The 92,089-nt window shown below is 69.8% G+C and carries 87 protein-coding genes, 3 pseudogenes and 1 riboswitch; of the genes and pseudogenes, 38 read left to right on the top strand and 52 right to left on the bottom strand.

The features are described from left to right. From ABE488_RS02425 to ABE488_RS02400, 6 genes and pseudogenes are all read left to right on the top strand, one after another. A pseudogene (locus ABE488_RS02425) lies at nt 1–335 on the top strand (efflux RND transporter periplasmic adaptor subunit); the annotation flags it as partial. Continuing rightward, nucleotides 332–1,099 carry an ABC transporter ATP-binding protein gene (locus ABE488_RS02420; protein WP_346446969.1) on the top strand — a complete coding sequence of 256 codons (768 nt, stop codon included), beginning with the start codon at nt 332–334 and terminating at the stop codon, nt 1,097–1,099. The pseudogene ABE488_RS02425 and the gene ABE488_RS02420, both read left to right, overlap by 4 nt. Beyond that, on the top strand, nt 1,096–2,334 hold the full coding sequence (locus ABE488_RS02415; protein ID WP_346446967.1) for an ABC transporter permease: 1,239 nt from the start codon (nt 1,096–1,098) through the stop codon (nt 2,332–2,334). Before ABE488_RS02420 ends, ABE488_RS02415 begins: the two co-directional genes overlap by 4 nt. A 47-nt stretch (nt 2,335–2,381) precedes the next feature. Further along, a complete protein-coding gene (locus ABE488_RS02410) occupies nt 2,382–3,053 on the top strand; it encodes a hypothetical protein (protein ID WP_346446966.1) in 672 nt (223 codons plus the stop codon). A gap of 19 nt (nt 3,054–3,072) precedes the next feature. Next, on the top strand, nt 3,073–3,450 hold the full coding sequence (locus tag ABE488_RS02405; protein WP_346446964.1) for a VOC family protein: 378 nt from the start codon (nt 3,073–3,075) through the stop codon (nt 3,448–3,450). A gap of 265 nt (nt 3,451–3,715) precedes the next feature. Further along, complete coding sequence (locus ABE488_RS02400) at nt 3,716–4,399, top strand: LysM domain-containing protein (RefSeq protein ID WP_346446962.1); 684 nt, start codon at nt 3,716–3,718, stop codon at nt 4,397–4,399. A gap of 120 nt (nt 4,400–4,519) precedes the next feature. Here ABE488_RS02400 and ABE488_RS02395 read toward each other — a convergent pair whose 3' ends face one another. Together ABE488_RS02395 and ABE488_RS02390 are read right to left on the bottom strand one after the other, a co-directional pair. Next, on the bottom strand, nt 4,520–5,038 hold the full coding sequence (locus tag ABE488_RS02395) for a hypothetical protein (RefSeq protein WP_346446960.1): 519 nt from the start codon (nt 5,036–5,038) through the stop codon (nt 4,520–4,522). A gap of 70 nt (nt 5,039–5,108) precedes the next feature. Then, nucleotides 5,109–5,816 (bottom strand): SGNH/GDSL hydrolase family protein, encoded by a 708-nt coding sequence (locus ABE488_RS02390; protein ID WP_346446959.1) that lies wholly within the window; start codon nt 5,814–5,816, stop codon nt 5,109–5,111. A 222-nt stretch (nt 5,817–6,038) separates the two neighbouring features. Here ABE488_RS02390 and ABE488_RS02385 point away from each other — a divergent pair, with 222 nt between their 5' ends. From ABE488_RS02385 to ABE488_RS02365, 5 genes are read left to right on the top strand one after another with little or no spacing between them, the layout of a single operon-like run. Continuing rightward, on the top strand, nt 6,039–6,419 hold the full coding sequence (locus ABE488_RS02385; protein WP_346446958.1) for a diacylglycerol kinase: 381 nt from the start codon (nt 6,039–6,041) through the stop codon (nt 6,417–6,419). 52 nt (nt 6,420–6,471) lie between these two features. Beyond that, nucleotides 6,472–7,251 (top strand): TerC family protein, encoded by a 780-nt coding sequence (locus ABE488_RS02380; RefSeq protein WP_346442990.1) that lies wholly within the window; start codon nt 6,472–6,474, stop codon nt 7,249–7,251. A gap of 4 nt (nt 7,252–7,255) precedes the next feature. Next, nucleotides 7,256–8,146, top strand: a complete 891-nt coding sequence (gene lgt, locus ABE488_RS02375; RefSeq protein ID WP_346442988.1) for a prolipoprotein diacylglyceryl transferase — start codon at nt 7,256–7,258, stop codon at nt 8,144–8,146. 2 nt (nt 8,147–8,148) lie between these two features. After that, entirely contained in the window at nt 8,149–8,943 is a 795-nt protein-coding gene (locus tag ABE488_RS02370; RefSeq protein ID WP_346446957.1) for a thymidylate synthase, read from the top strand. Beyond that, complete coding sequence (locus ABE488_RS02365; protein ID WP_346442985.1) at nt 8,940–9,485, top strand: dihydrofolate reductase; 546 nt, start codon at nt 8,940–8,942, stop codon at nt 9,483–9,485. The genes ABE488_RS02370 and ABE488_RS02365 overlap by 4 nt, the downstream gene beginning before the upstream one ends. On the opposite strand, the gene ABE488_RS02360 is transcribed toward ABE488_RS02365, so the two are convergent. The 11 genes and pseudogenes from ABE488_RS02360 to ABE488_RS02310 form a co-directional block, all read right to left on the bottom strand. Then, nucleotides 9,470–10,087 (bottom strand): DUF1287 domain-containing protein, encoded by a 618-nt coding sequence (locus ABE488_RS02360; protein WP_346442983.1) that lies wholly within the window; start codon nt 10,085–10,087, stop codon nt 9,470–9,472. The genes ABE488_RS02365 and ABE488_RS02360 overlap by 16 nt on opposite strands. A gap of 2 nt (nt 10,088–10,089) precedes the next feature. Next, a pseudogene (locus ABE488_RS02355) lies at nt 10,090–10,920 on the bottom strand (symmetrical bis(5'-nucleosyl)-tetraphosphatase); the annotation flags it as partial. After that, nucleotides 10,920–11,303, bottom strand: a complete 384-nt coding sequence (apaG, locus tag ABE488_RS02350; RefSeq protein ID WP_047137325.1) for a Co2+/Mg2+ efflux protein ApaG — start codon at nt 11,301–11,303, stop codon at nt 10,920–10,922. The gene apaG and the pseudogene ABE488_RS02355, both read right to left, overlap by 1 nt. Nucleotides 11,304–11,341: 38 nt before the next feature. Beyond that, nucleotides 11,342–12,151 (bottom strand): 16S rRNA (adenine(1518)-N(6)/adenine(1519)-N(6))-dimethyltransferase RsmA, encoded by an 810-nt coding sequence (gene rsmA / locus ABE488_RS02345; RefSeq protein ID WP_346442980.1) that lies wholly within the window; start codon nt 12,149–12,151, stop codon nt 11,342–11,344. Between the two features lie 28 nt (nt 12,152–12,179). Further along, on the bottom strand, nt 12,180–12,527 hold the full coding sequence (locus tag ABE488_RS02340; protein WP_346442979.1) for a tRNA-binding protein: 348 nt from the start codon (nt 12,525–12,527) through the stop codon (nt 12,180–12,182). Further along, nucleotides 12,524–13,504: a 4-hydroxythreonine-4-phosphate dehydrogenase PdxA gene (gene pdxA, locus ABE488_RS02335; protein ID WP_346446955.1), complete on the bottom strand. Its 981-nt coding sequence runs from the start codon at nt 13,502–13,504 to the stop codon at nt 12,524–12,526. Before pdxA ends, ABE488_RS02340 begins: the two co-directional genes overlap by 4 nt. A 3-nt stretch (nt 13,505–13,507) precedes the next feature. After that, complete coding sequence (locus ABE488_RS02330; protein WP_346442975.1) at nt 13,508–14,827, bottom strand: peptidylprolyl isomerase; 1,320 nt, start codon at nt 14,825–14,827, stop codon at nt 13,508–13,510. After that, nucleotides 14,824–17,301 carry an LPS-assembly protein LptD gene (gene lptD, locus ABE488_RS02325; protein WP_346446954.1) on the bottom strand — a complete coding sequence of 826 codons (2,478 nt, stop codon included), beginning with the start codon at nt 17,299–17,301 and terminating at the stop codon, nt 14,824–14,826. Before lptD ends, ABE488_RS02330 begins: the two co-directional genes overlap by 4 nt. Nucleotides 17,302–17,404: 103 nt before the next feature. Beyond that, nucleotides 17,405–18,316, bottom strand: coding sequence for a histone deacetylase family protein (locus ABE488_RS02320; RefSeq protein WP_346443091.1), 912 nt, complete (start codon nt 18,314–18,316; stop codon nt 17,405–17,407). Nucleotides 18,317–18,356: 40 nt separating this feature from the next. After that, entirely contained in the window at nt 18,357–18,908 is a 552-nt protein-coding gene (locus tag ABE488_RS02315) for a cob(I)yrinic acid a,c-diamide adenosyltransferase (protein ID WP_346442973.1), read from the bottom strand. Between the two features lie 5 nt (nt 18,909–18,913). Next, nucleotides 18,914–19,501, bottom strand: coding sequence for a hypothetical protein (locus ABE488_RS02310; protein ID WP_346442971.1), 588 nt, complete (start codon nt 19,499–19,501; stop codon nt 18,914–18,916). Nucleotides 19,502–19,601: 100 nt separating this feature from the next. Here ABE488_RS02310 and ubiH point away from each other — a divergent pair, with 100 nt between their 5' ends. The 3 genes from ubiH to ABE488_RS02295 all read left to right on the top strand — a co-directional run bounded on the left by ubiH (nt 19,602) and on the right by ABE488_RS02295 (nt 22,296). Beyond that, nucleotides 19,602–20,810 carry a 2-octaprenyl-6-methoxyphenyl hydroxylase gene (gene ubiH / locus ABE488_RS02305; protein ID WP_346442969.1) on the top strand — a complete coding sequence of 403 codons (1,209 nt, stop codon included), beginning with the start codon at nt 19,602–19,604 and terminating at the stop codon, nt 20,808–20,810. After that, nucleotides 20,807–21,985, top strand: a complete 1,179-nt coding sequence (locus ABE488_RS02300; RefSeq protein WP_346442967.1) for an FAD-dependent oxidoreductase — start codon at nt 20,807–20,809, stop codon at nt 21,983–21,985. Before ubiH ends, ABE488_RS02300 begins: the two co-directional genes overlap by 4 nt. A gap of 89 nt (nt 21,986–22,074) precedes the next feature. Beyond that, nucleotides 22,075–22,296 (top strand): hypothetical protein, encoded by a 222-nt coding sequence (locus tag ABE488_RS02295; RefSeq protein WP_346442965.1) that lies wholly within the window; start codon nt 22,075–22,077, stop codon nt 22,294–22,296. 22 nt (nt 22,297–22,318) lie between these two features. Here ABE488_RS02295 and ABE488_RS02290 read toward each other — a convergent pair whose 3' ends face one another. From ABE488_RS02290 to ABE488_RS02260, 7 genes are all read right to left on the bottom strand, one after another. Further along, entirely contained in the window at nt 22,319–23,260 is a 942-nt protein-coding gene (locus ABE488_RS02290) for a DUF808 domain-containing protein (protein WP_346446952.1), read from the bottom strand. Between the two features lie 78 nt (nt 23,261–23,338). Then, nucleotides 23,339–23,677 (bottom strand): hypothetical protein, encoded by a 339-nt coding sequence (locus ABE488_RS02285; protein WP_346442962.1) that lies wholly within the window; start codon nt 23,675–23,677, stop codon nt 23,339–23,341. Between the two features lie 21 nt (nt 23,678–23,698). Then, nucleotides 23,699–24,796, bottom strand: coding sequence for a 23S rRNA (cytidine(2498)-2'-O)-methyltransferase RlmM (gene rlmM, locus ABE488_RS02280; RefSeq protein WP_346446950.1), 1,098 nt, complete (start codon nt 24,794–24,796; stop codon nt 23,699–23,701). 1 nt (nt 24,797) lies between these two features. After that, complete coding sequence (locus tag ABE488_RS02275) at nt 24,798–25,358, bottom strand: nucleoside deaminase (protein WP_346442958.1); 561 nt, start codon at nt 25,356–25,358, stop codon at nt 24,798–24,800. A 40-nt stretch (nt 25,359–25,398) separates the two neighbouring features. Beyond that, nucleotides 25,399–25,776 (bottom strand): hypothetical protein, encoded by a 378-nt coding sequence (locus ABE488_RS02270; RefSeq protein ID WP_346442956.1) that lies wholly within the window; start codon nt 25,774–25,776, stop codon nt 25,399–25,401. A 100-nt stretch (nt 25,777–25,876) separates the two neighbouring features. Next, the gene (locus tag ABE488_RS02265; protein ID WP_346446992.1) at nt 25,877–26,428 is read right to left on the bottom strand and encodes a CPBP family intramembrane glutamic endopeptidase; all 552 of its coding nucleotides are present in this window, start codon (nt 26,426–26,428) and stop codon (nt 25,877–25,879) included. Nucleotides 26,429–26,562: 134 nt separating this feature from the next. Beyond that, nucleotides 26,563–28,332 carry a glutamine--tRNA ligase/YqeY domain fusion protein gene (locus tag ABE488_RS02260; protein ID WP_346442954.1) on the bottom strand — a complete coding sequence of 590 codons (1,770 nt, stop codon included), beginning with the start codon at nt 28,330–28,332 and terminating at the stop codon, nt 26,563–26,565. A 244-nt stretch (nt 28,333–28,576) separates the two neighbouring features. On the opposite strand from ABE488_RS02260, the gene ABE488_RS02255 reads away from it, so the two are divergent. The 3 genes from ABE488_RS02255 (at nt 28,577) to msrA (ending at nt 32,440) form a co-directional block, all read left to right on the top strand. Then, a complete protein-coding gene (locus ABE488_RS02255) occupies nt 28,577–30,727 on the top strand; it encodes a diguanylate cyclase (RefSeq protein ID WP_346442952.1) in 2,151 nt (716 codons plus the stop codon). Nucleotides 30,728–30,787: 60 nt separating this feature from the next. Further along, nucleotides 30,788–31,720 (top strand): DMT family transporter, encoded by a 933-nt coding sequence (locus ABE488_RS02250; RefSeq protein WP_346446948.1) that lies wholly within the window; start codon nt 30,788–30,790, stop codon nt 31,718–31,720. 66 nt (nt 31,721–31,786) lie between these two features. Continuing rightward, nucleotides 31,787–32,440: a peptide-methionine (S)-S-oxide reductase MsrA gene (msrA, locus tag ABE488_RS02245; RefSeq protein WP_346442949.1), complete on the top strand. Its 654-nt coding sequence runs from the start codon at nt 31,787–31,789 to the stop codon at nt 32,438–32,440. 21 nt (nt 32,441–32,461) lie between these two features. Here the strand turns inward: msrA and ABE488_RS02240 are convergent, their stop codons facing one another. From ABE488_RS02240 to ABE488_RS02225, 4 genes are all read right to left on the bottom strand, one after another. Next, the gene (locus ABE488_RS02240) at nt 32,462–33,382 is read right to left on the bottom strand and encodes a LysR substrate-binding domain-containing protein (protein WP_346442948.1); all 921 of its coding nucleotides are present in this window, start codon (nt 33,380–33,382) and stop codon (nt 32,462–32,464) included. 94 nt (nt 33,383–33,476) lie between these two features. Beyond that, the gene (gene ahpF / locus ABE488_RS02235) at nt 33,477–35,057 is read right to left on the bottom strand and encodes an alkyl hydroperoxide reductase subunit F (protein ID WP_346442946.1); all 1,581 of its coding nucleotides are present in this window, start codon (nt 35,055–35,057) and stop codon (nt 33,477–33,479) included. A gap of 170 nt (nt 35,058–35,227) precedes the next feature. Continuing rightward, a complete protein-coding gene (gene ahpC, locus ABE488_RS02230; protein ID WP_346446945.1) occupies nt 35,228–35,791 on the bottom strand; it encodes an alkyl hydroperoxide reductase subunit C in 564 nt (187 codons plus the stop codon). 699 nt (nt 35,792–36,490) lie between these two features. Continuing rightward, the gene (locus ABE488_RS02225; RefSeq protein WP_346446944.1) at nt 36,491–37,387 is read right to left on the bottom strand and encodes an alpha/beta hydrolase; all 897 of its coding nucleotides are present in this window, start codon (nt 37,385–37,387) and stop codon (nt 36,491–36,493) included. A gap of 64 nt (nt 37,388–37,451) precedes the next feature. Here ABE488_RS02225 and prmC point away from each other — a divergent pair, with 64 nt between their 5' ends. From prmC to ABE488_RS02210, 3 genes and pseudogenes are all read left to right on the top strand, one after another. Continuing rightward, nucleotides 37,452–38,291 carry a peptide chain release factor N(5)-glutamine methyltransferase gene (prmC, locus tag ABE488_RS02220; protein ID WP_346446943.1) on the top strand — a complete coding sequence of 280 codons (840 nt, stop codon included), beginning with the start codon at nt 37,452–37,454 and terminating at the stop codon, nt 38,289–38,291. Between the two features lie 46 nt (nt 38,292–38,337). Further along, entirely contained in the window at nt 38,338–39,279 is a 942-nt protein-coding gene (pip, locus tag ABE488_RS02215; protein ID WP_346446941.1) for a prolyl aminopeptidase, read from the top strand. A 122-nt stretch (nt 39,280–39,401) separates the two neighbouring features. After that, nucleotides 39,402–39,620 (top strand): annotated as a pseudogene (locus ABE488_RS02210) (alkylphosphonate utilization protein); the annotation flags it as partial. 38 nt (nt 39,621–39,658) lie between these two features. On the opposite strand, the gene ABE488_RS02205 reads toward ABE488_RS02210, so the two are convergent. Genes ABE488_RS02205 through ABE488_RS02195 form a run of 3 tightly spaced genes read right to left on the bottom strand, consistent with a single transcriptional unit; the run spans nt 39,659 to nt 41,826 of the window. Beyond that, complete coding sequence (locus ABE488_RS02205) at nt 39,659–40,225, bottom strand: NUDIX hydrolase (RefSeq protein ID WP_346446940.1); 567 nt, start codon at nt 40,223–40,225, stop codon at nt 39,659–39,661. A gap of 54 nt (nt 40,226–40,279) precedes the next feature. Beyond that, the gene (locus ABE488_RS02200; RefSeq protein ID WP_346446938.1) at nt 40,280–41,236 is read right to left on the bottom strand and encodes a 5'-3' exonuclease H3TH domain-containing protein; all 957 of its coding nucleotides are present in this window, start codon (nt 41,234–41,236) and stop codon (nt 40,280–40,282) included. Then, on the bottom strand, nt 41,233–41,826 hold the full coding sequence (locus ABE488_RS02195; RefSeq protein WP_346446936.1) for a nitroreductase: 594 nt from the start codon (nt 41,824–41,826) through the stop codon (nt 41,233–41,235). Before ABE488_RS02195 ends, ABE488_RS02200 begins: the two co-directional genes overlap by 4 nt. Before the next feature lie 72 nt (nt 41,827–41,898). Between ABE488_RS02195 and ABE488_RS02190 the strand changes: the two genes are divergently transcribed. Next, nucleotides 41,899–44,211 (top strand): DUF1631 family protein, encoded by a 2,313-nt coding sequence (locus ABE488_RS02190; protein ID WP_346446935.1) that lies wholly within the window; start codon nt 41,899–41,901, stop codon nt 44,209–44,211. 42 nt (nt 44,212–44,253) lie between these two features. Here the strand turns inward: ABE488_RS02190 and ABE488_RS02185 are convergent, their stop codons facing one another. The 7 genes from ABE488_RS02185 to ABE488_RS02155 all read right to left on the bottom strand — a co-directional run bounded on the left by ABE488_RS02185 (nt 44,254) and on the right by ABE488_RS02155 (nt 49,726). Beyond that, a complete protein-coding gene (locus ABE488_RS02185) occupies nt 44,254–44,709 on the bottom strand; it encodes a DUF3106 domain-containing protein (protein WP_346446934.1) in 456 nt (151 codons plus the stop codon). 3 nt (nt 44,710–44,712) lie between these two features. Further along, nucleotides 44,713–45,108 (bottom strand): hypothetical protein, encoded by a 396-nt coding sequence (locus ABE488_RS02180; RefSeq protein ID WP_346446933.1) that lies wholly within the window; start codon nt 45,106–45,108, stop codon nt 44,713–44,715. Continuing rightward, a complete protein-coding gene (locus ABE488_RS02175; RefSeq protein ID WP_346446932.1) occupies nt 45,105–45,719 on the bottom strand; it encodes an RNA polymerase sigma factor in 615 nt (204 codons plus the stop codon). Before ABE488_RS02175 ends, ABE488_RS02180 begins: the two co-directional genes overlap by 4 nt. Nucleotides 45,720–45,926: 207 nt before the next feature. After that, the gene (locus ABE488_RS02170) at nt 45,927–47,324 is read right to left on the bottom strand and encodes an NAD(P)(+) transhydrogenase (Re/Si-specific) subunit beta (RefSeq protein WP_346446930.1); all 1,398 of its coding nucleotides are present in this window, start codon (nt 47,322–47,324) and stop codon (nt 45,927–45,929) included. A gap of 112 nt (nt 47,325–47,436) precedes the next feature. Next, complete coding sequence (locus tag ABE488_RS02165; RefSeq protein WP_346445747.1) at nt 47,437–47,736, bottom strand: NAD(P) transhydrogenase subunit alpha; 300 nt, start codon at nt 47,734–47,736, stop codon at nt 47,437–47,439. Continuing rightward, the gene (locus ABE488_RS02160) at nt 47,733–48,848 is read right to left on the bottom strand and encodes an NAD(P) transhydrogenase subunit alpha (protein WP_346446929.1); all 1,116 of its coding nucleotides are present in this window, start codon (nt 48,846–48,848) and stop codon (nt 47,733–47,735) included. Before ABE488_RS02160 ends, ABE488_RS02165 begins: the two co-directional genes overlap by 4 nt. Nucleotides 48,849–48,976: 128 nt before the next feature. Next, nucleotides 48,977–49,726, bottom strand: a complete 750-nt coding sequence (locus ABE488_RS02155; RefSeq protein WP_346446927.1) for a sulfite exporter TauE/SafE family protein — start codon at nt 49,724–49,726, stop codon at nt 48,977–48,979. 93 nt (nt 49,727–49,819) lie between these two features. Between ABE488_RS02155 and ABE488_RS02150 the strand changes: the two genes are divergently transcribed. Then, on the top strand, nt 49,820–50,725 hold the full coding sequence (locus ABE488_RS02150; RefSeq protein ID WP_346446925.1) for a LysR family transcriptional regulator: 906 nt from the start codon (nt 49,820–49,822) through the stop codon (nt 50,723–50,725). A 20-nt stretch (nt 50,726–50,745) separates the two neighbouring features. On the opposite strand, the gene ABE488_RS02145 is transcribed toward ABE488_RS02150, so the two are convergent. The 3 genes from ABE488_RS02145 to ABE488_RS02135 all read right to left on the bottom strand — a co-directional run bounded on the left by ABE488_RS02145 (nt 50,746) and on the right by ABE488_RS02135 (nt 53,140). Continuing rightward, on the bottom strand, nt 50,746–51,213 hold the full coding sequence (locus tag ABE488_RS02145; RefSeq protein WP_346445743.1) for a DUF2269 domain-containing protein: 468 nt from the start codon (nt 51,211–51,213) through the stop codon (nt 50,746–50,748). Further along, on the bottom strand, nt 51,194–52,513 hold the full coding sequence (locus tag ABE488_RS02140) for an SDR family oxidoreductase (protein ID WP_346446923.1): 1,320 nt from the start codon (nt 52,511–52,513) through the stop codon (nt 51,194–51,196). Before ABE488_RS02140 ends, ABE488_RS02145 begins: the two co-directional genes overlap by 20 nt. A 213-nt stretch (nt 52,514–52,726) precedes the next feature. Next, nucleotides 52,727–53,140: a hypothetical protein gene (locus ABE488_RS02135; protein WP_346445050.1), complete on the bottom strand. Its 414-nt coding sequence runs from the start codon at nt 53,138–53,140 to the stop codon at nt 52,727–52,729. Between the two features lie 98 nt (nt 53,141–53,238). On the opposite strand from ABE488_RS02135, the gene sufT reads away from it, so the two are divergent. The 4 genes from sufT to ABE488_RS02115 all read left to right on the top strand — a co-directional run bounded on the left by sufT (nt 53,239) and on the right by ABE488_RS02115 (nt 59,025). After that, complete coding sequence (gene sufT, locus ABE488_RS02130) at nt 53,239–53,790, top strand: putative Fe-S cluster assembly protein SufT (RefSeq protein WP_346445113.1); 552 nt, start codon at nt 53,239–53,241, stop codon at nt 53,788–53,790. 437 nt (nt 53,791–54,227) lie between these two features. Continuing rightward, nucleotides 54,228–55,961 (top strand): S8 family peptidase, encoded by a 1,734-nt coding sequence (locus tag ABE488_RS02125; protein WP_346446921.1) that lies wholly within the window; start codon nt 54,228–54,230, stop codon nt 55,959–55,961. Between the two features lie 133 nt (nt 55,962–56,094). After that, nucleotides 56,095–58,416, top strand: a complete 2,322-nt coding sequence (locus ABE488_RS02120; protein WP_346446919.1) for a pre-peptidase C-terminal domain-containing protein — start codon at nt 56,095–56,097, stop codon at nt 58,414–58,416. A gap of 204 nt (nt 58,417–58,620) precedes the next feature. After that, on the top strand, nt 58,621–59,025 hold the full coding sequence (locus ABE488_RS02115; protein WP_346446917.1) for a hypothetical protein: 405 nt from the start codon (nt 58,621–58,623) through the stop codon (nt 59,023–59,025). 15 nt (nt 59,026–59,040) lie between these two features. Here the strand turns inward: ABE488_RS02115 and ABE488_RS02110 are convergent, their stop codons facing one another. The 3 genes from ABE488_RS02110 to wrbA all read right to left on the bottom strand — a co-directional run bounded on the left by ABE488_RS02110 (nt 59,041) and on the right by wrbA (nt 60,576). Beyond that, complete coding sequence (locus ABE488_RS02110) at nt 59,041–59,529, bottom strand: asparaginase domain-containing protein (protein WP_346445058.1); 489 nt, start codon at nt 59,527–59,529, stop codon at nt 59,041–59,043. 109 nt (nt 59,530–59,638) lie between these two features. Further along, nucleotides 59,639–59,986, bottom strand: coding sequence for a DUF2069 domain-containing protein (locus tag ABE488_RS02105; protein WP_346446916.1), 348 nt, complete (start codon nt 59,984–59,986; stop codon nt 59,639–59,641). Further along, nucleotides 59,983–60,576: an NAD(P)H:quinone oxidoreductase gene (gene wrbA, locus ABE488_RS02100; protein WP_346445062.1), complete on the bottom strand. Its 594-nt coding sequence runs from the start codon at nt 60,574–60,576 to the stop codon at nt 59,983–59,985. The genes ABE488_RS02105 and wrbA overlap by 4 nt, the downstream gene beginning before the upstream one ends. Nucleotides 60,577–60,685: 109 nt before the next feature. On the opposite strand from wrbA, the gene ABE488_RS02095 reads away from it, so the two are divergent. Together ABE488_RS02095 and ABE488_RS02090 are read left to right on the top strand one after the other, a co-directional pair. Next, the gene (locus ABE488_RS02095; RefSeq protein ID WP_346446914.1) at nt 60,686–61,960 is read left to right on the top strand and encodes a YihY family inner membrane protein; all 1,275 of its coding nucleotides are present in this window, start codon (nt 60,686–60,688) and stop codon (nt 61,958–61,960) included. After that, nucleotides 61,957–62,511, top strand: coding sequence for a TlpA disulfide reductase family protein (locus tag ABE488_RS02090; RefSeq protein ID WP_346446913.1), 555 nt, complete (start codon nt 61,957–61,959; stop codon nt 62,509–62,511). The genes ABE488_RS02095 and ABE488_RS02090 overlap by 4 nt, the downstream gene beginning before the upstream one ends. Before the next feature lie 39 nt (nt 62,512–62,550). Here the strand turns inward: ABE488_RS02090 and ABE488_RS02085 are convergent, their stop codons facing one another. Then, nucleotides 62,551–63,966 carry a serine hydrolase domain-containing protein gene (locus ABE488_RS02085; RefSeq protein ID WP_346446911.1) on the bottom strand — a complete coding sequence of 472 codons (1,416 nt, stop codon included), beginning with the start codon at nt 63,964–63,966 and terminating at the stop codon, nt 62,551–62,553. Between the two features lie 84 nt (nt 63,967–64,050). On the opposite strand from ABE488_RS02085, the gene ABE488_RS02080 reads away from it, so the two are divergent. Then, nucleotides 64,051–64,653, top strand: coding sequence for a LemA family protein (locus tag ABE488_RS02080; RefSeq protein WP_346446909.1), 603 nt, complete (start codon nt 64,051–64,053; stop codon nt 64,651–64,653). Nucleotides 64,654–64,745: 92 nt separating this feature from the next. Beyond that, a complete protein-coding gene (locus ABE488_RS02075) occupies nt 64,746–66,656 on the top strand; it encodes a M48 family metallopeptidase (protein ID WP_346446907.1) in 1,911 nt (636 codons plus the stop codon). On the opposite strand, the gene ABE488_RS02070 is transcribed toward ABE488_RS02075, so the two are convergent. Beyond that, entirely contained in the window at nt 66,657–68,249 is a 1,593-nt protein-coding gene (locus ABE488_RS02070; RefSeq protein WP_346446905.1) for a GMC family oxidoreductase N-terminal domain-containing protein, read from the bottom strand. 116 nt (nt 68,250–68,365) lie between these two features. On the opposite strand from ABE488_RS02070, the gene ABE488_RS02065 reads away from it, so the two are divergent. Then, nucleotides 68,366–69,712 (top strand): MFS transporter, encoded by a 1,347-nt coding sequence (locus ABE488_RS02065; protein WP_346446904.1) that lies wholly within the window; start codon nt 68,366–68,368, stop codon nt 69,710–69,712. Between the two features lie 31 nt (nt 69,713–69,743). Here the strand turns inward: ABE488_RS02065 and ABE488_RS02060 are convergent, their stop codons facing one another. Next, nucleotides 69,744–70,157: a hypothetical protein gene (locus ABE488_RS02060; RefSeq protein ID WP_346446902.1), complete on the bottom strand. Its 414-nt coding sequence runs from the start codon at nt 70,155–70,157 to the stop codon at nt 69,744–69,746. 73 nt (nt 70,158–70,230) lie between these two features. Next, complete coding sequence (locus ABE488_RS02055) at nt 70,231–72,714, bottom strand: acyl-CoA dehydrogenase (protein ID WP_346446900.1); 2,484 nt, start codon at nt 72,712–72,714, stop codon at nt 70,231–70,233. Between the two features lie 180 nt (nt 72,715–72,894). On the opposite strand from ABE488_RS02055, the gene ABE488_RS02050 reads away from it, so the two are divergent. Beyond that, nucleotides 72,895–73,515: a TetR/AcrR family transcriptional regulator gene (locus ABE488_RS02050; RefSeq protein ID WP_346445081.1), complete on the top strand. Its 621-nt coding sequence runs from the start codon at nt 72,895–72,897 to the stop codon at nt 73,513–73,515. 269 nt (nt 73,516–73,784) lie between these two features. Here the strand turns inward: ABE488_RS02050 and ABE488_RS02045 are convergent, their stop codons facing one another. The 3 genes from ABE488_RS02045 to ABE488_RS02035 form a co-directional block, all read right to left on the bottom strand. Next, complete coding sequence (locus ABE488_RS02045) at nt 73,785–76,637, bottom strand: TonB-dependent receptor (protein WP_346446898.1); 2,853 nt, start codon at nt 76,635–76,637, stop codon at nt 73,785–73,787. Nucleotides 76,638–76,849: 212 nt separating this feature from the next. Further along, nucleotides 76,850–77,701, bottom strand: coding sequence for a hypothetical protein (locus tag ABE488_RS02040; protein WP_346446897.1), 852 nt, complete (start codon nt 77,699–77,701; stop codon nt 76,850–76,852). Between the two features lie 105 nt (nt 77,702–77,806). Then, nucleotides 77,807–78,712, bottom strand: a complete 906-nt coding sequence (locus tag ABE488_RS02035) for an Hsp33 family molecular chaperone HslO (RefSeq protein WP_346446895.1) — start codon at nt 78,710–78,712, stop codon at nt 77,807–77,809. 129 nt (nt 78,713–78,841) lie between these two features. Here ABE488_RS02035 and mtgA point away from each other — a divergent pair, with 129 nt between their 5' ends. Together mtgA and ABE488_RS02025 are read left to right on the top strand one after the other, a co-directional pair. After that, entirely contained in the window at nt 78,842–79,549 is a 708-nt protein-coding gene (gene mtgA, locus ABE488_RS02030) for a monofunctional biosynthetic peptidoglycan transglycosylase (protein WP_346445088.1), read from the top strand. Between the two features lie 8 nt (nt 79,550–79,557). Further along, the gene (locus ABE488_RS02025; RefSeq protein ID WP_346446990.1) at nt 79,558–80,550 is read left to right on the top strand and encodes a glycosyltransferase family 2 protein; all 993 of its coding nucleotides are present in this window, start codon (nt 79,558–79,560) and stop codon (nt 80,548–80,550) included. Between the two features lie 3 nt (nt 80,551–80,553). Here ABE488_RS02025 and ABE488_RS02020 read toward each other — a convergent pair whose 3' ends face one another. The 4 genes from ABE488_RS02020 to ABE488_RS02005 form a co-directional block, all read right to left on the bottom strand. Further along, the gene (locus ABE488_RS02020; protein ID WP_346446893.1) at nt 80,554–82,533 is read right to left on the bottom strand and encodes an AsmA family protein; all 1,980 of its coding nucleotides are present in this window, start codon (nt 82,531–82,533) and stop codon (nt 80,554–80,556) included. A gap of 94 nt (nt 82,534–82,627) precedes the next feature. Then, on the bottom strand, nt 82,628–83,281 hold the full coding sequence (locus ABE488_RS02015) for a hemolysin III family protein (protein ID WP_346445092.1): 654 nt from the start codon (nt 83,279–83,281) through the stop codon (nt 82,628–82,630). Between the two features lie 84 nt (nt 83,282–83,365). After that, complete coding sequence (locus ABE488_RS02010) at nt 83,366–84,967, bottom strand: peptide chain release factor 3 (protein WP_346446891.1); 1,602 nt, start codon at nt 84,965–84,967, stop codon at nt 83,366–83,368. Between the two features lie 71 nt (nt 84,968–85,038). Next, nucleotides 85,039–85,779 (bottom strand): M23 family metallopeptidase, encoded by a 741-nt coding sequence (locus tag ABE488_RS02005; RefSeq protein WP_346446889.1) that lies wholly within the window; start codon nt 85,777–85,779, stop codon nt 85,039–85,041. Nucleotides 85,780–86,143: 364 nt separating this feature from the next. Beyond that, nucleotides 86,144–86,272, top strand: a riboswitch (SAM riboswitch). Nucleotides 86,273–86,368: 96 nt separating this feature from the next. Here ABE488_RS02005 and ABE488_RS02000 point away from each other — a divergent pair. The 4 genes from ABE488_RS02000 (at nt 86,369) to ABE488_RS01985 (ending at nt 90,618) form a co-directional block, all read left to right on the top strand. Next, on the top strand, nt 86,369–87,427 hold the full coding sequence (locus ABE488_RS02000; RefSeq protein WP_346446887.1) for a homoserine O-succinyltransferase: 1,059 nt from the start codon (nt 86,369–86,371) through the stop codon (nt 87,425–87,427). Beyond that, on the top strand, nt 87,424–88,659 hold the full coding sequence (locus ABE488_RS01995) for an O-succinylhomoserine (thiol)-lyase (RefSeq protein WP_346446885.1): 1,236 nt from the start codon (nt 87,424–87,426) through the stop codon (nt 88,657–88,659). The genes ABE488_RS02000 and ABE488_RS01995 overlap by 4 nt, the downstream gene beginning before the upstream one ends. After that, nucleotides 88,656–89,744: a homoserine dehydrogenase gene (locus tag ABE488_RS01990; RefSeq protein WP_346445097.1), complete on the top strand. Its 1,089-nt coding sequence runs from the start codon at nt 88,656–88,658 to the stop codon at nt 89,742–89,744. The genes ABE488_RS01995 and ABE488_RS01990 overlap by 4 nt, the downstream gene beginning before the upstream one ends. A 139-nt stretch (nt 89,745–89,883) precedes the next feature. Continuing rightward, nucleotides 89,884–90,618 (top strand): DUF1521 domain-containing protein, encoded by a 735-nt coding sequence (locus ABE488_RS01985; RefSeq protein WP_346445098.1) that lies wholly within the window; start codon nt 89,884–89,886, stop codon nt 90,616–90,618. Between the two features lie 81 nt (nt 90,619–90,699). Here ABE488_RS01985 and ABE488_RS01980 read toward each other — a convergent pair whose 3' ends face one another. Continuing rightward, nucleotides 90,700–92,082: an L-serine ammonia-lyase gene (locus tag ABE488_RS01980; protein WP_346445099.1), complete on the bottom strand. Its 1,383-nt coding sequence runs from the start codon at nt 92,080–92,082 to the stop codon at nt 90,700–90,702. Nucleotides 92,083–92,089 lie beyond the last annotated feature (7 nt).

The raw sequence follows: 92,089 nt of genomic DNA, 5'->3' as shown, positions 1-92,089 counted from the left end.
GCCCGGCAGCGGGTGGCCACCGTGGCGGACCGGGCGGCGGCGCGCGCGCGCTCGATCCCCGTCTCCAGGCACAGATCCGGCAGCGCGTGACCGAGCGCGTCCAGCAGGATTTCGCCGAGTTTACAGCGCAGCTCGACGACACCCAGCGCGCGCAATGGCAGCGCACGCTGGCCTCGCTCGTGGGCGCGACGCGGACGACGCTCTATCGCCTGGTCGACGGGCAGCGCGAGGCGGTGCCGGTACGCATCGGCGCCAGCGACGGCAGCAGCGTCGAGATCTCCGGTCCGCTCGCCGAGGGCGATGCGATCGTCATCGGCGAACGCGCGCCGCGATGAGCACGTCCACGCCGGCGCCCGTCATCGAGACCCGCGCACTCAAGAAGATCTACGCCGAAGGCAGCGAGGCGGAGGTCGTGGCCTTGCGCGGCGTCGACCTGCGCATCCGGCGCGGCGAGTTCGTCGCGATCATGGGCCCGTCGGGGTCGGGCAAGTCGACACTGATGAATCTCATCGGCTGCCTCGACACGCCCAGCGATGGCGTCTACTTGTGCGATGGCATCGACGTCGCGACGCTCGATCGCGAGGCGCTGGCGGCCCTGCGCCGCGACACGATCGGGTTCGTCTTCCAGGGCTTCAACCTGCTGCCGAGAATGAGTGCGCTCGACAACGTGGCGATGCCACTGGGATACGCGCGCGTGCCGCCGGCCGAACGGCGGGCGCGGGCGCAGGCCGCGCTCGAAGCGGTCGGGTTGGGGGCGCGAACCGCGCACCGGCCCAGCGAGCTGTCCGGCGGCCAGCAGCAACGCGTCGCGATCGCGCGCGCGTTGATCAACCGGCCGCCGGTGCTGCTCGCCGACGAACCCACCGGCGCACTCGACACCCGCACCGGCGAGGAGATCCTCGCGCTGTTCAAGCAACTGCGCGACAATGGCCATACGGTGGTGCTGATCACCCACGACCCGGAGGTCGCCGCGCATGCCGACCGCACCTATGTGATGCGCGATGGCGAACTGCACGAAGAGCCGGGTTCCGGCGATCGCGGACCGGATGCCGGTTCCGATGCCGGGCTCTCGAGTCAGCGCCCGGGAGCGGGACCATGAACTTCCTCGACGTCCTGCGCACGGCGATCTTCGCGCTGCGCGGCAACTGGATGCGCAGCGCGCTGACCTCGCTGGGCGTGATCATCGGTATCGCAGCGGTCATCGTCATGGTGTCGGTGGGGCAGGGCACCCAGGCCGAGATCGATCGCCAGCTGTCGGGCCTGGGCGCGCAGAAGCTCGATATCGGCCCCAGCGCCGGCCGTTCGCCGGGCGGCGCACGCATGAGCGCGTCGAGCTTCTTCACCCTCAACGAGGGCGATATCGACGCGATCCGCCAGGAGATCCCGGAGGTGCAGTACATCTCCGGCTCGCTGCGCGGCAGCAGCCAGGTGGTCTACGCCGAGCGCAACTGGAACAGCAGCTGGCGCGGGGTCCAACCCGATTTCCTGGAGATCAACGGCTGGACGATCGCCAATGGCAGCGGGTTCGAGCCCCAGCACTTCACCGGCGCCGAACGCGTGGTGCTGCTGGGCGAGACCGTCCGCCGGGAGCTGTTCGGCGAGGCCAGCGGCGTCGGCGAACAGGTGCGCATCGGCCGGACGATCTTCACCGTACTCGGCACGCTCGACAGCAAGGGGCTGAGCGGTTTCGGCAGCGATCAGGATGAGATCCTGATCGTGCCGCTGGACACCGCGCGACGGCGCCTGATGGGGGCGATGGGCCTGCCGGCCGGCGCGGTCATGGATGTGTCGCTGACCGTCGCCGATGCCGGCGACCTGGGCTATGTGCAGAGCGAGGTGGAGTCGCTGCTGCGTCAGCGCCATCGGATCGGACCGGGCGAGCCGGACGACTTCCAGGTGCGCAATGTCTCCCAGCTGGTCGCCACCCGCAACCAGACCACGCGCCAGATGTCATGGCTGCTCGGCGCGGTCGCGACGATCTCGCTGATCGTCGGCGGCATCGGCATCATGAACATCATGTTGGTCTCGGTGACCGAGCGGATCCGCGAGATCGGCCTGCGCATGGCGGTCGGCGCCGGGCCGTCGGACATCCGCCGCCAGTTCCTCGCCGAGGCGATGCTGCTGTCGCTGGGCGGCGGTGTGCTGGGCATCGCGCTGGGCGTGATCGGTGCATTGCTGGTCGGGCACTACAACAGCGAGTTGCCGATCCAGCTCAATGGCAACGTGGTCGCGCTGGCGGCCGGGTTCTCGGTCGCGACCGGCCTGTTCTTCGGCTACTACCCGGCGCGCAAGGCGTCCGAACTCGATCCGATCGAGGCGCTGCGTCAGCAGTAGTGCGGCTGGGCGTCCTGCGCGCACGCGGTGAGGCTATGCTCCGGGCCATGCCTGCCTCGCGTCCCGATGCCACCAATGTCGAGCTGTCCGGAGCACCGGCGATCGACGCCGCCCTGCTGCGTCGCTTGCGCGCGCAGGCGGCGCGCCTGAGTCGACGTGCGGTGGATGTCGACGATCTCGTGCAGGAGGTCCTGCTCGCCGCGATCCTGGCAGGCCGCACCGATGCGGCATGGCTGGCGGGCACCCTGCGCCGACAAGCGGCCCTGGCTGCGCGCGGTGCGGTGCGACGGCGGCGCCGCGAAGATGCGGTCGGCGAATGCCTGCATGCGCGCCAGGCCTGCGATGTGCCGGCCTTGCCGGCACTGCCGCCGATGCCACCCGCGGCCCAGCGCGTGGCCCGGCTCGTCCTGCACGGGCTCGATGCCGCCGAGATCCGTTGGCTGCTCGGCATCTCGCCGCAGGCGTTCCGGCAGCGGTTGGTCTCGGTCCGCAAGTCCGTCGCTGCGGCGCCCGCAGAGGTCCGGGCGGCGCTGCGGGCGTTCGCCGCGGCGCCGGTGCCGCACCGCGCGCCGATGCCACGACCGATGGGGCCGGCCCGCCGCGTGCTGCAGAGTGCGGGGTTGGGCGGTGCGCTCGGGACGCATGATCCTAGTGGGCATCTGCTGTTGATCCGGCGCGGTGCTCACATTCCGGCCTCCAGCGGCAACGTATCGGCGTAACCCACCTTCAGGAACCGCCATGCTCGCAAATGCTCGACTCGAAACGCTTGTGTTCTTCGTCACCGACCTGCCGCGCAGTGCGGCCTTCTACCGCGACGTGCTCGGCCTGGCGCTCACGGTCGAGGACAGCCACGAGGGCCCGATGGCCACCGCCCAGGCCGGCAGCGTGACCCTCGTGTTGCTCGAACGTACTGTCTGGGTGGGCGAAACCCCGATCCCGGTGTTCTCGCTCGATGGTGGCATCGACGACTGCGCCGATGCGCTTGTCGCCCACGGCGTGGAGATCGTGACGCCCGTCAGCGAGGCACCCGACGGTGGCCTCACCCTCGACTTCCTCGATCCCGACGGTACCGTGTTGAGCCTGCATCAGCCCATGGGGGCTGCCCGCCGACGCTGATCGGTCGAGCCCAGGAGCGGCGACGGCGCGCTGGCGCTGCAGGACGGCCTGCGGCGCTGCACGCAGGCCGATCGCCCGTCGCGGTGCCGCGGACATCGTGTCGCCGTGGCGATGCCGCCCACGGCCTGGCCGGGGCGTGCGATGAATAGGGCGAGCCCTTTCGCTAGGGTCGATCCCAGATTGAGCGCACAGGCCGGGGCGGCGACAGTGCATACGTCCGCCCCAGTGCCCTGGGGCCTGCCAGACGTCCTTCCGGAGGCTAGCGATGACCGCGATCGGCAGCACCTCGTCCCATCACATCGCCTGGGGCGATACCCTCAGTGCACTGGCCGTCCGCTATGGCACCTCGGTCGATGCCCTGATGTCGGCCAACAGCCAGATCCGCGACCCCAACAAGATCTACGCCGGCGACACGCTCAACATCCCCGGTGCCGCAGGCGGCGCGGGCGGTAGCCAGGGGAACGGGGGCGTCGGCGGCACGGGCGCGGTCGGCGATACAGGGGCGGTCGGCGACACGGGGGCGGTCGATGCGCGCAACCCGGCCGCGATCGCCGAGCAGTTCATCGGCCGTAACGCAGGCGAACTCAAGTACAGCGACGAGCTCCCGATGCAGTCGTGGGTGCCCAACAACGTCAACTGTGCAAACTTCGTCTCGGCGGTGCTGCAGAAGGCCGGTGTCATCGACGCCGGGCAGGCCAGCGCCTCGGTCGATCAGTTGGCCAGCAACCTCAAGGGCGACGGTTGGCAGACGGTGTCGCTCGCCGATGCCCGGCCTGGCGACGTCGTATTGATGCAGAAGAACGGCCAGTCGCATGTGGTGCTGTTTGCTGGCTTCGAAGGCGGCAAGCCGCAGTTCATCGGCTCCAACAACGTCAACGCCGACGGCTCGCAGCGCATCAGCTGGGGCGGTGCCTCGGGCAACTACGAGATCATCACCCCGCCGCGCTGAGGCGTCATTGCGATGACCCGCACAAGGCCGGCAATTGCCGGCCTCCGTGTCTGTGTGGCATTCGTCCGTGTGCTCAGGGGCGCGCAGCGGCCCCCGGCGGTGCGCGCCCGCTCGCCGACGCTAGAACCCGAACAGCTGACGCGGGGCCGCATGCGTTTCCGGCCACGTCAGCCAGGCCACATCGGACGGCCCGATCGCGTGGTCGAGCACCGTCCATCGGGGCGTAGGGGGATCCAGCTCCGTCGATGCGCCGTCGTCGGTCGGCGGCTCACGCGCGTCCTCATCGGCGCTGCTCTGTGCAGGCTGCGCGCGCAGCAAGGCCACATAGACATCGGACATGCCACCGGCCGCGGCACGCTCGGCGTAAGGCGTGCCGGCATAGTCCGGACGACCGCCCCCGGGCGCGCGCAGCGTGCCTTGCAGGAACGCCCAGTCGCCCAGCCGGTCCAGGCGCTCGACCTCGACGACCACGCGATCACCGAGCGCGCTGCGCAGTGGCGCGGTGGCGGCGTCGAGCAGCACGTCGTAGCCCGGCGCACCCGGGTGTTGCGGCGCAACGGTCGATTGTGCGAATGCGTGCGACATGGGAACTCCCAGGGTCAGCGCGGCCAGCAGGCCGGCGGCGAGGCGGTGGCGCATGGCCGTGCTCCGGGTCGATACCGGTCGCAGTCTGGTCCGACCCGCATTCGGGCCGGGTGAACGCCCGGTATCAACGGACCAGATAGGGGCCGATGATGTCGCGCCACAGGGCGTAGCCGGCAGCGTTCATATGCAGGCGATCTTCGATGAACAGGTCTTCGCGCGGCACCCCGTTCGCATCCAGCATCGGGGTGAAGACATCGATGTAGGCGACGTTGCGCTGGGTCGCGGCCCAGGCGCGCAGTGCGTCATTGGCCTGACGCTGGATGCCCAGCAGGTTCGCGCGCGACGGGCTGGGCTTGATGCCGAGCAGCGCGATCTGAGTGCCCGGCAGTTCGGCGTGGATGCGCCGGACGAAGGCCTGCGTGTCGGCCAGTACCTGTTGCGCCGAACGTCCGTCGGCGGTGTCGTTATCGCCGGCGTAGAGCACGATCTGCCGCGGCCGGTAGCGCAGCGTGATCTCATCGGCGTACCACACCGAGTCACGCACCTGCGAGCCGCCGAAGCCGCGGTTGAGCACCGGCACGTCGGGAAAGTCCATCGCCAGCGTGTCCCAGAAGCGCACCGATGAGCTGCCGGTGAACACCACCGGCCGTTCCGGCGGCGGCGTTGCGGCATCCTGGGCGGCGAACCGAGCCATGTCGGCCGCCCATTCGGGTGACGACACCGGATCCAGGCCTGCGGTGAAACTGCGCGAGCTGGCGCAGCCGGCCAGCAGCACCGCGACGAGCGACAGGACGGCGGCGGCGTGGAGACGGGCGAAAAACAGTGCGTACATCGGGACAGGACCGGGTTCGAACGAGCCGCCAGTCAAACAGCCCCTGTCGCGCGATGCAAACCACGGCCGGCCCGGGGCCTGGGATGTGGCAGAATCGCCCGGTCGCGACTGTCCCTCCCGATCCGGTCTGTCATGCTTTCGACCCCTCCGCGGCCCGTGCTCCGCGTCCTGCCGGTGCGCATCCGGCGTTCGGCGACGGCTCGCCGGGCGCGGGCGTGAGCGATGGCCGACGACACCGGACATTGGCCGCGCGGGCCGGCACGCATGCTCAAGGCCACGGTGTGGTCCTGCCAGGGCCTGCGTGCGGCCTGGTTGCACGAGTCGTCATTCCGGCTCGAGGTCTGTGTGCTGGCGGTCCTCGCGCCGCTGGCCCTGTGGCTGGGCGACACCGGCGTGGAACGGGCGCTGCTGCTCGGCAGCTGCCTGCTGGTGCTGGCGATGGAGTTGTTGAATTCGGCGATCGAGGCGGTGATCGAGCGCTACGGCGCAGAGCACCACGAGCTCGCCGGGCGGGCCAAGGACATGGGATCGGCCGCGGTGTTCGTGACGATGATCAATGTGGTGGCGGTATGGACGCTGATCCTGCTGCCGCGCTGGCTGTAGACGCCGCCGCGAGCCCCGCGGTGGCTGGACCCCAAACGAGGATGCCCTCCCCATGATGGAACTGCTGACCGACCCCCAGGTCTGGATCCTGCTGATCACGCTCAGTGCGATCGAGATCGTGCTGGGCATCGACAACCTGGTCTTCATCTCGATCGCCGTCGGCAAGCTGCCCGTCGAGAAGCGCGAGTTCGCGCGCAAGTTCGGTATCGCCGTGGCCTGCATCACGCGCATCGGCCTGCTGTTGACGCTGGCCTGGCTAGCGCGGCTGACCGATCCGCTGTTCGAGTTATTCGGTCGCGGCATCTCGGTGCGCGATCTGATCCTGATCCTCGGCGGCTTGTTCCTGATCGTGAAGGGCGCGATGGAGATCCGCGAGCAGCTCAAGGGCGAGGATCCCGAAGCCCACGGCAGCATCGGCAAGGCGACTGCGTCCTTCGGTGCGGTGATCGCGCAGATCGCGGTCATCGACATCGTGTTCTCGCTCGACTCGGTGATCGCCGCGGTCGGCATGGCCGGCGAGTACGTGCCGGTGATGGTCTGCGCGATCCTGCTGGCGGTGACGGTGATGCTGCTCGCGGCGCAGCCGCTGGGCAAGTTCATCGACGCCAACCCGACGGTGAAGATGCTGGCGCTGGCGTTCATCGTGCTGATCGGTGTCTACCTGCTGCTCGACGGGTTCGGCCTGCACATTCCCAAGGGGTACATCTACGGCTCGATGGGGTTCTCGGCGTTCGTCGAAATGCTCAACCTGTGGGCCAAGCGCAATGCGATGCGCAATCGCGGCGAGGTGACGCCGCCGGTCGACGCGCCCACGCATCCGCTGCCGCGCTGATCCGATGATCATCCTTCACCAGATCGATCCGATCGCGCTGCAACTGCCGCAGATCGGTCCGTTCCATCCGTCGGTCCACTGGTACGGCGTCATGTACCTGCTGGGCTTCGGTATGGCCTGGTGGCTGGGGCGGCTGCGCATCCGCGCCGGCCGCCTGCCCGGCGTCGATGTCGAGCGCTTCGGCGACCTGCTGTTCAACGGCATCCTCGGCGTGATCCTGGGTGGCCGCATCGGCTACGTGCTGTTCTACACGCCGGGCGAGCTGATGGCCGACCCGTTGATGCTGTTCAAGGTCTGGGACGGCGGCATGAGTTTCCACGGCGGCCTGCTCGGCGTGCTGGTGGCGGCCTGGTGGTGGGCGCGGCGCCAGCGCCTGCACTTCTTCGACGTGATGGACTTCGTGGCGCCGCTGGTGCCGCCGGGCCTGGGCTTCGGCCGGCTGGGCAACTACATCGGCGCCGAGCTGTGGGGCAAGTACACCCAGGCCGGCTGGGGCGTGGTGTTTCCGACCGATCCGGCCTTCGCGGGTTGGTCGGCCGAGCGCCTGCAGGCCGAGTTTGCGACCGGTGCGCTGGATCAGTTCGCACGCCACCCCTCGCAGCTCTACCAGGCGTGCCTGGAGGGGCTGGCGATGTTCGTCATCCTGTGGGTGTTCTCGCGCAAGCCGCGTGCGCGCTACGCGGTTTCGGGGATGTTCGCGTTGCTCTACGGCGTGTTCCGGATCCTGGTCGAGTTCGTGCGCGTGCCCGATGCGAACATCGGCTATCTGGCGTTCGGCTGGGTCACCCAGGGTCAATTGCTGTCGCTGCCGCTGGTCGCGCTGGGCCTGTTCCTGCTGTGGCGCTCGCGCAGCGCGCCGGTGCTGCAGCCGGCCGTGCCTGTGCAGGCGGGCTGAGCATGCGCCAGTACCTGGATCTGCTGCGCCACGTGCTCGAGCACGGCAGCGACAAGGCCGACCGCACCGGCACCGGTACGCGCAGCGTATTCGGCTGGCAGATGCGCTTCGATCTGGCCGATGGCTTTCCGCTGGTCACGACCAAGAAGCTGCACCTGCGCTCGATCGTCCATGAGCTGCTGTGGTTCCTGAAAGGCGAGACCAACATCGGCTACCTGAAGGCCCACAAGGTCGGCATCTGGGACGAGTGGGCCGACGCCGACGGCGAACTGGGACCGGTCTACGGCAAGCAGTGGCGCCGCTGGACCGGCAGCGACGGCCGCGAGATCGACCAGATCCGCTGGGTCGTCGATGAGATCGTACGCAATCCCGACTCGCGCCGGCTGATCGTCAGTGCCTGGAACGTCGCCGACCTGCCGCAGATGGCGCTGATGCCCTGCCACACGATGTTCCAGTTCTACGTGGTCGACGGCCGCCTGAGCTGCCAGCTCTACCAGCGCAGCGGCGATATCTTCCTCGGCGTGCCGTTCAACATCGCCAGCTATGCGCTGCTCACGCACATGGTCGCGCAGGCGACCGGGCTGGGCGTGGGCGATTTCGTGCACACGCTCGGCGACGCGCACCTGTACGCCAACCACTTCGAGCAGGCGCGCGAGCAGCTCACGCGCACGCCGCGCCCGCTGCCGCGGCTGCGCTTGAACCCGGCGGTGAGCGATCTGTTCGCGTTCGGCTACGACGACATCGCTTTCGACGGTTACGACCCGTTACCGGCGATCAAGGCGCCGGTCGCGGTATGACCGAGCGGCAGTCGGCCGTGTCCGGCATGGCGGCCGAACGCGACACGCCGCGAATCGTGTTGATCGCCGCGCTCGATCGCAATCGCGCGATCGGCGGCGGCAATGCGCTGCTGTGGCATCTGCCCGACGACCTGAAGCGCTTCAAGGCGTTGACGCTGGGCCAGCCGGTGCTGATGGGGCGACGCACCGCCGAGTCGATCGGCCGCGCGCTGCCCGGTCGCCGCAATCTGGTGCTCACGCGTTCGGGCCGTGCGCCGTTCGACGGCATGGAGGCGGTCGCGTCGCTCGATGCGGCGCTCGCGCTGGCCGCAGGCGACGGCGCCCAGGCGCTGTGCGTGATCGGCGGCGGCGAGGTCTACGCGCTGGCGTTGGCGCGCGCCACGCACCTGTCGCTGACCTGCGTCGATGCCGAGGTCGACGGCGCCGATGCCTGGTTTCCGGCGTTCGATGCCGCCGACTGGATCCAGACCGCGCGGCAGGAGCACGCCGCCGACACGCGCCACGCGCACGCCTTCGCATTCGTCGACTACCGCCGCGCCTGAGCGTCCGGCACCGGCGCGACCGCCGGTCGGTAGTGACCGATGATGCGCCAGCGCAGCAACACGTTTTCCTCGCGCGTGCCGCGGGCGATGTTGTGCAGCACCAGGGGCGTGCCGTCGCCGGCCTTGCGGTCGGACACGATGCCGATGTGCAGCAGGCCGCTGTCCAGGCGCCAGGCGACGATGTCGCCCGCTCGGTAATCGCCGCGGGCTTGCACGACGGGCCGCGACCAGCCCTGGCGCGCGAACCAGGTCGTCTGGTTGGGGACGCGTCGATGGTCGATGTGCGGGTCGGCGGCCAGGTGCCGCCACTGGCGCGGGTAGGCCTGCGGATGGGCGCGCTTGTCCTGATGGATGCGCTGCTGCAGATCGATGCCCTGCGTGCGCAGCGCGCGCACCACGACATCGGTGCAGACGCCGCGGTCGGCCGGCACGTCGCCGCCGGGATAGTCCAGGCGCACGTAGGCCGGGTCGTAGCGGACGGTGACGCCGACCTGACGCCGGGCCGCGTCCGTCAGCGGATGCGCGAAGGCCGCCGCCGACAGCAACAGTCCGGCCAGTGCGAGCGCCGCCAGTGCGGCGTGTGGGCCCGGACGCCGCCTCATCTCACCGGTGGCGGCACGTCGCGTCCGGGCACCTGCACGATGCGCAGCGTCTCGGCATCGAGCTGCAGTGCGGTCAGCTTGCCGCCCCACACCGCGCCGGTGTCGAGCGCGTGGATGCCGTGGCCGATGAACAGGCCCAGCGTCGACCAGTGACCGCAGACGATCTTCAGGTCGCGCTCGGCACGCCCCGGGACCTCGTACCAGGGATAGAGTCCCGGTTGCTGGGTGCCGGGCGCGCCCTTCTCTTCGAACGCGATGCGGCCCTTGGGCGCGCAATAGCGCATTCGGGTGAAGATGTTGATGATCGCGCGATCGCGATCAGGCCCGGTCAGGTTCGGCGACCACGCCGGGCGATCGCCGTACATGTTGCGCAGCAGCTTGCGATAGCCGGGGCTGCGCAGCTTGCGTTCGATCTCGGCGGCGTGCTTCTCGGCCAGTTGGGTGGTCCAGCGCGGCGCAAGACCGGCGTGCAGCATCATCCAGCCCAGCGCGCGGTCCACGTGCAGCAGCGGACAGGCGCGCAGCCAGTCGAGCAGCACGTCGCGGTCGTGCGCGAACAGCACACCGCGCAGATCGGGATTGACCTTGCGCTGGTCCTCTTCGCGACGCTCGGCGATCGCCAGCAGCGACAGGTCGTGGTTGCCCAGCACGCTGACGACGTTCTCGCGCAGCGAGTGCACCAGCCGCAGCGTCTCGACCGATTCGCCGCCGCGATTGACCAGGTCGCCGCAGAACCACAGCCGGTCGACGGCCGGATCGAAGCGGATCGCCTCGAGCAATCGCGCGGTCGCACCGTAGCAACCCTGCAGGTCGCCGATCGCCCAGATCGCCATCAGTGCAGGGTACGCGGGACCGACAGCGTGAACGGCGGGATCGGGGCGTCGAAGTGCGCGCCGTCGTCGCCGACCATGTCGTAGCTGCCCTCCATCGTCCCGACCGCCGTCGACAGCACTGCGCCGGAGGTGTAGGTGAAGGCCTCGCCCGGCTCGAGCCGCGGCTGTTCGCCGACGACACCGTCGCCATGCACTTCCTCGACGCGGCCATTGGCGTCGGTGATGATCCAGTGGCGCGAGACGAGCTGGGCCGGCAACCGGCCGACATTGCGGATACGGATGGTGTAGGCGAAAACGTAGCGATCGTCGTCGGGGGTCGATTCCTCGTCGAGGAAGCGCGTCGCGATCTGGATTTCGAGGGTGTAGTCGGCAGTCTCGTCCATGGCGCGCTCAGTGTAGCGGGCGGCAATGAATGCTTCGACTATGTCGTGGCCGTATGGTTGGCCAGGCGCACGAAATCGGCGACCGACAACTGCTCGGCGCGCTGCTGGGGGTCGATGCCGGCCGCGATGATCGCCTCGGCCTCCATCGTGCCGCCCAGCGCATTGCGCAGCGTCTTGCGGCGCTGGCCGAAGGCCGCGCGGACGATGTTGGCAAAACGCATGGGATCGTCGATGCCGATGCGTTCGGGCGCGCGCGGGACCAGTCGCACGACCGCCGAATCGACTTTCGGCGGCGGCCGGAACGCGCCCGGGCCGACCACGAACAATGCAGTGACATCGCAGTAGGCCTGCAGCATCACGCTCAGTCGCCCATAGACCTTGCTGCCCGGCCCGGCGGCCATGCGCTCGACCACTTCCTTCTGCAGCATGAAGTGCATGTCGACGATCGCGGCGGCATGCGCCAGGGCGTGGAACAGGATCGGCGAGGACAGGTTGTAGGGCAGGTTGCCGACCAGCCGGATCGGCGTGCCGTCCGCGAGCGCGGTCAGGTCGACGTCGAGCACGTTGGCATGGACCAGGGTCAACGCGCCATGCGCAGCCGCCTGCGCAGTCAGCGGCGCCAACAGGTCACGGTCGAACTCGATCGCCGTCAGGCTGCCATGGCGGTCGAGCAGCGGGAACGTCATCGCGCCCTGGCCGGGCCCGATCTCGACCAGGCGCTCGCCGGGCTTGGGGTCGATCGCCAGCACGATCTTGTCGACGACCCCGCGCTCGTGCAGGAAGTTCTGGCCGAGCGATTTCTTGGGCGGTTCGGTGAAGCTGCCGGAGGCGGCGGAGGATCGGATCATGGGACGGGTCGCAGAAAAAGAAGGGAGCTCACAGCAGCCGGGTGCCGGGCGCGATGTCGCCATCGGGAACGCACAGCCGGACCTTGCCTTCGGCGTCATGGAAACCGGTGATCAGGCACTCCGACATCAGCGGCCCGATCTGCTTGGGCGGGAAGTTCACCACGCCCACGACCAGCCGGCCGACCAATGTTTGCGGCGCATAGTGGTCGGTGATCTGCGCGCTGGACTTGCGCACGCCGATCTCCGGGCCGAAGTCGACCTGCAGCACATAGGCCGGGCGCCGCGCCTTGGGGAACACCTCGGCAGACACCACGCGGCCCACACGCAGGTCCACGCGCAGGAAATCGTCCCAGCCGATCGGCGTGCCCGCGGTCATGCCGCGGCCCTGCGGTGGCGGGCGAGCGCCGCGCACTGGTCGATCGCGCAGAACAGGCTCGACGGGTCGGCGCGGCCGCTGCCGGCGAGTTCGAGTGCCGTCCCGTGGTCCACCGCGACCCGGGGATAGGGCAGGCCCAGGGTCAGATTGACCGCCGATTCGAAGCCGTTGTGCTTGAGCACTGGCAGGCCCTGATCGTGGTACATCGCCAGCACCGCGTCGACATCGGCCAGACGCATGGGCAGGAAGGCGGTATCGGCCGGCAGTGGGCCGTCGAGGGCGAGGCCTTCGGCACGCAGGCGCGCCAGCAGGGGGGCGATGATGTCGCGCTCCTCGAAGCCCAGATGGCCGTCCTCGCCGGCATGGGGATTGAGGCCGAGGACTGCGATCCGCGGTGCCTGCAGCCCGAAGTCGCGACGCAACGCAGCATCGAGGATGCGCAACACGCGCTCGAGCGTGGGCGCGGTGATGGCATCGGGGACGGCGCGCAGTGGCAGGTGGGTGGTCGCCAGCGCCACGCGCAGTTGCGGATTGGCGAGCATCATCACCACATCGCAGCCGGCGTCGTCGGCCAGCAGTTCGGTCGTGCCGGTGTAGGGCACGCCGCCGGCATTGATCGCCGCCTTGTGCACCGGGCCGGTCACCAGGCCGTCGAAGCGGCCTTCGCGGCAGCCGGCCGCAGCATGCAGCAGGGCATCGACGATGCTGCGTGCATTGCGCGGATCGGGCGTGCCGAAGGCGGGGACGTGCGCATGCGGGAATTCGATCAGGCGCAACGTGCCCGGGGGGACCTGTGGGGCCTGGGCATCGGCGAAAGCGATCGGCAGCGCGATCGCATCGGCGGCTCGGCGCAAGGCCTCACGATCGCCGATCGCGACCAGGTCGGCCCCGCAAGCGCGCCAGGCGGCGCGCACGCACAGCTCCGGGCCGACGCCGGCCGGCTCGCCCGGCACCAGCGCCAGCCTGGGCCGGGTCATCGCTCAGCCGCCGCCGCCGATCTCAGGATCGGGATTGGGGCCGATGCGGACGCTGACGTAGGCCTCACCGCGCATCTCGCGCACGTAGCGGTCCCACTCGTCCTCGAGCTTGCGTTGGCCGATGGCCTCGCGCGCCTGTGCGCGCCGGTTGTTGTCGTTGCCGGCCGACTGGCGGCTGGCCATGCGCTGGACGATATGCCAGCCAGCCTGCGTGCGGAAGGGCTGGGAGACATCGCCGTCGCCGAGCGCGGCGACCTGGCCGCCGAAGTCCGGGCCGAACTCGTCCTGGGTGAACCAGCCCAGGTCGCCGCCGTTGGCCTTGGTGGCATTGTCCTCGGAGCTGTCGCGGGCGATCTGCGCGAAATCGGCGCCGCCCACGATGCGCGCGCGCAGCGAGTCGGCGCGCGCCTTGGCGGCGCTGTCGTCCTCGCCCTGGGCGCGGATCAGGATGTGGCGGGCCTGGTACTCGGTGACCGTGCCGGCGCCGCCACTCTGGCTCGCGTCGCGCACGTCCACCAGCTGCAGCAGCTGGAAGCCGCTGGGGCCACGGATCGGACCGATGACCTGGCCGGGCTGCAGCGAGGTGACCGAGGTCGCGAACGCCGCCGGGATCTCGTCGGTCCGGCGCCAGCCCAGGTCGCCGCCTTCCAGCGCGTTCGGGCTGTCGGAGTAGCGCACCGCTGCGGCCGAGAACTCCATCTCGCCGCGGTCGATGAGGCCCTTGATGCCGTCGATCTTCTGCTGGCCGGTCTGGATCTGCTCGGGCGTGGCGCCCTCGGGCAGGGCGACGAGGATGTGCGCCAGGCGGTACTGGGCGCCGGTGGCCTGCGCCGACAGGGCGGCATCGACCTCGGCGTCGCTGACCGAGATGCGGGTCTGCGCGAAGCGCTGGCGCATGCGCTGGATCAGCAGCTCGTCGCGCAGCGAGGCGCGGAAGTCGTCGAACGACATGCCGTCGCCGGCCAGCTGGCGACGCAGCTGGTCCATCGAGAAGTTGTTCTGCTGCGCGATCGCGGCGATGGCCTGGTCGACTTCTTCGTCGCTGACGCGCACGCCCGTCTGCTGGGCGCGTGCGGTCTGCAGGCGCAGCGTGATCAAGCGCTCGAGCACCTGCCGCTCGAGGATCTCCTGCGGCGGCAACTGGTCCTGGCGGGTCGCGTACTGCGCGCGGATGTTGTTCACCGCGCGGTCGAGTTCGCTGGCGAGGATCACGTCCTCGTCGACGACCGCGGCGATGCGATCGAGCGGTTGCAGGGTCTGGGCATGCGCGGCGGCGGCGCACAGCACGATGGCGGCCGCGAGGGAACGGATCAGTGTCTTCATTGGCTCAGGCCGGGAGTGATGGAGTCATCGTCGTCGCTGTTGCGCAGTTCCGACGGCGGCACGAGATAGAGGTCGTCACGGTAATAGCCGAGAATAGCACGGCGCAGACGGCCTTCCGTGTCCGGTCCGGCCGACCCCAGGCCCTTGAGTTCGACTTCGAACATGATGGCGTTGTTCATCTCGCCCTGGCGGTTGCGCAGGTAGCGCCGGCCGACCACGCGGGTCGCCAGGCAGCAGCTGTCCCACTGCACGCCGGCCACCGCTTCGAGCAGCTGGTTGTCGGCGAGCGAGTAGTAATAGCGCCCGACCAGGCTCCAGGTCGGGTTGATCGGATACAGGAACGACAGGTCGGCCTGCTCGATGAGGTTGCTGCGCCGGCGGTAGGCAAAGTTGACGATGCCGTCGTCGCCGATCAGATACCGGGTGCGGACACTGGCCAGGTCCTCGCGGCGGAGCTTGGGGTCCCACTGGTAGCCGGCGCTGATCGTCCAGCGGTCGTTGATCGCGTAGGTCGAGTCGGCGACCCAGGCCGAGCGCCCGCGCTCGATCTGGGTCTCGTTGCCGACCGTCACCCGCGAGTCGTCCAGGTACACGATCTGGCCCAGGCTCGCGCTGAGTTTCTCGCGGCCATCGGACTCGCGGATCAAGCGCGTGCTCACCGCCAGCGTCACCTGGTTGGCGTCGGCCTGGCGGTCGGCGCCCGAGTAGCGATTGTCGCGGAACAACTGGCCCCAGCCGAAGGTCAGCGGGCTGGTGTCGAACAACGGCAGTGCCGACTGGTCGCGATACGGCGAGTGCAGGTAGTAGAGCCGCGGCTCGAGGGTATGCAGGTAGTCCTCGCCACGGAACCGGGTGTTGCGGTCGAAGAACAGCCCCGCATCGAGCGATGCGATCGGCTGGCTGCGGCTGGGCGCGGTGTCGCGCAACTGGCCGAAGGCCGCCTGGTACTGGCCCTGCAGTGCGTCGGGGATCGGGACCCCGCCACCGATGCCCAGCGCGCCGCGCGCGCGCTGGTCGGCGATCGAGTCAGCCAGCTCCCGGTCCAGCCCGTAGGCGGTATGCCGCCAGGCGAGGGTGGGGCGCAGGAACCAGCTCGGGCCTTCGAGCGGCATCGAGATGTAGGGCTTGAGGTCGACCCGGCTGCCGCCGGGCTTGGTGACGTCGTCGACGTGCGAGAACCGGGTCGCGGTGGCGTTGACGCCGGCGGTGAACCAGCGCCCATACGGCCGTTCCCAGTTGAAGTAGGCGTGCGGCAGGCGGTTGTAGGGCAGGATCGACTCGGGCAGCGTGTAGTCGGTCAGCATCTGGTAGTCGGCCAGCACGCCGGCGTTCCAGTAGCCTTGCGGGCCCGACCGGCCCTGGCCGAACACGCCGAGCTGGCTGACGCCGCTGATCGACGAGATGCCGTCGACGTTGTTGCTGGCGTCTTCCAGATACCGCGGGTCGCTCATCCAGGTCAGGTTCGCACGAGCCTGCCAGGTCGGATTGAGGTCGGCAGAGCCGCTGAAGCTCAAGAACCCGCGGTCGTCCTTGCGGCGGTTCTTGGCAATCGGCACCTGGGTCTGCTCGAGCTCGCGCTCGCGGCTGGCGAGCTTGTCGGACGGCAGATAGGCCACGTCGAGCACGCCGCGGGTGGCGTCGGTCATGAACCGGAACTCGGTGCCCAACTGCAGACCGCGTTTGCTCATCCAGCGCGGCTCGAGCGTCATGTCGTAGTTCGGCGCCAGGTTCAGGTAGATCGGCTGCGAATAGTCGAAGCCGTTGCGGCTGGACTGCGAGATCCGTGGATAGAGCAGGCCGGAGATGCGGCGCTCGTCGATCGGGAAGCGGAACCACGGTACGTACAGCACCGGGACCTTGCCCACGCGCAGGGTCGCGTTGCGCGCGGTGCCCATGCCCAGGTCGGTGTTGACGTCGATCTGCTGGGCCTTGAGCTCCCACCAGCGGTCGCTGGGCGGGCAGGTCGAGTAGGTCGAGCCCAGCAGCGCCCCCTGCGCGCCCTCCATGCGGATGTGGTCGGCACCGCCGTTGCCCCGCCGGGCCGTGAGCTGGTAGCGCACGTTGTCCATGCGGTAGGCCTCGGACAAGGTGTCGCCCTGCAACGTGTCGGCGACCACGCGCATGCCTGCATCCTGGTAGCGGACGTTGCCGCTGGCAACGAACGTGCCGTCCTCCTCGGAGTAGTCGAGATCGTCGGTGCCCAGGAACTGGTCGCCGCGCCGCAGCGTCACATTGCCCGAGAAGCTGCTGCTCTCGCCGGTGACCCCTTCGAAAGCGTCGCCGTCGATGTCGGTCGGCTGACTTTCGCGGTCCTCGACCGAGCCCACCGGTGCCTGGGCGTCGGCGAAGGCCGGGACGGCATCCTCGACCGGGCACAGCGCCCAGTAGTTGGGGCGTGGCAGGTCGTCGGCCTGGGCCGTGAGCGACAGCGCGATGCAGAACGGAAGGGGCAGCAGGCGGAGGGCGGGGCGCACGGTCGATCCGTTCGGCCAAAACGGGCGCCAGCATGCCGCATCCCATGTGTAGCGGCAATGCAGCCCCTCGACCTTCCGTTCACGTCCGCAGGCGCGGCCCCGCTCAGCCTGCCAGTGCCTGAAGGTGGGCGACGGCGCACTCGCGCAGCGCTTGCAGGTCGTAGCCGCCTTCGAGCATCGACACCAGGCGCCCCTCGGCGTGGCGGTCGGCCAGTGCGACCAGTTCGCGGGTCAGCCAGGCGAAGTCCTCGGCCTCGAGCTCGAGTTGGGCCAGCGGATCGAGGCGATGGGCATCGAAGCCGGCCGACACCAGCACCAGTTGCGGGGCGAAGGCATCGATCTCGGGCAGGATCCGCTCCCGCCAGGCCTCGCAGAAACGGGCGCTGCCGGTGCCCGGCGCCAGTGGGATGTTGACGATGTTGCCGACCCCGCGCTCGCGGCGCAGGCCGGTATCGGGGAACAGCGGCAACTGGTGCGAGCTCAGATACTGCACCCGCGGCTCCTGCTCGAAGATCGCCTGGGTGCCGTTGCCGTGGTGCACGTCGAAATCGACGATCGACACCCGCATCAGCCCGTAGCGGTCCAGTGCGTGGGCCGCGGCGACGGCGATGTTGTTGAACAGGCAGAACCCCATCGCGATGTCGGCGGTGGCGTGGTGGCCGGGGGGGCGCACAGCGCAGAACGCCCGGCGCAGTTCGCCGTTGCAGACCAGATCGACCGCGGCGACACCGGCGCCCGCGGCATACAGCGCGGCCTGGGCCGAGCCGGGCGAGAGCACGGTGTCGGCGTCGAGTGGGATGCGGCCGGTCGGCTGCGATTCGAGCACCGTCTGCAGCAGGGTCTCGTCGTGCACCCGCAGCAGTTGCCCCCGGGTCGCGGCCGGGGCCTGGCGCAGATCGAGGTCGGGGAACGCGGCCCGCAGCGCCTCGATCACCGCGACCAGCCGCTGCGGTCGCTCGGCATGGTCGGGGCCGGTGTCGTGGTCCAGGCACGCGGCATGCGAGAACACCGGCACCTGCCGGTCGTCGCCGCCGAAGCCGATCGGGTGGTGCATGTCAGGCGTGCCGCCGGGGTTGCCACAGCACCTCGCCGTGGCCGTCGCCCCGGGCGAGCACCCGGGCCAGCACGAACAGCAGGTCAGACAGGCGGTTGAGATAGCGCAGTGCCTGCGGCCGGACCGTCTCCACGCGCGACAGCGCGACAGCCTCGCGCTCGGCGCGGCGCACGATGGTGCGCACGAGGTGGCAGCGCGCCGCGGCCTCGCCGCCGCCGGGCAGGATGAAGTCCCGCAATGGAGGCAGCGTGTCGTTGTAGCGGTCGAGCTGCGCTTCGAGTTCCGCGATGTCCGCGTCTTCGATCGCGGCGTGGCCGGGGATGCACAGTTCGCCGCCCAGGTCGAACAGCCGGTGCTGGAGCGCGGTCAGCAGCGTGCGCACGTCCTCGGGCAGCGGCGTGGCGAGCAGCAGGCCGAGGGCCGAATTCGCCTCGTCGACAGTGCCGTAGGCCGCCACCCGCAGCGCGTCCTTGCCGGTCCGGCTGCCGTCTCCCAGGCCGGTCGAGCCGTCGTCGCCGGTGCGGGTGTAGATCCTGGAGAGGCGATGGCCCATTGCGCTCAGTCGGCGCCGAGGGTGTGGGCCGCGGCCGGTCGCGGCAGAACGCGGGCCAGCAGCATGTGGGCCATGACGGCGGCGGCGACGTAAAGCGCGGTCGTCCACAGGTAGGCCGGCAGCCAGTCAGTGTAGTTCTTCCACCAGCCGGCCAGGGTCGGCGACGTGACGCTGTCGCTGATCCAGTAGAAGCTGCCCTGGGCCAACAGGTGGCAAAGCGCGACCGATACGATCAGCGCGGCTGCAAGCCTGGCCAGCGCGACGGATGCGCGTCTCCCGCGGTACCCGCCCAACCAGGCGCCGCCCATCCACAGCGCGAAATGGGCCGGGATCAGGCACCAGTAGGCCGGCGATACGCAGTAGTGCTGCCAGAACGACAGCCCCTGGGCGTGGATGACGAGGGCATCGATCGCCACGGCCAGGATCATCAGTGCCGGAAATGCCAGGCGCGTCCATGGCCGCAAATAGAGACCGCCGAGGAAGAACACCGCCCAGGAGGCATCGGGAACCGCCGCGAAGTGATGCACGCGGGTTGCGGCCATGAGCAAGGCCAGCGAGGCGAGGATCATGGCGCGGCGGGCGGTGGCGGACATGCTGCTGTTCCCGGCGGAGACGGACGTGACCGGCATTCTATCGGAGCGCCGGCAAGCCGGCGTGGCGCGGAGCACCGGGCCGAACGCTTATCATCGCGCCATGAACCATGCACATCAGGTCCTGATCGTCGGTGGCGGGCTGGTCGGTGCCAGTCTGGCGATCGCACTCGATCGCGCCGGCGTCGACACCGGGCTGGTCGAGGCGACGCCGCCCGAAGCGATGCCGGCGGTGTTCGACGAGCGCAATCTCAGCTTCGCCGAGGCCACGGTCAACGCGCTGACCGCGCTGGGCGTGCTGCAGAAACTGCAGATGCCGCCGGGCCCGATCCGCCGCATCCACGTCAGCCGCCAGGGCGACTTCGGCCGCCTGCGGCTGGACGCCGCCGACTACGGCCGCGACCAGTTCGGGCAGGTCGTCGTCGCCCGCGACTTCGGTCAGGCGCTGGAGGCGCGGCTGGGCGAACTGTCGCATCTGACCCGCTACCGGCCCGCGCGCTTCATCGGGCTGGAGCCGGAGGCCGATGGCCGTCGCATCGCGCGCATCGCGGGCAGCGACGGCGAGCAACGGATTGGTGCGGCGCTGGTTGTCGCCGCCGACGGCACGGCGTCCGCCGTCCGTGCGGCATTGGGCATCGACACCCAGGAACACGACTATCGCCAGGACCTGTTCGTCGCGCGGCTGCGCACGGCGCGGGCGCCGGACGGCAGCGCGTTCGAACGCCTGACCGACAGCGGCCCGACCGCGCTGCTGCCGCGTGGAGATCGCCACTACGGTCTGGTGCACGGCGTCGATCGCGACGCCGCCGACGCGGTCGCCGCACTCGACGAGGCCGCGTTCCTGGCCCGCGTGCAAACGGCGTTCGGCTGGCGTGCGGGTCGGTTCGAGACCGTCGGCCCGCGGAGCCGCTACCCGCTGCGCCGCGTCGTCGCCGAATGCACGGCCGCTGCACGCGCGGTGCTCGTCGGCAATGCGGCGCAGACCCTGCACCCGATCGGCGCGCAGGGGTTCAATCTCGGGCTGCGCGATGCACTGACGCTGGCCGAACTGGTCGCCGACGGCGACGATTCCGGTGCGCCTGCGCTGGTGGCGGCCTGGGCGGCGCGCCGCCATGAGGACCGCACGCGCACGCTGGCGTTCTCCGACGGCCTGGCGCGGCTGACCGCGAATCCGTCGCCGCTGCTGCGCCCACTGCGCAGCGCCGGATTGCTGACGCTCGATGCCGACCGCAGCCTGCAGGCGATGCTCGCCGGCGGCGCGATGGGCTACCGCGGCGACGTGCCGGCGCTGTGTCGCGGAGCCACGGCATGAGCCGGCGCGGCGTGCGCGATGTCGTGGTCGTCGGCGGTGGCGTGGTCGGTGCGGCCTGTGCGTTGGCGCTCGCTGGCCAGGACCTGGACGTGGTGCTGGTCGAGGCCCGGCCGCCGGCCGGCTGGACGCCGGCCGAGCCGGACCTGCGCGTGTATGCGTTCGCGCACGACAACGCGCGCTTGCTGGCGCAGGTCGGCGTCTGGGACGCGGTGCGCGCCGCACGCGCCCACCCCTATCGGCGCATGCGGGTCTGGGACGCCGGCGGCGGCAGCGAACTGGACTTCGACGCCGATGCGCTGGGCATGCGTGAGCTGGGCTGGATCGTCGAGCACGGCCTGCTGGTGGATCGGCTCTGGGCGCAGTTGGCCGCGGCCGGGGTCGAGGTGCGCAGCCCGGCGACGGTCGAGGCGCTGGAAACGGCCGCAGGTTCGGTCGCGCTGCGGCTGGCCGACGGCCGCCGGATCGAGGCGCGGCTGGCGATTGCGGCCGACGGCGCTGGCTCGGCGCTCCGCCGGCTGGCTGGAATCGGTGCGCAGGCCCACGACTACGGCCAGAGCGGCGTGGTGGGATATGTGCGCGGTGAGCGGCCGCACGAGGACACAGCCTGGCAGCGCTTTCTGCCGACCGGCCCGCTGGCGTTGCTGCCTTGCGGCGACGGCACCTGTTCGATCGTCTGGACGCTGCCGGCCGACGAGGCCGCGCGCGTGCGCAGCCTGGGCGACGTCGCGTTCGCCGACGCGCTGACGCGCGCCGCGGAAGGGCGCTTCGGGCACCTGACGCCGGTCTCGGCGCGGGCGGCCTTTCCGCTGCGCCGCCAACTGGTCGACAGCCAGCGCGCCGGGCGCGTGCTGGTGATCGGCGATGCCGCGCATGTGGTGCATCCGCTGGCCGGCCAGGGCGTGAACCTGGGGCTGCGCGATGTCGCAGGCCTGGCGGAGGCGGTGGCACAGGCCCGCCGCCGCGGTGCGGCCTGGGATGCGCCGCATCGACTGGCGCGCTGGGCGCGCACCCGGCGCAGCGACAACACCGTCGCGGCCTACGCATTCGAGGCCATCAACCGCGTCTATTCGACCGACGCGCTGGCACCGACGCTGCTGCGCAGCCACGCGCTGGGCATCGCGCAGGCGCTGCCGCCGCTGCGCAATCTGCTGTGGGCGCGCGCGGCCGGTCGCTGAGCCGACGCGGCGTCGCCGGCCTGTGGGCGGCGGCCTGCGCGGCAGCGTGGCTGGGCGCGGCGCCTGCATTCGCGCTGCGACAGTGTCCGATGGTCAGCGACGATGCGGGGCTGTTCGCGTTTCTCGGCGTCGCCTGCCTCGTGTTGGCGGTCGTCGTCGGCAGCGCAGTGCCCTGGATGACGTTCCGCAGGCTCCGTGGGCGGCGGGCCGCAGTTGTCGCCGTGGGCATGCTGCTGGCGGTCGTTGCGATGCTGGCGATCTGGGGCGCGGGCATCTGGGTCTGGGGCGCCTGGGCGGTCATGCGCTGCTGACCAGGCGGCGCCCGTTGTCGTGTCAGCCCGCCGGTGGGTGCGCCTTGTCCGGACGCAGGCGGCGGACGCCCGACACCACTGCGACTGCCAGGCCGCCGGCAACCACGCCCACGACCGCATTGATCAGCGTCGGGACCAGCGCGTCGAGCACGGTGCCGATCGTCGGCAAGGCACCCAGGCCGGTTGCGGCCTCGTCGATCCAGGTCGCCAGATCGTGGATGGCGTGGGTGATGATGCCGCCGCCGACCAGGAACATCGCGGCGGTCCCGACGATCGCCAATCCTTTCATCAGCCAGGGGGCGGCACGCAGGATCGCGCGGCCCGCCGCCTGCGCCGTTGCCGAGGCGCGACGGGTCAGCGCCAGGCCGGCGTCGTCGAGTTTCACGATACCCGCGACCAGGCCGTAGACCCCGGCGGTCACCAGCGCCGAGATGCCGACGAGCACGCCCAACTGGGTCGCGAAGGGTTGACCGGCGACGGTGCCCAGGGCGATCGCGATGATTTCGGCCGACAGGATCAGGTCGGTACGCACCGCGCCGCGGATCTTGTCGCGCTCGAACGCCACCGGATCGACATCGGCCGCAGCCAGCGCTGCGGTGCGTGCGGGCTTGTCGGCATCATCGCGCGCGCGGTGCACGAGCTTGTGCAGAACCTTCTCGAAGCCCTCGTAGCACAGGAACAGGCCGCCGGTCATCAGCAGCGGGGTGACCAGCCACGGTAGCCAGGCGCTGATCGCCAGGGCGCCGGGCACCAGAATCAACTTGTTGCGCGCCGACCCTTTGGCGACCGCCCAGACGACCGGCAGTTCGCGGTCGGCCTGCACGCCGGTGACCTGCTGCGCGTTGAGGGCCAGATCGTCGCCGAGCACGCCCGCGGTCTTGCGCGCGGCGACCTTGGTCATCAACGCGACATCGTCGAGCACGGTCGCGATATCGTCGAGCAGGGTCAGCAGGCTGAAAGCCATCGCAAGGGCGCCAAAAAAGAGAGGTCGGCGCGCAGTATCCGTCAGCGCGGTGAGCGCGCGATCACGCGCCCCGGGACGTCACCGGGCCAGCGCGTAGGCGGCGAGCGCGAAGGCCAGCGCCGCGGCGGTCGCAGCGGCCACGGCCAGCCGGTTGGACAGCACCAGCCGCCGCTCCAGGCGCTCGGCGCCCAGTTGCAGGACCTCGATGGTCTTCTGCATGTCGGCGGCGAGTTTGGCGATGGAGTCGGCGTTTTGGCTCGCCGCGTCCTGCAACTCGCCGATCTGCGCGTCGATCACGTCCATCCGCCGCTGCTGGCCAAGATCGGCCTGGGGCGGGGTGCGGGTGAAGATCGGCCGTGCCAGGCGCACGATCTCGGGCAGGTACGGGGCGACGGCGGTGATCCAGCCTGCGGCCATGGGAAGTCCTCCAGTGCGCGCCTACTCGACGCTGGCGTAGACCGTGATCTCTTCGCGGTCATGGTAGAGCTGGCGGGCACGGACCGTCAGCGTCGCATGCTCACCTGCGTTGTTGGCGAACAGGTCCAGCGCCAGCAGTGTTTCCTGCCAGCGCTTCTTCATCGGCAGCTTGAGATTGAAGATCGCGTGCCGGCACCAGCCCTCGCGGAACCAGGTGGCCATGCGTTCGGCCACGCGGCGCGGCTGCTCGACCATGTCGCAGACCAGCCAGTCGACCGGACCGACGGGTTGATAGCGGAAGCCGTCGACGCGGTGGTGATCGACCAGGCCGGTGTCGAGCAGGTCGGCCTGCATCGGCCCGTTGTCGACTGCGACCACGCGCATGTGCTCGCGCGTCAGCACCCAGGTCCATCCGCCGGGGGCCGCGCCCAGATCGACCGCGCGCATGCCCGGCTTGATGCGCGCATTGCGCTCGCGCTCGGTCAGCAGGGTCATGAAAGCCTCTTCGAGCTTCAGCGCCGAGCGCGACGGCGCCTCAGTGTGGGTGCGCAGGCGCGGGATGCCCATCTCCCAGGGCGCGCTGTCGCCGACGACCGATTGCGCGATGAACGCGTGGGTCCCGCTGACGAAGAAGACATGCAGGCGCGGGAAGCGCGCTTCGTCCTTCTGGCTCAGGAAGCCGCGCTTGCGCAGCGCAGGGCGCAGCGCGTTGCCGAAACTGCGCGCCAGGCCGGCGAGCTGCTTGCCGTCGTCGGAATCGGGATGCTCGACGATCAGCTCGCCATGACGTCCGCGGCCGGCCAGGGCTTCGAAGATCGGCGTGATCCGATCGCTCGGGTTCAGGTCGCGCAGTTCGGCCAGCAGCATCAGCTTCTGGCGCGCGAAGATCAGTTCGCGGAACGGCAGTTCGTGAGTCAGGGCCGGGCCGTTGTCGGAATGGAACAGCACATAGCCGTCGCCGCGCCGGGTCTGCGCATAGCCGGCAACGCGCACGCCAGCGGCGCGATCGGTCAGCTCCGCGGCCAGGTCGGACTCGAAACCGGGGCGGCAATAGCACAGCAGGCCGCTGACCGGCGGGACGGTGCCGGGGTCCGGCTGGGCCGGGTCGATGTCGCGCATGTCAGTACTTCGCTCCTTCGGACTCGCCGTAGGCACGCAGCACCGTGCAGGCCTCGTCGCGCAGCAGGTCGCGCACGACCGCGATGCCGCGCTCGGTCAGTGCGCCGACCCAGTCCTCGGGCAGCGGGCCTTCGTCGAACGACGTCAGCGCCTCGACATCCTCGGCGCGGGCGCCGATCAGCAACCGGTCGATGCCGGCCCACACGGTGGCGCCGTAGCACATGCAGCACGGCTGCGACGAGGTCGCCAGGGTGACCGGGCCGATGCGCTCGTTGAGCCGCGGCGTCTGCAGCCGTTGCTGGGCCAGCATGTAGGCCATGGTCTCGGCGTGGGCGACCGAGCAGGTGTGGGGCATCACCCGGTTCACGCCGACCGCCACGATGCGGTCCTGACCGTCGAAAACCGCGGCGCCGAACGGGCCGCCGCTGGCGGCCTCGACATTGCGCTGCGACAGCGCGATCGCGAGTGCGACCTTGGCCTCGTCGCCGGGATAGGCGCGCGCGGTGTCGACGTGCTCGTGGACCCAGGCGGGCAGGGTGAGGTGGACTTGTGCGTACAGCATTGCGGATCCCTTGGAAGAAGACAGGCGGCGAAAGCCGCGGTCAGCGCGTGTGCACGCGCATCGGCGCCGCTTCGCAGCGGTTGGAGACGCAGCGACAGGCCTCGATCTGCCGGAAGCCGCAGACCGATGCCAGGCCGCGCGCGGCGCAGTCGGCGGCGACGGCCTGCGGATCGACCGCAGCGTCGCGATGGACGCAGGCCGGATAGACGCCGCAGCAGTTGCCGACATTCTTGACTGCGCAGTCGGCATCGACGTTGCAGCCGGTGTCGGGGGCCAGCGGATTGCCGGCCCCGGCCGACAGAGCGGGAGGCGCGCCGGCCGGCGGCGATGTTGGCGTGTGCGGCGCCGCGCAGGCTGCAAGCGCGAGCAACGAGACCAGGGCGCAGAGGCCGAACAGCAGGGAGCGCAAACGATTCATCGGCGCGATGGTACCGCTCCGGCCCCGTCAGCGTGTCGAGCGCGCGCTGTGCTCGCGTGTCGGGCGCGGGCGCGGGCGCGGCGAGCGAACCGGCGTCGCCTCAGACCCAGCCCAGGTACAGCGTGGTCACGCCCCAGGTGTCGATCAGACCATGCGCCAGCACCAGCGCCCAGAGGTTGCGGCCCGAGCGCAGGTAGGCCGCGCAGAACAGCCCGCCCACCAGGCCGGTCAGCACGATTCCCGCCAGCCCCTGATCTGCATGCATCAGACCGAACACGACGCCGCCGGCCAGGATCGCGAGGGCGTCGCCGGCGCGCGTGGTACGCAACAGCGCCGTGAGCTGATGCATCAAAAAGGCACGGAAGACGAGCTCTTCGCCCAACGCCGCGCTGAGCCAGGCGCCCAGAACCAGGTCGCGCGCCATCGGGAGGTTGCCGCGCAGCGCGCCGTAACCGCTGTAATCCACCGGCGTCCCGGTCAGTCGGTCGACCAGCGGTTCGAGCACCGGGCCGACGATGCCTGCGACCAGGACGACCAGCGCAGCCGTCCAGCCGAGCGTCGCCCACAGGCGCTGTCGCCCGACGCCGGCGGCCGGCCAGCGGCGCGTCTCGACCAGCACCCAGGTCACGGCGAGCGCGCCGACGATCGGCATCCGCCAGGGAAAGGGCAGCCACGGGACGTCGGCCAGCGACAGCACCGTTGCGATCGCCCCGAGGCGAACGAGCGGGTGCGTCATCCACGGCGGACTGGCGTGCACGTCCGGCACCGACGTGGGCGTGTCGGCGATCAGCCGCCGGGCTTGGCCGATGTCCAGACGTCGCGCAAGGTGACGCTGCGGTTGAACACCGGCCGGTCGGTGGCGTGGTCGTAGCGGTCGGCGACGAAGTAGCCCAGACGCTCGAACTGGAACGCCTGCTCCGGCGCGGCCTGCGCGGCGGCCGGCTCCACGTAGCCGGTGGTGCTGCGCTTGGAGTCGGGATTGAGATGGTCGCGGTAGGTCTTGCCGGCGGATTCGTCGTCCGGCTTCTCGACGACGAACAGGCGGTCGTAAAGCCGCACTTCGGCTTCGACTGCATGCGCCGCACTGACCCAGTGGATCGTGCCTTTGACCTTGCGGTTGGCGCCTTCCATGCCGGGCCGCGACTCGGGATCGAGCGTGCCGCGCAGTTCGACAATCGCACCGTCGGCGTCCTTGATCACTTCGTCGACGCGCACGATGCCGGCGCCACGCAGGCGGACCTCGCCACCGGGCACCAGTCGCTTCCAGCCCTTGGGCGGCACTTCGGCGAAATCCTCGCGCTCGATCCACAGCTGGCGCGAGAACGGCACCTCGCGCGTGCCCTGCGCCTCGTCCTTGGGATGGTTGGGGAAGGTCAGCGTTTCGGCATGGCCCTCGGGCAGGTTGCTCAGCACCAGCTTGAGCGGGTCGATCACCGCCATGCGCCGCGGCGCGCGCGCATCGAGGTCGTCGCGCAGCGCACCTTCGAGCACCGAGAAGTCGATCACCGAATTCTGCTTGCTGATGCCGACCCGGTCCACCAGCAACCGCAGGCTCGAGGGTGTGTAGCCGCGGCGACGCAGCCCCTGCAGCGTGTACATGCGCGGGTCGTCCCAGCCGTCGACCAGGCCGTCGGCGACCAGTTGGGTGAGCTTGCGCTTGCTCATCACGGTGTAGTTGATGTTCAGGCGCGAGAACTCGATCTGGCGCGGCTTGCCCGCCACCACCGGCAGGCCGCGTGCGCTCAAGGAGGCGAGCAGTTCGGGATGTCCGGCCAGGTCGACCCGGTCGACGACCCAGTCGTAGAGCGGCCGATGGTCTTCGAATTCCAGCGTGCACAGCGAATGGGTGATGCCTTCGACCGCATCGCCCAGCGCGTGCGCATAGTCGTACATCGGGTAGATCGGCCAGGCATCGCCGGTGTTCTGGTGGGCGAGGTGCTTGATCCGGTACAGCGCCGGGTCGCGCAGGTTCATGTTGCCGCTGGCCATGTCGATCTTCGCGCGCAGCGTGCGCGTGCCGTCGGCGAACTCGCCGGCGCGCATGCGCCGGAACAGGTCCAGGTTCTCGTCCACGCTGCGGTCACGGAACGGCGAGTTCCGACCCGGCTCGGTCAGGGTGCCGCGGTACTGGCGGACCTGTTCGGCGGTCAGGTCGCAGACGAATGCATCGCCCTGCGCGATGAGCTTCTCGGCGGCCAGGTAATAGACCTCGAAGTAATCCGAGGCGTGGCGCAGTTCGGCCCAGTCGAATCCCAGCCAGCGCACGTCGTCCTCGATCGCGCGCACGAACGCCAGGTCTTCCTTCTCCGGGTTGGTGTCGTCGAAGCGCAGGTTGCAGCGCCCGCCGAACTCGTCGGCGATGCCGAAGTCCAGGCAAATCGCCTTGGCGTGACCAATGTGCAGATACCCGTTGGGCTCAGGCGGAAAACGGGTCCGGACCGTGGTGTGCCGGCCGCTGGCGAGGTCGTCGCGGACGATCTGCCGGATGAAGTCCTGGCGGACCGGAGCGGCGGCATCGGTGGGCGGGGCGGCGGATTCGATCGGACCTGCGGACATGGGGCGGACGGCTCGGGAGAGGCGGAATGAACTGCGCAGTGTAGCGGACCGGTCGGCGGAGACTGCGGTGGCGGGAGCTGCCCGCAGTGCCGCGCTTCTGTGACCGCCAATGACATAATAGTGTGACGGAGTACGGATTTCCGACGGGAAGGAGCAGGATGCAGCGCGACAGCGACAACGCGCGCGGGCAACGCGTGGGCGACGATGCGTCGGCCGCGCGCTGGCGTGTGCGAGAGGGCCGCCGATGACGAGCAGCGAACGTGCGCGTGCGATTCCCGGCCATGGTTGGGTACTGGCCGGCTGCCTGCTGTTATTGCTGGGCCTGTTCGTCGCGTTGGTCGCCTCCACCCAGTTGCGGCCGGGTGAGCGCCGCGCGGTCGAGATCCTGGCGCCCGCGCCCGATGCGGCCCCCGAGGTCGAGGCGCGCTTGCGCTTCACGCTGCCCAGCGGCGATGCCGCCGGCGGACGCTGGGCGCTGTGGTTTCCCCGCGAGATGGTCGAGGGGCTGCAGTTGTACGCAGCCGATGGCTGGCACAGCGAGCCGCGCGGCTTCTTTCGGGTCGGCGATGACGAGGGCATGTTGCCGACCGGCTACGGCTTCGTGTTGCCGGACTGGCAAGGCCCGGTGGAACTGACGCTGCATGCCGACCGGCCGCTCCCGGCGACGATGCGGCCGGTGTTGGCCCGCGCTGTCGATGTGCGACGGATCGAGCGCTCGGGCGTCGCGCTGGCCGGTGCGGTCTACGGCGGGCTGATGGCCCTGGCGGCGATGGCGCTGGCACTGGCGCACGCCTCGCGCGACCGCCTGTTCGTCGGGTTCTTCGGCTATGTGGTCGTGTTGGTGCTGCTGCTGCAGGCCCGCAACGGGCATCTGTACGGGTTGCCCGGCGCGTCGCTGCTGGGGGCGTGGCGCGAGCAGGGCGTCTCGGCCCTGGCCCTGCTGTATGCCGCGGTCTGGCTGTCGCTGGTGCGTGCCTACGCGATGCCCGGGCGCGGCGATCGTCTGGTGGGCATCGTCCGCGTGTTGGGGGGCGTGTTGACGGCGCTGGCCGTAGTCTGTGCCCTGCGCCTGCCGGCGCTCGATGGCGTCATGGAACGCATCACCGCGTACGGCTGGCTGCTGGCAGGCGTTGCTGGGCTGGCAATGCTGGTCGACGGCGCCCGCCGCGGTGTCGTGCTGTCCGGCTGGCTGCTGGTGACCGCGCTGGTGCCCGTCGTCGCCGGCGCCTGGGCGGCGCTGGTCCGGCACGGGCTCGTCCCCGACGTACCGCTCGTCCATCTGGGGTATCAGGGCGGCGCGGTGGCCTTCGTGCTGGTGTTGGGCCTGGCGCTGGTGCAGCGCATCGGCGACTACCGCGACCAGCGCGACCGCGACCGGATCGCGCGGCTGGAGACCGAGCGCCGCATGCGGCGGGAGGCCGCCCGCGCGAACCTGTCGGCCGCCCTGCAGGCCCAGCTTGACGGACTGGACGCGGTGGACCTGCCGGCCTGCGGCTTTCGCTTGCTGGTCGAACACCTGATGCCCTTGGTGCCTGCCGAGTCGTGCGCGGTGATGCTGCGTGGCTATCTTGGCGTGGACCGGGTGTTCGTCGAGCCGGTCGGTGTGGCCGCGCGCGTCGAACGCAGCCTGGGCTCGCGCGAACAGGCCCTGCGCCGGCTGGCCGTGGCAGGTGTGGCGACCCAGCAACCCGCGCCAGAGGAGGGGCGCGGGCCGGCGATCGAGGCGTGGGTGCCGTTGCAGATGCGTACGCCGGTCTGGGGCGTGCTGGTGATGCGTCGTGCCGGCGACGCTGGATTCCTGCCCGAGGACATGGCGCTGATCGCCGAGCTGCTGCGGCTGGTGCAGCAGCACGTCGACCAGGCGGCGGCCGCGCTCAAGCTGCGCCGTTCGGCGGAGATGGACGCGCTGACCGGGACGATGAACCGCCGCATGCTCGATCAGTGGGTGGCGCGGATCTTCGCCGATGCGGTCCGCGACGAACGGCCGGTGTCGGTGCTGTTCGTCGATCTGGACCACTTCAAGTCGGTCAACGACCGGTATGGCCATGCCTGCGGCGACGACTGCCTGCGCCGGGTTGCTGCCGCGCTGCAGGGCGCGTTGAGCGACGGCGCGGTGTTCGGCCGCTACGGCGGCGAGGAGTTCATCGTCGTGCTGCCGGGCCTGGAGGGCGCAAGGGCGCGGATCATCGGCGAGCGCATGCGCATGGCGGTCGAGGAGGTCGATGTCCGCCACGAAGGCGCACGCGTCGGGCTGTCGGTCAGCATCGGCATCGCGACCCGACGCCGCGGCGAGCGCACCGCCGCCGAGACACTGGCGCGCGCAGACAAGGCGCTCTACGCCGCCAAGCACGAGGGCAGGAACCGCGTCCGGATGGCGCCGGCGGTGTTCGCCTGAGGTGCTGGCCGGGGGCAGGGCGCTGCTACGCTGCCGTTCCCCCATCGTCGGATTGGTGCCATGCAGGAGGTTCCCGCCGGCCGCGCCGCGCTCGCGAGCATGCTGGCCGGCGCCGTATTGATCGGCAGCAATGGCCTGATGGTGCGCCTGGCCGGCACGCCGCCGACGATTTCGGCGTTCTACCGCATGCTGTTCGCTGGCGCGCTGCTGATCCTGTGGGTCGCGCTGCGCCGCGATTGGCGGCCCATTCCTGCGCGACTGTGGTGGCTGGCATTGCTGCCTGCCGCCGCGTTTGCGGCCGATCTGTGGTTATGGCATCGCAGCATCCTGCTGATCGGCCCCGGCCTGGCGACGCTGCTGGCGAACGCGCAGGTGTTCTTCATGGCGCTGGCCGGCATGCTGCTGTTTGGCGAACGACTGGGGCCGCGCTTTTTGAGCGGCATCGTGCTCGCGTTCGCGGGGCTGTGGCTGCTGCTGGGCGCCGACTGGGCCACGCTGCCGGCCGACTACCGCTGGGGCGTGTGGCTGGGGCTGGGAACCGGGCTGTGCTACGCGGTCTACAACATCGGTCTGCGCCAGGTGCAGCGCGCCGGGCTGCGGTTGGCGCCGCTGCGCGCCGCGCCGATCGCGCAGGTGCTGGCGCTGGTGTCGTTGCTGTGTGCGGTGCTGCTGGGCCTGGCGGGTCTGGCCGAGGGCGTGTCGTTTGCGATTCCCGGCTGGCGTGCCCTGGTCTGGTTGCTGTTGCTGGCCGGGCTCGGGCACTGCCTGAGCTGGATGCTGATCTCGCGGGCGATGCAGCAGTTGCCGGTCGCGCTGGTGGGCCTGTTGTTGCTCGCCCAGCCGGTCTGCGCGTTCGTGCTCGATCTGGTGGTGCTGCAGCGACCGACGGTGCCGCGCGAATGGCTGGGGCTGGCGTGTACCCTGGCCGGCATCTTCCTCGCCGGGCTGAAGGGCCGCGATCGCGCACGGGCCTCGCAGCCGCAGCGCCCTTGAACCCCGGGTCGGGATGCCGCATCCATGAGGAGCGGCGACCGGCCGCATCCGCAGGAGGGTTGGACGATGCTGGGAATCGGAGCGTGGAAGCAGCGCCTGCCACGGGCGCAGGACGCACTGCCCGGCCGCGACACGCCGCTGCCGCTGCACAACGCGCATGCCGTGCATGGCCGTCCGCTGCGCGATGCCTTCGACGGCCTGGAACAGGTGCAGTTCGGCATGGGCTGCTTCTGGGGCGCGGAGCGCAAGTTCTGGTCGCTGCCCGGCGTGGTGACGACGGCGGTCGGCTACGCCGGCGGGCTGACCCCCAACCCGACCTACCGCGAGGTGTGCTCGGGCCAGACCGGGCATGCCGAGGTCGTGCTGGTGGTCTACGACCCGGCGCAGGTCGCCTTCGAGCATCTGCTGCAGCTGTTCTGGGAAGGCCACGATCCCACCCAGGGCATGCGTCAGGGCAACGACGTCGGTACCCAGTACCGCTCGGCGATCTACTGCACCACCGCCGACCAGCATGCGCTGGCGGTGCGCAGCCGCGATGCCTACCAGGCGGGGTTGCAGGCCGCGGGCTTTCCGGCGATCACCACCGAGCTCGCGGGGCCGCCCGCGCCGACGTTCTACTACGCCGAGGACGAGCACCAGCAGTATCTGCACAAGCATCCGGGCGGCTACTGCGGGCTGGGCGGCACCGGCGTCGCCTGCCCGGTGGGCGTGGCGCTGTAGCGTCGCCGACGCGCGGAAAGCTCAGGCGGCGCGCGGCGCCGCCGGGTCGAGCAAGCCGGCCGGCAGCGCGCGCAGCGCCTCGGCCAGTCGCAGCAGGAATTCGTGCATCGCCGAGCTGCGGCGCCACACCATCGCGATCCGGCGCGTCGGGCGGGTATCGCTGAAATCGAGCAAGTGCAGGTGCGGCGACGGCGCCACCGGTGGTTTGGTCGCGAGCACCGGCAGCAGGGTCACGCCGACGTTTGCGGCGACCATCTGGCGCAGCGTCTCCAGGCTCGTGGCGCGGAACTCCGCGTGCTCGGCGGCGCCCGACAACCGGCACACATCCAGCGCCTGCTCGCGCATGCAGTGCCCGTCCTCGAGCAGCAGCAGCTTCTGCTGCGACAGCGCCGGCAGGTCCAGGCGGTCCTGCGCGGCCAGCGGATGACGGTCGGATACCGCGAGCACGAAGGGCTCTTCGAACAGGAACTGCGTGTGCAACTGCTCATCGTCGAGCGGCAGGGCGAGAATCGCCGCGTCGAGCCGGCCGTCGTGCAGCCGAGACAGCAGCACGTCGCTCTTTTCCTCGATCAGCAGCAGCTCGAGTTCGGGGAAGCGTGCGCGCACCAGCGGCACGGCGTGCGGCAGCAGATAGGGACCGAGCGTGGGAAACACGCCGAGCCGGATCGAGCCGGCCTCGGGGTCGGCGCTGCGCCGCGCGACGTCCTTCATCTGTTCGATGTCGGCGACGATCCGACGCGCGCGCTCGGCGATCTGCTGGCCGGTCGGCGTCAGCATGACCTTGCGCGGCGCCCGCTCCACCAGCGCCACGCCCAGTTCCTCTTCCAGCTTGCGGATCTGCGTCGACAGCGTCGGCTGGCTGACGAAGCAACTGGCGGCGGCGCGGCCGAAATGCCGATGTTCGGCCAATGCGACGAAGTAGCGCAGATCCCGCAGGTTCATCGCTGTGCGCTCCAATTGCCCTGCGCCGACGCGCTGCCCGGTCGCCGCGATGCGACGATCGGGCAGGCCGCATGGTGCGCGGGCGCGCCCATGCTCAGGCGGCCGCCGCCTGAGCGGCCGGCGCCGAGTGCCGGATCAGATGGTCGAACGCGCTCAGTGCCGCCTTCGACCCTTCGCCCATCGCGATGACGATCTGCTTGTAGGGCACGGTGGTCGCATCGCCGGCGGCGAACACGCCCGGCACGCTGGTCTGGCCGCGGGCATCGACGACGATCTCGCCGCGCGGACTCAACTCGACCACGCCCTTCAACCATTCGGTGTTGGGCAGCAGGCCGATCTGCACGAACACGCCTTCGAGCTCGACACGGTGGTCGCTGCCGCCAACGCGGTCGCGGTACACCAGGCCATTGACGCGGCTGCCGTCGCCGAGCACCTCGGTCGTCTGCGCGCTGGTGACGATGCGCACGTTCGCCAGGCTGCGCAGCTTGCGCTGCAGCACCTCGTCGGCGCGCAGCTGCGCGTCGAACTCGATCAGCGTGACGTGGGCAACGATGCCGGCCAGGTCGATCGCGGCCTCGACGCCGGAGTTGCCGCCGCCGATCACCGCCACGCGCTTGCCCTTGAACAGCGGCCCGTCGCAATGCGGACAGTAGGCCACGCCCTTGTTGCGGTATTGATCCTCGCCCGGCACGTTCATCTGCCGCCAGCGCGCGCCGGTGGCCAGTACCACGCTGCGCGAGCGCAGCGAGGCGCCGTTCTCCAACTGCACCTCGATCAGCCCGTCGTCGCCGGCCGGCACCAGACGCGTCCCGCGCTGCAGGGTCATGATGTCGACCTCGTACTCGCGCACGTGCTGCTCGAGCGCAGCGGCGAGCTTCGGGCCCTCGGTCTCCTTGACCGAGATGAAATTCTCGATCGCCATCGTGTCGAGCACCTGGCCGCCGAAACGCTCGGCGGCGATGCCGGTGCGGATGCCCTTGCGCGCGGCGTAGATCGCCGCAGCCGCGCCGGCCGGGCCACCGCCCACGACCAGCACCTCGAACGGTGCCTTGTCGGCGATCTTCGCGGCCTCGCGCTTCGCAGCGCCAGTGTCGAGCTTGGCGACGATCTGCTCGAGCGTCATCCGGCCCTGATCGAACTTCTCGCCGTTGAGGAACACGGTCGGCACCGACATGATCTCGCGCGCCTCGACCTCGTCCTGGAACAGGGCGCCGTCGATGGCCACGTGGCGGATGCGCGGATTGAGCACGGCCGCCAGATTCAGCGCCTGCACCACGTCCGGGCAGTTCTGGCACGACAACGAGTAATAGGTTTCGAACAGGTAGTCGCCCTCGAGCGCGGCGACCTGCTCGAGTGTCTCCTGCGCGGCCTTCGAAGGATGGCCGCCGACCTGCAGCAGCGCCAGCACCAGCGAGGTGAACTCATGCCCCATCGGCAGGCCGGCGAAGCGCAGCGAGATGTCGTGACCGGGTGAGGTCAGCGCAAACGACGGGCGCCGCGCATCGTCACCGCCCACATCGATCGTGATGCGATCGCTGGCTTGGGCGAGATCGTCGAGCAGACTGCGCAGCTCGTCAGACTTGGGGCTGTCGTCGAGCGAGGCCACGATGTGGATCGGGCGCACGGCGCGGGCCAGGTAGCCCTTGAGCTGGGCTTTGAGGTCGGCTTCCAACATGGACGGCTCCTGGAGGCAGGGTGGGCGGCGCGCGACGCGCCGTGATCGCGCATCGGGCGGCGGGAGGGAGGCGAACCGGAAACCGCGCGTTGTGCACGGGCTCCGGTTCGCCTCCATCCCCGAGGCGGGGATGGAGGCGGCCGCGGCACGCGCCGCGGCCGGCACGCGGATCAGATCTTGCCGACCAGATCCAGCGACGGTGCCAAGGTCTTCTCGCCTTCCTTCCACTTGGCCGGGCAGACCTCGTTCGGATTGGCGGCGACGTACTGCGCGGCCTTGAGCTTGCGCAAGGTCTCGGTGACATCGCGGGCGATGGCGTTGTCGTGGATCTCCAGCGTCTTGATCACGCCTTCGGGGTTGATGACGAAGGTACCGCGCAGCGCGAGGCCTTCTTCCTCGATGTGCACGCCGAACGCGCGGGTCAGCTGATGGGTCGGGTCGCCGACCAGCGGGAACTGCGCCTTGCCGACGGCCGGCGAGGTCTCGTGCCACACCTTGTGCGAGAAGTGCGTGTCGGTGGTGACGATGTAGACCTCGGCGCCGGCCTTCTGGAACTCGGCGTAATGCTCGGCGGCGTCCTCGACCTCGGTCGGGCAATTGAAGGTGAAGGCGGCCGGCATGAAGATCAGCACCGACCACTTGCCCTTCAGGCTCTCGTTGCTGACTTCGACGAACTCGCCGTTCTGGAACGCAGTGGCCTTGAACGGCTTGATCTCGGTGTTGATGAGGGACATGGAAACTCCTTGGGTGAAGAGGGTGCGGCCGTGAACGGCCGGCGGCCGGAGAGACCGGCTGGGCATAGGTTAGGCGCGCTCTATCGATATGTAAAATCGATAAGTTGAATCCTATCGATAGGTTCAGGCTATCGTTTGCGGATGGGCGGATTTGCCCATGAAAACGCTTGCAATGGCTGTTGCACTGCAGCAATATCAGGCGCAAGGGGCCGGTCGACGCAATATCGGTGACTCGCCCAGGCGGTCCAGGCCGCACACTCCGTTCCGTGTCCGTACCTCCCTCCCACACGTGTCACGGAATCTTTGAAGGCGGCTTCGGCCGCCTTCATTTTGTCTGTCTGCAAGCGCGAGGACGGGCTTTGCTCCGGACGGGCAGCCGCCTGCTGGCCGGAAACCGCTCTCCCCTCGGCAAGGCCGCTGCACGGTCCGGCCACGCGACAATACGACCCGGCTCGATCCGTCAGGATAAAACCGGGGTCTGAGTGAAATTTCGCGGGGCTAAAATTGCACTCTGACCCCGGTTTTGGACCCCCGGTTTTGTGAGGTGCGCGCGGCCGAGTCAAGCATGCGAACGCCACGCGTGCGTCGCGTTGCCGGACCGCGAAGCGGCCCCGAAAGAGGGGAAAGCGGCTTCTGTCGGCGGGCAGTGGCCGGTCTGAACTGGAGAATTAGTCTTCCCTCCCCCCCAAAAGAAGACCCTCAGTTGGTCAGCGCGCCCGCCGCGTTGCGGGCAGCATCTGGTCCGGACGCTGATGTCGGCCTCGTCGTGGATACGAAGTCCAGCACCGCGGGCAGCACCGTTGGCGCTCGCGCCGGGTTGTAGAACGCCGCTGCGGGCGCGAAATGATGCGCGCCGGGCAAGACCCGCAGCGTCGAGGCCTCGCCGTGACCGCGTAGCGCGGCGTCCAGGCGCCGGCTGTTGTCCACGTCGACCGTGCGGTCGGCATCGCCGTGCACCAACAGGAATGGCGGCTCGTCGCCATCGACGAACCGCAGCGCCATCGCGTCGGGCCATTGCGCGCGCGGTCCGAACACCGGCGCCAGGCGCGGGCCGATCGCAAAGTCATAGGGGCCGGCCAGGCCGATCACCCCGGCCAGATCGCGCGGTGCCATGCCGACCGCCGCAAGATGGCGCGCATCGGTGCCCAGCAGCGCCGCGATCTGCGCGCCGGCCGAGTGCCCGGCAACGAACAGCCGTCGCGGATCGCCGCCGTACGCCTGTACGTGATCGCGGGTCCAGCGCACCGCCCGCGCCGCGTCGCCGACGAAATCGGGAAAGCAGGCCGCCGGATACGTGCGGTAGTCGGCAATGATCGCGACGATGCCGTGCTGCGCCAACCGGCTGCCGACGAAGCGGTACTGCGCCCGGCGGCCATGCCGCCACGCACCGCCATAGAAGAACACCACGACGGGTGCGCCGCTGACCGGTGCGGCCGGCCGGTAGATGTCGAGCGACAGCGCGCGGTCGACGTCGTAGACCGCGCTGGCCGCGGGGCGTTCGCTGTGTCGGTTGACCACTGCGAAGAACGCGCTCTGGCAGGCGCAGAGCGTGAGCGCGAACAGCGCCGCAAGGCAGATGCGCAGCGATGAAGGCATCGGCGGTCGCTCAAGCGAGAAGGCGGCCACCATGCCGGCGTCCGCACCGCTACGATGTGAAGTCATGGCTACGTCTTCTCCCCGACTCGATGCGCTGCTGCGCGCCGCCGCGTCGCGTATCGACGCCACCGACGCCCGCTGGCTGCTCGCGCATGCCGTCGAGCGCTCGCACAGCTGGCTGTTCGCGCACGGCGACGCCCCCATCGAGCCGGCGCAGGCCGCGCGCTTCGAGGCTTTGGTGGCGCGCCGCGCTGCGGGCGAGCCGGTCGCCTACCTGATCGGCCGTCGTGGGTTCTGGCGGTTCGACCTGGCGGTGTCCCCGGCGACGCTGATTCCTCGACCCGAGACCGAGCGGCTGGTCGAACTGGCGCTGGCACGGCTGCCGGCCGGGCCCGGCGCCGCGGTCGCCGACCTGGGCACCGGCAGCGGTGCGGTTGCGCTCGCGCTTGCGGTCGAGCGTCCGGACGTCGAGGTGGTCGCGACCGATTCAAGTGAAGACGCACTCGCCGTCGCGCGCGCCAATGCCGCCGAACTGGAGCTGGCGCGCGTGACGTTCCTGGCCGGCGACTGGTACGCGCCGCTCGCAGGCCGCCGCTTCGATGTGTTGGTCAGCAACCCGCCGTACATCGAGGCGGACGATCCCCACCTGGCCCGCGGCGATCTGCGCTTCGAGCCGCCAACCGCGCTGGCCTCCGGCGACGACGGCCTCGATGCGATCCGCGTGCTGGCCGGTGGCGCCTGTGCGCATCTGCGCCCCGGCGGCTGGTTGCTGGTCGAACATGGGCTGGCGCAGGGTGCGGCAGTGCGCGCGCTGTTCGAAGCGGCCGGGCTTGGCGAGGTGGCGACCGTGCGCGATCTCGAGCAGCGCGACCGCGTGACCTTCGGACGCGCCGAAGGCACCTGACCGCGGCTGTTAGAATGGCGGCCGGTTCCTTTTCGGATGCCCGTGCATGCGACAGCTCTATCCTGCCATCGAACCCTACGACACCGGTTCGCTGGCCGTCGACGATCGACACGTCCTCTACTACGAACAGTGCGGCAACCCGAAGGGCAAGCCGGTCGTGCTGCTGCACGGCGGTCCGGGCGGCGGTTGCAGCCCGAAGATGCGCTGCTTCCACGATCCGGCGAAGTACCGCATCGTGCTGTTCGACCAGCGTGGCGCGGGACGCTCGACGCCGCATGCCGATCTGGTCGCCAACACCACCTGGGATCTGGTCGCCGACATCGAGCGCCTGCGCGAGCACCTGGGCATCGAGCAGTGGCAGGTCTTCGGTGGCTCGTGGGGGTCGACGCTGGCGCTGGCCTACGCCCAGCGTCACGCGCGCCGGGTCACCGAACTGGTCCTGCGCGGCATCTTCATGCTGCGTCGCGACGAACTGGAATGGTTCTACCAGGAAGGCGCATCGCGGCTGTTCCCGGAGGCCTGGCAGCAGTACATCGCCGCGATTCCGCAGAACGAGCGCGGCGACCTGATCGCTGCATTCCACAAGCGCCTGACCAGCGACGACGAGGGCGTGCGCCTGGACGCTGCGCGCGCGTGGAGCGTCTGGGAAGGCGCCACGAGCTTCTTGCACATCGACGAGGACTTCGCCGACAGCCACGCCGATGCGCAGTTCGCGCTCGCATTTGCGCGTATCGAGAACCACTACTTCGTCAACGGCGGCTTCTTCGAGGTCGACGACCAGCTGCTGCGCGACGCCTACCGCATCGTCGACATCCCCGGCGTCATCGTGCACGGCCGCTATGACGTCGTCTGCCCGGTGCAGAACGCCTGGGACCTGCACCAGGTCTGGCCGAAGGCCGAGCTGGTGATCACGCCGGCGTCGGGTCACTCGGCGTTCGAGGCCGAGAACATCGACGCGCTGGTCCGCGCGACCGACCGCTTCGCCTGATCCACTGTGCGCCCGCAGCCGCGGGCGCACGTGCTCTTGCTCACGCACCCGCGTGTGGCACGCCTTCATCGATGCGCCGGACGCCGGCGCGCACCACGGGACATCGCACCATGTCGGAAGAAGACACCCTCGTCGTCAAGGACAGCAACGGCACCACGCTCGCCGATGGCGACTCGGTCACGCTGATCAAGGACCTCAAGGTCAAGGGCACCAGCGTCACGCTCAAGCGCGGCACGCTGGTCAAGAACATCCGTCTCACTGACGACGCCGACCTGATCGAGTGCAACGCCGAGAAGGTCAAGGGCCTGGTGCTGCGCACCGAGTTCCTCAAGAAGGCCTGAGCGCAGACGGTGCCGGGCGCAGGCCCGGCCGGTGGCCGTCAGTCGACCCGGGTGCCGTCAGGCTCGTGGTCGATCATCCAAAGCCCTGCCCAGAGTTTGAGGTCGAGCTCATAGCCTTCGGCATGCTTGCGCATCAGCCAGGCCGGCGCACTGGCGCGCGGTACGGCGTGGACGATGATGTCCTCGTCGTCGATGCCGCCGCCGGCGCCGACCCGGGTCAGCTCGCGGGCACGGACGAACGCCACGCGCTCGCTGCTCATCCCCGCCGTCGTCGGGCCGGTCAGCAGCACATCGATGCGGCCGGCCGACCAGCCGGTCTCTTCGATCAGTTCGCGCCTGGCCGCGTCTTCGAGTGCGTCGGAGCTACCGCGGTCGCCGACCAGACCGGCCGGCATCTCGATCGTGCGCGCTCCCAGCGGCACCCGGAACTGCTCGACGAACAGCACCTCGTCGTCCGGCGTGACCGCAATGATCAGCACCGCCATGCCGTTGCCGCCGTGGGTGCGCTCGCACGATTCCCACTTGCCTCGGCGCACCAGCCGCAGCCAGTCGCCCTGGTAGAGCACCTCCGCCGCTTCGGCGGGTCCCGCGTCCGGATTCGTCATGCGCCGATGGTAGTCGCCTCGCCATGGCGCCGGTAGCAGGGCGATGATCGACGCTCAGGCATCGGCGAGCGGCGCCCACTCCAGACCGGCGGCCGCATGCAGCCGCCGCCGGGTCAGGGGGCCGAAGCGCAACGCGGCGCACAGCGCCGACAGCGCCTGCGCATCGCCGTCGCGCCGCGCGAAACCGTTCGCGCCCTCGCCCAGCGGCGCATCGCAGGCGATCGTCGTCAGCTGGCGGAACAGCCGCGCGGCGTCGGCGTGCTGGCGCAGCTTCGCACCCGCCTGGGCGGCGCCGCGGAAGCGCAGGAACGCGATTTCGTCGCTGCGCGCCAGCAACGCATCGAGCGTGCCGAAGTGGTGCAGCAGGCTGGCGGCGGTCTTGCAGCCGATGCCCGGTACGCCGGGGATGTTGTCGATCGCGTCGCCGCACAGTGCCAGGTAATCGGCGATCTGATGCGCCTCCACGCCGTGGCGCGCACGCACGCCGGCCGCCGTCCAGCGCTGGCCGCGGGCGTAGTCCCACTGTTCGTCGGCGCCTTCGAGCAACTGCGACAGGTCCTTGTCGGCCGAGACGATGATGCCGTGGTGCGCGCGGCGGCGGCCGGCATGCAACGCGCTGCCGATCAGGTCGTCCGCCTCGTACTCGGTGTCGGCGAGCACGACCAGGCCGAGCGCGCGGCACAGCGCCTTGCAGTGGGCAAACTGCCGGCGCAACGCGTCGGGCGCGGGCGGGCGGTTGGCCTTGTAGGCCGGATACAGGCGGTTGCGGAAACAGCTGTCGAGCGCTTCGTCGAAGGCGATCGCGATGTGCCGTGGACGTTCGCGCTCGATCAGTTCGGCCAGGAATCGGGCGAAGCCCTGCACGGCATTGGTCGGCCAGCCCTCGGCGTCGTGGAACTCGTCGGGCATCGAGTGCCAGGCGCGGAACACGTAGAGGCTGGCGTCGACCAGATACAGCGGCGCGGTGGGCGACGGAGCGGGCGACTGCACTGCGGGGGGTGTCAGGCTCACGGCGCGACCCAGTCCTGCAGCAGCGCGGCCGGGTCCGGTCGCTCGCGCTCGGGTGGGTCGAGCCGCGGGCTGCCGATGTGGATGAATCCGGCGATGCGCTCGTGCGCGCCCAGGCCGAGGGCGGCGAGGATGTCGGGGTCGTAGGCCGGCCAGCCGGTCAGCCAGGACGCGCCGAAGCCGCAGGCCTGCGCGGCCTGCAGCAGCGCGAAGCACACGCTGCCGGCGGTCAACAAGCGTTCGACCTCGGGAATGGCGGTGTCCTGCGGGTCCAGGATCGCGACGACCGCGATCACCAGCGGCGCGTGCGAGAACCGGTGCCGGTCCTTGTCGAGCGCGCCGGCGCCGATCTCCGGGTCGCGCGCACGGGCGCGGGCGACCAACTGTTCGCCGAGCGCGTGGCGCGCATCGCCGGCGATGCGCAGGAAGCGGAACGGGACCCGCTTGCCGTGGTCGGGGACGCGGACCGACGAGCGCAGCATGCGCAGCACGGTCGCGTCGTCGGGTCCGGGCGCGTCGAGCTGGCGCGCCGGCACCGAGCGCCGCGCATCGAGCGCGTCGAGAAGGCGTTCAGCATTTGGGAGTATCGTCACGGACTTGTGCCTCTGGTTTCGGAAAGCTAACTGCGGGGGCACTGTGCCCCCATCCCCCGATTCTCCCCCAAGATGACGCATCCCCACGACATCGGTCCGGTGCCGCATTCGCATCGACCTGCGCCGGGCGAGCCCGAGAGGGTGTTCGACGCGCTGCGACGCGAGGCGGTGACGGCGCTGGGCGACGTGCTGTCGGCGCTGTGGGACGAGGTCGAGGCCGAGGTCGAGCGCGACGCGCTCGGCGCCGCCGCCGATTACATGGCCGCTCAGGACGCACGATTGGCCGCACGCGCGTTGCGCATGCGTGCCCCGGTGCTGGCAGCGAGTTTCCGCGCCGCGATCGAGTCGGCATTCGAGCGGTGGCGCCGCGCCGCGCCGCCGCGGCCGGCCCACGATGCGATGGCGCTGATGTCCGAGGGCCAGCTGGAGTTGCATCTGGCGGTCCAGCAGCAGGTCGAGCTGCTCGAGCACCAGTGGCTCGGCCCGCTGCGCATGCTCGACGGCCGGATGGCAGTGCTGGCCTCGCGCCTGGGCGTCGCCGACGGCGCCGCGCACCCGCTGCGTCCGGCCGTGCCGGTCCAGGCGTTCGCCGGTCTACTCGATCCCGATGCGCTGCCGCGCGATCTGCGCGCCCGGCTGTTCAAGCAACTCGCTGCAAGGCTGCCGGCGGTGCTTGCCGGGCTCTACGCCCGCGCCGATGCGCTGCTCGACACCGCGTTCGGGCCGGTTTCGGTGACACCGGCCGCGCCCGGTGGCGGTCGCGCGCCTGCGTGGCAACCCGAGGGCGGGCTGGCCGAGGCGCGGGCGGATGTGACCAACGCCCCGCATGACGCCGCCCGGCTCGCGCAGGGGCCGTTGTCGGCGGATCTGGCGCGGCTGCTGGCCGCCGGCGGTCCGGACACGACCGATAGCGATCCGCAGGGCGCTGAGCTCGCGCTGGTCCGGGCGCAGTTGCATCGGTGGCGGGCGCAGCTCGCGCGTACGCCGCCGTCCCACCCGCAGGATGCGCCCGCGCGCGATGCGCCGCCTCGTGCAACACCGGCCGTCGAGGCGGCGAAGCTGCTCAGCGTCGCGCGGCTGCTGCAGGGCGACGACCCCTCGCCGTATGCCCGGGTGCTGGCCGGGGACGACCGGCGGCGGCTGAGCGAGGTGATCCGGCTCGAACTCGCGCGCGGCCTGCGTGGCGTCGGCATCGATCCCGACCGAGCGCCGCTGAGCGGCGACGACGAAGACGCGATCGACCTGGTCGGCCTGCTGTTCCAGGCGCTGTTCGAGGCCAATGACTTGATGCAGCAGGCGCGCGATCTCTACGGCCGGCTGGTCATGCCCTGCCTCAAGGTCGCCTTGACCGACGAATCGCTGTTCAGCCAGCGCGGCCATCCCGCGCGCCGGCTGCTCGATGCGGTCACCGAGGCCTGCGACGGCAATACCGGCGACACTGCGGTCGACCGCGACCTGCTCGAACATGCCGGGCGGCTCGTCGACCGGGTCGTCGAGGAATACGAAACCGACCAGGCGGTGTTCGCGCTCGCGGCCGAGGAACTGCGCGAGCGGCTGGACCAGCAGCGCCGTCGAACGGAGGTCGCCGAGCGCCGCGCCGCCGAAGCGATCCATGGCCGCGAACGCCTGCAACAGGCACGCCGCGGCGTGGCCGCCCTCGTGACCGAGCGCATGAGTGCGCAACCGCTGACCGAGGCGGTCGCCCGGTTTCTCGATCAGCACTGGCGCCACCATCTCACTCAGACCTGGCTGCGCGACGGCCCCGATTCGCCGCGCCACCGGGCCGCGGTCGCGATCGGCGATGCGATGATCGGCATCGACCTCGACGCCGCAGCGGCCGATGGCGCCGCGGTCGCCGGCTCCTTGCGCGCGTTGCAGGGGCCGCTGGCCGATTGCTATGCCAGCGGTGGCCTCGATGCGGCGGCCGCGCGCGAGGAGATTACGCGCATCGTGGCCGCGCTCGCGCGTTGCGATGCGCCCAGGCGCATGCAGATCCCGCTGCCGGAGGACGAAGCGCTGGACGACGAGCCGTCCGATCCTGTGCTGCGCCTGGTCGATGGCACCGCGACGCCGGCATTCGATCCGACCATCGCCGCGCGCATGCGCCAACTGCGGCCGGGCCAGGGCCTGCGGCTGATCGACGAGCATGGTCGTCAATCGGTGGCCCGGGTGGCGTGGATCAGTCCGCTGACTTCGCGGCTGCTGATCGTCAACCGTCGCGGCGTGCGTCGGATGGTCGTCTCGCCCGAAGAACTGGCCGCGCTGGTCGGGGCAGGGCGTGCCCTCGTGCGCTCGATCGATGCCCCGTTCGACGAGGCCATGAAGCATCTTTGGCAGCACCTGAGTGCGGCCAACGACGACGGCGACAGCATGGCTGTGGGCTGATCGCCGCGGCGAGCTTGCCTACTTCGTGTGTCGGGGCCGGTGTCAGTGCGGCGGCCCTGCGGCCTCATGGTGCGGTTCGGGGGCGGGATTGGCCTGTGCCCAGTGGCGGCGCTGTTCGGGCGTCATCTGCTGCCAGCGCTCGCGCAGCGCGGTGCGCTCGGCGTCGGGCAGCGTGCGCAGCTTGGCGTACAACGCGCGGGCTTCTTCACGCTGCTCGGGCGGCAGCCGCTTCCAGCTGTGCATGCCGTGGCGGGCGTGCTCGCGTTCGGCCGGCGTCATCGACTGCCAGCGCTGGGCGTGGCCGAGCATCCGTCGACGTTTGTCGGCATCGGCGTCGTTCCAGCGGTCGCGGATCGGCGCGACGAGCTTGTCGCGCTGCTCGGGCGTGAGCCGGTCCCAGTCGGGCAGGGCCAGGCCGGGCTGGGCGGCTGCCAGGCTGGTCACCGACAGGCTGCCCAGCAGCAGGACCATGCGCAGGAAGCGGGAAGGCAGGTGCATGGGTCACTCCATCGCAAGCAAGGTGGACTCGTTGGCGGCGAGCCACAGGTAGAAGTCCGGCGATTCCTCGTACGTCGCCAAGGCGTCGGCCATGCCGTCGTCGAGCGCGGCAGCGCCGTCGGCCTCGGCCAGGACCGGCGTGGACGCGGACGCGGCACTCGACGGAGCCGGTGGAGCGAGCGATTGCACACCGATCGCCAGCGCCAACACCGCGGCCAAGCCAGCCGCGGCCGGCCAGGCCCAACTGCGCCGTGCCGGCGCAGCAGTCGTGGCCACATGACGCGCGCGATGCAGACGCGCGGTGGTGCCGGCCGAGATCTGCGTCTGGGCACGGCCGTAGAGCGCACGCAGTGCGGCGTCGTCGTCCGCGGCGGTGCGCGGGTCGTTCGGCGGGATCATCGAAACTCCTCCAGTTGCCTCTGCAGCGCCTCGCGGGCGCGGAACAGATGGGTTTTTACCGAGCCTTCGCCGCACCCCATGATGCGGGCGGTGGTCCCGACGTCGAATTCCTCCAGCACCCGCAGCGTGAACGCCTCGCGCTGGCGTCGCGGCAGCTGGCGCAGCGCCTGGGCCAGACGCTGCCAGGCCTCGCGACCGTCGTGCGAGCGAGACGGATCGGGGCCGGCATCGGCCCAGTCGATCTCCTCGCCCTCTTGCGTGCGGGCGTCGGTGAGCCAGCTCAGCCGGAACGTGCGCCGGCGCTGGGTGTCGACGATCCGGCTGCGCAGCACCGTCCAGAACAGCGGCGTCCATTCCGACGCAGGGCGGTCGCGATAGCCGAGCATCCGGGTCATCGCGTCCTGCACCGCATCGAGCGCATCGTCGCGATGGCGCAGGCCGAGTTCGGCGAAACGGAAGGCCCGGCGCTCGACGCTCGCCAGGAACGCCTCGAGCGTGGCCGTCGGCGCGGCGTGGTGGGCGGCCGTCGCCGCGGGCAGGGAAGCGCTCACCGGCGCCAGCCTACCGCGCACGGCAGGCGTCTGCGGGTCGAACGGGCGGCTGCCATCCATCGTCGGGTCGTTGCGCCAGGGGCGGGGGGTGTCATGGACAACGTCTCGCGGCGTCGGCGGTTGACGCGGGCGCTGCGGATCGTTCGATGCGCCACCCCTGTTCATCGGCGATTGCGGCGCCCGGCCTGGCGTGTGTCCGCACGGCGCCCGGACCTTCGCGCCGGCCGATGCAGGAGCGCGCGGCGTTCGCTGGGTCGGCGGCGGGGCCTAATGGCCGACGTCGAGCGCCTTGAGCTCGGCGACCAGGGCGCCGGCCGCCTCGGCGCCATCGCCGTAGAGCATGCGGGTGTTGTCGGCGTAGAACAGCGCGTTCTCGATGCCGGCAAAGCCCGTGCCCTTGCCGCGCTTGATGACCACAACGTTCTTCGAATCGATCACGTCCAGGATCGGCATGCCGTAGATCGGGCTCGCCGGATCGGTCTTGGCGACCGGGTTGACGACATCGTTGGCGCCGATGACCAGGGTGACGTCGGTGCTGGCGAACTCGGGGTTGATGTCGTCCATGTCGACGATCAGATCGTAGGGCACACCGGCCTCGGCCAGCAGCACGTTCATGTGCCCGGGCATGCGACCGGCGACCGGGTGGATGGCGAACTTGACCTTGACGCCGCGCTCGATCAGGCGTTGGCTCAGTTCGCGGATCTTGTGCTGGGCCTGGGCCACGGCCATGCCGTAGCCGGGCACGATCACCACCCGCTCGGCGTAGGCCATCATCGCCGCCACATCGCCGGCCTCGATCGGTTTCTGCGTGCCCTCGATCGCCTGCCCCTGTCCACCGCCGCCGAAGCTGGAGAACAGCACGCTGCGGATCGAGCGGTTCATCGCCTTGGCCATCAGACGGGTCAGCAGCATGCCGGCCGCGCCGACCATCGTGCCGGCGATCATCAGCGCCTCGTTGCCCAGCACGTAGCCTTCGAAGGCCACCGCCAGGCCGGTCAGCGCGTTGTACAGCGAGATCACCACCGGCATGTCGGCGCCGCCGATCGGTAGCGTCATCAGCATGCCCAGCGCGAGCGCCAAGGCGAAGAACGCGACGATCGCCGGCAGTTGGAGCGCATGCACCACCAGGCCGCCGACCAGGAGCGCGGCGACGAACACTGCGAGGTTGAACAGTTGCTGGCCGGGGAAGGCGTAGCGCTTGTCCATGCGCCCGTCGAGCTTGGCCCAGGCGATCACCGAACCCGACAATGCGATCGCGCCGATCAGTGCGCCCAGCGTCGCCAGCACCAGCGGCACCGAGGCGGGCGCGATGCCGTGCTGCGACCAGCGCAGCAGTTCGACCGCGCCGATCGCCGCCGCCGAGCCACCGCCCAGACCGTTGTAGAGCGCGACCATCTGCGGCATATCGGTGATCGCGACCTTCTTGCCCGACACCCAGGCCAACACCGTGCCCAGCGCGATCGCCGTCGCCATCAGGCCGAGGTTGTGCAGGCCGGGCACGAAGAACGTCGCCGCGGTCGCCAGCAGCATGCCCACGCCCGCCCATTGGATGCCCGAGCGTGCGGTCTTGGGCGAGGCCATGCGTTGCAGGCCGAGCAGGAACAGCGTTGCGGCGACGAAGTAGCTCGCCGCGATCAGCCCCGTGCGCAGGTCGAGGCCACTCATCGCGTCGTCGCCATCGTGGTGCCCCGGTCATGGGAGCGAAGATCGTGCCGCCATTGGGCCATCGTGCGGGCCGGGGGCAGGCGCCGCGACGGCGGCGAGGTGGATAGGTCGGTCACGGCGCGTCGCTCCGCTTGGCGGCGGGCTTGAACATCTCCAGCATCCGCTCGGTGACGACGTAGCCGCCGGCGGCGTTGCCCGCGCCCATCAGCACCGCAAGGAACCCGATCGCCTTCTCGAGCGTCGTGTCGGCATGACCCAGCACGACCATCGCGCCGATCAATACGATGCCGTGGATGAAGTTCGACCCCGACATCAGCGGCGTGTGCAGGATCACCGGCACGCGCGAGATGATCACGTGGCCGGCGATCGCGGCCAGCATCACGATGTACAGCGCTACGACTCCATCGATCATGCGGGACCTCCGGGTGTGGGGGCGATGGCCGGCACCTGCGGCCATACCGTCCGGGCCAGCAGTTCGTCGTTCCAGTCGAAGGCGAGGGCGCCATCGGCCACCAGCAGCGACACGAAATGCTGAACATTGCGTGCGTACATCTCGCTGGCATGGGTCGCGCCCAGGCTCGCCAGATCCAGCGGGCCGGCGACCGTCACGCCCGCGATCTCGACGGTCTGGCCGGGCACGGTCGCCGCGCAGTTGCCGCCGGTTTCGGCGGCCAGATCCACGATCACGCTGCCCGGCCGCATGCCGGCGACCATGTAGGCGTCGATGATCGTCGGCGCCCGCCGGCCAGGCACGGCGGCAGTGCACACCACGACATCGATGCCGGCCAGGTGCGCAGCCAGGCGGCGCTGTTGCTCCGCGCGCTCCTCGTCGGTCAGGGCGCGGGCATAGCCGCCTTCGCCGGCGGCGCTCACGCCCAGGTCGAGAAAGCGGGCGCCCAGCGATTCGATCTGCTCGCGCGTCTCCGGCCGCACGTCGAAGCCCTCGACCTGCGCGCCCAGGCGGCGCGCGGTTGCGATCGCCTGCAGTCCGGCGACACCGGCGCCGACCACGAGCACCTTCGAAGGCCGGATCGTGCCGGCGGCCGTCGTCAGCATCGGGAAGAACCGCGGCGCCAGCTGCGCGCCGATCAGGACCGCCTTGTAGCCGGCCATGCCGGCCTGCGAGCTGAGCACGTCCATCGCCTGCGCGCGCGTGGTGCGCGGGAGCCGTTCGAGCGGAAAGGCGAGAATGCCGCGCGTGCGCAGCGCCTCGGCGCGCGCCGGTTCGGCCTCGGGTTGCAAGGTGCCGATCAGGGCGGCGCCCGGCTTGAGCCGGGCGATCGTGTCGATGGGGGGCGCCTGCACGCACAGCACCAGGTCGGCCTGCGGCAGCGCCTCGTCGCCAACCAGCTGGGCGCCGGCCGCGACATAGGCGGCATCGGCAAAATGCGCGCCTTCGCCCAGGCCGCGCTGCGCGAGCACGGTGGCCCCGGCGGCGGTGAGTTTCCGCGCCGTTTCCGGCGTCAGCGCCACCCGGCGTTCGCCAGGTGCGGTTTCCTTCATCGCAAGCACGACGACCGCCATCACCACTCCCCGTGGGTCAAGGACACCGAACGAAGTCATCCGGGCCGGGCACGCTGTTGCTGTCGCCGATCCTAACCTGAATGCTGCTCCAGGTCAGGGGGTGCGTGCGGGCGTGGCAATGCAGTCGGTCAGCGCCAGGGGCGCGAGGCGAGTTCCAGGCCGAGCAGCAGCAGGCAGACGAGGAACCAGACGCGAAAGCGCGCCGGTGGGATGCGCTGGCGCAGCCGCCCGCCGAGCCACATCCCGGCCAGCGCGGGCACCACCGCCAGCGCCGACAGACCGGCCTGTTCGAACCGGAACGCGCCGTGCGCGCCCAGCCCGATCGCCAGTGCCAGCGTCGAGATCGTGAACGACAGGCCCAGGGCCTGCACCAGCGTGTCGCGCTGCAGCCCCAGCGCCTGCAGGTACGGCACGGCCGGAATCACGAACACGCCCGTGGTACCGGTGACCGCGCCGGTCGCGACGCCGACGGTCGGCGACCACCAGCGCTCCTGGCGCCCAGGCACTGTCAGCGGCGGGGCGAGCAGGGCATGGCCGGCATAGCCGATGAGCGCCAGCCCGAGTGCGAACCCCGACCAGGACGGATCGGTCGTGGCCAGTGCGCCGGCACCGGCGATCGTGCCGACCACGAGGCCCAGCAGCATCGGCCAGAGCCGGCGCATCAGGGGGCCGAGCGCCGGGCCGGCGGCCAGTTGCCAGACATTGGTCACCATCGAGGGCACCACCAGCATGGCCGCCGCCGCCGCGGGCGGCATGCCCAGCCCGAGCAGTCCCATCGCGATCGTGGGCAGGCCCATGCCGGTCAGGCCCTTCACCGCGCCTGCGAGCAGGAAGATGCCGACCAGTGCTGCGAGGGGGATAGTGATTGCCGTGTCCATGGCGCCATTGGGCGCCGGGCCGGCGGCGGGCACAATGCGGTTTTGGCCGCGCTACCCTTCGGCCGACCCGAAGGGCGTGTCCTGAGAGATCCCGTGCGAATCGACCTGTCCGACCTGCGCCTGTTCCTGCACATCGTCGATGCCGGCAGCATCAGCCAGGGCGCGGCGTGTGCGCACCTGGCACTGGCTTCGGCCAGCGAACGGTTGCGACGGATCGAGTCCGATGCCGGCATCGCATTGCTCGAGCGACACGCCCGCGGTGTCCGTGCGACCGAGGCCGGCGAGGCGCTCGCGCATCATGCGCGGCGCATGCTGCGACGACACGGCATGTTGCGCGACGAACTGCACGCGTTCGCCGCCGGCGCGCGCGGGACCTTGCGGCTGTACGCCAATACCGCGGCGATGACCGGTTTCCTGCCCAGGGTGCTTGCGCCGTGGTTGGCGGCGCGTCCGGCGGTCCGCATCGAGTTGAAGGAACGCACCAGCCTGGAGATCGTGCGTGCGGTCGCCGCGGGCCGCATCAAGGCTGGTGTGGTCGCCGACAGTGTCGACCCCGGCGGTCTGCAACTGGCGCCGGTGGCCGAAGACCGCCTGGTGCTGATCGTGCCGGTTGGGCATCCGCTTGCCCCGGTGCGCGAGGCGACGTTCGGCGATGCGCTCGCCTTGCCGTTTATCGGCCTGGCATCGGGCAGCGCGTTACAGGATCATCTCGACGCGCACGCCGCTGCCGCCGGTCGCGCGTTCGCGTTCCGGATCCGCGTCCGGACCTTCGAGGACCTGTGCATGTTGGTCGCGCAAGGGGTCGGCGTAGGCATCGTGCCGGTCGGCGCTTCGCAGCGTTACCGCCGCTCCCATCCCCATCGTGCGATCGCGCTCCGCGAGCCCTGGACGCGTCGCCGGCTCTGCGTGTGCGTGCGCGATGGGCGAGCGCTGGCACCGCCGATGCGCGACCTGCTCGCGCATCTGGGCGCCGGCCCGTCGCCCGAGGCCGACGGCTGATCTGCCGCGGACTGCGTCGCTCAGAGTGCTGGCTTGGCGGTCATCAGGTAGAAGATCACCAGGAACGAGAACAGCGCCGGCACGCCCATCGCCGCCCAGGTCCCGAGGTGCCGGTCGTAGGCAGGGGGTAGCGGCTGGCCGCTGGCGGCGGCCCGCTGCGCGATGTCGCGCAGCCGGATCTGGATGCCGACCACCGGCAGCCAGCACAGGCCGGCGATCACGAACAGCACGATCGACCAGTACAGCCACGCCGTCGACAGCGGAATGTGCAGCCGGTACGCCAGATAGACGCCGGTCAGCGGCTGCACGACGATCGTCGTGGCCGTGAACAGCCAGTCGGCGGCGACCACCAGCCGGGCGACCGCGGCGACCACCACCGGGTCGCGCTGGCGGCTCGCGAACAGCAGGTAGAACGCGGTGCCGACGCCAGTGCCGAACAGGAACGTCGACGACAGGATGTGCAGGAACTTAACGAGGGCGATGTCCATCAGGTGCGTCCAGTTTCGACAGGGCGTAGATCAACGCGAACACCGGCAGGTTCTTCAGCACCGGTCCATAGGGATGCGCCCAGTACTCGGGTAGCCAGAGACTGATGACCAGCGTGTAGAACGCGATCAGCGCCAATTGCGCGCGGTAGGCGGCGCGTCGCCAGCGGGGCCGCCAGACCGCCAGCCCGAGCAGCACGTCCAGCGCCGCGGCCCCATAGAGCGAGGGCAGGGCGAGCGCCTCGGGCACTTGCGCGCGCTGCAGCAGCTCCAGACTGGCCTGCACCGGGTAGACGACTGCCGACACCCAGGCGGTGGCCAGCCACATCAGCGAATTGGCCGTCCGCAGGACCGGAACCAGCGCGCGCAGGTGGGCCGCACGGCGCACGTCGGCGCGCGCGCCTGCCGCGAGGAAGCGAGTTATTGGGCGCAGTGGCCGGGCGAGCAAGGCCTGCCAGGCTGTCGCGTCGCCATGATTGCCAGCTTCGAGCATGCGCAGCGCATCGGCGTCCAGAATCTGGGCAAGCCCGGGAATGGGCCACCGCAACGCCATCCGCACCGCCCAGGCCGGCGCGGTCAGCACGTGCAGCCGTTGGCCCATCTGCGTCGCCAGGGCCCGCAGGTAGTCGGCGAACGCCAGCGGCGCAGGCCCGACCGCCTCGATCATCTGCGGTGGGTCAGGATGCTCGATCAGGGCGGTCACGCCGTCGAGCAGATCGTCGAGGTGGATCGGCTGGACGACCTGCCGACCGCCGCCCGGCAGGGCGATGATCGGTTGTGCCGCCAGCGTCAGAAACAAGCGCGTGCTGGCGCCGCACTCGGCGAAGACCAGCGACGGACGGATCACGATACTGCGGCCGGGAAATGCCGTCGCACAGGCGTCGCCTGCTGCCTTGCTGCGCCAGTAGGCCGTCGCAGCCTGTGCGTGGGCGCCCAGCGCCGAGATCTGCACGATCCGTGTCACGCCGGCCGCTGCCGCGAGCGCGAACAGCCTGCGCGGCCCGCTCACGTGGACCTGCTCGAAACTGACGTCGTCTGTTTCCCGGAAGATGCCCGCGGCATTCACCACGACATCGACCGTCCGCAGCACGTCCATCCACTGATCCGGGCACGGCCGTGCGAGATCGAGTGCGACGCGTCGTCCGGGGCCGGCATCGTCTGTCACATGCCGCATGGCGCGGATCACCGCATGGCCTGCACGCTCGAGCCGTTCCGCGAGCGCGCTGCCGATCAGCCCGTTGGCGCCCACCACCAGTACGGTCAGCGGCGGCGCGGTCGGATTGCCTTCATGCCTGCGCTGCACGCCGGCGCGGCAGCCAGGCTGTTCTTCACCGTGAGGGTGTCCTGGCGCAGTCATCGGCGCATCCGCGCGCCGGCGGCGGGAACCAATGCCACCAGCCAGTGGGTTTGGGGGCAGGCGTCGCACTGCCCTGGTTGCTGAAACGAAGGTCCAGACGCGGATCCTCTCGCGCAGCACAAGCCGGTCGGCTTGCGTGTCCGCCACCGTGTCACGGGCCTAGCGGGCGAGGACCGCCGCGATCACCAGCCCTGCACCGAGCCACGCCAGATCGGTCGGCGTATTGGCCAGGCCGGCCAGCGTCCAGGCGTGGTGCGGCCCGAGCTTGAGTGCCGACTCCCAGGGCATGAGCCCCATCGGGCGGGCGAGCTGGGTGGCGACGATGCCCCAGTTGGCGATGACGATCGCCAGCAGCGTCGCGGCCGTGCCGGCGAGTGCACGTACCAGCCCGGGGCGGAGCCGGGCCAGGCGCACCAGCAGCGCGGCATCGAGCGCGGCCACCACGGCCATCCAGGCGCCTTGCGCGCCCAGCGCGTCGGCCAGCAGGATCCAGGCGGCGGCGATGCCGGCGCTGCCGAGCAGCAGCAGACCGATCGCCAGCGGCCAGCGCCGGGCGCGGGCGGGTTCGGACATGGAAGACAGCATCGCGGGAATGGTGGGTCAGCATACCGGCGCGCGGCGATACAATGACAGCCTTGTCGCGGCCACTTCCGGCCCTCATGTCCTGGGCCATGTACTCCCGCAGCAGCGAACCCGTCCGTTTCGAACGCGATTGCGAAGCCGTCCTCGTTCCCCAAGGCGAGGAGGTGACGCTGCCTGCCGGCAGTGCCGGCTACATCACCCAGGCGTTGGGCGGCAGCTACACCGTGTTCGTCGAGGGCAACCTGTTCCGAATCGCGGGCCGCGATGCCGATGCGATCGGCAAAGAGCCGCCGGTGCCGCTGGAACTGCCCGACGACGCCGACGACGCTGCGGTCGAACGCATGGTCTGGCACCAACTGCGCACCTGCTTCGACCCCGAGATCCCGATCAACGTCGTCGACCTGGGCCTGGTCTACGAGGCCGTGGTGATTCCTGTCGACAATGGGCACCGCAAGGTCGAGGTGCGGATGACGCTGACCGCGCCGGGCTGCGGCATGGGCGAGATCCTGGTCGACGACGTGCGCAGCAAGATCGAGCTCATCCCGACAGTCGACGAGGCCGACGTCGAGCTGGTGTTCGATCCGCCGTGGAACCGGTCGATGATGTCCGAGGCCGCGCAGCTCGAGACCGGCATGCTCTGACGGCGCCACCGCGCCGCGCATCCTCAGATCCACAGGGCCAGGCGTGCCGAGCGTGCGGCTGCGTGCCGGTGGGCACGGTGATCCGATGCCGACGGCACGGGCCTGCCGGCATGCCGTGCACCCGCCCCAATGCGTTCTGACGTATCGCGCGCGGTGCGCGACACCTGCCCGGGCCACCTCCAAGCCGTCAGGGGTCAGAGGTGCTGCTCACATGGCTGAACGCAAGGCATCATGCAGAAGTGTGATTCCGGTCGCATTTATTATCGAAAAATTAATGGAAACCGCCATTGCACGCGAACATGGCTGTCGCGTAGCGTCAGTTTGCGGTCAGTTTCGTCATGTCCGCGTTCGTTGCGGGTCGGCCATCGCCATCGCGATGCACCCGGCTCCGGCCCCGCGCCGCGGCTCCGGCGCACCCACCGTCTCGGGGGTTTTCCATGTCGAACATGTTCATTCCCTCCCACCGCCTTCGGCGCCGCGTGCTTGCGGCGGCCACGCTGGTGGCCCTTGCCGCGCCGCTGGCCGCGACCCAGGCCGTCGAGCGGCTCGATCTTGCGGGGTTGCAGTCGGCCGAACAGCACGATCGCTTCATCGTCAAATACCGTGAGGGCAGCGCCGCGCAGGCGCAGCCGGCCTCGATCAATGCGGCGCTGGGGACCGTGGCCGGTCGCCTGGCCGTCGGCGGCGGCAAGCAGCTGCGGCTCGAGCACCTGCGACGCACCGCGGTCGGCGCCGATGTCGTGCGCACCAGCCGCAAGCTGGACCGGGCCGATGCCGAGTCGGTGATGCGCCAACTCGCGGCCGATCCCGATGTCGAGTACGTCGAGGTCGACAAGCGCAACCGCGTGTTCTGGACCCCCAACGATCCGCGCTTCAACCAGCAGTACGGCTTCGGTACCGGCCCCGGGGGCATTCGTGCGACCACCGCCTGGGACGTGACGCGCGGTGCGGGTGCCGTCGTCGCGGTGCTCGATACCGGCATCACCTCGCACAGCGATCTCAATGCCAACATCCTGCCCGGCTACGACTTCATCACCGATCCGGCGATCGCAGGCGATGGCAACGGTCGCGATGCCGACCCCAGCGACCCGGGCGATTTCGACGGCATTTATCCCTCGAGCTGGCACGGCACGCACGTCGCGGGCACGGTCGCGGCGGTGACCAACAACGGCATCGGCGTTGCCGGCACGGCGCCGCTGGCCAAGGTGGTGCCCGTCCGTGTCCTCGGCCGTGGCGGCGGCTACGACTCCGACATCGCCGACGCGGTGATCTGGGCCTCGGGCGGCACGGTCGCCGGGGTGCCCGCGAACCAGAATCCGGCCGAGGTCATCAACCTGAGCCTGGGCGGACGCGGCACCTGCGGCAACACGATGCAGAGTGCGATCAACGGCGCGGTCGGTCGCGGCACCACGCTGGTGATCGCCGCCGGCAACAGCAACGCGAACGTCTCGGGCTTCTCGCCGGCCAACTGCGCCAACGTCATCGCGGTGGCCTCCAACACCAGCACCGGCGCACGTTCGAGCTTCTCCAACTACGGCACCGGGATCACGCTCTCGGCGCCCGGCTCAGGGATCGTGTCCACGCTCAACAGCGGCCAGACCACGCCGGGCAGCGAGAGCTACGCCTCTTACGACGGCACCTCGATGGCGGCGCCGCATGTCGCCGGTGTGGTCGCGCTGGTGCAGTCGGTGTCCAATCCGGCCAAGACGCCGGCCCAGATCAAGGCCCTGCTGACCAGCACGGCACGCCCGTTCCCCTCGACGCCGTCCCAGCCGATCGGCGCGGGCATCGTCGATGCGAAGGCCGCGGTGGATGCCGCGTCGGGGGGCGGCGGCACCGGCCCGGGGCCCGATCCGGGCGATGGCAGCCTGGTCGTCGGCACGCCGATCACCGGCCTGTCGGGCGGCACCGGCAGCAGCCAGTTCTGGACGGTGAATGTGCCGTCGGGGGCGACCAACCTCGTCATCGCGCTGTCTGGGGGCAGCGGCGATGCCGACCTGTACGTCCGGTACGGTGCGCAGCCGACGACCTCGACCTGGGACTGCCGTCCCTATCGGTCGGGCAACAACGAAAGCTGCGCGTTCGCCGCGCCGCAGGCCGGGACGTACCACGTCCTGGTGCGCGGTTATTCATCGTTCTCGGGGGTCACGTTGCGCGCCGATCACGACTAGCGCGGCGGGGATGCAGGGCTCGGGGATAGAGGGCAGGCGGCACGCCATGATCGTCGCGCGTGTCGCCGGCGGAGCACACCGGTCTTCGGCGTGCTCCGTTTTTTCGGTGCAATCCAACGAGGGGTAGAAAGGGATGAAGACTCTGATCGCAAGCCTCACCGCCGGCGCGTTGTCGCTCGGCATCGCGACGGCGGCACCGCGGGACGCGCGACCCGCGGCGTTCGCCAACCGGTTGCCGGCCGAACACACCGTCGAGCTCAAGCGCATGCCGGGCGTGGATGTCGCCCGGCTGCGCGCCGAGGACGCCCGGCAATCGCGCACCCAGGGGCTGCGCCCGGTGCGGTTTGCCGCTCCGCTGGCCGTCGACCTGACCCCGGCCGATGCCGGTGACTGGGACGAGATCGCCGGCGGCAACCTGGTCTGGCGGCTGCGTGTGGAATCGAAGGATGCGCTGTCGTTGAACTTCGGCTTCTCCGAATACCACATGCCCGAGGGCGGGCGTCTGCTGGTCTATCCGGCGGGCCTGGACCGCAACGCCGACCCCGAGGCGATCCGTGCTTTCGACGCCGCCGACAACAAGCCGCACGGCGCGCTGTGGACGCCGATCGTGCCGGGCGACAGCGCGGTGCTGGAGGTCGTGGTGCCGAAGGCCAAGCTGCCCCAACTCAAGCTGCGGCTGACCAGTGTCAACCACGACTATGTCGGCTTCGGCCGGCTCGCGCGCGAGGGCGCGCTGGCGCAGACCAAGGGCGTGTCGGGTAGCTGCAACGTCGATGTGGTGTGCCCCGACGGCGACGACTTCCGTGAGGAGATCCCCTCGGTCGGTGCGTACTCGCGCTTCGGTATGTTCTATTGCAGCGGATCGTTGCTCAACAACACCGCCGGCGACCGCAAGATGTACTTCCTGACCGCGCACCACTGCAACATGGGCACGGCGGACGCGGCGGCCAGCATCGTCGTGTACTGGAACTACGAGAACTCGACCTGCCGCACGCCGGACAGTTCCGCCAGTGGGGCCAACGGCGATGGCAGCCTGGCGCAGAACCAGACCGGTGCGGTCGTGCGCGCGACCCACGCAGGCTCGGACTTCACCCTGCTCGAGCTCGACACGCCGGCCGATCCGGCGTTCGCACTGAGCTGGTCGGGCTGGGACCGCCGCGACCTCGCCCCGAGCGGCGCCACCGGCATCCACCACCCGCGGGTGGCCGAGAAGCGCATTACCCATTCCGACAATCCGTTGCGCGTGGAAGGCTATCTGGGCGCCAGCGGTAACAGCCATCTGTGGGTGCAGTGGAACCCGCGCGGCACCACCGAAGGCGGATCCTCGGGCTCGCCGCTCTACAGCCCCGAGGGCCGTGTGATCGGTCAGCTCCACGGCGGCTACGCCTCGTGCTCGACGACCGGCGCCGACCACGTCGACTGGTACGGCCGGCTGTTCACCTCCTGGACCGGCGGCGGCACCGCGGCGACTTCGCTGGCGAGCTGGCTCGATGCGAGCGGCACCGGGGCGCAGTTCGTCGACACCCTGACCGCCGACGGCGGCCTCGAGCCGGGTGCGCCGACCGCCGACTTCACCTACGCGATCGATGCCGACACGCTGACCGTGACCTTCACTGACACCTCGAGCGCAGGCGAGGACGCAATCGACAGCCGCGCCTGGACGTTCGGCGACGGGGCCAGCTCGACCCAGGCCAGCCCGGTGCACACCTATGCCGAGGCCGGGACCTACACGGTCACGCTGACGGTCACCGACACCGAGGGCCGCAGCCACAGCCGCAGCGAGACGCTCGAGGTCGGCGACACCGGGCCGGACGCGATCGCGATCGAGAATGGCGTCGCGGTCCCGGGCCTGGGCGGCGCGGCGGGCAGCGAGCAGCTCTACAGCCTCGTCGTGCCCGAAGGCGTCAGTGGCCCGCTGCTGATCACGACCTCGGGCGGCACCGGCAACGTTTCGCTGTACGTCAGCCGCGACGCCGAACCTACGGTGGAGGCGTTCGACTTCCGTTCGCAGCGTCCGGGCAACAACGAGTCGGTCCGCATCGTCGACCCCGAGGCCGGCACCTACTACATCAAGCTGGTCGGCGCCGCTGCCTTCGCCAACGTCACGCTCCAGGCGCGCCATGCCGAGCCCAGCGACGGGGGCGGCCAGGGGTCGTTGCGCAATGGGGTGCCGGTGACCGGCATCTCGGGCGAGGCTGGCAGCGCGCAGTACTGGACGGTGCAGGTGCCGGCTGGCGCCACGAACCTGACCGTCACGATGACAGGCGGCACCGGCGATGGCGACCTGTACGTGCGCCGTGGCGAACAGCCCACCACCAGCGAGTACGACTGCCGGCCCTTTCGCTTCGGCAACGAGGAGACCTGCACGTTCGTCAATCCGCAGGCCGGCACGTGGCACGTGATGGTGCATGCGTACTCGGCGATCTCGGGCGTCACGCTGACGGCGACGTACTGAGTGAGGTCGGCGCCCGGTCGCGGTGGTCGCTGGCAGCCAGGCCTGCGCGCGATCGTCGATCGACCGGGCGATGCGGCCATTCGCGGCGGTCCAGCGGGGTCGTCCGGCATGTCGCACAACCGTCTTGCGGCCTTCATCCCGGCATCGCCGGGATGAAGGCATGCTTGATCCCGCCGCAGTCCGCGGTTTCGACAGGGCAGGGCCATGCGTCCGATTTCAATGGGCTACGCGATCCTCGCCGTGGCGGTGCTGTGCGCACCGGTCGCGGCGCTGATGGCCTCGCGTGGCCCCGACGCGCCCACGCCGCACAATGAGCCCGCCATGCAGCAGCGTTTCATCGTCAAGTACCGGGCCGGCACCGAGCCGGCGCGCGACCCGCATGCGGTGCAGGCGCACCTGGACCAGGTCGCCGAGGCGCTGCCGCGGAGCGGCAAGGCGGGTTCGACGCTCAAGCTGTCGTGGCTGCGGCGCCTGGCGGTCGGGGCGGATGTGTTCTCGGTCGATCCCGCGCTCGATGCGGACGGCACCCGGCGCCTGCTCGACGCGCTGCAGGCCGACCGCGAGGTCGACTACGCCGAACCCGACGGCATCATGACCATCCAGCGCTGAGGCGCGGTCGCTCGCTCAGGCCACCGGCTCGAAGCGATTGGCCTCGACATTCTTGCGGACCTTGAGCGGATCCCAGATCCGGCCGTTCATCGCCACATAGACCCCCGGCGGCTTGGACTGTACGGCGCCCACGGCGGTGCCGATATTGAACTCCGCATCCGAGCCGCGGAAGCGCGCCGGGCTCAGCGCCCCGGTCAGCACAATGGTCTTGTCGGTGATCGAGGCTAGTACCTTCGCGGTCTCGACCATCGAGTCGGTGCCGTGGGTCAGCAGCACATGGCGTGCGGGCTGCGCGGCGATCGTTGCGCGGATCAACTCGCGGTCCTCGTCGGTGATGTGCAGCGAGTCCTTGCGGATGATCGGGATGACCCGGAACCGAAACGCGACGCCCAACTCCTCGAGCATGCGTCCGATCTGCGGTTCGCCGACCTGGTAGTCCGACTTGTCGTCGAAGTAGATCTTGTCGATCGTGCCACCGGTGGTGACGATCAGCAGCTCGTCCATTGCCATGAAGTCTGTGTGGAGTAGTGGGAATGATAGCGGGGGCGATTGGTGCTGCGCGATCGGCGATGGAAAACCCAATGCGGCCGGCTCGGCTTCGCCCCGTCTGCGATCATGGATTGCCGCGCTTGCGCGAGAAGCGCGCGCGCATGCCCGGCAGGCTGGCCGAGAACACGACGATCAGCGACAGCGCGATGCCGGCCCAGGCCAAGCGCCCCTGCTCGGGCTGCGACCAGGCGTACATCACCCCGTGCGAGAACCAGAACAGCGCCGCAATGCCCGACCACAGCGGCGCGCTGGGCGCGCCGCGCAGCACGCCGGCCAGCAGCAACAGCGGCGGCAGCACGAACACCAGCAAGGCCGCACCGAAATGGGCATCGCCCCAGTGCCAGGCCAGGTACAGCAACGCGATGGCGGCCAGGGCGCCGGCGAGCACGGGACGCGAGCCTCCGGCCCTCATGCCGCGAGCTTGCCGGCCAGCATCGCGATGCGCCGGCCCAGCGCCCGGGCGAGGACGGCCTCGTCCTCGCTTGGTTGCGGGTCGTCCTGCTGGCCGGCGACGTGGCTGGCGCCGTAGGGCGTGCCGCCGCTGCGCGTGCTGGTGAGCGCGGGCTCGGTGTAGGGAATGCCGGCGATCACGCAGCCGTGGTGCAGCAATGGCACGAGCATCGTCAATAGCGTTGCCTCCTGGCCGCCATGCTGGGTGGCGGTCGAGGTGAACACCCCGGCCGGCTTGCCGACCAGCGTGCCGCTCGCCCATTCGGCGCCCAGACCGTCGAGGAAGTGCTTGAGCGGGGCGGCCATGTTGCCGAACCGGGTCGGGCTGCCGAGCAGCAGGCCGGCGCACTCGGCCAGGTCGGCGCGTTCGACATACGGCGCGCCGTCCTCGGGCACCGGGGGCGCGGCAGTCTGGGTAACGGCGGCGACCGGCGGCACGGTGCGCAGCCTTGCCTGCATGCCGTCGACTTCGCCGATGCCGCGCGCAATCTGGCGGGCAAGGCGGGCGACCGAGCCGTTGCGGCTGTAATAGAGGACGAGGATCTCGGGCATCGATGCAATCTGCGGTCCAGGACGTTCAGTGTGACAGGCCGGGGCGGCGGTGTCCGGGCGCGGCCGGGCTTCGGCGCTGCCCGCGTCACCGCTTTGCTACGCTGCGTCGATGGAACCGCTCGACACCCTGAGCCGCTGGAGCGAGCGCATCACCGACCGCGCGCGGGCGCTGTCGTTCGCGCGTTTTCTGTGGCGGCGCTTTCTCGACGACCGGCTGTTCGAGGCCGCCGGCGCGCTGGCCTTCACGACCGTGTTCGCGCTGGTGCCGCTGTCGATGGTGGTGTTCGGCGTGCTGACCGCGTTCCCCGCATTCGGCCAGTGGCGCGACCAGCTCAGCGACTACATCTTCTCCAACTTCGTGCCCAGCAGCGCACGCGCGGTGGAAGCGGTGCTGCTGCAACTGTCGGCCAACACCGGGCAGCTGACGACCATCGGTGTCGTGGCGCTGGTGATCTCGGTGCTGGTGACGCTGCTCAGCGTCGAGGGCACCTTCAACCGGATCTGGCGGGTGAAGTCGGCGCGGCCGACGGTCGGCCGTTTCCTGGTGTACTGGACCGTGCTCACGCTCGGCGCGCTGATCGCGACGGCGAGCCTGGCGGTGTCGGCACGGTTCTTCGCGCTGGAGATCTTCAGCACCGATTCGGGGCGCTGGTTGCGCGGTGCGATGCTGTGGGCGGCGCCGATGCTGATCGAACTGGTCGCGTTCGCGACGATCTTCCGGGTCGTGCCGCATCGCACCGTGCAGTGGCGGCACGCGTTCGCCGGCGCCGCGCTGTCGGTGCTGCTGTCGGAACTGGTGAAGTGGGGCATCGGTCTGTATCTGGGCAGCTTCAGCGCCTACGAAAAGATCTACGGCCAGATCGCGTTCCTGCCGATCTTCCTGCTGTGGGTGTATCTGGGCTGGGTCGCGATCCTGCTCGGGGCCTCGTTCGCCTCGTCGATCTCGGCCTTCCGTTACCAGCCGGCGCACCTGCGGCTGCCGCGCGGCTATGAGTTCTACGGCCTGCTGCGCATGCTCGGCCGTTTCGCCGAGGCCCGTCCTGCCGGCCGCGGGCTGCACAGCGACGAGATCCAGACGCTCGAACCGATGCTGACCGACGCCCTGGTCCAGCAGATGCTCGCGCAACTGGAGGACATCCAGTTGTTGCGCCGCGCCGAGACCGGGGAGTGGCTGCTGGCCCGCGACCTCGATGGCCTGAGCCTGGCCGAGCTCTACGAAGCCTGTCATCTGCGCATCCCGATCGAGGAAGCGCATCTGCCGTGTCGGGACGACCGCCTGGGCGTGGCCGCATCGGCCGCTCTCGACGACCTGCGCATCCCCTTGCGCGACCTGCTCAAGCGCCGGGTTGCCGGCGTCTACGCCCCACCGGAGACTTCTGCATGATTCGCCGCCTCGTTCCTTGCCTCGCCCTCGCCGCCGCCCTTGCCGCCTGCCAGCGCGGCGAAGAGGCCGTCGCTCCGGTCGACGACCGCGCCGCGGCGACGCCTGCCGGCGACTCCGCGCCGGCGTCGTCGCACGAACGACCGGCACTCCGCGTCGAGACGATCGATGGCGGCACGTTCGATCTGGCCGAGCACCGCGGGCAGTGGGTCGTCGTCAATTTCTGGGCCACCTGGTGCGCGCCATGCCTGAAGGAGATGCCCGAACTGTCGGCGCTCGATGCGATGCGCGAGCACGTGCAGGTCGTAGGACTGGCCTACGAGGACACCACCGCCGAAGACTTGCGCACGTTCCTCGAGGCGCGTCCGGTGGTCTATCCGATCGCGATCGTCGACACCTTCGAGCCGCCGGCCGATTTCGAGACGCCCAAGGGCCTGCCGATGACCTATCTCATCGGGCCCGAGGGGCGGGTGGTCGAGAAGATCCTCGGGCCGGTCACCGCGGCGAGGCTCGAGGCACTGATCGCGCAGGCGGGCGGGCCCGCAGTCGGCTGAGCCGCGCGACGCGGCCCGGCGCGTGCCGGGCCGTCAGGATCATTCCGGCGTGGCCGCCGCGCGGTATGTGGTGCTGCCGCCGCTTGCCGTGTGCGTCGGTGCGGGGCCGCGCTGGGCGTGCAGCAACTCGATGTTGGGATCGACATCGAGCCAGCGCTGCGGCGGCAGGCCGATGGCGCGGTCGAGGATCGTCGGCATCAGCCCGGACGGCAGGCCGCTTTCGCTGTTCCACAGCACGACGATGCCCAGATCGCGCTCGGGCATCATCGCCATCAGGCCGCGGTAGCCCTGGACGGCGCCGCCGTGGAACACCACACGCTCGCCCGAGTAGTCGAACACGCGCCAGCCCAGCCCGTAGCCGGCGGCCTCGAGCCGGTCGCGGCGCCAGGATGAGTTGCGCATCTCCGGCGGGGTGCCGACGATCGGTGCCTGCAGCGTCGCCAGCAGGGGGGCCGGCAGCACGTCGGGGCGGTGCCCGGTCTGGCCGAGCATCCACTGCGCCATGTCGGCGATGCTGGCGTTGACGCCCGCGGCCGGCGCGAGTCGGTAATAGGTGGGCTTGGGCATCAACGAGGTCCAGCCTCCGCCCGCGCGCACGTGCGGCTTGGCCCAGCGCGGGCTGGCCTGGATGCCCTCCAAGCCGTAGCTGGCGTCGTTCATGCCCAGCGGCTTGAAGATCCGCCGCGACACCGCCTCGCTGAAGAACTGCCCGGAGGTCGCGAACACGACGTCGCCGATCAGGCTGAAGGCGACGTTCTGATAGGCATAGCAGTTGCCGGGCTGGCAGGTCATCGGTGCCGCCGAGAGTCGCTGTACCAGGTCGTGATAGTCGGCATTGCGCTCGATGTCACGGTCGTAGGTGTTGCGGCCCAGGCCGACGCGATGGCTCAGCACGTCGGCGACGGTGAGCTGCTGGGCGGCCGAAGGATCGGAAAAACGCAGCGACGGCATGTAATCGACCACATGACTGTCCCAGCGCAGCGCGCCTTCGGACACCAGCAGGCCGGTGATCGTGCCGGCGAAGGATTTCGACAGCGAAGCGAGCCGGAACACGGTGTGTGCATCGACCGGCTCGGCGGACTTGACGTCGGTGATGCCGTAGCCGCGCGCGCTCAGCACCTGGCCGTTGTGGACGATCGCCATCGCCAGGCCGGGCACGCGTTGATTGGCGACCAGGTCCTGCGCCATCGCCTCGAACAACGCGACATCGAAGCCGCTGGCCAGCGGCTTGGGCTGGCGTACCGGCATCAGCGGCTCGGGCTTGACCGCGTCCTCGCGACTGCGGGCCATCGGGCGCTCGTTCAACGGCACCACCGAGGCGAGTTCGGCGATGTCGTCGGCCGCTTCGCTTTCCGCAGGCGGACTTTGCGCCGCCGAGCCGAGCGCGGCGGGCAACAGCAGGCCGATCAGACCGATCCGGGCCAGTGGGCGGCGAGCTGGATGTCGGCTTTTCATCGGGCCTTCCCCCTGCGTATGCTCCGGCGATGCGGGGATGATATAGCGCGTCAAATCCAATTTGCATGAACAAGGGGAAGTTTGATGGGTAGCCTGCTGATCCTGCTCGTTTTTGTCGGTGCGGCCGTTGCACTCGTGCTTGGGGGCATCGGGATCTACAACGCACTCATCACCGCCCGCAACGCCTACCGCAACGCGTTCTCGCAGATCGATGTACAGCTGCAGCGTCGGTTCGACCTGATTCCCAACCTCGTGGAGACCGCCAAGGGCTATCTGCAGCACGAGCGGCAGACGCTCGAGGCGGTCGTCGCCGCACGCGGCGCGGCGCAGGCCGGGCTCGCGGCCGCCAAGGCCGCGCCGGGCGACCCGGCCGCGATGGGCCGACTGGCGCAGTCCCAGGGGGCGCTCGATGGCGCGCTGGGCCGGTTGTTGGCGGTGTCGGAGGCCTATCCCGAGCTCAAGGCCAGCCAGACCATGCTGCAGCTGACCGAGGAACTGACCAGCACGGAGAACAAGGTGGCGTTCGCGCGGCAGGCCTACAACGATGCGGTCATGGCCTACAACAACCGGCGTGAGGTGTTCCCCTCGAGCTTGGTCGCCAACAACTTCCGCTTCCGGCCGGCGGCGCTGCTCGACATTCCCGCCGATCGCGCGGAAATTCGCGACGCGCCCAAGGTGCGCTTCTGAGCCACGGGGAACGGGACTCTTGCATCGGGGACGGGCGCGCGGCGCGCCGCCTGCTTGAGTTTCCGGTTCCGGTGTCCTGATCCCGGTCTGCCATGAACTTCTTCGAACGCCAGGCACGGGCCAGACGGCAATCGACACGGCTGGTGGTGCTGCTGTCGCTGGCCGTGATCGCGATCGTCGCAATCGTCGACGCCGCGGTGTGGTGGCTGCTCGGACCGCACGTCGTCGCGCTGGCCTGGGCGACGGCGCTGACCGCCGGCACGATCGCGCTCGGCTCGCTGTACCGCATCGCGACGCTGCGCGGCGGCGGCGACCGGGTCGCACGCCAGCTCGGCGGCATACCGGTCGCCGAGGACACCCGCGACCTGCATCTGCAGCGGCTTCGCAATGTCGTCGAAGAAATGGCCATCGCGTCCGGCGTCCCGGTGCCGCGCATCTATGTGCTCGAGCACGAACCGGGCATCAATGCGTTTGCCGCCGGTTACACCGCGTCCGACGCCGTGGTCGCGGTGACGCGCGGGACCCTCGACCGGCTCAATCGCGACGAACTGCAGGGCGTGGTCGCCCACGAGTTCAGCCATATCCTCAACGGCGACATGCGCTTGAACGTGCGACTGATGGGCGTGCTGTTCGGCATCCTGATGCTCGGGGTCGCCGGCCGCAAGGTGCTGGTACACGGCCGCCACGCACGCATCAGCCTGTTCGCCGCGCTGTTGGGCCTGGCCGCCGTGGCGATCATCGTAGGCAGCGTCGGCACGTTGTTCGCGCGCATGATCAAGGCTGGCGTGAGCCGCAGCCGCGAGGAACTGGCCGATGCCTCGGCCGTGCAGTTCACGCGCCAGACCGCCGGTCTTGCCGGTGCGCTGAAGAAGATCGCGGGCATGACGGACGGATCGCGCCTCCAGCACCGCGGCGCGGCAGAGGAGGTCAGCCACATGCTGTTCGGCGACGGGCTGGGGCTGCGCGGGCTGTTTGCCACCCACCCGCCGTTGCTACAGCGCATCCAGGCGTTGGAACCGGGATTCGATGCCGCGCAGCTCACGCGGCTGCAGGTGCAGTGGTGGCAGTCGCCGCCCGACGGATTGGGCGAGGACGCTGCGCTGGGCCTGCTGCCCGCGGTGCAGGCCTTGCCGCAGGCCGGCGGGTCGATGGCGCTGGACCCGCGCACGGTGTCGGCCCAGGTCGCGCAACCGCACCAGGACGATTACGCGCGGGCGCATGCCCTGGTGTCGGCGATCGACGGCGGCCTGCGTGCGGTGGCCCTGCATCGGGACTCGGCGATGCCGCTGCTGCTGGGGCTGCTGCTCGACGACGATGCGGGCGTGCGCGGCCTGCAGCACGAGGCGATCGCGAGCCGGCTCGGTCAGGCCTCGGCGATCGAGGCCGACCACCTGCGCCAGTCCCACCTGCGCACGCTCCATCCGATGTTGCGCCTGCCACTGGCCGCACTGGCCTTTCCGGTGCTGCGCCGGCAGACGCGGTCGACGCTCGCGGCGTTCCTGGACACCGTCCATGCGGTGGTGCACGTCGACGACCATGTCTCTCTGTTCGAGTACTGCCTGGGACGACTGCTGAACGCCCGGGTCCGCGACGCGCTCGCGCCAGCGCGCCATGTCCGCTTCGGGCGTCGCAGGCCGGGCAACGTCAAGCACGAGTTCGCGACCTTGCTCGCGGTGGTCGCGCAGGCCGGCCATCCCGACGATCCGGCCGCGGCCCGGCGCGCCTATCTGGCCGGCATGCAGCGGGTATTGCCGCGCGATCATCTTCCCTACGCGCCGCCGATCGCGGGCGTGCAGGCACTCGATGCGGTCTGGGCACCGCTCGACGCCCTCGATCCACTGGCCAAGCAGGTGATGGTCGAGGCCATCACCGCAGCCGCGAGCCATGATGGCCGCATCCGCGTCGCCGAGTCCGAACTGCTGCGCACGATCTGCGGCGTGCTGCACTGTCCGTTGCCCGCCGCGCTCGAGCCGGCCCCGGAGCGCCTGCTCGGCGCGGCGTGATCAGGCCTTCAGGATCAGTGCGGCGGCGCGCTCGGCGAGCATGACGACCGGTGCATTGAGATCGCCACCAGGCAGCGTGGGCATGACTGAGGTATCGACCACGCGCAGGGCGGCGACACCGCGGACCCGCAGCTGCGGATCGACGACGGCCTGCGCGTCGTCGCCCATGCGGCAGGTGCCGACCGCGCGATGGACCGATTCGGCCTGGTCGCGCACGAATGTGGCCAGGGCGGCCTCCGAGGTGCCGTCGCCCGGCGGCAGCGGTGCGCTGCGGATGCCGTCGAAGGCGGGCTGCGCCAGGATCGTACGCGCAATGCGTGCGCATTCGACCAGCATTCGCAGGTCGAAGCCCGCCGGATCGGTGAGGTAGCCGGGGTCGATCCGCGGTCGGTCGGTGATCCGGTTGCCGGTCAGCTGGACATGGCCGCGGCTGCGCGGTCGCAGGACGCAGGCGCGCAGGCTGCAGCCCGCACCGAGCGTCGCGTCATGTGCCTCGAGCTGCGCCGGCGCGAAGTGGAGCTGGATGTCGGCGCGGTCGTCGCTGGCGAGTGATGAACGGAAGAAGCCGCCTGCCTCGAACCCATTGCTGGTCCCCGCGCCGCGCCGGCCGCGCACGAAGTAGTCCCAGGCCATCGCCACCTCGCGCAGGCGGCGATGGCGCGCGGCACTGTCGCTCCGGAGCGCGATGCGGATGCCGAGCGCGTCGCGCAGGTGGCGACCGACATCCGGTGCGTCGTGCACCACCGGCAGCCCATGCCGACGCAGCGCCATCGCCGGGCCGATGCCCGAGAGCATCAGCAATTGCGGCGAGTTGATCGCGCCGCCGCACAGCAGCACCTCGCGCGTCGCCGGCTGGTGGAACGCGCCGCGCGCGGTGGCGTAGACCACGCCCGATGCGCGGCCGTGCTCGAACGTCACGCGGTTGACCCGCGCCCCAGTCACGATCGTGAGGTTGGGGCGTGCCCTGGTCGCGCGGTCGAGATACGCGGTGGCCGCCGAGCAGCGTGCGCCCTCGCGCTGGGTCACCTGGTACAGGCCCACGCCGTGTGGGTCGGGGCCATTGAAATCGGTCGTGGCCGGCAGCCCGGCCTGGCGCGCTGCTTCGATGAACATCCGCGTGCGTGGGTCGACATGGCGCAGGTCGGAGACCGTCAGCGGCCCATCGCCGCCGTGCAGCATGTCGCCGCCGCGGATGTTGCCTTCGGCCCGTCGGAACCACGGCAGCACGTCGCGCCAGGCCCAGCCCTCGGCGCCGTGGGCGGCCCAGTCGTCGTAGTCGGCCGGGGCGCCGCGGGTGTAGCACATCGCGTCGATCGCGCTCGAGCCGCCCAGCACCCGTCCGTGCGGCCATCGCAGGGTGCGTCCGGCGAGCTGCGGCTGTGGCGCGGTGGTGTCGTCCCAGGTCACGCCCCGGCCGCGGAGCTTGCCCGCCGCCGCGGGCATGTGCAGGAACGGGTGGGTGTCGTTCGGGCCGGCTTCGAGCAGCAGCACCTGGATCTGCGGATCGGCGCTGAGCCGGTGCGCGAGTACGCAACCGGCGGCGCCGGCGCCGACGATGACGTAGTCGTAGACGGGCGGAGGCGTTGGGGGCATCGGATGCGTGGGCAGGACGGGGCGACAAGGATAGGCGGGCGCGGTGCACAGCGCTGGCGGTAGCCGGGGTCATCGGCTAACGTGCGCGTCGACAGCCGCCTCCCGCACGTGTCCCGATGACCGACGTTGACGCCGATGCTCCCCACGGGCGCGGCCAGTTCCGGCGTGCGCTGCGCGAGTCGCCGCCGCTGTGGTGGGCGCTGCTGTACTTCTTCTGCCTGCTGTGCGGCTACTACGTGCTGCGCCCGGTGCGTGATGCGATGGGCGCCTCGACCGACGCGGTCGCCATCTTCCCGGGCTTCATGCTCGACTGGGCCGCCTCGCGCGGGATCGCACTGGGCGAGTTCACGCTCCAGGTGCTGTTCACCGGCACGTTCTTCGTGATGCTGGTGTTGCAGCCGCTCTACGGCGCGCTGGTGTCGCGTTTTCCCAGGCGGGTCTTCCTGCCTGTGGTCTATCTGATCTTCATCGCGTGTCTCATGGCGTTCCGATGGGCGTTCGACAGCGCCTTGCCCGGGCGCGGCGCGCTGTTCTTCATCTGGATCGCGGTGTTCAACCTGTTCGCGGTCAGCGTGTTCTGGAGCTTCATGGCCGACGTGTTCGATGATGCGCACGCCAAACGCTGCTACGGCTACATCGGCGCCGGCGGGACGATCGGCGCGTTTCTCGGGCCCCTGATCACGACATTGCTGGTCGGACGCATCGGGGTCGGGAACCTGCCGCTGATCAGCGCAGGCTTTCTGGCCGTCTGCCTGCTGTGCATCCTCAAGCTGCGGGCCTGGGCACGCCGCAACGAGGCGCGCCGCGCCGCGCAGGACGAGCGTGCGATCGGCGGCTCGGTCTGGGCCGGGCTGAAGTTGATCGTCCGCGATCCGTTGCTGCGCGGGCTGGCGCTGCTGATGTTCTTCGGTGTCGGCGTCGGCACGCTGCTCTACAACGAACAGGCGGCGATCGTGCGCGCGTCGTACGCGACTGCCGAGGCGGCCACGCGCTACTACTCGACGATCGACTGGGCCGTGAACGGGCTGACGATCCTCGTCCAGTTGCTGCTCACCCGCTGGTTGCTGCGCCGCTTCGGTGTGGCGCCGTTGCTGTTGCTTCCGGCCTGCGCGATTCTGGTCGGCTTCTCTCTGCTCGCGGCCTCGCCGTATCCGCTGCTGGTGGCGGTGGTCCAGGTCGCGACCCGGGCCAGCGAGTTCTCGCTGTCGAAGCCGGCACGCGAGACGCTCTATACCCGCGTGGACCGCGAGTCGCGCTACAAGGCCAAGGCGGTCATCGACACCGCGGTCTATCGCGGCGGCGATGTCACCTTCGTCTGGGTACACAAGGCCTTGGCCGCACTGGGCTCGCAGGTGGTGTTCCTGGCCGGCGTGGGCATCGCCGCGGGCATGCTGGCCGGCGCCTGGCGCGTGGTCCGTGCCGAGCGCCGGCTGCCCGATCGAGGGGGCGAGCCAGTCGTCTAACGGCGTCTTTGCAGTGGCGCGCGACCGGTGTTCAACCCGATGCGAACCCACGCACCGCCAGAGCGGTGAACATCAGCGCGCCGAGCAGGAACAGCGCGCTGAGCAGGTGCACCAGCGGATGGTGCACACGGAGCCAGACGAACTGCAGCACCAGCCGCAGCCACCAAAAGGCCGCCATGCCGGCGAGCACGGTATGGCCCAGCGACGTGCCGGCGAGTGCGCCCGGCATCGCCAGGCACAGCCACGCGACACCGAAGAACACCAGCACGAGCTGCGCATTGGCGATCTGCACGATCGCGCGGTTGGCGACCGTCGTGGCCTGCAGCGTGCGCGGCCACCCGAACAAGCGCCAGAACGCAAGGTGGAAGACCGCAAAGGCCAGGCTGTGCACGCCGCAGGCGATGAGCAGGGCGGCGTCGAAAGCAGCAAGGCTGCTCGATGGCATGCCGGGCTCCAGATACGAAAACGGGCACGGCCTGCAGGAGGACCGTGCCCGTTGGGGAACGCAGATCGCAGCCTCAGGCTGCTTCGCGTGACCCGTCTTCCCGGCGGCGTGCGACCAGGTCGCGATAGCCGGCCGAGCGCAGTTCCTCGGGGTCGAAGTCGTCGACGGTGATCGTGTCGAGCGTCAGCGCGCGCAGTTCCTCGAGCAGCCCACGCTCCTCGGCACTAATATGGCCTTCGCGCACGGCCTCATCCAACTGGGCGTCGTAGTCCAGCGCCTCGATGCCCTTGCTCTTGAGCGCCTTGAGGAACTTGCGCTCCACCGGCTCGGCCGCGACCGCCTTGGCGAGGTAGCTGGCGATGCGGCCGCCGGGATTGCGCTCGGTCGGCTGCAGGAACACGCCATCGGCCAGGCGCTCGCGCGCATCGTTGAGACTCATCAGCAAGGCCGCCACACGGTGCCCCAAGCGGTCGCCGGGCGCCTCGGCGCGGCGGCCGAGCGGGAAGATCAGTGCCCACATCAGCCAGCCGACCGGACGGATCGGGAAGTTGCGCAGCGCCGCCGACAGCGCGGTCTCGATCTTGTGCACGCTGTCGTGGAATGCCCAGGCCAGCAGCGGCTTGTCCGCTTCGGGCGCGCCCTCGTCGTGATAACGCTTGAGGATCGCACTGGTCATGTAGATGTGGCTGAGCACATCGCCGAGCCGGCCCGACAGCGACTCCTTGAACTTCAGCTTGCCGCCGAGCATCAGCATCGACACGTCGGCCATCAGCGCAAGATTGGCCGAGTAGCGGTCGAGCTTGCGGAAGTAGCGCCGGGTGTAGGCATCGCCGGGTGCCGCGCCGATCCGTGCGCCGGTCAGGCCGAACCAGAACGAGCGCACCGCATTGGAGATTGCAAAGCCGATGTGCCCGAACAGGCTGCGATCGAACGCCTCCAGGCCCGCCGCGGTATCGGGGTCCTGTGCGGCCTTCATCTCCTTCATGACCCACGGATGGCACAGGATCGCACCCTGGCCGAAGATCAACAGGCTGCGCGTCATGATGTTCGCGCCCTCGACGGTGATCGCGATCGGCGCGGCCTGCCAGTTGCGGCCGGCGAAGTTGCGCGGCCCCAGGATGATGCCCTTGCCGCCGATCACGTCCATGACGTCGCTGATGACCTCGCGGCTCATCGTCGTGCAGTGGTACTTGGCGATCGCCGACGGCACCGACGGCACATCGCCGCGGTCCACCGCGGCTGCCGTGGCCTGCGACAGCGCGCTGATCGCATAGGCCTTGGCGCCGATGCGTGCGAGCGCTTCCTCGACACCCTCGAAGCGTCCGACCGACAGCCCGAACTGCTTGCGGATGCGCGCATAGGCGCCGGTGATCACCGCGCCGGCCTTCGCACCGCCGCTCGCCGTCGACGGCAGCGTGATCGAACGGCCGACCGCCAGGCACTCGTTGAGCATGTTCCAGCCCTTGCCGGCCATCTCGGCGCCGCCGATCAACTGGCTCAGCGGAATGAAGACATCCGTGCCGCGGATCGGGCCGTTCTGGAACGGCGAGTTGAGCGGGAAATGGCGGCGGCCGATCTCGACGCCAGGGGTGTCGCGCGGCAGCAGCGCTAGCGTGATGCCGATGTCCTGGGTATCGCCGATCAGACCCTCGGGGTCGTACATGCGGAAGGCCAGACCGATCAAGGTGGCGACCGGCGCCAACGTGATGTAGCGCTTGTCGAACGTCAGCCGCACACCAAGCACGTTGGCGCCGTTCCACTCGCCCTTGCAGACGATGCCGTAGTCGGGGATCGAGGTCGCGTCCGAGCCGGCGAACGGACCGGTCAGGCCGAAGCAGGGCACCTCCTGGCCGACCGCCAGGCGCGGCAGGTAGTAGTCCTTCTGCTCCTGGGTGCCGTAATGGTTGAGCAGTTCGCCCGGACCGAGCGAGTTCGGCACGCCGACCGTGGAGCTGACCACACTCGAGACCGACGCCAGCTTCTGGATGACCTTGTGGTGCGCGAGCGCCGAGAAGCCCAGACCGCCGTAGGCCTTGGGGATGATCATCCCGAAGAAGCGGTTCTCCTTGATGTAGGCCCACAACTCGGGCGGCAGGTCGGCATGGACATGGGTCAGCTCCCAGTCGTCGACCATCGCGCACAGCGTCTCGACCGGCCCATCGAGGAAGGCCTGTTCCTCGGCGGTGAGCTGCGGCTTGGGATAGTTCAGCAGAATGTTCCAGTCCGGATCGCCGGTGAACAGCTCGCCCTCGAAGCCGACCGAGCCGGTTTCCAGCGCGATACGTTCGGTCTTCGACAGCGGCGGCAGTACCTTGCGAAAGAACGTCAGCAGCGGCGCGGTGATCAGCGCCTTGCGCACCGGCGCGATCAACAGCGGCACCGCGATCAGCGCGACGACGACGGCGGCGACGACGGTCGCCGTGGCATTGGCGCCAAGCAGCCAGCAGGCCAGCAACAACGTGATCGTGATCGCGGCCCAGTAGGCGAGTCGCAGCCGGTGGTAGGCGGCGAACGCGCCGGCAAGGAGAAAGGCGAGGAAGGGGATCGCGACACTCATCATGGACTCCGACAGTCGGCGAGGCAGGCGGGAGGGCGACGGAGACGTCGCCCCAATGGGCCGATCTTGACCGTACGGTCGAGTATGGTAATGCGAACGACCGAAGTCAATGCTGCGCCGCGGCGCGTCTTCGCAGCGTCGATACTGTTGCCGACGCAGGCGTATGGATAGACTGTCGCGATGAGCAAATCCGCTTCACCGCCCGCCGCGGGCACCGCCCGGACCGGCACCACTGCGCCCGAGCGCCAGGGGCGCCTGAGCGCCGACGACTGGGCCCAGGCGGCGCTGGACCTGATCGCCGAAGCCGGCGTGCAGGCCGTCGCCGTCGAGCCCCTGGCCCGCCGCCTCGGCGTGACCAAGGGCAGCTTCTACTGGCATTTCCCGTCCCGAGACGCCTTGTTGCAGGCCGCGCTCGAGCGCTGGGAGAACGTCGAGCAGGAGGCCCTGTTCGGCGCGCTCGAATCGATGCCCGACGCACGCGAGCGCCTGCGCGCGCTGTTCCACATGGTCGCGCGCGAGTACAAATCGCACGTCATCTACAGCGCCCTGCTCAAGGCGCAGGATCACGCCACGGTGCAGCCGGTCATCGAGCGCGTATCCAAGCGTCGCCTCGACTACCTGACCGCGTCCTTCCGCCAGGCCGGACTCGCCCGCGAGGACGCCCAGCACCGCGCGCGCCTGACCTACGCCGCCTACGTCGGCTTCCTGCAGCTGAACCTGCAATTGCACCAGGCCCGCATGCAGCAGGAGGAGTTCGATGCCTATGTCGAGCACTTGGCGAGGACGCTGGTGCCGCGCTAGCGCGAACGCGCCCAACGCATCGAAGGATCGTGCCGCCCCGCAGCCCTGCCCGCTGCCAGACGGCGGCCCGCGCGTGGACTGACGTCTGTCCGGCTGCGGCCGAGCGATCGGTTCGGCAGCGCCATCGGGCGCCGGTGATCGGTGAATGACCTGTCGCAGGCGTGCCGGTTGGCGACGTCTCGCGCCGCGATGTCCGTCTTCGCTTCCGCAAAAAAAACTGCGGCCCTTTCGGGCCGCAGTCAGTTGTCACAGAACGGAACCGATCGGGATCAGAAGTTCTGCTGGTACTTCATGAACACGAAACGACCGATATCGAATCCGCCGTAGTACGAGAAGTTCGACGTCTGCGTGGCGGAGGCGCCGCGCAGCCAGGGAGCCGCGATGTGGTCGAAGACGTTGTTCGCACCGACGGAGATCTTGGCATTCCAGGGCGCCGAGTACGTGACCTGAAGATCGTGGAACGTATTCGATCCCAGATCGTTCTGCGGCGTGATCCGGCCGAGCGTCGCCGGTGAAGCGAAGTTTGGCCGCGAGCAGTGCTCCGGCGTGAGGTTGTAGCAAGCCTCGCGCGAGCCGGAGTAGTAACGCACGCCCCAGTTGACGGACCAGTCGGCCAGCGACCAGTTAACGCTCATGTTGGAGCGCACGCGGAAGTACGAGCCGGTGCCGGTGGCCTGGGACGGCACCGCGGTCGGATCGTTGGTCGCCTTGGTCTCGTACTTGCTCGTGTACGTGGTCTGCCACTTAGCGCCGAAACGGCCGTAGTCGGTGTTAAGCGCGTAGAGAACGTCGAAGTCGAAACCTTCGGTATCGGTGTAGCCCGCATTGCGCATGCCGTAGGTGAGATTGTTGACGATCTGCAGCACCGGATCGCGGGAGAACATCGCACAACGCGACTCGATGAGGCCGACATAGCAGTCGTCGAGGATCAGGTTCGGGCTGTCGCTGACGATGGTCTGCTCGATCCGAATGTTCCACCAGTCGAGTGCGAGGCTCAGGCCTTCCACATACGAAGGGTTGTAGACCAGGCCCAGCGTCTTGGACACTGAAGTCTCGGGCTGCAGAAGGCGATTGGAGCCGCTGGTGAACGGAACCGGGCTCTGGCCGGCGCCGCTCTCGGTCGGAATGAAGCCCTGGCGCAGCTGGCGATAGCCGGCCGAGACGTCCTGCAGGCAGCGTGCCGTGCCGCGTGCGACACCGTAGACGCTGTCGCAGGGATCGACGAAGTTGGTCGGGAAGGTCTGCGAACCGCCGCCGTAGAGGTTACCGATCGTCGGGGCGCGGAAGCCTTCCGACCAGGTGCCGCGGACGAGCAGGTCGCTGATCGGACGCCACTTGAGGCCGGCCTTGCTATTGGTGGTATCGCCGAACGTGTCGTAGTCAGAGTACCGGCTGGCGATGCTCAGGCTAAGCTCCTGCGCGCCCGGCATGTCTGCCAGCAGCGGCACGTTCACCTCGCCGTAGACTTCGTCGAGCTTGTATCGCCCGAAGGTCGGACCAGCGGCGAGATTGGTCGAGTTGCCGGACTGGGCGATCGCGTCGGGATAATAGCCGCCTTCCTCCTTGCGATGCTCGATGCCCAGCGCGAAGCCGAGATCGCCGGCGGGCAGCGTGAACAAAGCGCCGCTGATGTTGGCGAAGTAGTTGTTGGTCTTCGTGTTGCCGAGCGCATGCTCCTCACGGAAGAACTGTTCACGCACCGCCGGATCGTCCAGCGAGTTCGCGACTGCGCCGGTGCCGAAGCCTGCGAAGGGGTTCCACGGCACGCAATCGGTCAATGCGATCGGTTTGGCTGCGGTACCGCACTGGACCACACCCTGGCTGTTGAGGAACGACGGGCCGACGGCCGCGGCAACGGCGGGAATGTAGAAGTTCCCGTTGTTGATGGTCGTCTGCTCGTTCTCCGTGAACATGTAGCCGACGTCCCAGTCGAAGTAGCGCGAGCCGACTTCAAAGGAACCTTCGAGTGCGGCGGTGAAGCGCCAGGTCGACACGGTGGTGTCGGTGGTGCGCGGCACTTCCCAACCGCGACGGCGGAAGTCGATCTGGGTGCCGGGACGGGGATTGAAGTAGCTGTCCGGAGACATCGGCGCGCCAATGGCACCCGACTCGAGGGGATAGCCGGCGATCTGGCGGTGCGACTCGCGGCGCATGTAGCCCAGGTCGGTGGAGAAGGTGACGTTGTCCGTGATGTCGTAGTTCGCGTTCACGTACAGCGAGCGACGCTCCAGCGGCGTCAGCAGGTGCATCTGGTCGTTCGAACGGCTGGTGTCGGCCGACGTCTGCGGATGGAAGTTCTCTTCGCCGATGGCGCTGCTACCGCGATTGGGAGCGAACCACGGGGCGGAGGAGGCCGAGCCGGAGGGCCGCCAATTGCCCCACTGTCCGACCGGGGTCAGGCTGGCGGCGGGGAAGCCCGGCGCGCTATCGGCGGAGAACCAGCGGTCCCGCGCCCACACCTCGCTTTCCTTGTGGTAGTCGGCACCCACCGTGATCGAACCGCGGTCGCCGGTGAAGCCGACCATGAAGTCGAAGCTCTGCTTCTCGCCGTCGCCCTCGCCGTACTGGCCGTAGTAGGCGTTCGCCTGCGCGCCTTCGAAGTTCTTGCGGGTGATGATGTTGATCACACCCGCCATGGCGTCGGAGCCGTAGACGGCCGAGGCGCCGTCCTTGAGGATCTCCATGCGCTCGACCATCACCATCGGAATGGCGGAGACGTCCTGGTAGCCGTTCGGGCTGATGCCCAGACGCTTACCGTTGACCAGGACCAGGGTGCGCTGAGCGCCGAGGCTGCGCAGCGAAATGTACTGGCCGCCCGCTTCCTGGTTGGAGGTCAGGGGTGAGGATCGGCTAAAGGCGGGCGCACCAGCAGCGGAAACATTCTGCAGAACATCAGCAATGCTGCTGAAGCCCTGCGCTTCGAGCTCCGAGCGCGAGATCGAAAGCACTGGCTGCGCCGTTTCCACTTCCACTTGGCGGATGCGCGAACCGGTGACCTCGATTCGATCGAGGGTCGTCGTGCTGTCGCCGGATTGCGCAAAGGCGGTACCGCCGAACGTCGTCGCGCCCGCGACGATGGCAAGGCTAATCGCGTCGCGCAGCCTGTTGGTCTTCAAGATCATACTTCTCTCTCTCCAAGTGAGTCTTGGGATTGCCCCCATGAGAACCTGCAGATGACGTCAAGTGAGACGCCAAATTCTGCAAGGCTTCGGCCGATACTAGCGAGGGTGAAAGAAAAATTAAAGAGGCGTTAACGAAATGCGTGCGCTTTGTGAAATTGCGCTGCAAGCGCCAAATGACCTTGCTTAAGCTGAATGCGCGATTCAGCAGCGGGCTACAGATCCTGCTGGTACCGGATGTACGGCACGGCACCGTCATCGTCGGGCAGGTCGGCCATGCGCGAGAACGGGTTCTTTCCGCGGGTGACGACGTTCTCGGCGCCGACGGTGAGCTGCCCGCTCCAGGGCGTGCGCCAGCTGACGCCTACGCCCAGGCCTTCCCACTTCGGAAGCCCCGGGGTGTCGACCACCTGGCCGACGATGTTGGCGCTGAAGCGCCCGATGCCGCCGCCGACGCTGACGCTGCTGCTGGTCCAATGTCCGCTGAGGTCGGCCGGGGCGGTCGCCGACGGGATCAGGGTGGCCTTGGCGAGTGTCCCGGCCAGCGAGACATACGCGTCGTCGCCGATGTTCTTCCTGGCAAACACGGTCAGGTCGTGGACGTCGACCCGGCCGGCGGAGCCGCCTCGTGCCGGGGTCAGCCAGCCGGGAAGGGTGTCGCGGCCTTCGCCGAGCGTCACGCCGGCGCCGCCACTGGGGCGGCTGAAGGACGCGGTCGCCGTCGCCCGACGGTTGCCGGGGGCCGGGTCGTCGAGCGAGGCGAGCTGGCAGTTGCGTGCCAGGCTGCTTACGGCGCCGTTGAAGCTGCTGCCCGGGCTGCACAGCAAGGCCAGCGAGCTGCCGGGTTCCAGGCCGAAGGCGGCGTCGAATCGGTTTTCGCCCATGCGCCAGCGCCCGCCCGCCTGGTGCGGCGTGGCCGGTTCGAGGACGAGGAAGGCTTCGACCTTGCCGGAGGTGTCGAGGACCGGCAGCACGGTCTGGTTGCGCCTTTCCTGCGCATGCGCACCCGTCGCCACGCACAGCGCGAGGGACGAGGCGAGCAGCAGTGGCGTCAAGGACAGTCGCATGGCCGATGTGACCCGGTCGTTGCCGGGAAGTTCCCCAGATTCACCGACCCTACTCTAGAGGGTTTATGTTTATTTAACAATCCTGCCGCTGTTCCGGCAGGGCCCCTACTGCAACCGGTCCGAGACCTCGCCGCTGGCCACCGGGGCCGCGAGCAAGCGCTCGATCTCGTCCTCGGAGAATCGGTAGACACGACCGCAGAACTCGCAAGTCACCGACGCCTCGCCATCGATGGCCGCCGCGCGGGCCTCCGTTTCGCCCAGCGAGACCAGCATCGCCTCCACGCGCTCGCGCGAACACGAGCAGGCGAAGGCCAGCGGACGATCGCCGAGCAGTTGCGGGTCGTCGTCGGGAAACAAGCGCGCCAACAGCGTCTCGACGGGCCATCGAAGCAGTTCGCCGGTCGAGAGCGTGTCAAACAGGATGCTCGCCCGGTTCCAGCCGTCCTCGTCGCCCTCGTCGCCCGGCAGCTTTTGCAGCATCAGCCCGGCGGCGTGGTCGCCTTCGACCGCGAGCAGCACGCGCGTGGGCAGCTGTTCGGACTGGCGGAAGTAGTCTTCGAACGCACCCGACAGCGATTCGGATTGCAGGCCGACCAGGCCCTGGTAGCGCATCGGGTCGCGGCCCTGGGCGGGATTTTCGATCGTCAGCGCCAGGATCGCGTCGTCGCCGAGCGCGCGCAGGTCGCGCGAGATGGTCGCAGCGCCCGTCTCGGCGATCCGCGCGATGCCGCGGATGGTGCCGGCGGCAGTGCATTCGGCAAACAGCGCGCGCAGCGGGCCGGATGCGCGCAGTTGCACCGACAGCCGCCCATCGACCTTGGCATGGCCGGTGAACAGTGCGGCGGCCGCGCAGGCCTCGCCCAGCAGGACTTCGACCGAGGCGGGATAGCGGGCGTTCGCCAGGACCCGGCGCCAGGTCTCGGTCAGGTGCACGCGGACGCCGCGCACGCCGGCGCGCTGGAGCAGGAAGCGGGACAGCCGGTCGCTGTCGGGAGCGGAGGTTTCGGTCATGGGTTCGTCGGAAAGCGGCGGCGATTGGCGGCATCGGGCGTGCCCGATACAGTGGCCGCCATGATGCAGTCGGTTCGAGAAGATGGGGGCGAGGGCAACGCGGCGCAAGCAGGCGTTGGACATCGGGATGTGGCACCGCGTCGGCGCCGATGGCTGCGCCGGCTGCTGTGGCTGCCGGTGCTGGCGATCGGATTCACCGTGCTGCAGGTCCTGGTGCTGCGCGTGATCGATCCGCCGTTCTCGACGGTCATGGCGCTCCGCCAGGTCGAGGCCTGGACCGGCGGCGAGGCCGATTTCGTGCTCTACCACCAGTGGCGCGATCTGGATCAGATCGCGCCGTCGCTCGCGGTCTCGGTGATCGCCGCCGAGGACCAGAACTTCGCGCGGCACCGTGGCTTCGACCTCGAGGCGATCGAGCGTGCACGCGCGCACAACGCGCGTGGCCGCTCGACCCGGGGCGCGAGCACGATCAGCCAGCAGACGGCGAAGAACCTGTTTCTGTGGAGCGGGCGCAGTTGGGTGCGCAAGGGGCTGGAGGCCTGGTACACGGTGCTGATCGAACTGCTCTGGCCCAAGACCCGGATCTTGGAGGTCTACTTGAACGTCGCCGAGTTCGGCGACGGCATCTACGGTGCCCAGGCGGCCGCGCGCGCGCATTTCGGCAAGGACGCGGCGCAACTATCGCGTGCGCAGAGTGCGCGGCTGGCGGCGGTACTGCCGAGTCCGCGGCGCTACAACGCCGCGCGTCCGGGCCCGTATGTGCAGCGCCGGGCACAGTGGATTGAACGCAATGCGCGCCAGATCGGCGGCGAGGGCTATCTGGAGGCGCTGCGATGAGCGCCGGCGTGCAGGCCGAGCGGCTGACGATCATCATCGCCGCGTTCGACGAGGCGCGGTCGCTACCGCTGTTGCACCCCAGGATCGCGGCGGTCATGGAGGCGCTCGCCGACGATGGCGTCGATGCGGGCGTGCTGTACGTCGACGACGGCAGCGTCGACGAGACCTGGGGAGTGCTGCAAGGGTTGGCCGCCTCGGATCGCCGCGTGTCGCTGCTGCGGCTGTCGCGCAACTTCGGCAAGGAGATCGCGCTGACCGCCGGCCTGGACCTGGTCACGGAAGGTGCGGCGATGATCCTCGATGCCGACGGCCAGGATCCGCCGGAACTGATCCCGCGCTTCGTCGCGCTGTGGCGCCAGGGCTACGACGATGTCCACGGGACCCGGGTCAGCCGCGAGGGCGAGCGGTGGATCAAGAAGCTCACCGCGCACGTGTTCTATCGGGTGATGCAGCGGCTCGCCAAGACCCCCGTGCCGGCCGATACGGGCGACTACCGGTTGCTCTCGCCGCGTGCGCTGGCCGCGCTGCGCCAGTTGCGCGAGCGGCACCGCTTCATGAAGGGGCTGTTCGGCTGGATCGGATTCAACCGCGTCGCGTTGCCTTACCAGCGGCATGCGCGTCTGGCGGGGCGCACGAAGTTCGGCTTCTGGCGGCTGTGGAACTTCGCGCTCGAAGGCGTGACCAGTTTCTCGACCGCGCCGTTGCGCCTGGCGACCTACGTGGGTGTGTTCACCGCGTTCGGGGCCTTCGCGTTCGCGCTGTGGGTCATCGCCAAGGCGATGCTGTTCGGCGACCGCGTGGCCGGTTGGCCGACGATGATGGCCGTGATCCTGTTCCTGGGCGGCGTGCAACTGGTGGCGCTGGGCGTGATCGGGGAGTACTTGGGCCGCCTGTACGAGGAGTCCAAGCAGCGTCCGCTCTACTTCATCCGCGACTGGCACCCGGCGGGGGCTGCCGCGCCGGCGGTCGACAATCCAGGCGACGACCGCCACGGCCGCTGAGGCTCACTTGGCGTAGGCGCCGCCGCAGTCGCTGTCCTCGCCGCCGCCCAACTCCAGGGTCGCCAGCAGTGCTGCAGGCGGCGCGATCGAGCCGAGCGCCAGGGCGATCGCGCCACGCAGGCCCAGGCGGGCCATGTCGGGGCGGAAACTGGGATCGGCGAAGGTGCCGCCGATCACCAGCGGCGAGCGCAGCGCGAGGATGCTGCGGTCCTTGGGCCGCGGGCGCAGTTCCAGGTCCAGCGTCTCCTGGCCGAGATCGATGCGGCCGTCGCCGACGATGAGCGTGTCGGTGGTGTCGAATGCCAGCGAGCGGCTTTGCATGACGCCCTTCTGTACGCCGAAATCGGCGAATGCGCAGCGCACCGGAATCTGCTTGTCCTTGCCGATCAGGTACTTCAGGGTTTCGTAGATGTCGATCCCCGCCAATTCGACGAGCATGTTGCTGACCCGGCCCTTGCCCATTCCGACGGCGATGTCGCCGTTGGCGCTGCCCAGCATCGCGGCAACCGAGTTGCCGGTGCCGGCGAGGTTGAAATCGCCGCCGATCTTGCCCACTGCCTGGCTGGCGAGGGCGGTGTCGGGGAACAGGCCGCCCAGGTCGACGCGGCGGACGCTGGCCTGGAGCCGGGTGTCGATGGTGTCGTTGCGCGCATCCATCCGGATGGTCGAGCGGATGTTGCCGCCCGCGACGCCGAAGTTCAGCGGATCGAGCCGGAGCAGCCCGGCCTCGAGCTTGAGGTGGGCATCCATGTCGTCGATCGGCAGTTTGGGGGCATTGATGCGTTGCGCACGCAAACGCACGTCGGCGTCCATCGAGCGCAACTTGCCCAGTTCATAGGGGGTGTCGGGAATCACCTTGCCCTTTGCGGCCAGCGCCTGTTCGCGCTGGACGAGTTCGGGATCCAGTGGGGTATCGCCTTCGGCGTCCGGGGTGCCGCCGATGAAGCCGGCCAGATCATCGAAATCCAGGCGCCTGGACACCAGGTCGGCCTTCAGGAACGGTCGCTCGCCGCCGACGGTGAAAGCGGCCGACCCGCCGAGGTCGCTCTGGCCGACCTTGCCGGTGAAGCCATCGTAATGCCAGGTCTGGCCGTCGCGAGTCAGGCGCCCGTCGAGGGCGTAGGGCGGGGTGTCGGGCAACGCGACGCCGACCAGTGGGTACAGATGGTCCAGGTTGCGGCCCGACAGCGCGAACTGCAGGTCGAAGTCGCGCAGTTCGAACGGCGCGGTGAGGCTGCCGCGCGCGTGTGCGTGGGTCGTGCCCGCCGACGCGCGCAGGTCGAGGTGGTAGGGCTTGTCTTCGTCCTGCAGCGCGAGCGGCGACTCGGCCACGCCTTCGAGCGTGAAGCGATTGCCGCTCCACTGGCCGTCACCGTCGATCGCAATCGCCGGCGCCGCGTCGGCGCCCGCGCGCGAGGGCCGGCTGGCCAGGCGTACATCGACGCGGGTCTTGCTCGGTGCGTCGACAAAACGCAGGCGCCCATCGTCGACCCAGAGACGGCGGATCTGCATCGGCTCGCCGTCGCCATCGCCCATGTCGAGCGTCCAGTTGCCGCCACCGCCGTCGGGATTTGTCTCGAGCAGCAGGACCGGGCGCGCCAGGCGAATCTCGGGCAGTCGAATGCGGCCACGCAGCAGCGGGAAGACCTCGACCTGCAGCTCCAGCCGGTCTGCCGCGGCCATGGTCCTGTCCTTGGCCCAGTCGGCGTTGGCGAAACGCAGGCGGTCCGCACGCACGGTGGTCACCCGACCCAGGTCGACATCGAGGTCGCCGCCGATCTGCAGCACGCGTCCTGTCTGCGCGTGGACGATGCGCTCGACCGGGCGTTTGAACCAGTTCCAGTCCCAGAAGATGATCAGCAGCAGCACCAGGACTGCGATCACCCCCAGCACGATGCGCCCTGGGTGTCCGGAGAACGCGCCGCGCAGGCGTGCGGCGGGCGGACGCTGCGGCGGTACGGCAGTGGGCGTGGAATCGGTCATCGCGGCTCGCATCCTGTTTGCGAGGCACCATCCCGCCGGATCGATCAAGCCCGGGTGAATCCGTTGCGGCGCGTTCAGCGCCCGGCTGCGCGGTTCAGCGTGCCGGGACGACCTGCGCCAGCACCGCGACGTAGTGGCAGACGCTGCCGGCGATGCAGAACAGGTGCCAGATCGCATGCGCGTAGGGAATCGACTCGCGCATATAGAAGAACGTGCCCAGGGTGTAGAACACGCCGCCGGCGATGATCCAGCTCAGCGTCCAGGTATCGAGCGCGGCGGCGACCGGGCCGATCGCAATCACCACCAGCCAGCCCATCGCCACATAGATCGCGGTCGACAGGCCACGGAAGCGGCCGGTGTAGAACAGCTTGAAGACCACGCCGGCCAATGCCAGCGTCCAGATGGTGCCAAACAGCCACCAGCCCAGTGTGCCGCGCAGCCCGATCAGCGTGAACGGGGTGTAGGTGCCGGCGATCAGCAGGTAGATCGCGCAATGGTCGAACACCTTCAGCCGGCCCTTGAGGACCGGATGGTGGACGGCGTGATAGAGCGTCGAGGCCAGGTAGAGCAGCAGCAGCGTGACGCCGAAGACGATCGAGGCGCCGAGCTGCCAGCCGTTGCCGAACAGCGCGGCGAGCGTGATCAGCACTGCGCTCGCCGCCAGTGCGGCGGTCGCGCCGAGGCCGTGGGTCAGCGCGCTGGCGAATTCCTCGCGCTTCTCGCGGAGCGACAGGGCGGGGGAGGGCATGATGGGTGTCCGGCGGGGGAGGGACCGACCGGATTATGACCCCCGCGGCGCGGTCCTGTCAGACCGCGCCGGTCGAGCCGGCCGTCAGACGGCCGGCATCGCGTGCGCATGCTCGCGCGTGGCCAGGAACTCGACACCCGGTGCGCGCTCTTCGGCCAGTTGCAGGTTCACCCGGGTCGGCGCCAGATAGACCAACTGGTCGGCCGCGTCGATCGCGAGATTGCCTGCGTGCTTGTCGCGGAAGTCCTCGAGCGTCTTGGGGTCGCAGCGGATCCAGCGCGCAGTCGAGACCTGCACCTGCTCGAAGATCGCGTCCACGCCGTACTCGTCCTTGAGCCGGTAGGCGACCACGTCGAACTGCAGCACGCCGACCGCGCCCAGGATCAGGTCGTTGCTCATCAGCGGCTTGAAGAACTGGGTCGCGCCTTCCTCGCTGAGCTGCGCCAGGCCCTTCTGCAACTGCTTGAGCTTGAGCGGGTCACGCAGGCGCGCACGGCGGAACAGCTCGGGCGCGAAGTTGGGGATGCCGGTGAAGGCGATCGGTTCGCCTTCGGTGAACGTGTCGCCGATCGAGATCGTGCCGTGGTTGTGGATGCCGATCACATCGCCCGGATAGGCCTCGGCGGCGATCTCGCGGTCGCTGGCCATGAACGTCAGCGCATTGGCGAGCTTGAGCTCCTTGCCGCTGCGCGCGTGGAAGGCCTTCATGCCGGCGGCGAACCGACCCGAGCACACGCGCATGAACGCGACCCGGTCGCGGTGCTGCGGGTCCATGTTGGCCTGGATCTTGAACACGAAGCCGGTCAGTTTGTCTTCCTGCGGCGCCACCGTACGCGTGGTGGTCGGCCGCGGTTGCGGCGGCGGTGCGTGTTCGACGAAGAAATCGAGCAGCGGCTGCACACCGAAGTTGTTGACGCCCGAGCCGAAGAACACCGGCGTCTGCCGCCCGGCGCGATAGGCCGCAAGGTCGAACGGATGGCTGGCGCCCTGCACCAGCTCCAGTTCGTCGCGCAGGTCGGCCAGCATCGCCTCGCCGATCCGCGCGGCCAGGCCGGGCGCGTCCAGCGACGGGAAGATCGTCGAGTCCTGGCGGGTGAAGTTGCGTCCCTGCTCGTAGAGGTGCACCTCGCCGGTGAGCAGGTGCACGACGCCCTTCAGGCGCTGGCCCATGCCGATCGGCCAGGTCACCGGGGCGCACTGGATGCCGAGCACCCGCTCGACCTCGTCGAGCAGGTCGACCGGGTCCTTGCCCTCGCGGTCGAGCTTGTTGATGAAGGTCATGATCGGTGTGTCGCGCATGCGGCACACCTCCATCAGCTTGATCGTGCGCTCCTCGACGCCCTTGGCGACGTCGATGACCATCAAGGCCGAATCGACCGCGGTCAACACGCGATAGGTGTCCTCGCCGAAGTCGGCGTGGCCGGGCGTGTCGAGCAGGTTGACGATGCGGCCCTCGTAGGGGAACTGCATCACCGAACTGGTGACCGAGATGCCGCGCTCCTTCTCCAGCGCCATCCAGTCGGATGTCGCATGGCGGGCGGCCTTGCGCCCTTTGACCGAGCCGGCCATCTGGATCGCACCGCCGAACAGCAGCAGTTTCTCGGTGAGGGTGGTCTTGCCGGCGTCGGGATGCGAGATGATCGCGAAGGTACGGCGGCGGGCGGCTTCGGTGGCGACGTCGGGCATGCAGGCGGCGCACGCGCGCGCGTGCGGTCTCGAGGCTTCAGGGAGCCGGCGATTATACGCGGCGGGTCGGTTCAGTCCGGTGGAGGCGCGGAGAAGCGCAGGATTCCGCCGGGGCCGAACATGCGGAACGGCAGCGATTCCAGGCGCAGGCCGCGGTTGGCCTGGACCGCGAAATGCAGGTGCGGGCCGGTGCTGGCGCCGGTGTCGCCGGAAAAGCCGAGGATCTGGCCGCGGCGCACGCGCTCGCCCGGCGCGACGATCACGCCGCCGCGCTGCAGGTGCGCGTACAGCGCCATCGTGCCGTCGTCGTGCAGCACCCGCACGAAGTTCGCGCGGGCCGGGTCGTCGTGCGCCGTGCCGATGCGCGTATTGCCCCCGATCGCGACCTCGGTCTGCATGACGGTGCCGTCGCGCGCGGCCAGGACCGGCGTGCCTGCGTCGACCGCGAAATCCACGGCGTAGGCGTGCTCGGGGGCGCGATGGCTGAAGCCACCGCCGAAGCCCTGGGCGACCCGCAGCGGGGCGCCGCGCAGCGGGTAGCCGTACTCGACATCGCGCGGGCGCGCGCCGGGATGGCCGGGCACGGCGGTGAGCGCGAGAGTGACCGCACTGTCGGCGGCATCGGGCAGCCAGGCCACGAGCGTGCGGCCATACGCCGGGACGGTCGCCCGGGCCGGCAGCGGCGGATCGCTGCCCGGCGTCGCGCCGTCGGCGGTCAGCAGCACTTCCACCGGGCCGGCCAGGGTGTTCTCCGCGACGATGCCCACGCGCCTGCCAACGGGCTGCCGCTGCAGCCGGACAACTGGCGGCACGGCGGTTCCCGGCGACCACTGGGTGGGAGCGGGCGGCGATGCCGGCCATGCGCCAGTGGACGGCGTCTGGGCCGAAACGACGGCCGGTGACAGCGCAAGCGCCAGGCCCGCAAGGCCGCTGGCGAGCGCGGCACCGACTGTCGGGCCGCGGGGGCTCGCGCGCCGGGCCTGACCGGGAGGAGGGAAGCGGCGCATGCACTCGATTATGCCGGGCCATCGCCCGTCGGCTATTGGCCTGGTGTTCCTGGGCGCCGGCGGCATCGGTGGCGCAGCGGCCGATCCGCGGCATCGCTCCGTACAAATTCCATCTCTGCATCCGGATGAAGCGATTGACATCGTGGGTGGGCGCTGGCAACCTGCGCGACATCCATCGAGACCGGCGGAGGGACAGGCCCTTTGATGCCGGGGCAACCTGATGGGATCCGCGCGCTGCGCGGGCCCCGTCGCGGTGCCAAGTCCTGCGGGGACCTGTGCGTCCACCGGAAGATGGTCGTGTGTCGCTTCGACATCGAGGCAACGCATCCGCCGAGTCGGCGGCTTCCGGCATCCCCCGCAAGACGCGATGGTCCGTTCCCACCTGGACATCGCCATGAGTCTTGTCGACACCGCGCCCCGCTATTTCGATGCCGGTCCCGATCCGGCCTTCTTGCCCACGTCGCCGCCCTCCAACGCCGCGACCGAAGACCGCGCCGTGCGCGGCCGCATCGATATCGCGCTGCCGATGCGCCACGCTGGGCTGCGCCACGTCGGCCTGCGCTACGAACTGCGCGGCAGGCCAGGTGCGCCGGTGGTGTTCGTGGCCGGCGGGATCTCCGCGCATCGCCATGTCGCCTCGAGCGCTTCGTATTCCGAGCCGGGCTGGTCCGAGACGCTGGTCGGGAAGGGACGTGCGCTCGACCCGGCGCGTGCGCAGGTGCTGGCCTTCGATTTCATCGGCGCCGACGGCGCGCTCGATGCGCCGATCGACACCGCCGACCAGGCCGATGCGATCGCTGCGCTGCTCGACGCGCTCGACATCCCGGTGCTGCACGCCTTTGTCGGCTATTCCTACGGTGCGCTGGTCGGACTGCAGTTCGCGGTGCGCCACGGCGGCCGGCTGCAGCGGCTGGTCGCGGTCAGCGGCGCGCACCGCGCACATCCCTATGCCGCCGCGTGGCGTGCGCTGCAGCGCCAGACCGTCGCGCTGGGGCAGTTGCAGTGCGCCGACGCGCAAGGCCTGTCGCTGGCCCGGCAGTTCGCGATGCTCAGCTACCGCACGCCCGAGGAGTTCGCCGAGCGCTTCGACGCTGCGCCCGAGGTCGTCAACGGCCGCGTGCGCGTGGCGGCCGAGGACTATCTCGACGCCGCCGGTGCGCGCTACGTCGCTCGCACACCGGTCGCCGCGTGGCTGCGGTTGTCCGAATCGATCGACCTGCATCGGATCGAGCCGGCGCAGATCCGGGTGCCGACGACCGTCGTCGCGGTCGAGGGTGACCGGCTGGTACCGCTGGCCGACGCGGTGACGCTGCTCGAGGGCCTTGGCCCGCACGGCCGGCTGCGCGTGCTGCGCTCGCCCTACGGCCATGACGCCTTCCTCAAGGAAACCGATCGCATCGACGCCATCCTGGCCGTCGCCCTGCGCGACACCGACCACGGAGATCCCGCATGAGCATCCAGAGCCCGTCCTTCGATCCGGCCGCGTGTCGCCCCGGCACACGCGCGGTGCGCGCCGGCATCGACCGCGATCCGGCCTACGGCGCGGTGACCCCGCCGATCGTGCTGTCGAGCAACTTCAGCTTCGAGGGCTTCGACCGCAAGCGCGAGTACGACTACACGCGCAGCGGCAACCCCACCCGCGACCTGCTCGGCGAGGCGCTGGCCGCGCTCGAGGGCGGCGCCGGCGCGGTGGTCACACCGACCGGCATGGCCGCGATCACGCTGGTGCTCAATACACTGTTGCAGCCCGGCGACCGGCTGGTGGTGCCGCACGACGCCTACGGCGGCAGCTGGCGGCTGTTCGATGCGCTGGCACGCAAGGGGCATTTCGAACTGGTCACCGCCGATCTCACCGACCCGCGCGCGCTGGCCGATGCGCTGGCCCGCGGGCCGAAGCTGGTGCTGATCGAGACGCCCTCCAATCCCTTGCTGCGCATCACCGACCTGCGTTTCGTCATCGAGGCCGCGCAGCGCGCCGGTGCGCTGACCGTGGTCGACAACACCTTCCTGTCGCCGGCGCTGCAGCGGCCGATCGCGTTCGGCGCCGACGTGGTGCTGCATTCGACCACCAAGTACATCAACGGGCACAGCGACGTCGTCGGCGGCGCGGTGGTCGCGCGCGATGCCGAGGTGCACGCGCAACTGGCGTGGTGGGCGAATGCGCTGGGCATCACCGGCTCGCCGTTCGACAGCTTCCTGACCCTGCGCGGGCTGCGCACGCTCGATGCGCGGCTGCGCGTGCACCAGGAGAACACCGCCGGCATCGTCGACTTGCTGGACGCGCATCCGACGGTGGCGAAGGTGCACTACCCGGGCCTGGCCTCGCACCCCGGGCACGCGGTCGCCGCGCGCCAGCAGTCGGGATTCGGCGCGATGCTGTCGTTCGAACTGTCGGGTCCCGATCCGCGCGCGGCGGTGCGCGCGTTCGTCGACGGTCTGCAGTACTTCACGCTGGCCGAGTCGCTGGGCGGCGTCGAGAGCCTGGTCGCGCATCCGGCGACGATGACCCACGCCGCGATGAGCGCGCAGGCGCGCGAGGCGGCCGGCATTTCCGAGGGCCTGTTGCGGCTGTCGGTCGGCATCGAGGCGCTCGACGATCTGCTCGCCGACTTGCAGGCAGCGCTGGCGCGCGCGGCCACGGTCGCCGGCCAGGCGCCGGCGATCCGCGCCGGAGCCGACGCATGAGCACGGTCGTGGCCCTGCGCCGTGCGCGCCGGACGCAGCCGCAGCCCGCCCGGCTCGCATTGCTGGGCACCGGCACCGTCGGCAGTGCCTTCGTCGCGCGCTATCAGCGGCTGGCCGCGCAGGGCGTGGCGCTGCCGGCCGTGGCACGGATCTGCAACTCGCGCACGCAGATCGCCTGCGGCGACGATCCGGTGGCGGTGCTCGAACAGGCGCGCATCGCGGCGAGTCGGCGCAACGGCTTTCCGCCCTGGGCCGAGGGTGAGAGCCCGCGGCCGGGCGATATCGTCGTCGATGCGACTGCCAGCGAGACCGTCGCCGACTGGCATCCCGAGTGGCTGGCGCGCGGCGTGCACGTGGTCACCGCCAACAAGCTCGGCACCGGCGGCGAGCTCGGCCGGGCGCAGGCGATTGCCGAGGCGGTCGGCAGTGAAGGCGGCGGCCGCTACGGCGACAGTGCCACGGTCGGCGCGGGGCTGCCGTTGCTGCGCAGCCTGCGCGCGCTGGTCGCCGGCGGCGACCGCATCCACGCGGTCGAGGGGGTGCTGTCGGGGTCGCTGGCCTGGTTGTTCGCCCGGTTCGACGGTAGCCGCCCGTTTTCGACGTGGGTGCAGGAGGCCCGCGCCGCCGGCTTCACCGAGCCCGATCCGCGCATCGATCTGTCGGGCGAGGACGTGCGCCGCAAGCTGCTGATTCTCGCGAGGGCGTCGGGCCTGCCGCTGTCCGCGCACCAGGTGGCGGTCGAATCGCTGGTGCCGCCGGCGTTGGCCCGATGCGCTGCCGCAGCGCTCGATGACGGCTTCGCCGAGCTCGATGCCGCGCTTGAGGCGCGCTGGACCGCCGCGTCCGCTGAAGGGCTGCGGCTGTGCGTGGTGGGGCGTTTCGATGCGGTTGGTGGTGCCAGCGTCGGCCTGCGTGCGCTGCCCGTGCTGCACCCCCTGTGCGCAGGCGGCGGGACCGACAACCGTGTGGCGATCCACAGCGACCGCTACCGCGAACAGCCGCTGGTGATCCAGGGCCCGGGCGCTGGCGCGGAGGTCACCGCGGCCGCGCTGCTCGACGATGTCCTGGCCTGCACGCGGCGCTGACCCGCGACAAGGGTGGGGCAAGCCCTAGATGGGGTTGGCCCGGATGGCGGCAGGCTGAACGGCGCGCTGGAATGGCGTCATTCAGTTTCCATGTCGATCACAGGGGTATCCCATCATGTCCAACCCATCCTCCTTGAGCATGTCCGTCTCGTTGAGCGTCAGCGGCCAGTTGCCGTCGACACAGAGCTCGGCCAGCACCCAGCGCACCGCCGACGGCCGTGTGCAGTTCGAGAACGACAACTACCGCATCACCGCCGGCGACAACGACGAGGTGGTGGTGTTCAACAAGAACACGGGTGAGAACTACCGGATCTGGGGCGATCCCCACGTCGAGATCGACGGCAAGCACGCCTTCGATTTCTGGGGCCAGACCACGTTCCTGCTCGACGACGGGACCAAGGTCACGATCGAGACCACGCCGTGGGAGCAGGGCGGCAATGGCGCGACAGTGGCCTCGGTGGTGACGATCACCGACGGCGACTACGGCGTGCAGATCTCCGGCGTCGACAGCAACACCTACGGCGACCTGTCGTTCCAGGAATTCGCCGGCGGCGGCCGGCTGCTCGATGCCGCCGTGCGCGACGGCAATGTGCTGCTGGAGAACGAGAACGGCAGTGGCTTCATCGCCGTCGACCAGAACGGCAACATCCAGAATGTCGACCAGGCCTTCATCAATGCCACCGACGAGCTGAAGAACGGCGGCCCGAACTTCCTGGCCCATTTTGCCGAGATCTTCTCGTTCTTCACCGGCCTGATGTCGATCGGTTTCAACGGCGGCCTGGCGCTGGGCAGCGACAACCCCGACCGTGCGCCCGAGCCGAACGCCCAGCCGGTGCCGTGGCAGTTCAGCCTGACGCTGTCGATCCGCGCCTGATCCACGCGTCTCCCAAAACGGCGTGCCGCGACCGCGGCGCGCCGTTTCCGTTTGCGGTAGGCAAGGCGCCGCGCAGGCGGCTCAGCACTCGATGACGTTCACCGCCAGACCGCCGCGCGAGGTTTCCTTGTACTTGTCGCGCATGTCGCGGCCGGTCTCGCGCATCGTGCGGATGACCTTGTCCAGGCTGACCTTGTGCTTGCCGTCGCCGCGGAAGGCCATGCGCGAGGCGTTGATCGCCTTCACCGCCCCCATCGCATTGCGCTCGATGCACGGAATCTGCACCAGGCCGCCGATCGGATCGCAGGTCAGGCCCAGGTTGTGCTCCATCCCGATCTCGGCGGCGTTCTCGATCTGGCTCGGTGTGCCGCCCAGCGCCGCGGTCAGTCCGGCGGCCGCCATCGAGCAGGCCACGCCGACCTCGCCCTGGCAGCCGACCTCGGCGCCGGAGATCGAGGCGTTCTCCTTGTAGAGGATGCCCACCGCGGCCGCGGTCAGCAGGAAGTCGAACACGCCCTGCTCGTTGGCATTGGGGATGAAGCGGTCGTAGTAGTGCAGCACCGCCGGCAGGATGCCGGCCGCACCGTTGGTCGGCGCGGTGACCACGCGTCCGCCCGCCGCATTCTCCTCGTTGACCGCGAGCGCGTAGAGATTGACCCAGTCGAGTACGGTCAGCGGGTCGCGCATCGCCGCTTCGGGCTTGGCGGCGAGCTCGGCATGCAGCGCTGGCGCGCGGCGGGTGACGTGCAGCCCCCCTGGCAGGGTGCCGCCCTCGCGGATGCCGCGCGCGACGCACGACTGCATCGCCGCCCACAGTTCGCGCAGGCCATCGAGGATCTCGGTCTCGCTGCGCCAGACTTTTTCGTTCTCCAGCATCAGCCGGGCGATGCCCAGACCGCTGTCCTGCGCCTGGCGGATCAGCTCGTCGCCGCTGGCGAACGGGTAGGGCACCTGGGTGGTGTCGGCGACGATGCGGTCTTCGGCCGCCTCGTCCTGGTTGACGACGAAGCCGCCGCCGACCGAGTAGTAATCGCGCGTGGCGATCACCGCATCGTCGGCACCGTAGGCGGTGAAGCGCATGCCGTTGGTGTGGAACGGCAGCTTCTGGCGCTTGTTCATCACCAGATCGCGCTTCTCGTCGAAGTCGATCTCGTGGGTCCCGCCCAGCCGCAGCCGGCGTTCGCCGCGGATGCGCGCCAGCGCATCGGGGATGATGTCCGGGTCGATGCGGTTGGGCATGTGCCCTTCCAGCCCCATCATCAGCGCCTTGTCGGTGCCGTGGCCGCGGCCGGTCAGCGCCAGCGAGCCGAAGACCTCCGCGCGCACGCGCACGACCTCGTGCAGGCGGCCGGGCTCGGTGAGCCAGCGCGCGACGAAGCGGGCACCGGCGCGCATCGGCCCGACGGTGTGCGAGGAGCTCGGCCCGATGCCGATCTTGTAGAGGTCGAAGGTGCTGACAGCCATCGCGCTA

It is taken from the genome of Luteimonas sp. TWI662 (genome assembly GCF_039673825.1).
In the GTDB taxonomy this organism is placed as follows: Bacteria; Pseudomonadota; Gammaproteobacteria; order Xanthomonadales; family Xanthomonadaceae; genus Luteimonas.
Note: the sequence above shows the minus strand (reverse complement) of the source record. Positions and strands in the feature narration are given on the sequence as shown.

Excerpts from the sequence above, each read along its gene's own strand:
- ABE488_RS02270 (WP_346442956.1), bottom strand. The coding sequence starts at position 25,776 with ATGAATCGTTTGCGCTCCCTGCTGTTCGGCCTCTGCGCCCTGGTCTCG.
- ABE488_RS02315 (WP_346442973.1), bottom strand. The coding sequence starts at position 18,908 with ATGGGCCATCGCCTCTCCAGGATCTACACCCGCACCGGCGACGACGGC.
- ABE488_RS02180 (WP_346446933.1), bottom strand. The coding sequence starts at position 45,108 with ATGATCCCGCCGAACGACCCGCGCACCGCCGCGGACGACGACGCCGCA.
- sufT (WP_346445113.1), top strand. The coding sequence starts at position 53,239 with ATGTACTCCCGCAGCAGCGAACCCGTCCGTTTCGAACGCGATTGCGAA.
- ABE488_RS02380 (WP_346442990.1), top strand. The coding sequence starts at position 6,472 with ATGATGGAACTGCTGACCGACCCCCAGGTCTGGATCCTGCTGATCACG.
- ABE488_RS02400 (WP_346446962.1), top strand. The coding sequence starts at position 3,716 with ATGACCGCGATCGGCAGCACCTCGTCCCATCACATCGCCTGGGGCGAT.
- ABE488_RS02040 (WP_346446897.1), bottom strand. The coding sequence starts at position 77,701 with ATGCGACTGTCCTTGACGCCACTGCTGCTCGCCTCGTCCCTCGCGCTG.
- ABE488_RS02265 (WP_346446992.1), bottom strand. The coding sequence starts at position 26,428 with ATGCCGATCGTCGGCGCGCTCGCCGTGACCTGGGTGCTGGTCGAGACG.
- ABE488_RS01985 (WP_346445098.1), top strand. The coding sequence starts at position 89,884 with ATGTCCGTCTCGTTGAGCGTCAGCGGCCAGTTGCCGTCGACACAGAGC.
- ABE488_RS02045 (WP_346446898.1), bottom strand. The coding sequence starts at position 76,637 with ATGATCTTGAAGACCAACAGGCTGCGCGACGCGATTAGCCTTGCCATC.
- ABE488_RS02155 (WP_346446927.1), bottom strand. The coding sequence starts at position 49,726 with ATGGACACGGCAATCACTATCCCCCTCGCAGCACTGGTCGGCATCTTC.
- ABE488_RS02420 (WP_346446969.1), top strand. The coding sequence starts at position 332 with ATGAGCACGTCCACGCCGGCGCCCGTCATCGAGACCCGCGCACTCAAG.
- ABE488_RS02170 (WP_346446930.1), bottom strand. The coding sequence starts at position 47,324 with ATGAGTGGCCTCGACCTGCGCACGGGGCTGATCGCGGCGAGCTACTTC.
- ABE488_RS01995 (WP_346446885.1), top strand. The coding sequence starts at position 87,424 with ATGAGCATCCAGAGCCCGTCCTTCGATCCGGCCGCGTGTCGCCCCGGC.
- ABE488_RS02225 (WP_346446944.1), bottom strand. The coding sequence starts at position 37,387 with ATGCCTTCATCGCTGCGCATCTGCCTTGCGGCGCTGTTCGCGCTCACG.
- ABE488_RS02365 (WP_346442985.1), top strand. The coding sequence starts at position 8,940 with ATGACCGAGCGGCAGTCGGCCGTGTCCGGCATGGCGGCCGAACGCGAC.
- ahpF (WP_346442946.1), bottom strand. The coding sequence starts at position 35,057 with ATGTTGGAAGCCGACCTCAAAGCCCAGCTCAAGGGCTACCTGGCCCGC.
- ABE488_RS02075 (WP_346446907.1), top strand. The coding sequence starts at position 64,746 with ATGAACTTCTTCGAACGCCAGGCACGGGCCAGACGGCAATCGACACGG.
- ABE488_RS02020 (WP_346446893.1), bottom strand. The coding sequence starts at position 82,533 with ATGACCGATTCCACGCCCACTGCCGTACCGCCGCAGCGTCCGCCCGCC.
- ABE488_RS02190 (WP_346446935.1), top strand. The coding sequence starts at position 41,899 with ATGACGCATCCCCACGACATCGGTCCGGTGCCGCATTCGCATCGACCT.
- ABE488_RS02185 (WP_346446934.1), bottom strand. The coding sequence starts at position 44,709 with ATGCACCTGCCTTCCCGCTTCCTGCGCATGGTCCTGCTGCTGGGCAGC.
- ABE488_RS02240 (WP_346442948.1), bottom strand. The coding sequence starts at position 33,382 with ATGAACCTGCGGGATCTGCGCTACTTCGTCGCATTGGCCGAACATCGG.
- ABE488_RS02035 (WP_346446895.1), bottom strand. The coding sequence starts at position 78,712 with ATGACCGAAACCTCCGCTCCCGACAGCGACCGGCTGTCCCGCTTCCTG.
- ABE488_RS02070 (WP_346446905.1), bottom strand. The coding sequence starts at position 68,249 with ATGCCCCCAACGCCTCCGCCCGTCTACGACTACGTCATCGTCGGCGCC.
- wrbA (WP_346445062.1), bottom strand. The coding sequence starts at position 60,576 with ATGCCCGAGATCCTCGTCCTCTATTACAGCCGCAACGGCTCGGTCGCC.
- ABE488_RS02175 (WP_346446932.1), bottom strand. The coding sequence starts at position 45,719 with ATGGATGGCAGCCGCCCGTTCGACCCGCAGACGCCTGCCGTGCGCGGT.
- ABE488_RS01990 (WP_346445097.1), top strand. The coding sequence starts at position 88,656 with ATGAGCACGGTCGTGGCCCTGCGCCGTGCGCGCCGGACGCAGCCGCAG.
- ABE488_RS02090 (WP_346446913.1), top strand. The coding sequence starts at position 61,957 with ATGATTCGCCGCCTCGTTCCTTGCCTCGCCCTCGCCGCCGCCCTTGCC.
- ABE488_RS02120 (WP_346446919.1), top strand. The coding sequence starts at position 56,095 with ATGAAGACTCTGATCGCAAGCCTCACCGCCGGCGCGTTGTCGCTCGGC.
- ABE488_RS02275 (WP_346442958.1), bottom strand. The coding sequence starts at position 25,358 with ATGCTGTACGCACAAGTCCACCTCACCCTGCCCGCCTGGGTCCACGAG.
- ABE488_RS02340 (WP_346442979.1), bottom strand. The coding sequence starts at position 12,527 with ATGACCGCGGGCACGCCGATCGGCTGGGACGATTTCCTGCGCGTGGAC.
- ABE488_RS02085 (WP_346446911.1), bottom strand. The coding sequence starts at position 63,966 with ATGAAAAGCCGACATCCAGCTCGCCGCCCACTGGCCCGGATCGGTCTG.
- lgt (WP_346442988.1), top strand. The coding sequence starts at position 7,256 with ATGATCATCCTTCACCAGATCGATCCGATCGCGCTGCAACTGCCGCAG.
- ABE488_RS02310 (WP_346442971.1), bottom strand. The coding sequence starts at position 19,501 with ATGTCCGCCACCGCCCGCCGCGCCATGATCCTCGCCTCGCTGGCCTTG.
- ABE488_RS02295 (WP_346442965.1), top strand. The coding sequence starts at position 22,075 with ATGGTCAGCGACGATGCGGGGCTGTTCGCGTTTCTCGGCGTCGCCTGC.
- msrA (WP_346442949.1), top strand. The coding sequence starts at position 31,787 with ATGCTGGGAATCGGAGCGTGGAAGCAGCGCCTGCCACGGGCGCAGGAC.
- ABE488_RS02125 (WP_346446921.1), top strand. The coding sequence starts at position 54,228 with ATGTCGAACATGTTCATTCCCTCCCACCGCCTTCGGCGCCGCGTGCTT.
- ABE488_RS02330 (WP_346442975.1), bottom strand. The coding sequence starts at position 14,827 with ATGAAGACACTGATCCGTTCCCTCGCGGCCGCCATCGTGCTGTGCGCC.
- ABE488_RS02135 (WP_346445050.1), bottom strand. The coding sequence starts at position 53,140 with ATGTCCGAACCCGCCCGCGCCCGGCGCTGGCCGCTGGCGATCGGTCTG.
- ABE488_RS02105 (WP_346446916.1), bottom strand. The coding sequence starts at position 59,986 with ATGAGGGCCGGAGGCTCGCGTCCCGTGCTCGCCGGCGCCCTGGCCGCC.
- ABE488_RS02015 (WP_346445092.1), bottom strand. The coding sequence starts at position 83,281 with ATGCCCTCCCCCGCCCTGTCGCTCCGCGAGAAGCGCGAGGAATTCGCC.
- ABE488_RS02385 (WP_346446958.1), top strand. The coding sequence starts at position 6,039 with ATGGCCGACGACACCGGACATTGGCCGCGCGGGCCGGCACGCATGCTC.
- ABE488_RS02300 (WP_346442967.1), top strand. The coding sequence starts at position 20,807 with ATGAGCCGGCGCGGCGTGCGCGATGTCGTGGTCGTCGGCGGTGGCGTG.
- ABE488_RS02050 (WP_346445081.1), top strand. The coding sequence starts at position 72,895 with ATGAGCAAATCCGCTTCACCGCCCGCCGCGGGCACCGCCCGGACCGGC.
- ABE488_RS02405 (WP_346446964.1), top strand. The coding sequence starts at position 3,073 with ATGCTCGCAAATGCTCGACTCGAAACGCTTGTGTTCTTCGTCACCGAC.
- ABE488_RS02095 (WP_346446914.1), top strand. The coding sequence starts at position 60,686 with ATGGAACCGCTCGACACCCTGAGCCGCTGGAGCGAGCGCATCACCGAC.
- pip (WP_346446941.1), top strand. The coding sequence starts at position 38,338 with ATGCGACAGCTCTATCCTGCCATCGAACCCTACGACACCGGTTCGCTG.
- rsmA (WP_346442980.1), bottom strand. The coding sequence starts at position 12,151 with ATGATCCGATCCTCCGCCGCCTCCGGCAGCTTCACCGAACCGCCCAAG.
- ABE488_RS02410 (WP_346446966.1), top strand. The coding sequence starts at position 2,382 with ATGCCTGCCTCGCGTCCCGATGCCACCAATGTCGAGCTGTCCGGAGCA.
- pdxA (WP_346446955.1), bottom strand. The coding sequence starts at position 13,504 with ATGACCCGGCCCAGGCTGGCGCTGGTGCCGGGCGAGCCGGCCGGCGTC.
- ABE488_RS02080 (WP_346446909.1), top strand. The coding sequence starts at position 64,051 with ATGGGTAGCCTGCTGATCCTGCTCGTTTTTGTCGGTGCGGCCGTTGCA.
- ABE488_RS02115 (WP_346446917.1), top strand. The coding sequence starts at position 58,621 with ATGCGTCCGATTTCAATGGGCTACGCGATCCTCGCCGTGGCGGTGCTG.
- ABE488_RS02395 (WP_346446960.1), bottom strand. The coding sequence starts at position 5,038 with ATGCGCCACCGCCTCGCCGCCGGCCTGCTGGCCGCGCTGACCCTGGGA.
- ABE488_RS02370 (WP_346446957.1), top strand. The coding sequence starts at position 8,149 with ATGCGCCAGTACCTGGATCTGCTGCGCCACGTGCTCGAGCACGGCAGC.
- ABE488_RS02415 (WP_346446967.1), top strand. The coding sequence starts at position 1,096 with ATGAACTTCCTCGACGTCCTGCGCACGGCGATCTTCGCGCTGCGCGGC.
- prmC (WP_346446943.1), top strand. The coding sequence starts at position 37,452 with ATGGCTACGTCTTCTCCCCGACTCGATGCGCTGCTGCGCGCCGCCGCG.
- ABE488_RS02060 (WP_346446902.1), bottom strand. The coding sequence starts at position 70,157 with ATGCCATCGAGCAGCCTTGCTGCTTTCGACGCCGCCCTGCTCATCGCC.
- ABE488_RS02255 (WP_346442952.1), top strand. The coding sequence starts at position 28,577 with ATGACGAGCAGCGAACGTGCGCGTGCGATTCCCGGCCATGGTTGGGTA.
- ahpC (WP_346446945.1), bottom strand. The coding sequence starts at position 35,791 with ATGTCCCTCATCAACACCGAGATCAAGCCGTTCAAGGCCACTGCGTTC.
- ABE488_RS02250 (WP_346446948.1), top strand. The coding sequence starts at position 30,788 with ATGCAGGAGGTTCCCGCCGGCCGCGCCGCGCTCGCGAGCATGCTGGCC.
- ABE488_RS02285 (WP_346442962.1), bottom strand. The coding sequence starts at position 23,677 with ATGGCCGCAGGCTGGATCACCGCCGTCGCCCCGTACCTGCCCGAGATC.
- ABE488_RS02010 (WP_346446891.1), bottom strand. The coding sequence starts at position 84,967 with ATGCCCGACGTCGCCACCGAAGCCGCCCGCCGCCGTACCTTCGCGATC.
- ABE488_RS02205 (WP_346446940.1), bottom strand. The coding sequence starts at position 40,225 with ATGACGAATCCGGACGCGGGACCCGCCGAAGCGGCGGAGGTGCTCTAC.
- ABE488_RS01980 (WP_346445099.1), bottom strand. The coding sequence starts at position 92,082 with ATGGCTGTCAGCACCTTCGACCTCTACAAGATCGGCATCGGGCCGAGC.
- ABE488_RS02390 (WP_346446959.1), bottom strand. The coding sequence starts at position 5,816 with ATGTACGCACTGTTTTTCGCCCGTCTCCACGCCGCCGCCGTCCTGTCG.
- ABE488_RS02145 (WP_346445743.1), bottom strand. The coding sequence starts at position 51,213 with ATGGACATCGCCCTCGTTAAGTTCCTGCACATCCTGTCGTCGACGTTC.
- ABE488_RS02065 (WP_346446904.1), top strand. The coding sequence starts at position 68,366 with ATGACCGACGTTGACGCCGATGCTCCCCACGGGCGCGGCCAGTTCCGG.
- ABE488_RS02110 (WP_346445058.1), bottom strand. The coding sequence starts at position 59,529 with ATGGACGAGCTGCTGATCGTCACCACCGGTGGCACGATCGACAAGATC.
- ABE488_RS02160 (WP_346446929.1), bottom strand. The coding sequence starts at position 48,848 with ATGGCGGTCGTCGTGCTTGCGATGAAGGAAACCGCACCTGGCGAACGC.
- apaG (WP_047137325.1), bottom strand. The coding sequence starts at position 11,303 with ATGGACGAGACTGCCGACTACACCCTCGAAATCCAGATCGCGACGCGC.
- ABE488_RS02260 (WP_346442954.1), bottom strand. The coding sequence starts at position 28,332 with ATGTCCGCAGGTCCGATCGAATCCGCCGCCCCGCCCACCGATGCCGCC.
- ubiH (WP_346442969.1), top strand. The coding sequence starts at position 19,602 with ATGAACCATGCACATCAGGTCCTGATCGTCGGTGGCGGGCTGGTCGGT.
- ABE488_RS02290 (WP_346446952.1), bottom strand. The coding sequence starts at position 23,260 with ATGGCTTTCAGCCTGCTGACCCTGCTCGACGATATCGCGACCGTGCTC.
- ABE488_RS02055 (WP_346446900.1), bottom strand. The coding sequence starts at position 72,714 with ATGAGTGTCGCGATCCCCTTCCTCGCCTTTCTCCTTGCCGGCGCGTTC.
- ABE488_RS02360 (WP_346442983.1), bottom strand. The coding sequence starts at position 10,087 with ATGAGGCGGCGTCCGGGCCCACACGCCGCACTGGCGGCGCTCGCACTG.
- rlmM (WP_346446950.1), bottom strand. The coding sequence starts at position 24,796 with ATGCGCGACATCGACCCGGCCCAGCCGGACCCCGGCACCGTCCCGCCG.
- ABE488_RS02000 (WP_346446887.1), top strand. The coding sequence starts at position 86,369 with ATGAGTCTTGTCGACACCGCGCCCCGCTATTTCGATGCCGGTCCCGAT.
- ABE488_RS02165 (WP_346445747.1), bottom strand. The coding sequence starts at position 47,736 with ATGATCGATGGAGTCGTAGCGCTGTACATCGTGATGCTGGCCGCGATC.